105 protein-coding genes and 1 pseudogene (1 of these 106 running past the window's edge) are annotated in these 113,183 nt (G+C 62.9%); 56 read left to right on the forward strand and 50 right to left on the reverse strand.

All coding sequences use genetic code 11. From position 1 onward, the window contains the following. On the forward strand, positions 1–204 hold a 204-nt coding region (locus tag PQQ51_RS01730), incomplete at its 5' end, for a hypothetical protein (RefSeq protein ID WP_408494297.1). 39 nt (positions 205–243) lie between these two features. Here PQQ51_RS01730 and PQQ51_RS01735 read toward each other — a convergent pair. Next, positions 244–1,281, reverse strand: a complete 1,038-nt coding sequence (locus PQQ51_RS01735; RefSeq protein ID WP_408494299.1) for a glycoside hydrolase family protein — start codon at positions 1,279–1,281, stop codon at positions 244–246. A 153-nt stretch (positions 1,282–1,434) separates the two neighbouring features. Continuing rightward, entirely contained in the window at positions 1,435–5,502 is a 4,068-nt protein-coding gene (locus PQQ51_RS01740) for a hypothetical protein (RefSeq protein WP_408494301.1), read from the reverse strand. 629 nt (positions 5,503–6,131) lie between these two features. Here PQQ51_RS01740 and PQQ51_RS01745 point away from each other — a divergent pair. Both PQQ51_RS01745 and PQQ51_RS01750 read left to right on the forward strand, forming a co-directional pair. Then, positions 6,132–6,875: a spermidine synthase gene (locus PQQ51_RS01745; protein ID WP_408494303.1), complete on the forward strand. Its 744-nt coding sequence runs from the start codon at positions 6,132–6,134 to the stop codon at positions 6,873–6,875. 283 nt (positions 6,876–7,158) lie between these two features. Continuing rightward, the gene (locus PQQ51_RS01750; protein WP_408494304.1) at positions 7,159–7,926 is read left to right on the forward strand and encodes a phage tail tip lysozyme; all 768 of its coding nucleotides are present in this window, start codon (positions 7,159–7,161) and stop codon (positions 7,924–7,926) included. A gap of 274 nt (positions 7,927–8,200) precedes the next feature. Here PQQ51_RS01750 and PQQ51_RS01755 read toward each other — a convergent pair whose 3' ends face one another. Together PQQ51_RS01755 and PQQ51_RS01760 are read right to left on the reverse strand one after the other, a co-directional pair. Next, the gene (locus PQQ51_RS01755) at positions 8,201–8,857 is read right to left on the reverse strand and encodes a hypothetical protein (RefSeq protein ID WP_408494306.1); all 657 of its coding nucleotides are present in this window, start codon (positions 8,855–8,857) and stop codon (positions 8,201–8,203) included. Between the two features lie 130 nt (positions 8,858–8,987). Then, entirely contained in the window at positions 8,988–9,629 is a 642-nt protein-coding gene (locus PQQ51_RS01760; protein WP_408494307.1) for a hypothetical protein, read from the reverse strand. 572 nt (positions 9,630–10,201) lie between these two features. Here PQQ51_RS01760 and PQQ51_RS01765 point away from each other — a divergent pair. Then, positions 10,202–13,519: an autotransporter gene (locus PQQ51_RS01765; RefSeq protein WP_408494308.1), complete on the forward strand. Its 3,318-nt coding sequence runs from the start codon at positions 10,202–10,204 to the stop codon at positions 13,517–13,519. Between the two features lie 93 nt (positions 13,520–13,612). Here the strand turns inward: PQQ51_RS01765 and PQQ51_RS01770 are convergent, their stop codons facing one another. Beyond that, the gene (locus tag PQQ51_RS01770) at positions 13,613–15,634 is read right to left on the reverse strand and encodes an HrpF/NolX family T3SS translocon protein (RefSeq protein ID WP_408494309.1); all 2,022 of its coding nucleotides are present in this window, start codon (positions 15,632–15,634) and stop codon (positions 13,613–13,615) included. 279 nt (positions 15,635–15,913) lie between these two features. On the opposite strand from PQQ51_RS01770, the gene PQQ51_RS01775 reads away from it, so the two are divergent. After that, complete coding sequence (locus PQQ51_RS01775; RefSeq protein WP_408494310.1) at positions 15,914–16,222, forward strand: hypothetical protein; 309 nt, start codon at positions 15,914–15,916, stop codon at positions 16,220–16,222. 110 nt (positions 16,223–16,332) lie between these two features. Here the strand turns inward: PQQ51_RS01775 and sctC are convergent, their stop codons facing one another. The 10 genes from sctC to PQQ51_RS01825 all read right to left on the reverse strand — a co-directional run bounded on the left by sctC (position 16,333) and on the right by PQQ51_RS01825 (position 25,772). Continuing rightward, complete coding sequence (gene sctC / locus PQQ51_RS01780; protein WP_408494311.1) at positions 16,333–18,249, reverse strand: type III secretion system outer membrane ring subunit SctC; 1,917 nt, start codon at positions 18,247–18,249, stop codon at positions 16,333–16,335. Further along, the gene (locus PQQ51_RS01785) at positions 18,242–19,690 is read right to left on the reverse strand and encodes a helix-turn-helix domain-containing protein (protein ID WP_408494312.1); all 1,449 of its coding nucleotides are present in this window, start codon (positions 19,688–19,690) and stop codon (positions 18,242–18,244) included. The genes sctC and PQQ51_RS01785 overlap by 8 nt, the downstream gene beginning before the upstream one ends. Before the next feature lie 290 nt (positions 19,691–19,980). After that, positions 19,981–20,832 carry a type III secretion system export apparatus subunit SctT gene (gene sctT, locus PQQ51_RS01790; protein ID WP_408494313.1) on the reverse strand — a complete coding sequence of 284 codons (852 nt, stop codon included), beginning with the start codon at positions 20,830–20,832 and terminating at the stop codon, positions 19,981–19,983. Next, positions 20,829–21,359 carry a hypothetical protein gene (locus tag PQQ51_RS01795; RefSeq protein ID WP_408494314.1) on the reverse strand — a complete coding sequence of 177 codons (531 nt, stop codon included), beginning with the start codon at positions 21,357–21,359 and terminating at the stop codon, positions 20,829–20,831. Before PQQ51_RS01795 ends, sctT begins: the two co-directional genes overlap by 4 nt. A gap of 8 nt (positions 21,360–21,367) precedes the next feature. Continuing rightward, entirely contained in the window at positions 21,368–22,690 is a 1,323-nt protein-coding gene (locus PQQ51_RS01800; protein WP_408494315.1) for a FliI/YscN family ATPase, read from the reverse strand. Then, positions 22,687–23,463 carry a type III secretion system stator protein SctL gene (gene sctL, locus PQQ51_RS01805; RefSeq protein WP_408494316.1) on the reverse strand — a complete coding sequence of 259 codons (777 nt, stop codon included), beginning with the start codon at positions 23,461–23,463 and terminating at the stop codon, positions 22,687–22,689. The genes PQQ51_RS01800 and sctL overlap by 4 nt, the downstream gene beginning before the upstream one ends. Then, the gene (locus PQQ51_RS01810) at positions 23,457–24,074 is read right to left on the reverse strand and encodes a type III secretion protein HrpB4 (RefSeq protein ID WP_408494318.1); all 618 of its coding nucleotides are present in this window, start codon (positions 24,072–24,074) and stop codon (positions 23,457–23,459) included. The genes sctL and PQQ51_RS01810 overlap by 7 nt, the downstream gene beginning before the upstream one ends. After that, positions 24,071–24,868 (reverse strand): type III secretion system inner membrane ring lipoprotein SctJ, encoded by a 798-nt coding sequence (sctJ, locus tag PQQ51_RS01815; protein WP_408494319.1) that lies wholly within the window; start codon positions 24,866–24,868, stop codon positions 24,071–24,073. Before sctJ ends, PQQ51_RS01810 begins: the two co-directional genes overlap by 4 nt. Positions 24,869–24,877: 9 nt before the next feature. Continuing rightward, positions 24,878–25,306, reverse strand: a complete 429-nt coding sequence (locus PQQ51_RS01820; protein ID WP_408494320.1) for a hypothetical protein — start codon at positions 25,304–25,306, stop codon at positions 24,878–24,880. Positions 25,307–25,310: 4 nt separating this feature from the next. Then, the gene (locus tag PQQ51_RS01825) at positions 25,311–25,772 is read right to left on the reverse strand and encodes an HrpB1 family type III secretion system apparatus protein (protein WP_408494321.1); all 462 of its coding nucleotides are present in this window, start codon (positions 25,770–25,772) and stop codon (positions 25,311–25,313) included. A gap of 67 nt (positions 25,773–25,839) precedes the next feature. Here PQQ51_RS01825 and PQQ51_RS01830 point away from each other — a divergent pair, with 67 nt between their 5' ends. The 14 genes from PQQ51_RS01830 (at position 25,840) to PQQ51_RS01895 (ending at position 36,284) form a co-directional block, all read left to right on the forward strand. Further along, positions 25,840–25,968 carry a hypothetical protein gene (locus tag PQQ51_RS01830; protein WP_408494322.1) on the forward strand — a complete coding sequence of 43 codons (129 nt, stop codon included), beginning with the start codon at positions 25,840–25,842 and terminating at the stop codon, positions 25,966–25,968. A gap of 244 nt (positions 25,969–26,212) precedes the next feature. Beyond that, the gene (gene sctU / locus PQQ51_RS01835) at positions 26,213–27,265 is read left to right on the forward strand and encodes a type III secretion system export apparatus subunit SctU (protein WP_408494324.1); all 1,053 of its coding nucleotides are present in this window, start codon (positions 26,213–26,215) and stop codon (positions 27,263–27,265) included. Positions 27,266–27,323: 58 nt separating this feature from the next. Then, entirely contained in the window at positions 27,324–29,291 is a 1,968-nt protein-coding gene (locus PQQ51_RS01840; RefSeq protein ID WP_408494325.1) for an FHIPEP family type III secretion protein, read from the forward strand. Between the two features lie 58 nt (positions 29,292–29,349). Then, a complete protein-coding gene (locus PQQ51_RS01845; protein WP_408494326.1) occupies positions 29,350–30,090 on the forward strand; it encodes a type III secretion HpaP family protein in 741 nt (246 codons plus the stop codon). Positions 30,091–30,237: 147 nt separating this feature from the next. After that, positions 30,238–31,236, forward strand: a complete 999-nt coding sequence (gene sctQ / locus PQQ51_RS01850) for a type III secretion system cytoplasmic ring protein SctQ (protein ID WP_408494327.1) — start codon at positions 30,238–30,240, stop codon at positions 31,234–31,236. A 22-nt stretch (positions 31,237–31,258) separates the two neighbouring features. Further along, on the forward strand, positions 31,259–31,903 hold the full coding sequence (gene sctR, locus PQQ51_RS01855) for a type III secretion system export apparatus subunit SctR (protein ID WP_408494329.1): 645 nt from the start codon (positions 31,259–31,261) through the stop codon (positions 31,901–31,903). 4 nt (positions 31,904–31,907) lie between these two features. Beyond that, positions 31,908–32,168, forward strand: a complete 261-nt coding sequence (gene sctS, locus PQQ51_RS01860) for a type III secretion system export apparatus subunit SctS (RefSeq protein WP_408494330.1) — start codon at positions 31,908–31,910, stop codon at positions 32,166–32,168. After that, positions 32,165–33,046 carry a hypothetical protein gene (locus tag PQQ51_RS01865; protein WP_408494331.1) on the forward strand — a complete coding sequence of 294 codons (882 nt, stop codon included), beginning with the start codon at positions 32,165–32,167 and terminating at the stop codon, positions 33,044–33,046. The genes sctS and PQQ51_RS01865 overlap by 4 nt, the downstream gene beginning before the upstream one ends. Positions 33,047–33,175: 129 nt before the next feature. Continuing rightward, complete coding sequence (locus PQQ51_RS01870; protein WP_408494332.1) at positions 33,176–34,066, forward strand: hypothetical protein; 891 nt, start codon at positions 33,176–33,178, stop codon at positions 34,064–34,066. Between the two features lie 2 nt (positions 34,067–34,068). Continuing rightward, positions 34,069–34,314, forward strand: coding sequence for a hypothetical protein (locus PQQ51_RS01875; protein WP_408494334.1), 246 nt, complete (start codon positions 34,069–34,071; stop codon positions 34,312–34,314). A gap of 146 nt (positions 34,315–34,460) precedes the next feature. Then, positions 34,461–34,676: a hypothetical protein gene (locus tag PQQ51_RS01880; protein ID WP_408494336.1), complete on the forward strand. Its 216-nt coding sequence runs from the start codon at positions 34,461–34,463 to the stop codon at positions 34,674–34,676. Positions 34,677–34,817: 141 nt separating this feature from the next. After that, positions 34,818–35,273, forward strand: coding sequence for a CesT family type III secretion system chaperone (locus PQQ51_RS01885; RefSeq protein WP_408494337.1), 456 nt, complete (start codon positions 34,818–34,820; stop codon positions 35,271–35,273). 70 nt (positions 35,274–35,343) lie between these two features. Then, complete coding sequence (locus PQQ51_RS01890) at positions 35,344–35,817, forward strand: hypothetical protein (protein WP_408494338.1); 474 nt, start codon at positions 35,344–35,346, stop codon at positions 35,815–35,817. After that, entirely contained in the window at positions 35,814–36,284 is a 471-nt protein-coding gene (locus PQQ51_RS01895) for a lytic transglycosylase domain-containing protein (RefSeq protein WP_408494339.1), read from the forward strand. Before PQQ51_RS01890 ends, PQQ51_RS01895 begins: the two co-directional genes overlap by 4 nt. Positions 36,285–36,421: 137 nt before the next feature. Here the strand turns inward: PQQ51_RS01895 and PQQ51_RS01900 are convergent, their stop codons facing one another. The 3 genes from PQQ51_RS01900 to PQQ51_RS01910 form a co-directional block, all read right to left on the reverse strand. After that, complete coding sequence (locus PQQ51_RS01900; protein ID WP_408494341.1) at positions 36,422–37,138, reverse strand: winged helix-turn-helix domain-containing protein; 717 nt, start codon at positions 37,136–37,138, stop codon at positions 36,422–36,424. Positions 37,139–37,549: 411 nt separating this feature from the next. Then, positions 37,550–38,275, reverse strand: coding sequence for a winged helix-turn-helix domain-containing protein (locus PQQ51_RS01905; RefSeq protein ID WP_408494342.1), 726 nt, complete (start codon positions 38,273–38,275; stop codon positions 37,550–37,552). 162 nt (positions 38,276–38,437) lie between these two features. After that, positions 38,438–38,866: an L-asparaginase family protein gene (locus tag PQQ51_RS01910; protein WP_408494343.1), complete on the reverse strand. Its 429-nt coding sequence runs from the start codon at positions 38,864–38,866 to the stop codon at positions 38,438–38,440. Between the two features lie 81 nt (positions 38,867–38,947). Between PQQ51_RS01910 and PQQ51_RS01915 the strand changes: the two are divergent. Then, positions 38,948–39,145, forward strand: a pseudogene (locus PQQ51_RS01915) (transposase); the annotation flags it as partial. A gap of 748 nt (positions 39,146–39,893) precedes the next feature. On the opposite strand, the gene PQQ51_RS01920 reads toward PQQ51_RS01915, so the two are convergent. Both PQQ51_RS01920 and PQQ51_RS01925 read right to left on the reverse strand, forming a co-directional pair. Continuing rightward, the gene (locus PQQ51_RS01920; protein ID WP_408494344.1) at positions 39,894–41,510 is read right to left on the reverse strand and encodes a hypothetical protein; all 1,617 of its coding nucleotides are present in this window, start codon (positions 41,508–41,510) and stop codon (positions 39,894–39,896) included. A gap of 201 nt (positions 41,511–41,711) precedes the next feature. Then, positions 41,712–45,152 carry a hypothetical protein gene (locus PQQ51_RS01925; protein WP_408494345.1) on the reverse strand — a complete coding sequence of 1,147 codons (3,441 nt, stop codon included), beginning with the start codon at positions 45,150–45,152 and terminating at the stop codon, positions 41,712–41,714. An 83-nt stretch (positions 45,153–45,235) separates the two neighbouring features. On the opposite strand from PQQ51_RS01925, the gene PQQ51_RS01930 reads away from it, so the two are divergent. Then, on the forward strand, positions 45,236–45,430 hold the full coding sequence (locus PQQ51_RS01930) for a helix-turn-helix transcriptional regulator (protein WP_408494346.1): 195 nt from the start codon (positions 45,236–45,238) through the stop codon (positions 45,428–45,430). Positions 45,431–45,455: 25 nt separating this feature from the next. Here the strand turns inward: PQQ51_RS01930 and PQQ51_RS01935 are convergent, their stop codons facing one another. From PQQ51_RS01935 to PQQ51_RS01960, 6 genes are all read right to left on the reverse strand, one after another. After that, positions 45,456–46,835, reverse strand: coding sequence for a sensor histidine kinase N-terminal domain-containing protein (locus PQQ51_RS01935; protein ID WP_408494347.1), 1,380 nt, complete (start codon positions 46,833–46,835; stop codon positions 45,456–45,458). Then, positions 46,816–47,493: a response regulator transcription factor gene (locus PQQ51_RS01940; RefSeq protein ID WP_408494348.1), complete on the reverse strand. Its 678-nt coding sequence runs from the start codon at positions 47,491–47,493 to the stop codon at positions 46,816–46,818. Before PQQ51_RS01940 ends, PQQ51_RS01935 begins: the two co-directional genes overlap by 20 nt. 14 nt (positions 47,494–47,507) lie before the next feature. Next, positions 47,508–48,800 (reverse strand): MFS transporter, encoded by a 1,293-nt coding sequence (tcuC, locus tag PQQ51_RS01945; RefSeq protein ID WP_408494350.1) that lies wholly within the window; start codon positions 48,798–48,800, stop codon positions 47,508–47,510. Between the two features lie 169 nt (positions 48,801–48,969). Continuing rightward, complete coding sequence (locus tag PQQ51_RS01950; RefSeq protein ID WP_408494352.1) at positions 48,970–49,959, reverse strand: quinone oxidoreductase family protein; 990 nt, start codon at positions 49,957–49,959, stop codon at positions 48,970–48,972. 52 nt (positions 49,960–50,011) lie between these two features. Then, positions 50,012–51,058, reverse strand: a complete 1,047-nt coding sequence (locus tag PQQ51_RS01955; protein WP_408494353.1) for an ABC transporter substrate-binding protein — start codon at positions 51,056–51,058, stop codon at positions 50,012–50,014. Between the two features lie 280 nt (positions 51,059–51,338). Further along, the gene (locus PQQ51_RS01960; RefSeq protein WP_408494354.1) at positions 51,339–51,527 is read right to left on the reverse strand and encodes a hypothetical protein; all 189 of its coding nucleotides are present in this window, start codon (positions 51,525–51,527) and stop codon (positions 51,339–51,341) included. 587 nt (positions 51,528–52,114) lie between these two features. Between PQQ51_RS01960 and PQQ51_RS01965 the strand changes: the two genes are divergently transcribed. The 11 genes from PQQ51_RS01965 to PQQ51_RS02015 all read left to right on the forward strand — a co-directional run bounded on the left by PQQ51_RS01965 (position 52,115) and on the right by PQQ51_RS02015 (position 67,368). Further along, positions 52,115–53,101, forward strand: coding sequence for a GlxA family transcriptional regulator (locus tag PQQ51_RS01965; RefSeq protein WP_408494355.1), 987 nt, complete (start codon positions 52,115–52,117; stop codon positions 53,099–53,101). A 463-nt stretch (positions 53,102–53,564) separates the two neighbouring features. Next, positions 53,565–54,581: a GlxA family transcriptional regulator gene (locus tag PQQ51_RS01970; RefSeq protein WP_408494356.1), complete on the forward strand. Its 1,017-nt coding sequence runs from the start codon at positions 53,565–53,567 to the stop codon at positions 54,579–54,581. A gap of 55 nt (positions 54,582–54,636) precedes the next feature. Further along, positions 54,637–56,019, forward strand: a complete 1,383-nt coding sequence (locus tag PQQ51_RS01975) for an undecaprenyl-phosphate glucose phosphotransferase (RefSeq protein ID WP_408494357.1) — start codon at positions 54,637–54,639, stop codon at positions 56,017–56,019. 110 nt (positions 56,020–56,129) lie between these two features. Beyond that, a complete protein-coding gene (locus PQQ51_RS01980; RefSeq protein ID WP_408494784.1) occupies positions 56,130–57,254 on the forward strand; it encodes a polysaccharide biosynthesis/export family protein in 1,125 nt (374 codons plus the stop codon). Between the two features lie 46 nt (positions 57,255–57,300). Then, entirely contained in the window at positions 57,301–58,968 is a 1,668-nt protein-coding gene (locus tag PQQ51_RS01985) for a glycoside hydrolase family protein (RefSeq protein WP_408494358.1), read from the forward strand. Then, positions 58,953–59,525, forward strand: coding sequence for an arsenate reductase/protein-tyrosine-phosphatase family protein (locus tag PQQ51_RS01990; protein ID WP_408494359.1), 573 nt, complete (start codon positions 58,953–58,955; stop codon positions 59,523–59,525). Before PQQ51_RS01985 ends, PQQ51_RS01990 begins: the two co-directional genes overlap by 16 nt. Next, positions 59,522–61,783: a polysaccharide biosynthesis tyrosine autokinase gene (locus PQQ51_RS01995; RefSeq protein WP_408494360.1), complete on the forward strand. Its 2,262-nt coding sequence runs from the start codon at positions 59,522–59,524 to the stop codon at positions 61,781–61,783. The genes PQQ51_RS01990 and PQQ51_RS01995 overlap by 4 nt, the downstream gene beginning before the upstream one ends. Beyond that, positions 61,780–63,930, forward strand: coding sequence for a glycosyltransferase (locus PQQ51_RS02000; protein WP_408494361.1), 2,151 nt, complete (start codon positions 61,780–61,782; stop codon positions 63,928–63,930). The genes PQQ51_RS01995 and PQQ51_RS02000 overlap by 4 nt, the downstream gene beginning before the upstream one ends. A gap of 49 nt (positions 63,931–63,979) precedes the next feature. After that, a complete protein-coding gene (locus PQQ51_RS02005; protein ID WP_408494362.1) occupies positions 63,980–65,020 on the forward strand; it encodes an EpsG family protein in 1,041 nt (346 codons plus the stop codon). Positions 65,021–65,026: 6 nt separating this feature from the next. Beyond that, positions 65,027–66,187: a glycosyltransferase gene (locus tag PQQ51_RS02010; RefSeq protein WP_408494363.1), complete on the forward strand. Its 1,161-nt coding sequence runs from the start codon at positions 65,027–65,029 to the stop codon at positions 66,185–66,187. Beyond that, positions 66,184–67,368, forward strand: coding sequence for a polysaccharide pyruvyl transferase family protein (locus PQQ51_RS02015; RefSeq protein ID WP_408494364.1), 1,185 nt, complete (start codon positions 66,184–66,186; stop codon positions 67,366–67,368). The genes PQQ51_RS02010 and PQQ51_RS02015 overlap by 4 nt, the downstream gene beginning before the upstream one ends. On the opposite strand, the gene galU is transcribed toward PQQ51_RS02015, so the two are convergent. Then, positions 67,365–68,246 carry a UTP--glucose-1-phosphate uridylyltransferase GalU gene (galU, locus tag PQQ51_RS02020; RefSeq protein ID WP_408494786.1) on the reverse strand — a complete coding sequence of 294 codons (882 nt, stop codon included), beginning with the start codon at positions 68,244–68,246 and terminating at the stop codon, positions 67,365–67,367. The genes PQQ51_RS02015 and galU overlap by 4 nt on opposite strands. Positions 68,247–68,599: 353 nt before the next feature. Between galU and PQQ51_RS02025 the strand changes: the two genes are divergently transcribed. Further along, positions 68,600–68,911, forward strand: coding sequence for a flagellar transcriptional regulator FlhD (locus PQQ51_RS02025; RefSeq protein ID WP_408494365.1), 312 nt, complete (start codon positions 68,600–68,602; stop codon positions 68,909–68,911). Here the strand turns inward: PQQ51_RS02025 and PQQ51_RS02030 are convergent. Then, positions 68,885–69,841, reverse strand: a complete 957-nt coding sequence (locus tag PQQ51_RS02030) for a LysR substrate-binding domain-containing protein (protein ID WP_408494366.1) — start codon at positions 69,839–69,841, stop codon at positions 68,885–68,887. The two genes, PQQ51_RS02025 and PQQ51_RS02030, sit on opposite strands and share 27 nt — an antisense overlap. A gap of 159 nt (positions 69,842–70,000) precedes the next feature. On the opposite strand from PQQ51_RS02030, the gene PQQ51_RS02035 reads away from it, so the two are divergent. From PQQ51_RS02035 to PQQ51_RS02075, 9 genes are all read left to right on the forward strand, one after another. After that, positions 70,001–71,074: an ABC transporter substrate-binding protein gene (locus tag PQQ51_RS02035; RefSeq protein WP_408494367.1), complete on the forward strand. Its 1,074-nt coding sequence runs from the start codon at positions 70,001–70,003 to the stop codon at positions 71,072–71,074. A 115-nt stretch (positions 71,075–71,189) separates the two neighbouring features. After that, entirely contained in the window at positions 71,190–72,269 is a 1,080-nt protein-coding gene (locus PQQ51_RS02040; protein WP_408494368.1) for an ABC transporter ATP-binding protein, read from the forward strand. Continuing rightward, positions 72,256–73,128, forward strand: a complete 873-nt coding sequence (locus tag PQQ51_RS02045; protein ID WP_408494370.1) for an ABC transporter permease — start codon at positions 72,256–72,258, stop codon at positions 73,126–73,128. Before PQQ51_RS02040 ends, PQQ51_RS02045 begins: the two co-directional genes overlap by 14 nt. 16 nt (positions 73,129–73,144) lie before the next feature. Continuing rightward, a complete protein-coding gene (locus tag PQQ51_RS02050; protein ID WP_408494371.1) occupies positions 73,145–73,942 on the forward strand; it encodes an ABC transporter permease in 798 nt (265 codons plus the stop codon). Beyond that, positions 73,939–75,087 (forward strand): NAD(P)/FAD-dependent oxidoreductase, encoded by a 1,149-nt coding sequence (locus tag PQQ51_RS02055; RefSeq protein ID WP_408494372.1) that lies wholly within the window; start codon positions 73,939–73,941, stop codon positions 75,085–75,087. Before PQQ51_RS02050 ends, PQQ51_RS02055 begins: the two co-directional genes overlap by 4 nt. A gap of 8 nt (positions 75,088–75,095) precedes the next feature. Then, the gene (locus tag PQQ51_RS02060) at positions 75,096–75,467 is read left to right on the forward strand and encodes a (2Fe-2S)-binding protein (RefSeq protein WP_408494373.1); all 372 of its coding nucleotides are present in this window, start codon (positions 75,096–75,098) and stop codon (positions 75,465–75,467) included. After that, positions 75,457–76,863, forward strand: a complete 1,407-nt coding sequence (locus tag PQQ51_RS02065; protein ID WP_408494374.1) for an FAD-dependent oxidoreductase — start codon at positions 75,457–75,459, stop codon at positions 76,861–76,863. The genes PQQ51_RS02060 and PQQ51_RS02065 overlap by 11 nt, the downstream gene beginning before the upstream one ends. Beyond that, entirely contained in the window at positions 76,856–78,028 is a 1,173-nt protein-coding gene (locus PQQ51_RS02070; RefSeq protein WP_408494375.1) for an NAD(P)/FAD-dependent oxidoreductase, read from the forward strand. Before PQQ51_RS02065 ends, PQQ51_RS02070 begins: the two co-directional genes overlap by 8 nt. A gap of 83 nt (positions 78,029–78,111) precedes the next feature. After that, on the forward strand, positions 78,112–78,465 hold the full coding sequence (locus tag PQQ51_RS02075; RefSeq protein WP_408494376.1) for a RidA family protein: 354 nt from the start codon (positions 78,112–78,114) through the stop codon (positions 78,463–78,465). A 322-nt stretch (positions 78,466–78,787) separates the two neighbouring features. Here the strand turns inward: PQQ51_RS02075 and PQQ51_RS02080 are convergent, their stop codons facing one another. Beyond that, entirely contained in the window at positions 78,788–79,018 is a 231-nt protein-coding gene (locus tag PQQ51_RS02080; protein ID WP_408494377.1) for a hypothetical protein, read from the reverse strand. 160 nt (positions 79,019–79,178) lie between these two features. Further along, positions 79,179–80,054: a LysR family transcriptional regulator gene (locus PQQ51_RS02085; RefSeq protein ID WP_408494378.1), complete on the reverse strand. Its 876-nt coding sequence runs from the start codon at positions 80,052–80,054 to the stop codon at positions 79,179–79,181. A 155-nt stretch (positions 80,055–80,209) separates the two neighbouring features. Between PQQ51_RS02085 and PQQ51_RS02090 the strand changes: the two genes are divergently transcribed. Then, entirely contained in the window at positions 80,210–81,100 is an 891-nt protein-coding gene (locus PQQ51_RS02090) for an NAD(P)-dependent oxidoreductase (protein ID WP_408494379.1), read from the forward strand. A gap of 239 nt (positions 81,101–81,339) precedes the next feature. Next, positions 81,340–82,359: a DMT family transporter gene (locus tag PQQ51_RS02095; RefSeq protein WP_408494380.1), complete on the forward strand. Its 1,020-nt coding sequence runs from the start codon at positions 81,340–81,342 to the stop codon at positions 82,357–82,359. Here PQQ51_RS02095 and PQQ51_RS02100 read toward each other — a convergent pair. Together PQQ51_RS02100 and PQQ51_RS02105 are read right to left on the reverse strand one after the other, a co-directional pair. After that, complete coding sequence (locus PQQ51_RS02100; RefSeq protein ID WP_408494381.1) at positions 82,340–82,612, reverse strand: hypothetical protein; 273 nt, start codon at positions 82,610–82,612, stop codon at positions 82,340–82,342. The two genes, PQQ51_RS02095 and PQQ51_RS02100, sit on opposite strands and share 20 nt — an antisense overlap. A gap of 51 nt (positions 82,613–82,663) precedes the next feature. Continuing rightward, the gene (locus PQQ51_RS02105) at positions 82,664–83,080 is read right to left on the reverse strand and encodes a MarR family winged helix-turn-helix transcriptional regulator (RefSeq protein WP_408494788.1); all 417 of its coding nucleotides are present in this window, start codon (positions 83,078–83,080) and stop codon (positions 82,664–82,666) included. Between the two features lie 271 nt (positions 83,081–83,351). Between PQQ51_RS02105 and PQQ51_RS02110 the strand changes: the two genes are divergently transcribed. Further along, on the forward strand, positions 83,352–83,753 hold the full coding sequence (locus PQQ51_RS02110; protein WP_408494382.1) for a hypothetical protein: 402 nt from the start codon (positions 83,352–83,354) through the stop codon (positions 83,751–83,753). An 18-nt stretch (positions 83,754–83,771) separates the two neighbouring features. Here PQQ51_RS02110 and PQQ51_RS02115 read toward each other — a convergent pair whose 3' ends face one another. After that, positions 83,772–85,883, reverse strand: coding sequence for a phosphocholine-specific phospholipase C (locus tag PQQ51_RS02115; RefSeq protein WP_408494383.1), 2,112 nt, complete (start codon positions 85,881–85,883; stop codon positions 83,772–83,774). Between the two features lie 26 nt (positions 85,884–85,909). Continuing rightward, positions 85,910–86,095, reverse strand: coding sequence for a hypothetical protein (locus tag PQQ51_RS02120; RefSeq protein WP_408494385.1), 186 nt, complete (start codon positions 86,093–86,095; stop codon positions 85,910–85,912). Between PQQ51_RS02120 and PQQ51_RS02125 the strand changes: the two genes are divergently transcribed. Next, positions 86,094–86,303 (forward strand): hypothetical protein, encoded by a 210-nt coding sequence (locus PQQ51_RS02125; RefSeq protein ID WP_408494386.1) that lies wholly within the window; start codon positions 86,094–86,096, stop codon positions 86,301–86,303. The genes PQQ51_RS02120 and PQQ51_RS02125 overlap by 2 nt on opposite strands. Before the next feature lie 147 nt (positions 86,304–86,450). Further along, positions 86,451–87,494, forward strand: coding sequence for a rod shape-determining protein (locus PQQ51_RS02130; RefSeq protein ID WP_408494388.1), 1,044 nt, complete (start codon positions 86,451–86,453; stop codon positions 87,492–87,494). A gap of 13 nt (positions 87,495–87,507) precedes the next feature. On the opposite strand, the gene PQQ51_RS02135 is transcribed toward PQQ51_RS02130, so the two are convergent. The 13 genes from PQQ51_RS02135 to PQQ51_RS02195 all read right to left on the reverse strand — a co-directional run bounded on the left by PQQ51_RS02135 (position 87,508) and on the right by PQQ51_RS02195 (position 100,767). Then, complete coding sequence (locus PQQ51_RS02135; RefSeq protein WP_408494389.1) at positions 87,508–88,266, reverse strand: GntR family transcriptional regulator; 759 nt, start codon at positions 88,264–88,266, stop codon at positions 87,508–87,510. A 35-nt stretch (positions 88,267–88,301) separates the two neighbouring features. Continuing rightward, positions 88,302–88,697 (reverse strand): oxalurate catabolism protein HpxZ, encoded by a 396-nt coding sequence (gene hpxZ, locus PQQ51_RS02140; RefSeq protein WP_408494390.1) that lies wholly within the window; start codon positions 88,695–88,697, stop codon positions 88,302–88,304. A 3-nt stretch (positions 88,698–88,700) separates the two neighbouring features. Then, positions 88,701–89,393, reverse strand: a complete 693-nt coding sequence (locus tag PQQ51_RS02145) for a cysteine hydrolase family protein (RefSeq protein ID WP_408494391.1) — start codon at positions 89,391–89,393, stop codon at positions 88,701–88,703. Next, positions 89,390–91,030, reverse strand: a complete 1,641-nt coding sequence (locus PQQ51_RS02150; protein ID WP_408494393.1) for an ABC transporter ATP-binding protein — start codon at positions 91,028–91,030, stop codon at positions 89,390–89,392. Before PQQ51_RS02150 ends, PQQ51_RS02145 begins: the two co-directional genes overlap by 4 nt. Before the next feature lie 2 nt (positions 91,031–91,032). Continuing rightward, positions 91,033–91,725: a biuret amidohydrolase gene (biuH, locus tag PQQ51_RS02155; RefSeq protein ID WP_408494394.1), complete on the reverse strand. Its 693-nt coding sequence runs from the start codon at positions 91,723–91,725 to the stop codon at positions 91,033–91,035. A gap of 61 nt (positions 91,726–91,786) precedes the next feature. Further along, positions 91,787–92,713, reverse strand: coding sequence for an ABC transporter permease (locus PQQ51_RS02160; RefSeq protein ID WP_408494395.1), 927 nt, complete (start codon positions 92,711–92,713; stop codon positions 91,787–91,789). Next, the gene (locus PQQ51_RS02165; RefSeq protein WP_408494396.1) at positions 92,706–93,821 is read right to left on the reverse strand and encodes an ABC transporter permease; all 1,116 of its coding nucleotides are present in this window, start codon (positions 93,819–93,821) and stop codon (positions 92,706–92,708) included. Before PQQ51_RS02165 ends, PQQ51_RS02160 begins: the two co-directional genes overlap by 8 nt. Before the next feature lie 53 nt (positions 93,822–93,874). Next, positions 93,875–94,972: a BMP family ABC transporter substrate-binding protein gene (locus PQQ51_RS02170; protein ID WP_408494397.1), complete on the reverse strand. Its 1,098-nt coding sequence runs from the start codon at positions 94,970–94,972 to the stop codon at positions 93,875–93,877. Between the two features lie 318 nt (positions 94,973–95,290). Continuing rightward, a complete protein-coding gene (locus PQQ51_RS02175) occupies positions 95,291–95,977 on the reverse strand; it encodes a TetR/AcrR family transcriptional regulator (RefSeq protein ID WP_408494399.1) in 687 nt (228 codons plus the stop codon). A gap of 159 nt (positions 95,978–96,136) precedes the next feature. Continuing rightward, positions 96,137–97,054, reverse strand: coding sequence for an ABC transporter permease (locus PQQ51_RS02180; RefSeq protein ID WP_408494401.1), 918 nt, complete (start codon positions 97,052–97,054; stop codon positions 96,137–96,139). Continuing rightward, positions 97,051–98,151 (reverse strand): ABC transporter permease, encoded by a 1,101-nt coding sequence (locus PQQ51_RS02185; protein WP_408494402.1) that lies wholly within the window; start codon positions 98,149–98,151, stop codon positions 97,051–97,053. Before PQQ51_RS02185 ends, PQQ51_RS02180 begins: the two co-directional genes overlap by 4 nt. Next, complete coding sequence (locus PQQ51_RS02190; RefSeq protein ID WP_408494403.1) at positions 98,148–99,788, reverse strand: ABC transporter ATP-binding protein; 1,641 nt, start codon at positions 99,786–99,788, stop codon at positions 98,148–98,150. The genes PQQ51_RS02185 and PQQ51_RS02190 overlap by 4 nt, the downstream gene beginning before the upstream one ends. Before the next feature lies 1 nt (position 99,789). Beyond that, a complete protein-coding gene (locus tag PQQ51_RS02195; protein WP_408494404.1) occupies positions 99,790–100,767 on the reverse strand; it encodes a BMP family protein in 978 nt (325 codons plus the stop codon). A 206-nt stretch (positions 100,768–100,973) separates the two neighbouring features. On the opposite strand from PQQ51_RS02195, the gene PQQ51_RS02200 reads away from it, so the two are divergent. The 3 genes from PQQ51_RS02200 to ggt are packed head-to-tail and all read left to right on the forward strand — an operon-like array spanning position 100,974 to position 104,567. Beyond that, a complete protein-coding gene (locus PQQ51_RS02200; protein WP_408494405.1) occupies positions 100,974–101,774 on the forward strand; it encodes a cysteine hydrolase family protein in 801 nt (266 codons plus the stop codon). Beyond that, on the forward strand, positions 101,771–102,955 hold the full coding sequence (locus PQQ51_RS02205) for an amidase (RefSeq protein ID WP_408494406.1): 1,185 nt from the start codon (positions 101,771–101,773) through the stop codon (positions 102,953–102,955). The genes PQQ51_RS02200 and PQQ51_RS02205 overlap by 4 nt, the downstream gene beginning before the upstream one ends. A 10-nt stretch (positions 102,956–102,965) precedes the next feature. Further along, complete coding sequence (ggt, locus tag PQQ51_RS02210; protein ID WP_408494407.1) at positions 102,966–104,567, forward strand: gamma-glutamyltransferase; 1,602 nt, start codon at positions 102,966–102,968, stop codon at positions 104,565–104,567. A gap of 27 nt (positions 104,568–104,594) precedes the next feature. On the opposite strand, the gene PQQ51_RS02215 is transcribed toward ggt, so the two are convergent. The 3 genes from PQQ51_RS02215 to PQQ51_RS02225 are packed head-to-tail and all read right to left on the reverse strand — an operon-like array spanning position 104,595 to position 106,903. Next, positions 104,595–105,185, reverse strand: coding sequence for a flavin reductase family protein (locus PQQ51_RS02215; RefSeq protein ID WP_408494409.1), 591 nt, complete (start codon positions 105,183–105,185; stop codon positions 104,595–104,597). Between the two features lie 27 nt (positions 105,186–105,212). Beyond that, positions 105,213–105,941: a GntR family transcriptional regulator gene (locus tag PQQ51_RS02220; RefSeq protein WP_408494411.1), complete on the reverse strand. Its 729-nt coding sequence runs from the start codon at positions 105,939–105,941 to the stop codon at positions 105,213–105,215. Next, positions 105,938–106,903: a polysaccharide deacetylase family protein gene (locus PQQ51_RS02225; RefSeq protein ID WP_408494412.1), complete on the reverse strand. Its 966-nt coding sequence runs from the start codon at positions 106,901–106,903 to the stop codon at positions 105,938–105,940. The genes PQQ51_RS02220 and PQQ51_RS02225 overlap by 4 nt, the downstream gene beginning before the upstream one ends. A gap of 352 nt (positions 106,904–107,255) precedes the next feature. Between PQQ51_RS02225 and PQQ51_RS02230 the strand changes: the two genes are divergently transcribed. The 6 genes from PQQ51_RS02230 to PQQ51_RS02255 all read left to right on the forward strand — a co-directional run. Then, a complete protein-coding gene (locus PQQ51_RS02230) occupies positions 107,256–108,314 on the forward strand; it encodes an ABC transporter ATP-binding protein (protein ID WP_408494413.1) in 1,059 nt (352 codons plus the stop codon). A gap of 111 nt (positions 108,315–108,425) precedes the next feature. Further along, complete coding sequence (locus tag PQQ51_RS02235; RefSeq protein WP_408494414.1) at positions 108,426–109,721, forward strand: ABC transporter substrate-binding protein; 1,296 nt, start codon at positions 108,426–108,428, stop codon at positions 109,719–109,721. Positions 109,722–109,729: 8 nt separating this feature from the next. Continuing rightward, a complete protein-coding gene (locus tag PQQ51_RS02240) occupies positions 109,730–110,644 on the forward strand; it encodes an ABC transporter permease (protein ID WP_408494415.1) in 915 nt (304 codons plus the stop codon). 2 nt (positions 110,645–110,646) lie between these two features. Beyond that, complete coding sequence (locus PQQ51_RS02245; RefSeq protein WP_408494416.1) at positions 110,647–111,555, forward strand: ABC transporter permease; 909 nt, start codon at positions 110,647–110,649, stop codon at positions 111,553–111,555. Between the two features lie 201 nt (positions 111,556–111,756). After that, positions 111,757–112,815 carry an LLM class flavin-dependent oxidoreductase gene (locus PQQ51_RS02250; RefSeq protein ID WP_408494417.1) on the forward strand — a complete coding sequence of 353 codons (1,059 nt, stop codon included), beginning with the start codon at positions 111,757–111,759 and terminating at the stop codon, positions 112,813–112,815. Between the two features lie 113 nt (positions 112,816–112,928). Further along, positions 112,929–113,183, forward strand: the 5' portion of a protein-coding gene (locus PQQ51_RS02255; protein WP_408494418.1) for an SLATT domain-containing protein. 264 nt of this gene lie beyond the right edge of the window; the window shows 255 of its 519 coding nt (coding positions 1–255); it begins with the start codon at positions 112,929–112,931; the stop codon falls past the right edge of the window.

Below are 113,183 nucleotides of genomic sequence, written 5' to 3' on the forward strand. Positions count from 1 at the left end.
ATCCATGTCGCCGACAGGCGCAATACACCTGCGGGAAAGCTAATCGCAAGAGTTATGCCATTAGTTTCGAAACGCTCGAAGCCTGCGCGGCAGGGCTTTCTGCTAAGTCCGCGCTTAAGGTTTTTCCGGTTATCCGTAAAAACCGGCGCGAAGCTTCTGAAAATCCAGACATCGCATTTCGAAGGGCAACCCATCGCGCATTAGTCGATGGACTGCCCCTCCCCGCTATCGCGGTTCATCCAATCACTGACCACCCGGCAGCGAAAGATACTCCGCACCCAATGCGGTCAATTGACCGTCTGCCGCCAGCAAACTCGTGTAATGAGGATCGGGGCTCAGGCGCCCGGTGAACCATGCGTAGCGGAAAACATCGGATCGCGATTCGCAAGTGGCAACCATGTCCTGCATTTGTGCCTCTTGCGCCGCAAGCGTGTCGACCTGCGCACCGTCTAACTGACTGTGCCAGTTCGCGAATTCCGTCACCCAGATCTGCTTGCCGTATTTGTCGAGGCGATCGAGTTGGGACGCAAGGCCGTAGTCGTACCAGTGAAATGCAAGGTAGTCGATCTGGGGATCACGGTTGCCGTTCGCGGCGCGGTAATCCGCATAAAACTCGTCAAGCCATACGACGGGGTCCTCATAACCCGGCAGCGTGCCCCAATTCATCGCGGGGCCGACGATCTTTACGCCGGTCTGCGCCGCAATGTACTCGTACTGCGGCCAGAGTGCCGCAGCCTGTGACGGCGTCATATCCGACTGATCGGTGAGATTCGGCTCATTGAGCACCAGCATGTACTTGATGGACGGATTCGCCGTGAGGTAGGCGATGATGTCGTTTGTATTGAACGAGCCGTTCCACAGCATGGGGAGAAAGTCCATGCCGTAACGGGTTCGATAGTCCGCCGGCACAGCGGCGTTGGGAGCCGAGCCCCAGTTGTACCACCAGCTGACACCGGACGCGACCGCGGCAAAATCCGCGGGAGAGGCCAGATCGAACGCGATGCCCCGTTTCGAATTTTTCGCGAGGATCGGGTTCGGCGCAGAGCTTGCCGCGGGCGCCGCAGCCGGCAGGTTCGAAACGTTGGCGCCCTTTGCGTTCGCAGATGATGGCGTGGTATCCGAACTGTTTCCGCCGGAGCCGCCACAACTCGCGATGCCCAACGAGGCAGAGAAGGTCAACAGTAAGGACAGGCAACGAGTTTTTGCCTTAAAGGCAGTTAGCGTCATGTTGGGTTGCCGTAATGAAAGTATCGATTCAATGTAATGGGACGGGTCAATCACGTTAAGCACAGTTAACGTTTCGGCGGATAGTTTCTTATTTTCCGTCTCTTATTGGAAGAGACTTCATTAAAAGAATTGCATCCGCTTTACATGAAACGTGATGCGCTATCGTGCTTTGATGTCGAATTCAAGTACACAGTCAATTGCGGCGTGTTATGGAGGCGGAAATTGCGCGGCGGTGCGCTGCCCGTCGACATTGGCATTTTTCTGCCATCGAATCAGACTCCGCCAGCCGAGCGTGGTCGAATCGCGTGCCCTTTCGCGCACGATCAGCATCAACGGTCGCCATGTAGCACGCATCAGCAGAACTTCGTCGATCGATTGCTGCGCTTTGCGTGCTCCTTCATGATCGCCGCGCTGTAGCGCCAACTCGGCCAATGCGCGATAACCGTCGATCCACGCACCGGCTTCGCCGCGCATCGAGTAGTTGACGTTGTAGTGACAGTAGTTGGTCGTCTTGCCGAGCTTCATGATGTCCTGTTCGAATGTATCGAGCAGCACTGCCGCGCGCTGACGATTGCGCGGATTGTCCTTCTCGCCGTTTTCATCGGGATCAAGTGTTTCGATGCAACGCATCAACCAGTTCTCACGATTGCCGGCAATTTCGGCGAGCATGTCTTTCGGCGTCGAATAATGTCGGTCGAGGTCGCCGTCCTGTTTATCGCCGATCAGGAACGGCGAGATTTCGTGTTGCTCCTTGACCCATGCGAAATCGCGTGAAACGCCGAGTTGCATTGGCACCGATTCGCGCTGCACCACGCCGTCGCGGCCCGCGGGACCGATCGGTATGCTCTGGTTGGTCAGCGGCGCAAAGTTCAGGTTGACGGTGGCGCCCGCCCGCTGTTGCGCGGTGTCGCTCTTCGCATTGACCACGCGGATCTGGCCGCCGGTTTCCGAACGCTTGTCGCGCGTGCGTTCGGCTTCGACGAACGCAGCCACTTCGGCACCGAGCGTTTGCGCTACGCCATGCGCATCGTTGAAGCGCGCCGAAGGCAGTCTTGCGGAGACCCGGGCCGTGAGCGTTTTGGTGTCGGTGAAACTTTCAACCTGAGTCACGACGACGGCCGGATTGCGCGCGAAAATGGCTTCGAGCGGATCCTTGAATGCGCGGCCGCGATCCGGCGCGATCATATCCCAGCGCACCATACTGTCCAGCGCATTCAGCATGTTGGCGCGCATTTCCTCGTCCTTGTGACGGCTTCTGAAGAAACGCATCAGCGTCGAATCCGTGCGCGTTTGCTGGCTCGCCGCGCGTGCCGTAAAGGTGGCCTGCAACGACACGCCGGGAGCGACCTGCGGACCCACCGCAACGCCGACAGTAGCTTCCTTGGCCTGCGTGTGCGCCGAGCCGAACGACATCTCCATGCCGAGAATCGGCATGAAAAGCTGCACGAAGGCTTCGTCGGTCATGGATTTCTCGGCCGTGACAATCGGCGATGCAATCGGCGACACCGCCCCATACGGCAGGGTCGGCAGATTCACGCCGAGTGTCCCGCCTGCGCCGATCCGCAAGCGATCGCGCAGCCGGCTGTTCAGCACGAACGATCTGAAGAAGGTCACGATATCGGTCTTGCTGCTGAAATGTTCGGCTTTCAGCAACTGCGCCGCGGCGGCGAGATCGGTGTCGTCCGCAGCACTACTGCCGGTGTCGGCACGATGTAATCGCTCGGGAAGGAGCGTGTTCAAATGTTCTTCGATCCGGTTCACCGCCTCATAAGCGGTCAGACCGCTGCTGCACACCTGCTCGAAAAATTCCGGGAGAACCACCGGTGCTGCTTTGCGCAGCACATTGCGCTGACGGTTGGCGCCGGCCGGTTCGGCAGCCTCGTTCGACGCGCGGGTGCGACGCGCGTTCAGCCCATCCGCGCCGATCCGCCGGCTCACGTTCTTCGCGTCTTTCGCCTGCAGTTTGATCTGCGATAGATGCTCGCCGCGGTTCTGCCGCAACTTCAAATGGTCCACCGTGGCTTGAGCCGCCAGCATCGCTTTCCGGAGTTGCGGCGAGTCATTCAAGTCGCGGCACGTCGCAATGGTGCGTTCGAGTTCTGCGATGCGTCGTTTCACATGGGCGTCCACCTTGATCCGCGGTGACTGCATACCCATGCTCTCCGCTACGGCGTAAGCCCGGTTGAGTACACGCTTTCGATAAGGTGTCTTGTTCAGGGTCGGCATCTTGCGGCGCCAGAGTGCGCCGCCGCCGCTGGCCTTGTCGTCCGGTTTCACCGCGCGGCTCCGTTCTGTGCCGCTGTCCGACGCCGCAGCCCGAATCACCCATTCGGTAATCGCCTTCCTGAGTCGCAAGTTGTGCCTGTCATACGCCGAGCCCGGCGCATTGCTGAAATAGCCGTTGCGAACGGCGTTGTAAGCCGCGTGGTCGACGTCGTCGAACGTCGTTTCGCTCGCCGACGTGAGGCCCGCATGCGCGACGCGCTTGGCCTGCTGCAACCAGTCCGCCACGCCGTTGTCGCTGGACCGTTCGGCTTGCTGCGCATCGTGTGCGTTCCAGAATACGCGCAGCATTTGCGAACGCGCCGAATCCGGCGCCTGCGCGCCGTCGCTCGACAGTACATGCAGCATGTCGGTGCCGCGCGGCAGCGTCGCCATCTTGCGGCACAGCGCAACGATGCGCGTGGAGTCGTCGACGGCAACCGGCGTGCTTCCTTCACCTTCGTGCAGCGGCTCCGATTGCTCGGCCGCTACTTCGACCCAGTGAGTGACCGGGTGTTGCGCCAGCAGGTCGAGTACGCGCGCGGCGTCCTCACCCACATCGACGCCGACATCGGCGATAGCACGCGTCACGATTTCCAGCACGGCCTGCGGCAGCATCGGAATCGGCGGTTGCGGCGCGGTCAGCTTCAACGCGAGCCGCTCGAGCGACGTCGCTAATCCGGGCGGCGTTTGCGGGCCGAAACCATGCGCCGCCTGAATCGACTGTTCGACAATGTATTGACGCGCAGCGTTGATCGCATCCTTCTCGCGATTCTTGTCACCGCTTGTATTGCCGGTAGCCTCGTTCGCCGCGCCCTGTCGTTCCTCCAAAGCAGCCGAAGCGTTCCGCAGCGACGGCATCGTGCGGTCCGCCACATGCCAGTGACGATCCACTTGCGCGCGTTTTTTCATCAGATCGCCGAGGTTATCGTTCAACTCGGCGAAGCGATACAGGCGTTGCTGACAAAGCTCCATTTTTTCGAGTGCGAGATTGAGCACGCCGCGCGTTTCCTCGATCTTCTCCCTGAGTCCGGCAGCCTCGGCCTCCGTCGAATAGGTATCCGTGCCGGAATCGGTCAGATTTCCGAGCCTCGCGCTCAGGCGGTTCAGACGGGCGGCTGTTTGAGCGACGATTTCCTCGGTTGCCGACATGTCATAGTCGAACGACCTCAATAGCGACGCTTCTTCTGCATGCGCCTTGATCTCGAGTTCGATTTCGTCGCGACGGCTACCGGAATTCGCATGCAGTGTCTCGACATCCTTCCTGATGTCATTGAGCCGTTGAAGCGAGAACGCCAGCTTTTTATCGGCCTGATCGGACAGATGGCTCAGGCTGATCACCTCCAGTAGATCCGTACTGTGAATAGCTTCATGCAGCGAGCCGCTCGCCGCACGCACGGACGCTTCTTCGATGCGGATTTGACTTGCTGCCTGATCGATATCCTCACCGGTTGCCCCGGCGTCGCAAGCCGCTTCATGTTGCGAGCGGGCCGCAACGAGTTTGTCGACGGCGCTATCCAGCGTTTGCCGGCGCCGCTCGACTTCCGCGAGCAGTTCGCGCGCCTGTTGCCCGTTTTCGATGCGGTTACGCGAAATCATCGGATCGCGGCGCGGCGCTGGCGCAGTAAGCGCGTTGCCCGCGCCGTCGGTGAAGCTGGCTAGATCTTGCAACGACGCGGGCTTTAACCAGGGTGCGACCGTGGTGACGAACCGGCGTGTCTTCGACGGCGCCGGACGCTCGTACACCGCTATCTCCGACTTGCGCAGACTCGCGGCCATTGCGCTCGCGATATTGAGCAGATTGCGTGCATCTTCCAGAGCCGGATCGTCATGCGTACTTTCTTGCGTCTTGATTGCCTCGCCTAACGGGCCAGGCGGTCCTGCAACGCCGGCGTGAGATTGACCTGGTACACCTGCACGCAAGGGTCCATTGATCGTGCGGCCGGTGCCGGGAACCCCTGCGGTCACGTTTAACTGGCGGCCGCTAATCGTGCTCAACAATTGCTGTTTCACCGAGGGCTTGTCAGTCGCCGCAGCCGCCGCTCGCCGGGTCTGGGCGCGCTGTAACGCAGCGGTTGCCGCAGGGCCGAGACGCTTGGGCGGCACACCGGCATTCGTCGATGACGACGAGCGCACAGGCAAGCCCTCAAGGTGGCTTGCTGTCGATCGGGTAGAAGATGAGCTTTGGCGTTCCTGATTCTGCTCAGGAACTGTCGCGTCATGATCGAGCGTAGTGGATAGCTGAGACCGTGAGCGGTTGATCGAATTCGAATTCATTGCAGCTTCTCCCGGCTTAACCCGACAAGGCTCCTGGCTATCCTTATTTTTTCTATTTTCCGGCGACGCAGAATCATCTTTTTATATCCCCCGCAGGTTGAAGATGTACCGAACGTTAGCCGCTTTCAGCGTGCACGGTTATAACGAATACTCCTTTTGAAATGACAGATTGCCCTGTCAAATAGTGAGCTGTATTTTTCCTGTCTACGTGGCGCTCACCATTCGTTTCTTGACCATTTTTTTCGTACTTCGACAGGCAAAAAAAGTTGTATGTGCGAACACTTCCCGATTGCTGTGCCGCCGGGTAGGCATTCATGAACGCGCTACCCTCAAATCTTTTTTCCAATACCACGAGGGGCAACACAATGAGCGCTACAGAGATCGGCAAATTCCGGATCGCAGACATAAGTGGCCGCACAGTTCTCAGGTATGCCGATGATGAAAGCAGCGATCTCAGCACCATGGATCCATCAAATCCCGATGCACTCGACGACGACTACACGCGGGTGATGTTGCATCCGCTCGTGTTTTTCGAGGCGCCGAAGGATATCGTCATCATCGGACTTGGCGGAGGCCAGCAGGCCAAGTTCCTGCGCCGCTATTTCCCTGCGTTGAACGTTACCGCTGTAGAAATAGATTCGACCGTCGTTGAAGTCGCCCGGACACATTTCGGCTTGCCCGACAACGACGAACGACTGCATGTGATCGTGCGCGATGCCGCGGAGTATGTCCGCGACGATGACAAACATTGCGATTTCATCGTATCCGACGCGTTCGGCGACGGTAACCAGATGGTCGATGCTCTTCACACTGCGAGCTTTTACAAAGACTGCCATCGTAAATTGCGCGCCGGCGGCGTAATGACCGTCAATATTTTGCGTCCACGCGCCGATTGGGTCAGCACGTTTGTGTCGACGTTATCCGAGATCTTCATCTACTGGCAATTTCACGTCGTTTCTCCGGAGCAAGGCGTGATCGTTCTCTGGAAAGATCTGCCGGAATTCCCGCTCGAATCGACCTATGCAAGGGCCGCGGATCTCGACGCGATAACGAACCTGAATTTCACCGGTTTCGTGGACTCTTTCCGGCAGAAACGAGACGGTGCATGAGCCGTTCGTAACGGCAGACTCGCACGCGGCGCGCTCGCGCCGCCATGTTCGTATTTGGCTCGCCCGTTTCGCGCGCGCGAATGCAGCGTCTCCTGGCCTCGTTGATCCTTTGAAGTAGACACGTGCGGCCCCTCGGCCGAGCGGCACATTCTGGCCCGTCTAGCCTAATTCACGGAGAAAACACATGATTGCAGCCGTACGCGGTTCGTCTGGTGCATCGTCATCTGGAATCAACGATTTATCGGCGTCGGATGCCTCCGAACTCGCCGGTCTGGATCAGCAAATGAAGGAACTGATGAATCGGATCACCCAGATGATTAGCCTGCTGCAGCAGCAGAACAAGGCTCAAAATCCCGGCGATGGCGGACCGTCGGGTATCGGGGCACCCAGTGGCCACTCGCATCATCGGAACATGCAGGCTTACGTGGCGCCCGAAAGCAGCCCTGCGCCGGCCACCCCGGCCGCCGCTCCTGCTGCGTCCCCTGCCGCTTCTCCTGCGTCCAGCGACGCACCCGTCAATGCCACGAGAGGCGCCGATAATTCCGATGACGACGCCCCATGGGGCGGCCTGAGCACTGACCCGCAAACCACGGCGCTCACCGAATCGCAAGGCCACGCTGTCGCGGAACAATACATCACCAACTTGCAGAAAGACTTCGGCCTGACGCGCGAGCAGGCGGAGGGTATCGTCGCCAATCTGTGGCACGAAAGCGGCGGGATGAATTCGGGTATCAACCAGGGCGGCGAAATCGGCCCGCCGAGCGGCAACATGGCCGACGACAACAACAACGGCTACGGGATCGCACAGTGGGGTGGCGCGCGCAAACAGGCGCTGATCGACTATGCGCACGAGCATGGCATCGATCCGTCGAGTCAGGCAGCCAACTACGGCTACCTGAAGCAGGAGCTGCAGACGAGCTACTCCGGCGCGATCGACGCGGTCAAGGCCACCAGTACCGCCGCAGCCGCCACCGAGGCATTCTCCGCCGCTTTCGAGCAGCCGAGCGATCCCGAGATGGCTTCGCGCCTGGCGGACCTTCAGGACGTGTGAGAAGGCCGGCGCCGCCATGGCGCCGGCGTATCGACCAGCAGCGATCGCTTAGCCGAGGCCGCGATCTTCTGCTGGCCTCGGCGCTTGCTACAACGTTGCGCTCGAACTGGCTTCACCGGATGCGTCCATCGGCCGGATCGCCCAGGCGTTGGCGGAAGGCGGATCGTTCTCCGGCGCGCGACATGCGCCGAATCGAACTGGAGGATCGCCGGCAGCTTCATATTAAGTGCGCGCCCTGCTTCGTTCCATGCCGCCGCCGGGGGAAGGCCACGCGTCAAACCTGCACGTCACCTGACAACAGCGAATCGCGAGACGGGCGGTGGCGTGGGTCCGGATCCGCCACGCCGCTCGTGACTTCGTGCAGCGAACGAGTTTCTGCCTCCAGCAAGCTTTCCTCATTCGTCATGTCCACGTTCTGCGATACGTAAACATCGGCCTGTGCTGTCTGCACGCTGCCGTGTGCGCGCGTGGATTCCACACTGGCGGCCGGACCCGACGGCGACGCACCGACTGCCGTGTCAGCCGGATGAGAAGCCGCAGTCAACGCACCGATGACATCATGCGCGCTCGTGCCGGGCCGTGGAGGCGTGCCGGCACGCAGAAACTCGAATTCGGCCGGATGCGTGGCAACGAGACGGTTGAACTCCTGATGAAACTGCGGCGCAATCCGCTTCATTTCCGCCGGGCCCGGCACGGCTGCGGATCCGGTAGGCACCCGGCGCGGGCGGCTCCCCGAACCCGCGCTCGCGGTGATGTTCGGGCGCGCGCCGCCGGCCGATACGCTGCGTTTGAGGCCCGCCAGTTTCTCGGGACTCGCCAGGCTTTTGCTGCGGCCTCGTGTAACTTTGGTGTCGGGGGTCTTCGGTGTCTGGTCTGAGGCAAAAGAAACGGGTGTCGCGTTCGTGGGTGCTCGGGTTGTTATGGTTGTCATAGACAGCTCTCGTGTCAGGAAAAAAGTGGACGCACGCGATACACCCGCGGCGCGGACGTTTTGGGCATTCACGTCATTGTTTTATCGGCAAATCTGATGTGGAGGGCGACGCTTCCGGCAAAGGTGTGCTTCAGCTACGCGTCATATCCTTGGTTGCTTCGCTGCCCTTGTACTTCAGTTGCGAGCTGCTCTGCGCCATCGCGATCCGGCTTTGGTGGACCTGTAGTTCCTGCATCGCCAGCACGTGCGCCGCGGGGTCGTGTGCGTTGGGCGTCGGCGTAGCCGGTCGGGACGGTTGCGCTGGCGGCGTGGACGGCGTTGACGGCGACGCGTGAAGCTGCGGCTTCCCGGCATCGGGCGACTCCGCGAGACTCTGCTCGATCGCCATGGCGAGTGCCTCGTCGTCCGCGATCTGGAGAGCGTCCGGCTTCACGTTGAATTGCGTCTGCGCGGCGCTGAGCGCGTGGGCTTGATGTGACGTCATTGCCGGCGGGTTCGGCTGCGACTCCTGGAGGCTCTGCTCGATCGCCATGGCGAGCGCTTCGTCGTCCGCGATCTGGAGCGCGTCCGGCTTCACGTTAAGTTGCGTCTGCGCGGCGCTGAGCGCGTGGGCCTGATGTGACGTCATTGCCGGCGGGTTCGGCTGCGACTCCTGGAGACTCTGCTCGATCGCCATGGCAAGCGCTTCGTCATCCGCGATCTGGAGAGCGTCCGGCTTCACGTTGAATTGCGTCTGCGTGGCGCCGAGCGCGCGGGCCTGATGTGAAGTCATCGCCGGCGGGTTCGGCAACGCCTTGTGCAAGCTGGCCCGCAACTGCGGCCGGCTGTTCGTGGGCGCGTTCGTCGGCGCGTTCGGGCGCGGCGACGATGTCGGCGGACGAGGCCCTTTAACCTTCGGCGCCAATCCGCTAAACGCCGCGTCAGGCCGTGTTTTGGCACTGGATGAACGAGGCGAAGGCTGACGGCTGGGTGCGGGTGTCTCGGCGGGGCTCACGCGCGACAGCGCTTGAGTAAACAAACGGGAAATTGCGGAATTCTTCATGGTTTTGCTCGGTGAGAGAGTTGAAGGTGAGCCATCAACCGGCGATGTCCTTTACTGTAAAAAATGATCACGCTGATGAACACCCAAGCTATTCGAGTGGAGGGCAATGGACGCGATTCATCGCGAGCCGATGGAGCGATTAGCGAAGCCATCGACGCGTAATGCATCGCGAAGCCCGTCGATATGCACCTTGGAGAGGCACAACCGCTTCGCATGGAGCGACATGGCTTCGCAGACCTCTTCTGCACGTCATATGCGGCTCATACCGTGGGACATCCTGCTCAATAGTGGATATCCCCTCAATGGCCGGCTTTTCGATCCGCGATCTCTTGCATCACGCGCCTCAACCTGTCAACGCGCCTGCTGCGCCGACTGCCGCAACGGCGCCCACGCCACAGCAAGCGCCTCGCCAGGCGCAACTGCCCGCCCCGCTCGCTGCGGCGCCTCGCAAGGCGAATGCCGCAGCACCGCTGGTCCCCGATACCCGCGCTTCACGCATCCGCACTGCGGCGGCGCGAGCGGGAGCGCGGCTGCGCACCAGCAAACTCGATGTCAGCACCGCCGTTTATCAGTCCAGTCAACAGGGCAAACCGTTCGCGCCCGGCAGCTTCAAGGCGGATGGAGAGCGCTACGCGCCAAAGCACGTCGTGCCTTCGACGACAGCAGGCACGCCGCTGCGCAAGAGCGCCGCCCAGGCGCACGAAGCACTCGGCAAGTTCAATGGCCACGCAACGTTGCACGTCGCCGCCGATAGTCAGGCTCACGCCGTGCATCTGAACGCGGCGATGGACAGCGCGTCTGGATTGACCGCCTACGTGGATCGCGAGTTTGCACCCGGCCCACGCGACCAGCCCGGTCTCGACCAGCTATCGGCGCGGCTTGCCGCATTGGGAACCGCGAGTCATTCCCCGGCCACGATGCGCGGCGCGCTCTTCGCGCACGCGCTCAGGCAGGCCGATGTGAGCGATGCCGCAAGCGCGCACGCGGTACTCGACGCACTGTGCGGACTCGACTTCGCGCACATGGAAACGGCAAGCGCCCGCACGCCGGCCGAAGCGCGTGCGTGGCTCACGGCACGCATTCTGTCGCGCACGAATGAAGGTTTCGATGCGCTCGAACAACTGCGGCACGTCGGCGCGGGCGCCGACGTGAACCTCTCGCCGACGCAGCGCCAGGTCAACCGCGTGATGCTGCAAGCCGCCGATACACTCGACCCCCACCCCGGCGCCGATCCCGCGCCCGCCACCGTTGCCGCGCGCTTCGCGCCGGCGCCCGGCGCGCCGCTGCTCGACACGCCGCTCGCGTGGCAGGCGTACCACGCGGCGCTGACGCTGCGCAACTATGGCCGCCAGGCGCTGACGCCCGATCAGAAAGGCGCGTTTTTCGCGTGGCAGCAAAATTTCCGCGAGGATGGTCCCGGCACCGATCTCTCGCGCGCCCGCCAACGGTTGCAGAAATTCTCGGGCGAGACGATCGACCGTACTGCGAAGAACCGCTGGAAGACCCTGCCGTCGAGACTCGTCGGTCATCAGAAATCGCCGTTGTCCGCGCTGGCCATGGGCACGCAAGGCGTGCCTCGCAAGGCGGTGACGGCCGAACGCGCCGCGCACGCGCAAGCGATGCGGGCCGCGTTGCAGGCCACCGCGCCGGAACTCGTGACTCGCCCCGCGCTCTCGGCGGCGAGCGCGATCCGGCATGCGCGCGCGGAGCAATCCATCGCGGAGCTTGCGACGCTGCACGCATGGGTCCAAAGCGGCGGCTTCCCCGAAGGCCGGCTCGACGCTACGCATCTCAGAGAGGCGGCCCGCCATGCGGAGCGCCTGTGCGCGACGCTGCAACCGGAAGACGCCGGCTCTGCCGCGGCCCTCGACCACATGAAGACGCTGACTGCGCGCTGGGCGGCAACCGATCCGCACGAGCTCGCCCGGACGAAGCCGTTCAAGTCGATCGTCAAACAGCACTTCGACAGCAATCGGCTCGCGGCATGGGGCAAGGTCGCGGGGGTTCCCGCAGAAGCCGAGTTCTGGACCCGCATCGAGACGCTCGCCAACGCCGCCGACCCGCATACCGACAGCATCGATTCACGCGACCGCGAGTCCGTCCGCGACGGTCTCAAAGCGGTGGCGACCCAGTTGCAGTCGAGCGCGCGCTTGCGGCTCACCGACGGTGGCCGCATCGGCGTCAGCACTCGTGGCCTGTCAGCCAATCTCGGCAAGCTGTTGCATCTGGCCGGCATTCCGATCGCGCCGCGCGTCGATCTGCGCGCGTCGCGCACCCGTGAGGCCGTGGTCGAAATCAGCCGTGCTACGCAGGGCGTGGAGATGTTCATCGGCACCGCGAAAACGCACGCGACGCATGCCGGCGCTGGCGTGCTGGTCGGCTATGACGTCGACGTCGGCCTGACCGAGTTGCGCGCCGGCGTCGTGTTGCAAGGGGTGCTTCATTCGGAAGAACTCGTGGAGCCGAGCGGCGTGTCGTTGCGTATCGCGCGGCGCGTGAACCCGCGCGCCACCGGTTACGACGACAACGCGATGCGCACCAAACTGGAAGGCCTGATCGACCATGTCTTCGACGAAACCACGCGCACGCGCGAAGGCGGTGCCAGCGGTGCCAGCGGTGCGCGGGCCACGTGGAACCGCCTCGCCGAGCGCTGCTTCGACGATCCCGATGTCTCCGTGAGCTGGACCGATACGGTCGCGCGTACGGTGAAGCAAGGCGGCTCGGTCGATGCGACGCTGTCCGCGAAACTGGTCGGGCCGTTCAAGGCGTGGCGGGCCGGCGCGAATATCGGCGTGGGTTATGAAAGGACCGGCAAGCAGACCGTCGACTCGAATGAGAAAAGCGGTCGCCTGCAGGTCGAACAGCATCGCAGCGGCTCAGGGTGGCGCCTGCTTGGCCGGCTGAGCGGTACGCTTGGCGCGAGTGCCACCGCGGGCGCGCCGGATACGTCGGTGGCGATCGGCGCCATGTCGCTCGACGCGCCGTCTGCGACGTTGACGTTCAAGGATGACAGCCACCTGTCCAAAGTGCAGCTGGTTCGCGAAAACGGCTCGCTGGTGCATCGGGCCTGTCTGCTCGACACCGAATATTCCAGCGCGGCGACCTACACCGAAGCACTCGATGCGTCGCGGCCGCAATGGGTCGCATTGTTCGCCGCGGAGATCGCCGAAACCCAGCGGACAGCGCACGCGCAGGCAATGCGCGCGGGCCGCCCAGCGCCGGTGTTCGAAGCACCGGAGAAGCTCGCGGCAGAGCGGCTCGACCGCCATCTCGGCGATGTCAAGGCGAACCGGCGGCCGAACCAGACCTGGTTTCACCGTTACCGGTTAAGCCGCAACGCCGCGCTGAAAATCGATGCGCTGAACGCCTGCGCGAGACAAAAACCGGCCGGCCGCGCAGCGCTCGACGCGGAAATCACGCGCATTCTCGACAATGCCAGTTCGTGGCTGCCCGCCGAACTGAAGGTCAAGGAACGCACGACCAGCGCACGCAATCCCGGACTGAATGCCGGCGTGCAATTGAACACGAAAACCACGGCGACCGGCGACCGGGAGTTGTTTGCGCAAAGCATTCCGTTCGCGCTGGCCGATCGCCTCGATGACGATGCGCCGCGACGCTGAGCACTCGCGTCGCCGGATCCCGGCGTAAAAAAAGCATTGCCGCCAGACCGGCGGCAATGCTCTTTCAAACGGCTAGACCCGCACCGCCTCCAATCAGGCAGGCACCGGCTGATTCTGTTGCTGCTGCGGCAAGACCGCTTGCTGGACTTGCGACGACACCGTGTCCTTCACGTTGTCCTTCGCTGCATCCTTCACACCGTCCTTGACACCGTCACGGATAGCGGACGTACCCGACTTCGCCGCGACATCCACGCCTTCCTCGATCCCCTTCTCCGCGCCCTTGACGATCGCGCCGCCCATGCCCGGCACCGTCACCGTGCCGATAGCCGCGCCCGCGAGACCGAGCGCTGCATCCTTCTCGGCATTTTCGATGTCGGCCTTGCTGCCGCCGCCCACCGCGACCGCGCCGACCTCCAGTTGCCCGGACACTGCCTCGGCCGCAATCGACGCCCCTGCGAAGATTTCGCCGATACCCGGAATCTTCGACAAGGCGCTCAACACCGTGGAGAACACATCGGCGATCTTCGACAGCACGTGCAGCAGCCCCTGCAAGAACTTCTGCAAGCCGCCGCCCTTCTCCTTCTTCTGGTCGGGCTGATCGGCTTCGCCTGCCTCCATCGCCTGCATGGCCGCGACGTCGACGGGTGCAGTCGGCGTATGCGTGGGCGGCGTGGGCGGCGCGGGTTTGCCGAGCGTCTTCGAATTCTTGACCCACGCATCCAGATCGCCCTTGCCGATCTGGCCGTCGTCCGCGGCGTGCAGGAAGCTGCCGCTATTGCCGTGCTTGCCGTTGTCGAGCATGCCGAACAGCATCGGGTCGTTCAACAATTGCTTCGCGGCCTGCTGCACGTCCGGGCTGCTCTTCGGGTCGTTGGCAATCTGCTGCAGCTTGTTGCGTGTGAGATTGCCGCCGCCGAAGAACGTGCCTTCGTTGGCCTGCAGCGTGGCGATGGTCTTGTTCTCGTCGTCGTTCAGGCTGACGTTGCTCGAAATCGCATCTTCCATATGACCGCGCGATATCTTGCCCGACGGGCCCGCAATGGTCTGCCACGCGGACGGATTGTCGAGGAAGTACTTCGCGGCCGCGACCACCTGCGGCGGCATCTTGCCCTCGCCGCCGGTTCCGTCGACGATGTTCTGAAGGTCCTGTTTGGACAGATTTTTCGGCAGGTTGTCCGAGTAGCGGTAAAACTCGCGCATCGCGTCGTTCGCATCGATCTCGCGCGGTTGCGCATTGGGATCGGTGTTGTCCGACGGAATGTAGTTCTGCTCGAACGCGTCGGCCTGCTGTTCGTTGTACGCCTGCACTTCCGGATGCTTCTTGACAAGGTTCGTCACGTCCTGCGGCGCGAATTTGCCGTCGTGTTTGCCGTTGGACGCCGAATCGAGCATCGACTGCAAGTCGGGATCGTTCTTCAGGCTTTGCAGCGCCTGTTTGAGATCGGGCGGCGTGTTCGGATCGTCGATCTGCTTTTGCAGATCCGTCATGGAACCCTTGATCACACCCTGGTGGCGGTCGAGCACGGAGAGCGTCGCGATCTGGTCGTCGGTCAATTCATTCGGATTGCTTGCCGATGCCGCCGCCGAAGCGGCCGCGGCGGTGGTCGCCGCCGATTGCGCTTCCGTGAATCTCACATAGTCGGGATTGACGAGGCCGTTGGCGAACTCGCTCGGCGGAGTCGAGTTGTCCGTGCTGCCCGACGCGGGGTTCGGGTCGGTAGGCGTTGCCGTGGAAGAGGTGGAAGACGTGGAAGCCGGCGGCGTGCTGGCATCCGACGCGGGAGCGGTGGCGGCCGGGTCCGGCGCCGCGGGTGTGCCGGCCGCGTCGATCGCGCGCTCGGCTGCCGCCGGATCGATATAGCCGTTGTTGCCGGGCAGTTCGGTCGGCGCGCCGTTCGCAGGTTGCCGGGGGACGAGTACTTCACCCTCGTGCAACGGCAGATGCGGCTGCGCGCCGCTCCCGTTCAGCGTTTGAGCATGCGCGCCATCGAAAATATTGGCCAGCATGCTGCTGATTTTTTCGTGATCCTGCTGCAACTCAGCACCGATGTCGTGCAGGGACTCTTTCAAGCTCGCAACACCGCTTTGCAGCGGCGAGGTTATCCGGGTATCCATTGAGTTTCCTCGATCAGATGGCGTTAAATGGCGATCGACGACGCAAGCTGAGCGAGAGTCGGTCCGGCAGATTCTAGGGACGTGTGCATGCCGGCCACGCGCACGAAGCCGAAAGCGCCGACCGCGTTGCGAAACCATCGGCGCAATTAAAGCGTGCGGACGAACCGATTGATTTGCACGCCATTTCGCGTGCGGCGCATGAGTTTCGCTAACAGCGCATGCGGGCGAGGACGACAGCGCTATGTTGAGCACTCACGTCAACTGCCTGGAAAAAACACTATGAGCATGCACGTCACCAGCCACCCGTCATCGGGTAGCTCGCATACTTCGTCACATGGTTCTGAAGAACCCGGTTCGCCGTCGTCGCCTCACAAGCCTTCGAGCTCGCATGGCTCCAGCGGCGCGGACGACGCCGGCGATGTCAGCGGTCTCGCCGGCGACGCCGCGGGCGCCGCGGCAGGTGCGGGCGCAAGCAGCAGCGATCTCAACACCCAGTTGCAGAACTTCATCGTTCAGGTCGGACAGGAAATCCTCAAGAGCGGCCAGGACGCGTGGGCCAACGCAAAAGACGACGATGACGACAGTTAAGCTGTTCCCGGCGCTGTCGTAGTCGAAGTCATAGTCGCGAAACTGTCGATGCACCGCCTGACCATTCCATCGGTCAGACCGTGCATCGCTTCGGCGTGGGTGCTACGCGTTCATCCGGGCTGCTCGTCGGAGGGCGCATTGATCACACGCGGCGTAACCAGAAAGAGCCGCTGAAACTTTTGCCCCTGATTGCTTTTGTAGCGGAACAGGCCGCCGATCCATGGAATCTTCGAGAGCCCCGGCACGCCGGTCGTCCCGTTGGTCTGCTGATCCACCACATAGCCTGCTATCAGCAGGCTCTCGCCTTCGTTGATCAACGCCTGCGTATCGATGGTGCTGTTCGATACGACCGGCAGGTTGCTCACTACGTCCGACGTCAGTTGCCCGTCCTCGATATGCACGTTCAAACGGATGCGCGTCGAGTCGGTGCCGCGCACGATCATCGGCAGCACGCGCAGCGACACGCCCGCCGAGATGCTGTAAAGATCCGCCGACTGATAGCCCGACACCGGCACGTAGAACGTCTTCTTGTTGTCCATCACCGCTTCGACGTTGTCGAGCGTCGCCACTTTCGGGCTCGCGTTGATGGTCGCCTGATTGGTCTGCTCGAGCGCGGTTACGCGTGACAGCAGATACTTCCCCGCCCCGCCGATCACCGCGGTAAACACGCCGCCTGCCGGCGTACCGAGTACCCCGGCCGTGCTCGCATCGTTCGGATTGTTGAAACCCTGCGGATTCAGCGAGCCGGGATTGCCTGCCTGCGCATTGAGCCCGTTGCCCAACTCGAAATCGACGTGACTGTTGTGCACGCGCCAGTCGACGCCAAGCTGCTTTAACGCATCGTCGGTGATTTCGATGATGCTCGCGTCGATCTCTAGCACCGCCGGCCGCGTGTCGAGCGACGCGATCAGCGACGCGAACGCCGCCATGCGCCGCGGCTGCGCGCGCACCAGGATCGAATTCGTGCGCGGGTCGGGCTGGATGATCGGCTGTTCGGTCAGTTGCTCGCTCAGTTGTCCGCGTGTCTGCATCTGGCGCGCGGGGTTGCCCGCGGCTGCGTCGTCCGAGGCGTCGCCGACACTGCGCGCGCCGCGCGGCAAAGGCGGACTGAGGCCGCCCGGCGTCGCCCCTGCCGGGGTGCCGCCGACGAGTCCCTGCAAGCCCGTCGTCCAGTTGCCGTCGCTCGCGGGCGGCGCCGGGCGCGGGCGGCTGCCGCCGTCCGGAGAACCGCCGTCGGCATCGCCCACCGAGCGCAGCCGGTGCGCATTCGATTGCGGCGCTGTCTGCGAATCCGACTGGTTGCGTCCGTCGGGATCGTAGAGACTGCGCAGGATCGTCGAGACGCCGCGAATCGTAATCGACTGTCCGTCGATCGACACCTGGTGATCGCTCGCCCATGCGTAGCGCAGCGGGAAGATCCGCACGACCTGATCGGCCTGCTGGGTCGTATGGCCCGCATCGACGAGGCGCGCGACATCGGTCACGAGTTCCACGTATCGCGGCGGACCGGAAACGATGGTAGTGCGCGCGCTGTCGTCGAAGCGCAGCGGAAAGCGCCGGTCGGCGACGCCCAGACGTGTCAGCGATGCGCGCAGTTCCGCATTGCTCGCCTCAGTCAAACCGATCGTCGCACTCGTGATCTCGTTCGCGCCATAAATCCGCAGCACGGCGCCATCGAAGTAATACACGAAGCCGAACGTGCCCGCGAGCCGGTCGAGCAGCGCTTGCGGGCTGGTCTGAAAATGGCCTGACACGTTGCCCTGCACCTGCGGCGATATCCAGGTGGGCAAGCCCGAACTGGCGCTGACGTCGCGCAGCACGTCCTTCAGATCCTTATGGTCCGCGACGTAGTCGAGCTCTGTGGTTTGCCACGGCATCGGCGCGGCGTGAGACGCGGCGCTGAGCGCGCCCAGCGCGAGGACCGCACCGCGCAGCAAGCTCAGCACGAAGCGGCCGCGAGGCGGGCTTGCAGACGCGGTTGCAAGCGCGGTTGCGCGCGTGGGGAGCAAGTGTGGGTGCTTAGCCATTGAGCGTCTCGGACGGCGATTCGTTGAACTGCTTCCGGTAGCTCTTGACCAGCGTCGAGCGGCTGTTCACGCCCCAGCGTCGCGCGGTATCGAGTACGGTCACGCCGCCGCGCGCGTCGGTCCGAAGTTCGTCGCGAATGCCTTCGAGACGCATCTGACGGATCAGCGCACCGGGCGACACGCCGAGCGAATGTTTGAACATCATTTGCAACGCGCGTTCCGTGACCTGGATATGAGCGGCGACTTCACGCGTGGTCAGGCCGTGATCGGCAATGTGTTCGACGATGTAGCGGTAAGCGCGCCGATATTTCGCCGGCAAGCGCATCGCAATATCGTCCGAGCTGGTGGGCGCGCTCGCGCTGCGCCGCGAGCCGGCCACGGGCGCCTGCACGGCTTCCGAGCGCAGGCAATGCAGCGCCTCGCGCGAGTAGCTGGCATACAGCTGCAACGCGCTTTGCATCTGGCCGCGCTGCTGCGCGACTTTCGCTCGTGCATAGAGCAGGTCGAGGTTCCAGCGCGGCGCGACGCCTTCCATCTCGCGCTTCGTCAGCGTATCGAGCAGGCGTTCGGCCATCGCGCCGAAGCCCCCGCCCAGCGCGGCGAGCACGGCTGCGATCTTCGCTTCGGCCGGCACGCTGTGGCCGGGCCAGAATGCGCCGTCCGCGGCAATCGCCGCAAGGCGCAACGACGCGGCCGCGTCGCCGTCGGAAACCGCATGCAACTGACGCAGATAGTCGAGATGATTGTCGATGAGCGGCCGTGGCACACGCGTCGCATGCAACGCTTCCGGCGACAGGCGCTGCGCAGCCGCCCCGGTGATGAATGCGTCGGACTCGCGTCCGGATTGCCAGAAAGCATGGTCGGCGAGGCAAGCCGAGCCGCACACTTCGATGCGGACCGCGCAGTCCAGCGCCAGCAGCGCCACCGTGTCGCGCCACAACGGATCGTCGGCCTCTCTCGCAAGCTGCCCGGCCTGTTCGAGTGCCTCGGCGGCGTGGCGCTGCTGCCCCATCAGGTGATGCACGATACCCATGCCGATCGACGCTTCGATCGCCTGTTCGAGGGTCGCGCCGTCGTCGCTCGCCATCCGCGCAAAGCAGCTATGAGCCGCGAAATAGCGGGCGCGCTTGAGGGCCTGCCAGCCCGCATTGCGGCACGACATTATCCGCAGACGATCGTCGGCGCTGCGGCATGCCTTTTGCGCACGGCGATATTCCTGCTCGGCTTCCTCGTCGCGATCGAGCAGCAGCAGCGCATCGGACACGGCCAGCAGGCGGTCGCCGTCACCTTCGATCAGTTGCCGGTTACCGCGATCCGACACGTCGGCGACGCTGTCGTAAGCGCGTTCGGGGTCGCCGTCGAGCAGCGCAGCTGCATAACGCGGCAAGGTCGCTTTCGCGGCGAGTGCCGCGACCAGCGCAAAATAGATCTTGATCACCATGGGGTAGCCCTTGAAAGAAAGCAGTCGATCCGCCCTTCGCCAGTGCCGGTCTGAAAACTGCACATTCAAGCGAGCGCGTGCCTTCAAGACTACGCAGATGATTCATCCCAATTCTCAACAATACTGCCCTAAATTCTCAACTTTTATTCCACTTCGCTAGCACCTTGAAAACGTCATATCGGCGTGATGCAAACGCCCTGCCCTTTGGAGTAAAAGGTGCATCGCGTGTACTGGAATATGGGCGTTAAAAGTTCTAGACGCGCTTGCTTTCAATTACATTTCTATTTGCGTTATTTGGGCTTTTCGCTGGGTCCGTGATTAGTTAGCAATCCGGATATCTCAGGCGCGAATCCGCGCATGTTCAGCGTCGCGCGAACCTGCGAGGCAATCACGGTGACCAGCACGATCAGCAGCAGCACACCGACGACCCCACGCACCGGCTGGCTCAGCGAAGTGGGTTCGAGCTTGTCGGCCGCGCGTCCGATCACGCCGAGACCGATATCGATCAATACGAGCACGAGGATCACGGGCGCGCATAACTTGATCGCGGTGGACAGCACCGTATTGCCCTGATTGACGAGGAAGTCCATGGCAGCCGTGCTCGCCGTCACCACGCCGGGCGGCAGCGCGTCCGCAAGCGGCCACCATCGGTACGAATCGAATATCGCGCCGAGCAGCATCGTCATCCCGCCGGAGACGTAGAACAACGTGATCGCGAGCTGCATCAGCACGTTCGACACCGGTGTGTTCTGTTCGCCTTGCAACGGATTGGTCATCTGCACGTTGTTGAAGCCCGCCAGATTGTCGATCAACGCGCCTGCGGCCTGAGCGGTCCAGAAAATCGTCGATGCGGCGTAGCCGATCACGAGACCGATGAACGCTTCCTTGCAGGTGAGCATCAGCAATGCGGCGGGACTGAGATGGTCGAATGCGTCTGGAGTCTGCGACGCGGCAATAAAGCCGCTCAACAGATAGGTCACGCCCGCGCGCGCGAGGCCCGGCAACACCTGTGTGCTGGTCGCGGGCAGAATCAGGAACACGACCATCACGCGGATGCTCGACAGCGCGAACATGTAAAGCAGCCCCTGCACGTTCTCGTGAAGGCCGCCCAGCGCATTCAGCAGCGGCGAGAGGTCCATCATGCCGCTGCGCCTCGCGATTTCTCTCTTGCAGCCGCTTCGGCGCGCTTGCGGCGGGCCCGTAGCTGACGCCCTGACGACGCTTCCGCTGCTTCATCGTCGGCCTCGGCTTCGGCGGCCTGCTGCAACGCCTGCTGAAGCTTCGTACGCAATGCGCGGCACGCATCGAGCGAAGTCTGCGCCCGCGTCGTCGCGCGCCGTGCCTCGTCAAGCGCGGCCTGTTGCGTTTGCAGATATTGCGCGGCTGCGGCGCAACCCGCATTGGCGGTGTCGGCGTGCTGAAGCAGCAACGCTCGCGACGCCTCGTGCGAAAGGTAAATCGCCGCCGTGAAGCCGCCGGGTTTGCGCATCGCTTCGGCTAGCTCGGTTGCCGCCTCGGCGACTCTTGCGAACGCCGCGTCCCGCGACGTCTCCGCCTGCGCGATCGCATCCTGCGCAGCGGCGACGTTCGCGGCGCATTGCGCGACCGCTGCCTCGGCCTTTTTGACGGCACGCTCCTTGATGCCGATGATCACATTCCACGACCGCATGCGCTGGTTCATTGGCCGCTGAACTCGCTGACGAGCGCCGAGGTATTGCCGGCATCGGTGGATTCGTGGGTTTTCTGGCTGAGAAACGACTCCAGCCATTCGTGCTGCTCGATTGCCTGGTCGGTCAACGGATCGCTGCCGCTCTGATACTCGCCCACTTGCAGCAGAGTCTCGACTTCGGCATAGCGCGCCATCAACTGCCGCATGCGAGCGGCGCCGTCGCGATGCGCGTCGCTCACGACCAGCGGCATCACGCGGCTCAGACTGTTCAGAATATCGATTGCCGGATAGCGGTTGCGCGCGGCGATCTCGCGCGACAGGATCAGGTGGCCGTCCAGAATCCCGCGCACTTCTTCCGTCACCGGGTCGCTGCCGGATTCGTCTTCGGCGAGCACGGTGTACAGCGCGGTGATGGAACCCGTCGCGCTGGTCCCCGCGCGTTCGAGCAGGCGCGGCAATTCGGCGAAGATGGACGGCGGAAAGCCGCGTCGCGTCGGCGGCTCGCCCGCGGCGAGTCCGATCTCGCGCTGGGCACGTGCAAAGCGCGTGAGCGAATCCATCATCAGCAGCACGCGCAAGCCCTGGTCGCGGAAATACTCCGCGACGGCCGTGCCCACGTAAGCCGCTTTCGCCCGTTCGATCGACGAGCGGTCGGACGTCGCGCATACCACCACGGTGCGCGCCATACCGGCCTCGCCCAGGATCAGCTCGATGAACTCCCGCACTTCGCGGCCCCGTTCGCCGATCAGCACGATCACGTTGACGTCGCAACTCGTGCCGCGCGCGAGCATGCCGAGCAGCGTGCTCTTGCCGACGCCCGCCGGCGCGAAGATGCCGAGGCGCTGACCTTCGCCGAGCGTCATCAGCCCGTCTATCGCCCGAATGCCGGTGACGAACGGTACTTCGATCAGCGCGCGTGTCATCGGGTCGGGGGCGCTGGCGTAAACCGAGGCCTCGGCCAGCGCTTCGATCGGACCGGCGCCGTCGATCGGTTCACCGAGTCCGTCGATCACGCGCCCGAGCAATCCAGGCCCGACGCCGATGGACAGCGGTTTGCCGCTGCCGTGAACGCGCGTGGTGCGCGACAGGCCGACCGTGCTGCCGAACGGCGCGAGCAACGCAAACTGCCGGTCGAAGCCGACCACCTCGGCGAGTTGCAGGCGCTTGCCGGTGCCGTCGCGCAATTCGCAGATCTCTCCCAGCGACGGATCGATTCCGCCCACTTTCAGCAGTGTTCCCGATGCCTCGACGATCTTGCCGATCTGGCGGCTGGCGGGAACGGCGTCCAGCGATGCGTCGAGTTGCGCGAGGAAGTCCATGGCGGTGCTCATGCGCTCGCTCCATTCGAATACAGCGCGGCTTCTTGTGCGTGCGGTTCGATGCGAGGCTGCGGCACGGCCTGCGGAGCGGGCGCGGTCGTGCTACGCGCGTTGTGTTTCAACGCACGGCGCAGCGCCGTAAGCTGTGCGGGCAGACTTGCGTCGAGCACGCCGCAATCCCACTCGCAAATGCATGTGCCGGGCGCGGCGTCCGGGTCGATTCGCACGTCGAAGCCGCCTTTCCATCCGGCCTGTTCGGCGACCTGCTTCAACATCTGGCGGGTCGGCGCATGGTCGAGCGCGCAGACCGTGAGCGTCACATAAGACTCGCTGTCGATCACGCGCGCGAGCGTTGCGCCGACGCGCGCGAACAACGCGTCGCGATCGCTTTCCAGCACCACCTGTTCGACAGCCTTCATGACCAGACCCGCAAGCCGTTCCTGGGCGATGCGGGCGCTCTGCTGCTCGTTTCGAATGCGGCTCTGGATGGTTCGATGAATCTCGTCGATACCGCGCTGCAGCCCCGCCGCATAACCGAGCCGGCCGCTGCTTTCGAATTTCTCGTCGAGTTCGGCAGTGAGCGCGTCGGCCTCCTGCCGCGCGGCCTCGACGATCGCGGACGCTTCCTCGCGCGCCGCCGCGAGCAAAGCGTCGGCGTCCGCTCGCGCCTGGACGAGCGTTGCGTCGAGATCCATCAGCGTGGCAAATTCGTCGCCGCTCAGCACATCCTGATCGATGCCGAGCGACCAGCCCTCGCGGGCCGCGTGGTCGAGCCAGATCACCATGAGAGTTCCGGTACGAGCGCTGTCACGCGCTCGAGAAAAAGCGGGCCGTCGAGACCCGGCGTGAGCAAGGTTCCATCCGTGGGTTGCCGGTCGAGTGGAATGTGCAAGGTCATCAGATGCCATACGCCCGGATCGTCGACGCAACCGTCCGCGCGCAGCAGCAACAGCCCTTCCCGGACCAGCGCCGGCGCATCGAGCGAGGCGGGAAGCGGCAACGCGGTCGCGCCGTCGTGCGTGTCGGCACGTTGCAGCGCCAGCAGCGAAGCAGCACCCACGGCGGCACGCATCGCGGCAAGCGCGTTGCGGTCGATGCAGCGACGCACCGCGGTCCGGCGCGCATATAACGCACGCACGGCGAGGACGCGGCGCAGCAACGCGGGCTCCAGCACGCCCAGCCGGTTGCCGGGGCGCGTGAACGCATCCACCGGAACACGCCTGGGGCACAGAAGCTCACGTAGCCAGACGAAACCCGTGCCTTGCGTCGCCGCCGGCGGCGGCAAGCCCGGCAGCACGCCGCGCAACTCGATATCGAGCCGGCGCAGGCGCGTTTCGTAGGCGCGCAATGCGTTCAGGACCGGCGTCAGCATCGCGTCGTTCGATTCGGCATTCACGTCGGCGTTCCGGGCGATGGCGCCTCAGTCGCGGCAGCCGGTGAAGGACGATTTACGCGGGTACGTTGCAGCACCTGATTCATCGCGGTACCGACGGCGTCGCGGAACCACCATATCAACCCGCCGGCCACGGCGGCGACCAGCAGCGGTATGCCCCACACGATCCACGGCGACGGCGCACGCGAATGCACGCTCGCGTTCGCCGGCGCGGAGCCGGGCACCAGCGTGACGCTGACGTTGTCGTACGTGAGCCCCTCGACGCTATGCACGACGAGGTTCTTGATGCTCGGCGTGAGCGCGCTCACATCGGCATCGGCGGAATACTTGATGAACACCGCCGCCGACGACGGCTTGACCGACGTCGACAGCGGATCGTTATTCGGCAGCACGATCTGCACGTTCGCGAATTCCACACCGTCGATGCGCGTGAGCATCGACGCCAGTTGCTGCGACACGCCGTAAATAAAACGCACGCGCTCTTCGGTCGGCGTGGAGATCAAGCCGTCCTTCTTGAACATTTCGCCCAGGTTCGAGTATTTGTCGCGCGGCAGACCGTGCGCGTGCAGCACCTGGATCGCTTGCGCGAAATCGTCGCCGGGCATGGTGACGGTCCACGTCTTGCCGCCGTCCGGCGAACTCTTGTCCGGACTCAGGCCGGCCTGCATCAGCACCGACAGCATGTCGTCGGCGTCCGCTTCGGATAGCTGCGCGTACAACTGTTTATCGCAGCCGGCCAGCAGCACGGCCGTGACGAGCATCAGCAGCATCGACTTACGTGTCCATAGCGATCGCATCACATCGCCTCACTGATTCTTCATCAAGTTCTGGACCGCGCCCTTGCCGCCCTGCGCGAAGCCCACTCCCATCTCGATGGTCGTCATCATCTCCGCCATCTTGAACTGCAGTTCGACGGAGCGCGCCGCGAATTCGGTCGGGTTCAGCGTCTGCGCATCTTTCTGAAAACGCTCGATATCCTGCGCGATGTCGCCCACCACACCGTCCTGTTGCGCGACGATCTTCGCCAGCGCCGTATCGTGCGGATGCGCATTCGCTCCGGCGCTCGCGCTCAGTTTGGCGGTGTCCATCAACGCCTTGAACTTCGCGGTGGCTTCGTCCGTCGCGGGCGCCACCTGGGGCACCGCGTTCGCTGTAGCCGTACCCGCCTTTGACGCGGCCTGAGTCGCGGTTTCGATCGCGTGAATCGGCGCTATCGCCGAGTGCGGAATCAGCATGGTCTCAGGCTCGCAAAAAATGGGAGTGGGAAAACTGCTGCAGGACCGGGCGTTCGACGACTTCGCTCACACGCGGCTCGGGCTTGTTGCCCATCAGCAGATTGACGAGTGCGATGGACTCGCTGTCTTCGTTTCGCGCCACCACTTCGTTCGCGAAGATGCGCCAGCTCGGATCTTTCATCGAGAACAGGCAGATCGCCATCAATGCGCTGACGTACGCATTAAACGGCTGCTGCAGCGTTTGCCCTTCCAGCGTGCGCAGAATCTGCGCGGCCTGAGGGAACTGCTTGCGGGCGATCAGAAGCCACACATCGTAGACCTGCAATTCGCGAAAGCGCGGCCGCATCAATTGCAGCGCCGAGAGCAGGCGCTCGGATTCATCGAGGTAACCTTTGTTCACGCTGGTCACCAGCAGTTCTATCAGCGCCGAGACAAGCTTGTCAGGACAGGCGGTCAGGTTCAACACGTTTCCCCCAGAGAGCGGCGCCGGACAACGGAGCACGCTCGTTACGAATGCGGCAGAAGCTACGGAAATGAACGAACACAGCGGGACTGGCCGCGTGTACCTCGGCGTGGGACTCTGCGCCTTCGGTGCAAGAGCCGCGCTGTCGGCTTCGTTCAGGCGCTACGTTATCGGCACCGGCGCAGCGCGGTATATCTAGCAAGCGAACCGGGCCGCCACTGAGCGAACCGACGCACGCAGCTCACGCCAGGCTCACACGATGCCCACACCAGGCTCACACCAAGTTCGCATGAAGGAAGCGTGCTTCGCTTGTCGCGGCGCACAGCGCTCATCGCGGGTCGCACAATCACGTGGCCGATCTCCGTGCGACATGTGCAGACCCGGCGCTCTATCGAACACCCCGGCAACGATGCCCGGCCACGCCGCCCAGACGAAGGACGTTCATGTCGGATGAAAAGACCGAAGCCCCAACAGACAAGAAGCTCGAGGACGCACGCCGCGATGGCGAAGTGCCCAAGAGCACGGACCTTGCCGCGGGGGCACTGCTGGTGGCGAGCTCACTCGCGTTCGCGCAAGCCGGCCCCGGCATGGGCGACCATCTGCGTGTGCTGATGCGCATCGGCCTCGACGTGAAGCGCGCGAGCGCGGCGGATTTCGCGCCGTTCGCCGCGATCCTCAGCGTGGCGAAGCAAGCTGCGGAACTGTTGCTGCCGATCCTGGGCGTTGCGTTGCTGACGCCCGCGTGCGCGCTGCTGTTGCAGACCGGCGTGAACATATCGTTCAAGCCGATCGAACTGAAGATGTCCGCCATCAACCCCAGCTCGGGATTGAAGCGCATTTTCTCGGTCAGATCGTTGATCGATCTGATCAAGATGATCATCAAAGCCGTTGTACTGATTGTCGTGCTTTACAAGGCGGTCACGGGTCTGGTGCCGCTGATCTCCGGCGTGGGTTACCAGCCGCTGATGGACGTGGTCCAGGTGTCGTGGACGATGATCTGGCGCTTCCTCGCGATCTCGGGCGCGGCCTATATCGTGCTGGGCGCCGCGGACTACGGTATCCAGCGATGGCTGTTCATACGCGATCACCGGATGAGCAAAGACGAAATCAAGCGCGAAAGCAAGGAGTCGGAAGGCAACCCCGAACTCAAGGGCAAACGCAAGCAGATCGCGCGCGAAGACGCGCAGTCGACGCCGGAAAAACGTATCGACGGCGCGCAGGCCGTCGTCGTCAATCCGACGCACTTCGCCGTCGCGCTGCGCTACGCACCGGAAGAGCATGGCCTGCCGCGCATCATCGCGAAAGGTGTGGACAACGACGCGCTAGCCATTCGCGCGGCTGCGGAGCAGTCAGGGATACCGATTATCGAAAACCCGCCGCTTGCGCGTGCGCTGTACAAGGTGCCGCTGCAGGACGCGGTACCGGATGCGCTGTTTGAAAGCGTCGCCGAAGTGCTGGTATGGGCGAACCAGATCAGTCAGGCAGGCATTGTATGAGCACCTCCGGCGCAGCACCTCACTCCACTCGCCTCTTTCGCGCATTTCAAGGTTAAGCATGAGCACCATGAAGCTTCAGCTCTCAGGCCATTCCGGCGAAATCAGCGTCGCCGCGCTGATCGTGGCGGTCGTCGCGCTGATGATCCTGCCGCTACCGACGTTCCTGATCGACATTCTGCTCGCGATCAACATCATGCTCAGCGTCGTGCTGCTGACCGCTACGATGTACATACCGAACGCGACCACACTGTCGTCGTTTCCGTCGCTGCTGCTTTTTACGACGCTGTTCCGCCTGTCGCTGAACATCGCATCGACGAAATCGATTCTGCTGCATGCCGATGCCGGCCACATCATCGAGAGTTTCGGCCAGCTGGTGGTGGGCGGCAACCTCGTCGTAGGTCTCGTCGTGTTCCTGATCATCACGACGGTTCAGTTCATCGTGATCGCCAAAGGTTCGGAGCGCGTGGCCGAAGTCGGCGCGCGTTTCACACTCGACGCGATGCCCGGCAAGCAGATGGCGATCGACGCCGACGTGCGCGCCGGCACCCTCACCGCCGAGGATGCGCGCGAGCGTCGCGCGATGCTGGCGGTCGAAAGCCAGTTGCACGGCGGCATGGACGGCGCGATGAAGTTCGTCAAAGGCGACGCCATTGCCGGGCTGATCATCACGATGGTCAACATTTTTGCAGGCATCGTGGTGGGCACGTCCTATCACGGGATGACTGCCGGCGAAGCGGCGGCGCGGTTCTCGGTGCTGTCGATCGGCGACGCGATGGTGTCGCAGATCCCGTCGCTGCTGATTTCGGTGGCGGCCGGCGTGATGATCACGCGCGTGGCGAGCGATCACGACAAACCACGCTCGCTCGGCATGGACATCGCCGCGCAGCTGAGCACCAGTTCGCGCGCGCTTTCCACCGCCGCCGTGCTGTTGTGCGGTTTCGCGCTCGTCCCCGGCTTTCCGTCGACGATCTTCGTGCTGCTGGCCGCGCTGATTTTCGGCGGAGGCTACCTCGTGCGGCGCAAGACCGGGGCAGACAGCACAGCCAACCAGGAAGCGCTGCCTTCACTGCAGCGCGAGGGCATCAAGAAAGCCGCCGACAGCATCCTTCGCGTCGCGCCGGCGTTCGCGGCGCCGCTTGCAGTGAAGCTCTCGACCGAGCTCGCCGCGAAACTCAATCCCGAACGGCTGAACGAGGTCTTCGAGAAAGGCCGGCAGCAAGTCGTGGAGGAACTCGGCTTGCCCTTCCCTGGGATCGTGTTCTGGGCCTCCGACGCGCTGCCGGGATTCGCGTACAGCGTGCTGATCCACGACGTGCCTGTCGATACGGCCGATCTGGGCACGCTGGCCGATCCATCGGGAGGCACATCGGGGAGCACACCGGGCGAGGTCGATATCGAAAGCATGATCGGTGCGCACGTGATCCGGCTATTGCGCCACGAGGCACGGCTCTTTGTCGGCGTGCAGGAGACCCAATGGATTCTGGAACGTGTGACGCTCGACTATCCCGGTCTGGTTGCCGAAGTACAAAAGGCACTACCGGTGCAGCGTATCGCGGAGGTGTTGCGACGCCTGCTCGAAGAGCAGATCCCGATCCGCGATATCCGCTCCATTCTCGAAAGCATGGTGGTGTGGGGGCCGAAAGAGAAAGACCTGATCATGTTGACCGAATACGTTCGCGCGGATCTGGGCCGCATGATCGGGCATCGCGCGTCGCAAGGTTTGCGCAAGATGCCGGCCATCGTGCTGGATCAGGAACTGGAGCAGACCATCCGTCAGGCGATCAAGCCGACACCGGCCGGCAATTATCTGACGCTCGAACCGCGTCAGGTCGAGATGATCATTCAAAGTCTCGAACACATGGTGGCGGACAATCCGCCGGAAAATCTCGCGGTCGTAACCGCCGTCGACATCCGCCGCTATTTCCGCCGGATGATCGAGCGAAGGTTGACCTGGCTCGACGTGTACTCGTTTCAGGAACTCAACGGCGAGATCGACCTGCAGTTGTTCGGCAGTCTGACGCTCTGATCCGCGTCGGCCGTTTGTGCGCTTTTCCCCGACCCACCTTTAAGAACGCGGAGCCGCGATGCCGAACGAACCCACCGCTATCCGGCCTCTGCGAATCGTTGCACCTGCAACGGCGCAGGCCGAGCCGCCACCCGCCGACCCGGTGCGCAGTGCGCGTTTCAGAAGTCTTATGACAGCAGCGTCAGAGCCGCGGAGACCGGCAGCAGACGCCGCGGAAGATCAGGCATTCTCGCAAGCGGCTTTTGAGCAAACCGATGAACCCGCCGATGCGACAAAGCCCGAGGCGAACTACACGATCGCGATCGCGCAGGGACCGGCGCTGGGCGCCACCGAACAGAGCGCACAGCGTGACGAGACCTCATCGCTGCCGAAGCCGGATCACACGAACCTGTCGTCCGCGCGCAAACGTATCGCCCCCAAACATGCACAGTCTTTTCCGGCACGAGGTGTCCGCCCGCTAATGCCGCACGCGGCGCTCGCTTCTGAAGTCCGTATGTTGTCGAGCGACACCTTGCATGAGGAAAACAATTCGCGGCTCGAGATCCTCACCGCGCACCTGTCCTCGATGATCAGCTTCGCGAGCGCAGGACGGGAAGAATGCGCGGTGGCGATCAAGCTCGACCCGAAGATCATCGACGAAACCACTGTGCACGTGAGCATTTCGCGGTCGCGCTTGTCGCTTCGCTTCCAGAGTCCCCTGCTCGCTTCACGCACCTTAATCTATACCCATGCCGACGGACTGGCTGCGCGGCTCGAATCGCGCGTAAAACGGCCGACTAGCATTGCGGTCACCGCGTAGCGGCAGCCGCTCTGCACAATGGATCAAATCGCGATGCAGCAATTCGATGAACTGAACAATCGCCTCACCCGATACTCGCCGCCGCTAGCGGCGTTGTCTCGCGTGTTATGCCAGGCGCAGGAGCACGCACTGTTCGGAATATCTGGCGTGAAGCCCGGCACGGCAGGCGCAGGGAAAAAACCTGGCCATGCATTCGTTCGTCCCGCGCGGCTGAGTTTTCTCTGCGACTACGGCACGGTCGAAGTGATCTTCGACACGCAGCGATTCCCCGCATTGGAAAGTATCGCGTCGGATAGCAACACCGCGCGCCGCGTGGCGCTGATCAACCTGTGGCTCAACGCGCAGATGGAACCCGCGCGACGCGACGGTATCGAGTCATTGCGTGTAGCCGATCTCGTTCTCTGCGATGAAAATTCGCAAGCCGATACGCGTGAACTGGAAGCCGGACTGCCGCTGATCTTCGACCGCGCGATCCCACCGCTTCATTGCGTTCTGACCAGCGTGCCCGCCGGATTGGTCGATGAACTGAAAGCTCGCACTGAAGCTGTTACACCAACATCGACAGATTTTCATCCGGCCTTCCTGGATCTGCGCATGTCCGGCCGTTTGCGCTTCGCAGAACGCACCTGCTCGACTGGAACATTGAACGCGTTACGTCCGCGCGATGTTTTGTTGGGCTGGAACACCGCCTACCCGAGCGCCGATGGCGGGCCTATGGCCGCGCTTATGTCGTGGGGCACGCCAGCAGGATCGCGGCTCGCGGCGTCCGTCGAAATTCAAGGCAGCCGTGTCACTCTTGTCACCGAACCGACCATGACCCAACACGCTTTCGACTCCGCAGCCTTCGACTCCGCAGCCTTCGACTCAACCGCGACTCTGCAAGACGAACCGGCCGAGGACGGCGCGCAACCCGATATCGGCTCGCTCGACGAGCTCGACGTCCCCGTCCATCTCGAGATCAGCACCCTCGATCTCCCACTGCGCACGTTGGCGACACTGCAACCGGGTTATCTGCTCGAACTGCCGATCGCGCTGGAAGATGCGCAAGTGCGGCTGGTCGTCCACGGGCGCACGATCGGCACCGGACGGCTCGTCGCGATCGGCGAGCATCTTGGTCTGCAGGTCTCCCGAATCGGCAGCGCGTAACCGCACGGCAAACGTACACGGCATGAATCCCAATCTGAACATCGCATCACTGCTGATCACGCTGCTCGCGCTCGGGCTGTTGCCGTTCGTCGCAATGGTCGTCACGTCGTACACGAAGATCGTGATCGTGCTCGGACTTTTGCGCAATGCGCTCGGCACCCAGCAGGTCCCACCGGCCACGGTCACCAACGGGATTGCGCTGATCATCACGTGCTTCGTGATGGCGCCCGTCGGCATGCAGGCGTATCAGTCCGCGCAGAACGCACAGCAGGACGGCACCGGAGAAGTGATGCAGATGTTCGAATCGGTACGCGAGCCTTTCCGGCAGTTTCTCGTCAAGCACGCGGGTACCCGTGAAAAAGCATTCTTCATGCGTTCGGTCAGGGAGATCTGGCCGCCCAACCTCGCCGACAAGGTGCACGAGGACGATCTGATCGTGCTTGCGCCCGCGTTCACCGTTAGCGAGTTGACCGCCGCGTTCAAGATCGGCTTTCTGTTGTATCTCGTGTTCATCGTGATCGACCTGGTGATCGCCAATATCCTGATGGCGCTCGGCTTGTCGCAGGTTACGCCGACCAACATTGCGATCCCGTTCAAGCTGATGCTGTTCGTCGTGATGGACGGCTGGTCGATGTTGCTGCATGGGCTCGTTTCCACCTACAAGTGATGCCATGGACTACGAAAACATAGTGAGCCTCACCACGAGCGCGCTGACACTCTGCCTGTTGATTTCGTTGCCGGTGGTTGCAACGGCGGCCGTTTCGGGTCTGCTCATCTCGTTCCTGCAAGCCATTACGTCGCTTCAGGACAGCAGCATCTCGCAGGTGGCGAAGCTGATCATCGTGACGGGGGTGATCCTCGCGTTCGCGCCGTGGGGCGCGTCCGCGATCCTCCAGTTCGCGCAATCCGTCACACGGACGATCTTCCAATGAAAGTCCATCACCACCATAGCGGCATCCACGCTCACCCGCCGACGACCAACCCGGCTACGCAAGCCGCCAACGCGCAAGCGAACAAGCGCAGGCGTACAGGTCAGGCAATCGAGCCCGGCGAAGCGCACCACAGCGCCGAGCTCGAAGAGCTGATGGTCATGCATCGCCGGCACCCGACGACCGCGAGGAAGTCGACGTCGCGGCGCAAGGGCGACATCGAAAATCCCGAGGAAAGCCAGAGCGAAGCGGCGCTGGAAACCGAGACGATGGTGCTGCGGGCTTATACGCGCGAAGCGAAGAGCCTGGTGATCAAGGTCGGCTCGCGCGAGCGTGGAAATCAGCAAGGCGGGTCGCAGTCGAATCACGATTCGAATCAGGACAGCAAGGGTATTGGAAAGCACAAGTCGGGTGGTGTGAATGTGCCGCGCAGCGTCGCGATGCAGGAGACCGCACATGCGTTTGCCGAAATGGCGAAGCGCGCCGACCTGCCCTGGACCCAGGCGCGCCTGCTCGATCTTGCACGCGTGACGCGCACCGCCGCAGCCACTGGCAGCAGCGTGCCCGATCCGGTGGAACGGGCAATGACGCTGATGCAGCTCTACCTCGCCCATTGCTCGCAACGAACTCACAAGGTGCCTCGCACGACGCTGGCCGCCGTGCGCGCGCAATTGATCGAAGTGCTTCAGCAGGCGGGTGCGCAAGAGGTTGCGGCGCGCCTGCCGCTCGACCCCCGGCAAGCACGCCAGATCGAGCGCTTTCACCTGTTCTTGCCGCTCTGGTTGCTGCAATTGCATCGTCCGCGTCTCTCCGCTCATATGGGACCGGCTGTCGCCCGTTCGCACGCGATTGCGGGTGTCCCGGATCGCCTTGCGATCTAACCTGAAACATCGGGAACTTCGCTTATGAAAAAGCAAATTCGTGTTTTGACCGGATGCCACGCCGGGGCCCGGTTAAAGTTAGATCCAGGCGCTTATCGGATCGGGCGGGAAGCCGATGCGGACATTCAGGTGAGCGACTGGAGCGGCCACGCGATGGAACTGCACTACCGCGACGACGGCGTCGTGACGCTCGATACGATCGGCCGCGGGCGTACCGCGCGGCGTTTGCAGAACCTGGTGCCGCGACGTATGAACGAGGTCGTGCTGTGCGTCGGTCCGATGGACGATTCGTGGCCGTCGGATATGGACTTGCTGAGCAGCATGCTCGATGCGGAGCGCGCCGCTGCGGAGCGACGCCAGGCACCGCCAGTCAAGCGCTCGTCGTACCGCAGCTGGATGCGCTGGAGCACGGTGGGTCTGGCCGCGGCGTCGCTCGGCGGCGTGGCGATCCTGGTGGCGCCGGGACAGGTATCGAGCGCGGCGGCGATGCGCAGCCCGGAGGCGTTGCAGCGCGCGTCGGAGCAGGCGAATCTGGACAAGGCGCTTGCCGGTCTGAGGATGGCGGATCTGCGAGTGGTGCGCGACAGAGATGCAACGGTTGTGACAGGAATAGTCGGGACACCAGATGATAAAGCTCGCGTGGCGGGCGTGGTGCAGCGCTTCGGCAACCTGGCGGTCGCCACCCGGTTGACGGTAGCGCAAAACATAGCGGATGAATTGCAGTCGTCGTTAGGTGAGCCGGAAGTGAGTGTGAAGTATGCGGGCGACGGCACGTTTCGCGTGTCGGGAATCGCGAGCGATGTGCAGGACGTGCAGCAACGCGTCGATCGTGCACGCGCCGATTTCGGTGGGTCGATCAGGCGTATTGCGTTCGACCTGAAGGAACGCGCGACGCCCGACACGAGCGTCAGCTCCATGCTCGCGACGGAATCGCTCAGGTATGTAGAACTCGCCGATGGAACGAAAAGCTTTGCGGAGCTTCCCGCGACGATTGACCCGAACACTGCAACGGAGAAGTGAACATGTATTCCGCAATGACGGCAGACACTATCGAGACGCTGGAGAGAGTTGGCCGGATCACCGCCGACAACCCGCACGATCCGCGCGTGGCCGCGGTCATGGCGGCCCTGCGGCAAACCGCGGCCAGTGTGATGAGCGCATCTCAAGGCGTCGACGACACCCGCAATCGCTCGTCGGCCCATGCGGTCGCCGACGGCCTCTCGGCGGCGGCTGAAATCTGCGGGCGTTTGCAGGACGGCCGCGGTTAAACGCAGTCACGAAAGTTCAGATGGACAGGATGTGCGGCCGTTTTTACCGCACGTCATGCAGGAATCCGGTGACCGAGTGGTCGGTCACGGAGTGGTTGGCCCAATCTCGGGTTGCTTATTTTTCTTTACTACATCAAGGATCAATCATGTCGAAGACAAGCGCAGCAAATACCGGTGCAAACATCGCTGGCGCAGCGGCTGACGCGGCTGGCGCAGCAGGCAACACGGGTACCGACACGGCTTCGTCGATTGCGCAGATCAACGCCGCAGCAGAAGCGATGAACCAGATCAACCTGGCCACCACGTACGCGCAGTTGAAAGAAGCGGGTCCGAAGAACATGAAGAGCTTGACGCAGGGCTAATCGAAGTCACGGCGCCGGACGGCCAGCCGTACGCGAGTACGCCAGCCATCATCCCGGGCCTTATACCTGCGAAGGGCACCGCGCATCGTGCGCCGGCCCTTCGCCTTTTCATGCCACCCAACAATCTAAAAGCATACGGCCATGAGTCTGGAACAGCGCAATCATCTGATCGTGGATCTGTGCCAGCATCTTGGTGTGCCCAATGCCGACGACATCGTCGAAGCGGGTCAACTCGAGGTTAACGGATTTACCGTATCCATCGATTTTTATGACCAGGATGACGCAGCAATTTATTTGCACATCGAATACGGGATTGTCGCCGCAGGGCGAACCTTGCGCATCTTCAGGCTGCTGCTCGAAGCCAACCTCTGTATCTACGCACAGGATCAGGCTCAACTCGGACTGGACGCCGACACTGGCGGCATCGTGCTGATCGTGCGCGTACCGCTGACCGACGACCTGGACGGCCCCTGGCTCGGCGAGCTGCTCGATCACTACGCCGAGCATGGCCGCTATTGGCAGAACAATATTTTGTCCTCCTCCGACGAAATGTTCGACAACCTCGCAAGCGGTTCTTACGTATGGCTGCGCGCCTGATGGTGAGCGCCACACGTGAGAACGCGCGCCCGGGTACCTGCGCGCACCGCCGGTTTTTCTGGAGCGTCGCATGACCGCCCTTCGTCAATCTCATCGCAGCGCAGCTTGCGTCGAGGCCCGGCGGGCCGACGCGCAGCAGATCATCGAAGCCGCTTTTGATGCGCTGGATCTCCTCGTGATCGACTCCGACCACGCGGGCAACGTGGTCGCGATTTCGCTGAACGGAGTGCTTACCTCGGTGCGGCCTACATGGCTCAACGGCCTGCATGGCGGCGAATGGGGATTGCTGATCAGCGTGGAGACCAGCGTCAAGCTCGATCATCTGCTGAAGGCTGGCGTCGTCACGATGCTGCAATCCGCCGGCACCCTGCTCGCCGACTGTGCGACAGCCATTGGCGGCGACGCACATGGGCGCATTTTGCTACATCGCGTACTGGCGCTGGCGCATCTCACCGTGGACCATCTCGCGGCCGTGATCTCGTCGACGCAGCATCTGCGGCAGCTTCTGGATGCGTCGCCCGAGCGGTCGGCGTTACCGGCATGAAGCGCGCCGTTCTGCCGGCGGTTGCAACGCTGATCGCGTGCGTCGCCCTGCCCGCGCGCGCCGATTGTTTCGACGATGCCGCCACCTACCAGCACGTGAACGCAACGGTGCTGCGCGCGCTCGCCTGGCAGGAATCGCACAATCAGCCCGACTCGCTCCACGTGAACCGGAATGGCTCCGTCGACTATGGCGTGATGCAGATCAACTCCATTCACTTGCCGGAGTTGTCGCGCTACGGCGTCGACAAACATACGTTGCTCGAGCCGTGCAACAACGTCTACATCGCGGCGTGGCAACTCCGCCGGCAAATGCTCAAATATGGCGACACCTGGACAGCGATCGGCGCATACCATTCCGAAACACCCGCGCTACGAGACCAGTATGCCGCGCAAGTCGCCCGCATCTTGCGACAATGGGTTGCAAAAGGATGGGTCGACAGCGGACTGGAATTCCGCGACAAAAAATGATTGCCAGACGTGATGCCGTCATGTAATGCCAATACCCAAGCAATAATTTGAAAGAATTACAGGACCAGGCAGACTAGTCGTATGGGAGTTGATCAATATTGGAATGAGAAATTCCGGTTTGCGTGATACGGGCACCGCTAATCGGCCGCAAAAGAATGGCTAATTTGATCGAGTTGATAGCCGCGGCCGTATATTGCGCGGATTCGCACTCCGGTTTCGCCGGTCATCTTCATTTTTTTGCGTACCTTATAAATGTGCTGCTCGAGCGTTCGCCCAACAATATCTTCGTCGCTCGCCCAGAGATCCGATGCAATCTGTTGACGACTCAGATAGTTTCCAGGAGCAACCGAGAGCGCCCATAGAATCGCGAACTCCCGCGAGGTCAACCGAACGGTTGAATGGGGGGCATCGATCGAGCCGCCGCATATCGTTACTGTCTCTGCGCGTCGGTCGAGGCGGTAGTTGGCAAATGCCACTTCGTGGTCGCGGTGTTCGCAAGCCTCACACTTGAAACGCTTCAGCGCGTGCAACGTGCGCAAATACAGTTCGCTTGCGTCGAGCGGCAACAGCACGATTTCATCGGCGCTCGCCTCCAGCGAGCGGCTCATGAAGTGCGGCTCCCGCGGCGCACGAAACACGATGAGCGGTACTCGGCGACTTGTCAGGTCGGGAAATGCGCTCTGTGCATCCTGGCTGAGATTGGCGTCCAGCAGAAGCCCGCAAAATTCGTTGTTCGAGAGGGCCGGCGCCATGGCGGCGGATTGGTCGATCCGCGCAAATTGGCAATCCTCAGGAAAACAACTCCGTACAAAGCGGAACACACTGATATCGCGGGTAACGACTGCAAGTTTCATGTTGTATGACGGCAATATGAATCCAAGTTGGCCTAGTGAGGCAGACGCTCCCACTGCAAAAGTCAAGTGCGCGACCCTAAATTAATATTACTAAAATTTCCAAAAAATAAACATTTTTTTCCCAAAAAATCTGATTGCGGCTGCAATGCGCCGGGGCAGTAAAATTTATCGGCAATGTTTAATGGAAATTGGACGCAAATTGACCGACGTTGCAGTCGATAAGTCAGTGACCGACAAGCGTCGTATTCGAAAATAGCGCGTGAAATGAATGAAAAAGCCGAACTGCGGGATAAGAATTAATGTAAGAATTTTGAATAGCTTTCAATTGAAAGCTTAATGACGCGGATTCAACGGTGTCTTTTGAGCGCATAGCCGGACGGGCCGACAGCGTCGGCCCGCGACTATGAGCTACTACCGATAGGTGCCGGTCGGAAGGAAAGAGGTGAAGGTCAGCTCTGCGGACGGCCGATCGCTTCGATCGTCGCCCGATACTTCGAGCCGGTAGCCGGACGAGTACACGGCGCGAAGCGCAACCGCACCGCCCTTCTCCAACCTCAGCTTGCCGCGCAGCTTATGGATCTGCTTGCCTAGCGCGTAGCCGATATCCGCTGCGCTCGCCTGCCAGATCTCAGCGGCTAGCCGGGGGCGGCTGATCAGAACGCCGGGGCTGGAGAAGAATAGCCACGCGAGTTCGAACTCCTGCGCGGTCAGCAGCAAAGTCAAGCCGTCGAGCGTTACGCGCTGTGTGCGCCTGTCGAGGGCATAGCCGGCTAGTTCGATACGAAACGTCTGCGTTGCTGTGGCATTCAGACGGGCAAGGCAGCGCGCAGCACGCGCAACGAATTCATCGATGTCGAACGCGCCCGCAACGATATCGTCGCCGCCGAGTTCCAGTGCGCGAGCCATGAACTCCGGGCGTAGCAACTGTGCCACCACGAGAATCGCGAAGTCCTTGCGCCCCTGGCTTGTTTTCCATGCGGAAAGACGCGCGATCGCGTCGAGATGCGTATCGGCGTCGACCACGACGAGGTCGATGGCTTCGCGATGCAGCATGTGCCGGGTCAGATCGACGGTGGTTTCGAAGTGGCGCGCAGCGGGTTCGCCGGATTGCACCAACCGGGCGGCAATGGCCTTCATCAACACGCTATTTTTTGTTAAGACAGCCGCAAGCACAACGCTACCTCCAGTTCGATGACTGCTGGTCAACTCATGCATAGCCCCGTTGATGAAACCAGTCGTTCACCGACTGGGGCTTGTCATTAAAAGTGCTCTGTGTATCCCCTTTATGACGTCCGGCCTTTACGGGCCATCGGGTTGAGCGGCATTGCGGATCACAATGCCGCTACCCGTGCGCGACGCCCGCACGACGTGAATGTCGCGAGCCCGCGCGGCCACCGGAGACTCGGTCACCGAATGGGCCATGTTGCCGTGCCCCGTCGCCGCATAGACGATCGATCGTACGCCGCTGTCGAGCATGCAGTCGACCGTCTTGCTGTCAGTGCCTCCGTGAGAGTAGATGATCCCAACTTCGGATAACACGTCAATGTCGTCAATATTCCATTGACTCGACACAGTGTGGCTTCTCGCGACCGACCGATAAAAACGCGCGCTGCCCTCGAGCACATAATCCAACTGTCCGAACGGCGACCTGAACGCCTCCTGCCCGAAGGTGCTGGTCTTCGCCACATCGCGGACCGGATGGATTTTCTCGTTGACGACCGCCAGCACGCTCGAGTGCCAAAGGCGGGACGCATCGCGCCGACCACGACAACCGGCTGTGCACGACGACCTTACCAATCGCTTACGTTCAAATGGAAGCAAGGTAGCAAGGTGTTCATAGGGCGGTTGATACGCTCGGGCTGTTTCTGGCGGTGCACATCACACCGGCCAATGAGCGGGAGTGCGCAGGTAGCCGAGCTCGCACGTCAGGTCCAGCAGGCAACCGGCCAGAGGGTGAAGCTGGCCTTCGCAGATCAGGGCTACACCGGAGAACGAGAATCGCGAAGTCCTTGCGCCCCTGGCTCGCTTTCCACGCGGAAAGACGCGCGATCGCGTCGAGATGCGTATCGGCGTCGACCACGACGAGGTCGATGGCTTCGCGATGCAGCATGTGCCGGATCAGATCGACGATGGTTTCGAAGTGGCGTGCAGCGGGTTCGCCGGATTGCACCAACCGGGCGGCAATGGCCTTCATCAACACGCTATTTTTCGTTAAGACGGCCGCAAGCACAGCACCACCTCCAATTCGATGATTGGGTACTGTCACGTTGTTGCAGTCGCTCAAACGAAGTCATAGAACATGAGGAATCCTGTCTTACGTAGAAAGGAGAACCGGCATCGAATGCCCAGTCACGCTCTTCCACACCTCGAAGGCCTGCGTGCGTACCGAGAGCTTATCTTGTGCGGTGGTGTTATACCACAACAATGCATGAACAGGTTTTCTACCCATTCGTAGAGAGATGTAAATCGCTGCAGATGACGTGCTGAATGGAAACGGCGTATCAAATGCCCTTGCTATAGCGGTCGTCCCGCGACTGCATGCGAAAAATTCCGAGAGCTTTTTTCGACGTCAATATAAAAAATGTCTCAATTTGATAACCACAGACTGTTCGTAGTGTTGACCTATGTCGACCGGGAACCGTGGCACGGCCTTAGCAGCAAACTTGCCCCCAATCAACCGGTCGAAGTGCGCCGGCATGAGCGGGGGATTTGCGGGGCGGCGCGCGAAAAATTCGCGCGCCGCGATATGTCCTACTCAATCCTGCAGTGGAGGCCAATTGTTAGGAGTACGTCCACCGATAATGGCCTGCGTCTGCAAATAGTCCAGGTCTTTTTGCAACTGACCGCTTTCATAGGCTTTTCCCTTTTTAAGCGCTTTTTCCACCATAGCTTCAAAGTTCCCCGATTTCACCTTGACCAGTGTATCGGGATGAATCCTGTCGAAGAGCGCGGTGCGTCCTAGCGTTCCCGCACCTTGGCCGAAATTGGAGTAAAGCCCGTAGGCACGGGTAAGCGATTCGGGTTTGCGCGATACTAATGCGTCGCTGCCCATAATGAACTGATCGGGATGCCGGTTGATGACATCGGCCAGCCTCGCAATGCGGCTCTGGCGTTTCTCAAGATCAACCGCCAAATCGTAATTCGCTCCGTTGCTGGGGTCGTGAATGGTCGGCTTTTGCGGGTTTGGTGAATAGTACTCCGCTACCACATCCCACGACATGTCGATCTTGACGTGCGGATTACTCTTCAACAAACTATCCATCCACTGCTCATGATCCTCCGGCGGTTCGCCATATTTTCCGCATCCGGCAAGGTGCGCAAAAGTAATGTCTGTGTTCTTGTGGCGCCCGAGGAAATCCTCAATTTCTTTTCGATATTCACCCTTACCCGGTGCATTATTTTCGATGCAATTGCGAGCATTGCTGGAGTCGCAATGGAGCAATTTGGGCATGCCTGCTCTAGCCGCCAACACGTAGTGATCGTTAATGGCGGCGGTTGGGCCGAGGTCTGGCTTGTAGTCCAGGTTCTGGTCGCTTACGAATTCCTTGTAGACCGTTTCTTCACCAAAGAAATAGAACGTATCCGGAAACTCTTTTTTCAGACGTAACGTCTGAATCACCGCGTTGGCATCACCCTGATTATTCCCTGTAACAGCAGGATAACAGCGGCTCTTTAACGAGGCCGGTAACTCGTTATAAGCCTTGCCGACCTGCCAGTCGACGCTGGTGTTGTAGTACTGTTCGGCCTTTGCTGTCTGGTCGTAAATCGCAACCGTCATCGGTGTTCCGTCGCGATAGTCGTTGTGCATGTAATACGATTTACCTGTACTGAGAGGCGTCGGCTGATGATTATGGCTGTCTTCGCCGTCAATGCTGTGGTCATGACCGTGGTCTGCACCACAACTATCGGACAACACCGCACGCCCATCTTTAATGATGGTGGGAATTGGCGACCATAAGAACTGGTCGACGCCGGCATCATCGAAAATCTTGATTTGTGCTGCGAGATTCTCAGACAGTTTCTTTGAGATATCGAAAATCTGGTTCGGCGCATAACCGGGCCCAATCGAGTGATTGTGGATATCATGAACTTTCGTCATGACGCCCTGGTCCCTGGTTGGAGCCAATCTCATCGCCTGAAATACTACTGGCGAGCCAAAATGTTTTGGCATCACAACCTTCGGCTCCCGAAGGGAATTACTTTCTGGCAGCGAACCAGACCGCTTCTTTTTGCTGCTCAGCCCAGCCAGACTCGGCGATGCAGACTCAACAGAATGTTGGCTCGCTGACGTCGTACGCACACCAGTCTGTTTCGGCTGCGTCGTTATCGGTTCTTCTGTTGTGGGTGTCTGGGTTGACGCATTGACTTTCATAACCACTCTCCTGGTTGGTGTTTGGACGATAAATTCAGCCACCGCTCCAGCCCTCTCAACCCTTGCAAGGTATTAGAGAAATGCAAAAGCGTGATCTATTTGTCGATCTTATGTAGCGTCATCTACGTTGTATCGCCAAATACCCATACGCCATTCAAAATGCGCACACGCCACTCAAAATGCGAACACGCATACCCGCGTTTACCGGGGATTATCGAATTCCGCCGGTAATGCGTGCAATTGATGCGGCGTCAGCACTTCGTTGATCGTTTGTGCAGTCAGGTAGATATCGGGGCCCACGGTTTCCCGATCGACCGTGTTTTCGAGCAGGTAAAGGAAACGGTTCTTCCAACTGTCGTCGCTCTGCAGGATCCCGCTGATCGCCTTGCTACACTCGTCGTATTGGGCTTGATCCACCGGTGTCGTCGTCGCGCCCGAGATGTGGATCTCCCTTAAAGCCAGCAAGGTATTGATCTTCGCCACCGCTTCCGGCCGGATGATCTGGCGATCCGCAATCAACAGGTTGCCCTTGTCGGTCTCGCCCTCACAATGATTCAGGAATTCATTGAGCTTTTTCTCGCCGACCGCGCCGCCGCCCAGCGAAGTAATCCACGCCCGCCGACGCTCGGGCCTCTCAGTCCTGGTGGTCAAGTCCTTGACGCGCACGCTTTCGTCATCCCACACCGTCGTAGGAGCGAGTTTCCCGTCTTCAATCGATATGCGTGCCGTACCGCCGCGCGCCACCGGCACGGTGACTACACTGATACCTACCACGGGTATCGATGGAAATGCGATCACCGATACCGGGCCTTTGTCCAGCTTGGCCGTGGGTACGCCAACCGCGGTCGATGCGCTCAAGGTGCCGGAAGCGCCGAACGTTCGGTTGGTTATGCTGGCCTTGATGGTGCCCGTGCCCTCCGTGTCGCCGCGACTTGTGGCCGTATAGGAAGCCTGCGCTCCCATACCCATCGATACGCCCGGCTTCCAGTTATTAATGTCCGCGCGTGCGCCCACAGTCACGTTAAAACTCGGGCCGCCGCTGTAACGCGCCACCTCGAGCGGACTGATCGAGACATCCGGATTGGCGGCATGTTGATCGCACAGCCGGTCGAACAAATCGTCGGGAGTGGCCGGCCGATCGCCACGTTTGCCTAGCATCGCGTCGTAGCTGGCCAGCAGTTCCGTACGCCATGCATCGGGCTGTCCCGGTACCATGCGGGAACGCAATGTCCACCCCTTCGATACAGTTGCGTCGGCATTCATCCACAACTGCCCCGTGGCGATCCCCTGCCCCTTGATTTCCTTCGTGCCGATATTGGCGGTGGCAATGGTCGCCCACCCTGCGTGCCCCCCGAAACCGTAGCCTTGCGTCACGTCAAGTGTGCCGGAAATCGCAGTGGAACCCGCCACCACCATCTTCACGCGGCTTCCGGCCATCGCCACGTCAGGTCCCATCAACAAGGACATCGGGGCGATTTCACCCACGGCTTTAGGCAAAGTCAGCTTGATATGTTCAATCGCGTCGCGGATCGAAAGCGGGACATTCATGTTGAAGCCCAGGCGTTCGGTGCGCTGCATGATCACCGGATACGTGGTGCGAGACCCTTCGATCGCGGCACGCACACCGTCGACAAAATCGTCGGCGTCCGGCTTGATATGCGAGGTCAACTGCGTCAGTTGTGTGTGTAGCTCACCATCTTTGATCCCGCCATGCTGCGCCCAGGCGCGCAGGGTATCCACACCCATCGGGCCGATTTGCGCAAATTCAGGGGAACGCTTCACATCAGCGACGGTGCGGCCTAGCTTGGTCGCCACCGCCTGCGCGAGTGCATCGCGCGCGCTTTCCGGCAGCGGCATACCTTTGGTCCAGCCCGGCGCGGTGCCTGTGGAATTTACCCCGCGGGTCAAGGCGGACCAGTGCTCCAACGCGCCCGCGCGCAGTTCGTTCTTCAAAGTAGGCGTTTCGCGCAGGCGCATAGCCACCCCCGTGACAGCCGCATCGAGTTTCGCGTGGTCCAACTGCCCGCCGGCAAAGGTATTGCCGTGCTGCTCGTAGCGGTTCAGTGCGCTCAACTGGTTACCATGCTCTGTGCCCGGGGATACATCGGCGCCGGCATCGTTGAGCCAGCCACGCAGCGTCTTGAGGTCCACCGATTTCAGCGTGCCGATTTGCACCTTGAGCGCAGTGAGTTCGTCCGAACCGTCGGCGATGCCCAGCCCGCGCTGAGCATCTCTTGTTATCTCAATCAAATCGCCCTTACTGAATGTGTGCTTGTCCGACCACCCCTTGGAGCCCACCTGCTTGCACCAGTTGGCGACGGCAAAAGCACGCACCATGTTGAGATTCGTCTCGGGTGCGCGATTTGCCGCAGGGGTATCTGGATTGAAATCTCCGACCAGGGCCGTGATCGAGCGCACGGCCGCTTGCTGGAACTCCGCGAAGTCCGCTTTGGGCTCACGCATCATCTGTCCGCCCGTGCCCTTCTTCAGCGAAGTAAGCGGCGTGCTGTTGACTATGGTGCCCAGGCCCAGTGCGTTACCCGCAGAGGTGGCGTCCATGCCGTGACTTAGCATGCCGAACATCTCGGCACTGAAGTCTCGCACCTGCGCCTCGGTGTAGATATTATTGCGAGCCGGCAAATAGGCCTTGCCCAGGTCTTTCTGCAGCTTGGCGTCCGGGGTTTTCAACATCACCGCAGCCGCAACCAGCGCACGTCCCTCGATCGAATTAGCCAGTTCACGTAGCGATGGTTTGGCAGTCGAATCCGTAGGCAAATCCGCCTGGCGTTGCGCACGCGGCAGCGCCGTGTTGATCAGGCGGGTCAGTTCTTCGATTGACTCAGGAGCCGCTCCTGCGCCCGCCGGCCAGCCCTGCAACAGCCTCTCGGCGCACGTCATCTGGGTATTCAGAGCCTGGGATTGGACTGCGTGTCCGACCCGGTCAGCGATATGCGGCAAACCACGCATGCTGCGCACCGCATCGAGGCCATTGCCGCCCTTCACCATTGCACGCTGTACCGCGAATGCATCTCGTCTTGCCGCAGGGCTCGCCGCAGCCGGGTTGTCCAGCGCTTTGCATGCTGCGTTGGCTCGCGCCGCGTCGCTGTCGCACACGCGTGCAAGCGCAACGCCGGTCAAGGCTGCATGCTCGTGATTGGTGGGATGCAGCGCGACCAGATTGTCCAGCATTGGGTGATGGGGGGCATCCGCGGCAAGCGTTGCGATGTCGACGCCAAAATGGGCCGCGACTAAGCCTTTGGTCCCTTCCAGGGTCTGCACCTGTTCGTGCGGGTTGTAATCCGAACCGTTGCCGCTGACGCCGCCGAAATTGTTGAGCACGTGTTTTGACACACTCAATAATCCGTAGCTGTGCGTGCCGGCTCCCTCGGTGCGGGGCCTGCTCACATCCACTGGCGCTCTCGGACCGCTGGGTCGCGCAGTGGTTTTCAAACCCAATACGGTGCTGACCGTGGTCGATGCTGGCCGCGTAAGTTTGCTCAGTGCACCCAATACACCGTCGGAACTACGTTGGATAGTTTTCCCAGCACGATTTTGCGGCAACGCATCGACCGTGTCCTCCCGACCGACTTCGTCAGTGCGCATCGGCCGCAGCGGGATGTTGTTGTGCACGCCTGACGTCATGTCGTTCCTTTTATACGCGAGAAAAACTGCAAGGTCTCATATCCACAACGTGCGCAAACGGCGCTTTGCGAAGTCCCGACGCGATGCGCGAAATCTACCGGACCATGCGGCTGCGCTACGCGCGCTGGTTGCTGCTCAATTCGGAGAAGCGGATTACGGTCATCGCGTATGAATGCGGCTTTGCCGATTCCGCGCACTTCATTCGCGGGTTCAAGGAGACCTATGGAGTGACGCCCGGGAAGCTCCGGTCTTCGCTCAGCGCGCCGCTGGACGCATGATGATCTGAACGCGCCCGGCGAATCTCTACGCCTGCAACTCGTGCGCCGGAAAGATCAGTTTGACGAGCAATCCGCGGCCGTCGGGCGCATCCTGAAGCGAAATCGTGCCTCGGTGCGCCCGCACGATCTCTCTCGCGATCGCCAGTCCGAGGCCGCTGCCCTCCTCGTCCGACGCGCGAAAGAACGGCTCGAACACGCGCTCACGGAGTGAGGCTGGAATGCCGGGCCCCTGATCGAGTACGGAGATGCTGACCGAGCCGTCCGTCTGCCTAGCGTCGATCGCGACTTGCGTGCTTTTCGGCGCATAGCGGATCGCGTTATCCAGGATGTTCGACAGTACTTCGGAGAGCAGCGTCTCGCTTCCGATCACGGCAAGCGGCGCTTCGATAGACACGACCAGTTCGATATCGCGACGCCGTGCAGCCAGCGCGAGTTTTTCGATCGCTCGCGCGGTGACTTCGCGAATGTCCACGATCTCGCCTTCGAACGCGGTGTAGTCCGCCGCTTCGGCCTGCGCGAGCATCAGTAGCTGGTTGATCAACACGACCATCGCCCGGTTGCTGTGATGCATCGCGAGCAGCGTTTCCCTCACGTCTTCGAGATTGCCCTGACGCCGCGCGTATTGCAGTTGCGTGCCGAGCAAAGTGAGCGGCGTGCGGATCTGATGCGCGGCGTCGGCGATGAACCGTCGCGTGGTCAAGGCCTGGCGCTCGATGATGTCGAGACACGCGTTGAACGCGGCAATCAACGGTTGCAGTTCGGCATGGACGCCGGTCGCATTGATGCGGGCCCGGCTTTGCTCCGGATGCGCGGCGAGCCCCTTTGCCAGTCTTTCGAGCGGCCGCAGTTCCAGCGACAACCCCGCGCAGACCAGCACCATCGCCGCCGCAATGCTGCCGAGAATATAGGCGAGCTGCGGTTTCCACAGCGAAGCGACCAGCGCATCCCGCGCGATTTGCGTGCGTCCGACCGACACCACGACATCGACATTTTTGCCTGTGTCGTACATCGGCCGTTTCAACGTGACCGCGCGGATCGGCATGCGCGAGACCTCGGCGTCGTACCAATGGGGCGAATCCGTGACGCGCGTCTGCGGGAAATCGGAAGTTCCGCCTATCACGGGTCCGCCCGCGATCTCGACGCGATAAAAAACCTGGTCGCCCTCCGGCGTGCCGACGATCTGGATCGTGCTGGGCGACACGGCGGCCACCAGATTGTCGCCGTTCCAGTGCACGTCGGCCGCCATCACGCGTGCCGCGGCGAGCAGTGCCGCGTCCTGCAGCAGATCGGCGGTGCGCCGGGCATTCGCATGCGTGAGCCAGCCCGCGACGAGGCTGAAGGCCGTCATCGGCACGATGAGCCAGAGCAGAAGCCGCGCGCGCAGGCTACGCTTGCGGTTCTTCATGTTCCAGCAGATAGCCGAGCCCGCGCAACGTGATGATCGCCGCCGTGCTTTTCTCGATCTTTTTTCTCAGACGCGACACGTAGATTTCGATTGCGTCGCCGCTCGGCGGCGCGTCCCCATCGTTCACCGCCTCGGCGAGCACCGCCTTCGACACCGTGCGTCCCGCTTGCAGGATCAGTGCTTCGAGCACCGCATGCTCGCGTGGCGTTAGCGAAAGCGCGTCGTCGCCGACAAAAAACTGGCGGCGGTCCATGTCGTAGAGCAGCGTTCCGCAGCGGATCCGGTTCGACCGGGCGGGCGCATGACGGCGCGCCAGCACCTTGATGCGCGCCACCAGTTCGCGGTCGTCGAATGGCTTGACGACATAGTCGTCCGCCCCTGCGCTCAGACAGATCACCTTTTCGCCGACGTCGCCCGTTGCGGTCAACACCAGCACGGGCGTGTCGTTGGCGCTCTCGCGCATGCGGCGCAGCAGCGCCTTGCCCGACATGCCCGGCAGGTTCAGGTCGAGCAGCACGACGTCGTAGCGCATGTCGCGCATCGATGCCTCCGCGGTTTCGGCGTCGAGCGCGTGCTCGACGAGAAAGCCTTCGTCGGCCAACGTTTTCGACACCCAATGCGCGAGTTGCCGGTTGTCTTCGATCAGCAGAAGTCTCATTGCGAGGAAAAAAGCTAAGCCACCTTGTATCCGTTACGGGCCTGTTGCGAACGGTAGAGTAACAGCGTCGCCACGGCGCCGCACAGGCCGGCCACGCCCATCCACGCACCGGGCGCAGCCTTGTCGCCGGTGAAATGGATCAGCGACGTCGACACAGCCGGCGTGAAGCCGCCGACCAGCGTCGCGAGGCTGTAAGCCATCGAGAAGCCCGTGGTCCGCACATGGGCCGGCATCAGTTCGGTGAGCGCGGCCACCATCGCGCCGTTGTACCACGCATAGAGCAGCGAAAGCCAGAGCTCCACTGCCAGCAGCCGTTCGAACGACGGTGCGCCAACCAGCCACTGCATCGCCGGATACGACGTCAGTATCGTGAGCACGGTGAACACAAGCAACACAGGCCGGCGTCCGACACGATCGGAAACCGAGCCGGAAACCGGCAGCCAGATCAGGTTCGATATCCCCACGCAGACGGTGACGATCAGCGCATCGATCGTCGACAGATGCAGCACGGACTTGCCGAACGTCGGCGTATACGTGGTGATCAGATAGAACGACACCGTGGTCATCACGACGAGACCCATGCCCGCCACGATCAGCCCCGCGTTGTCGATCATCGAGCGCATGATTTCGCCCATCGACGGATGGTGTTTGCGCGCCGCGAACTCTTCGGTCTCGCGCAGCGTGCGGCGAATCAGGAACAGAAACGGCACGATCAGGCAACCGATCAGGAAAGGCACGCGCCAGCCCCAGGCGCTGACTTCGCTCGCGGGCAGCAGTTGATTGAGCAGCACCCCGAGCGAGGCCGCGAAGATCACCGCAACTTGCTGGCTGCCCGATTGCCACGAGCAGAAGAAGCCGCGTTTGCCCGGCGTCGCGATTTCCGCCAGATAGACGGACACGCCGCCGAGTTCGACGCCGGCCGAGAAGCCTTGCAGCAGGCGTCCGATCAGCACGATAACGGGCGCCGCGAGGCCGATCGTCGAATAGCCGGGCACAAACGCGACGCACGCGGTGCCGACCGCCATCAGCGATAACGACAGAATCAGACCTTTGCGACGCCCGTGGCGGTCGATATATGCGCCGAGCACCAGCGCGCCGATCGGCCGCATGAAGAAGCCCGCGCCGAACACGGAGAGCGCGAGCAGCAGCGACACGAATTCGTTGTCTGAGGGAAAGAACGTGTGGGCGATCGCACTGGCGTAATAGGCGTAGACGGTGAAGTCGTACATCTCGAGAAAGTTGCCGCTGACCACGCGGAAAACCGCTCGAAAGCGTGACTCCGGACGAGTGTGAATGGCTGATTCCATCATGCTTCCTTCTGGCGTAAGGACGAGTTTTGCCGTCCGGCGCACGTGTGGCGCGCGCCGGATCGGGCTTGTTCTGGGCGTAAATTCCAGGCGTAAATTCCAGGCGTAAATTCCGGACGTAAATTCCTGACGTAAATTCCTGACGTAACGTCCGGGTAACTTAAGGCGGCTAGCCGATATCCATCACGGCTTTACCCGACTGGCGACGCTCTTCGAGCGCCGCATGCGCGGCTTCGACGGTATCGAGCGTATAGCGGCCGTTGATCTCCACGCGCAGCGCGCCCTCGCCGATCGCGGCAAAGATATCGTCGGCGCGGCGCTGCACTGTTTCGGCATCGGCGAGATGGTCGGCAAGGCGCGGCCGTGTGAGGAACAGCGAGCCCGCCTCGCCCAGTTCATAGGGATCGAGATCGTGCATCGGGCCGGTGACAGAACCGTAATTGACGACGAGACCGCGCGTTCGCGTCGCGCGGAAGCTGTCGCGCAGCGTCGTGCGGCCCACTGCGTCGAACACGACGTCGACGCCTTTACCCTGCGTCAGTTCGCGGACCCGGTCGGCGAACGCGCCGTCTTCGTACATCAGCACGTGGTCGGCGCCGCGCGACTTCGCGATTGCCGCTTTGTCGGCGGAACTGGTCGTCGCGAACACTTGCGCGCCACGCCGCTTCGCCAGTTGTACGAGCAACTGTCCGATCCCGCCGGATGCCGCATGCACGAGACAGGTGCTACCAGGGCCGATGTGTGCAACGTCTTCCAGCAAATAGTGCGCGGTCGAGCCCTGGAAGATCGCGGCGGCGGCGATGTCGTAGCCGATCCCATCCGGCAGCCGCGCGAGACGCGCAGCGGGCACGACCGCATAGTCGGCGTACGCGCCCCACGAAATGCACCATGCGACCCGGTCGCCCTTGCGGCACGACGTGACGCCCGTGCCAGTTTCGACGACTTCACCCGCGCCTTCCATCCCGAGCGTGCACGGAATCCGCACCGGGTACGTGCGCGAATCGCGGTACTTGCCCTGGCGCGTATGAACGTCCATGAAGTTGATGCCTGCCGTTACGACTCGCACGAGCACTTCGCCGGCACCCGGTTTCGGCACGTCGATTTCGACGCGGCGAAGCACTTCGGGGCCGCCGTATTCGTGGATCTGGATGGCTCGCATGAGAAAAGTCTCCGGTAGGAATTGAGGAATCGGGGAATCGGGGCGGCGGGATTCAGCGCGAATCCGCGGCTGAACCGTTCGACGCAGGCTCGACGAAGCGGTTGGTATAGGTGCGCGCGAGGTCGACGTGCCGCGCGGATATGTCGGGATCGACGCGATTCAGCACGGCCAGCACGGTCGACGGCGCGTCTGCCGGCATCGCGCCGGCCGGCGAATACGCGGGCTTCGCGATCGTCAGCGCGTCGCGGTACAGCGCTGGATCGTCGCCACGGATGGCCGCGGGCACGACGGCCGCGATCCCGGCGACATCGTGCGAATGGATGAAAAGCAGCGCATCGCGTATCGCATGCGCGAGCCGCGCCGTCTCGTTCCGATGTGCGTCGATCCAGTCGCGTCGCAGGTACAGGCAGGCACCCACATAGGTGCCGCCCAGTTGCGCGTGCGTGTCCGCGACGCTGCGCATGTCGACGAGCGGCCTGGCTTCGACGCGCGTCAGCATCCGCGTCGCGGTCGGCTCTTCGATCATGCCGGCGTCCACTTTGCCGTCGACTATGGCTTTCTCGAACGCGGATTCGTTGGCGAGCGGCACGATCGTGTACTGGTCGGACGGCACGCCCGCGCGTTCGACAAGGTAGCGCGTCAGGAAGTAAGTGGACGAGCCGAAGCCGGTCACGCCAAGGCGCCGCCCTTTGGCGTCGGCCATCGTTTTCATTTTTCCATCGCGCGGCGCAAGTTCGACGAGCCCCGCGGACTGCCCCAGCACGACGACCGACTGCACATCCAGTCCGCGGCTTTGCAGTTCGATTGTGTGATCGTAGAAACCGACCGCACCCTGTATCGCACCCGCGACGAGTTCGGTCGACGTGTCGATGCCCGCGGGTGCGGAGACCACGCGCACGTCGAGTCCTTCGCGGCGGAAATAGCCGAGTTGATCCGCGAGAATCACCGGCAGATAGATCAGCTTCGCCGCGCCGCCGGTCATCAGCACGATCGGCTGCGCATTCGCGACGCGTGCCGCGCTCAACGCCACGACACAAAGCAGCGCACAGAACGGCGCGCGAATCAGCGCGCGGATCGAGGCTCGTGTGTGGCGTGGCATGGCGGTCTCCTTCGTGTCGACGGAGTTGAAACATTGCCTGTCAAATGCAGGCGTCGACTTGCGAGACAGTATAAGTAGGGCTGCCCTTCTGATTGCTTTCCGCGGGCCGACTGGTTTCTCGGTAGTTTCCCGACCCATTGGCCGCCGCGTGAATGTCAAGCGTGGGGTTCAGACAAACCCCATCCGTCGATTTTTTGGTCTGCCGCTCCCTCGGACGGCGGGTATTTTTATATGCATTCCTGCTCAGCGAGATTCTATCGACGGGAACTCGCGATCCCCACTAGCCATTCAGAATCGAAAGCAGATCGACGACGGTGACGTTGGGTAACTGCTTGGCGATCATGTCCCAGAAGATCACATCGTGCATGGCACGTGCATCTTCAGCCGTCCTCCATTGCCGCGCGCCGACAATGGTGTCGGCTGTTTCGCTCGCGGCATCAACGATTGTCTTAATGTCATTTTTTTGCATGAACAGGTTATCGGCTCGGCGGCCGGCTTATTTAGGTTTTCGCGCAATCGTTTGCCTTCCGGCGTGACCGACCTCGCCTCAACACATTGCGCAAAGCCCTACACGGAAATCTGGATCGGGGGAATGGGCACTCGCTGCGGTGGCCGCGGATCGAAATGCGAACGCAACCTGCACGTTGACGACCGATACGATTCTATCAATTTCGGTTTGGTGTTTCTTTTTCCGGCGGTTGCCGGCAATAGTCTGTCCGACCTTTCCCCACCTTACATTCGAGCACCGTACGGCGACGACGACTCCAATATGAATTCCATTCGTTTTCTATAGACGGATTTTGATAAAGACTCGATTCGCCCGTCCAGATTTCTTCTGAATTTCGCAGCGGGACATTCGAATTCCGGCTTATGCGTGCACCACTATGGCGTATGTGCGGTTCATTCAATGGCCGCAACTGCCAACCTCCTGGTTGATTCGGCCATACAATCATGAGGTCAGTGTCATTTGTATAAATTTGTATAACATAAGCCAACAAAAAAAGACAAGGTCTCGAAAGAGGGACTTTGCAGGCCACAACAATTCGGGGAAAACCAATGGATCTGGTAGATAGCGTGCCGCGCAGCTCGCGGCAGAGTGCCGCGCAGACGCAAAAAAACACTATATCTCGCGTCGACATCGTACTGTTCAACGGCTTTGCATTGCCGAACGTCGCCGCACTCATCGAAATTTTCCATAAGGCGAATGCGCTTGCCGCGTCGCAACGCTCGGGCCGCGCTCGCTATGACGTCTCGCTGCTCTCTACTACGGGTGGCCGAATCGCGAGTTCTTCATCGGTGTTCGTCTGGAGCGAAAGCGTCGATTCATACAGAGGTACGAACGATGCGCACCTGATGTTCATTGCCGGAGGCGCGGGCGCGCAACACGCAAGTCACGATGAGCGTTTGCGCAACTGGCTGCGCCACCGTCATCCGCTCAGCGAAAAAGTTCATCCGATTGCCGAAGGCAGACTGCTTCTGGAAGCCGCAGGACTTGCCAGCCGCTACGGTTCGCCACTGCGCAGCGATACCGAAGCGTCCGATCGTTTTCCGATGTTATGGCGAAGCGAAATGCCGACAACCGTGGGTATCGCCTTACGGATCGTCGAAAAAGATCTCGGGCCGGAACTCGCGCGCCAGGTTGCCGAATCCGTCGCGCCACAGCATGAGACGCCCTTCAGCGCTTCCATCGCCCGCAGCACCGCGCCGCAGGTGAGCGAGAAGATCATGGCGTCGGCCCGTTGGCTGGAAGCGAACGTCGACCGCCCTATCTCGATCGACGACGCGGCGCGTCTCGCGGCCATGAGCGAGCGCAATTTCTTGCGACGCTTCAAGAACGAGATCGGCATGACTCCGTCTGACTATCTGCTTCGCGCACGGCTGAACCTCAGTTGTCAGATGCTCGTCGAGTCGCGTTTGCCCATCGACAAGATCGCGCGGCGCTGCGGTATCGGCGGCGGCGGTCAATTGTCGAAGCTATTCAGAAAGTATCTGGCGACCACGCCGACCGACTACCGGCTGGGCAAGGAAGCCTACTCCGAGTAAGCGCACGAAAAGCGCAGTTCGGTTCGACCTGCAATGTACTGCGCCTGAGCCAATCCGGCAGATAACTTATTGATGAAAGAATCGGTAAGTTAAGCCAATGTTTCCGGCTATCTATTCTTAATTGATTTTGCAAGCGTATCTAATTAAATAAGCAACCTATTTCCAATTGCACACTCCTCGTCAAAACGCCGTTTTTTGGCCCGCATTCGCTCGCGGGAAGCGGCGGCATTCGTGAATGTTCTTGCCTTGCCGATCGGAATGCACCGTATTTTTGAGCACTAAAACTGCTGTTGCGGCCACTCTTGATCGATTCCGCCAAGAACATGGTTGAATCGGACGCCGTGGTCTGATCAAAGCCCTCTCGCGAATATGATGCGCTGCAGAAAACTCAATTTCGCTAACAGCGCCGGGGGCCAGTGGTATGGAATGTGCGGCTGATATAACGAGGAAATCAATTCATCTCATGATGGGCGGCAGCATTGGTTTGGCACGCCGCCGCAGGCAAGTGGTAATTCTGCTGTTCGAGGGCTTTTCGCTGATTCATATGGGGCGTCTGGCGGAGACATTCAGTCTGGCAAACCGTCTGCGTCATCCTGAGAATGCACTGCACAATTACTACGACCTCCGGCTGGTGTCCGCCAGCGGTGGCGCAATCCGCTCGTCCTCGGGCGTGTTGATCTGGACCGACGCGGTCGATGCCCACTATGCACGAGACGTCCATGCACTGTTCGCGCTCGGCTCCGCCGGCTTGCCCGCCGAAAGCGACCAGCGGCTGCTTTCATGGCTGCGCCACACTTATCCGCATGCGCAGGTCGTACAGGGAATCGGCGGCGGTCACCGCGTTCTCGAAATCGCGGGACTCGAACCGAAGGACGTGGCGCTCACGGAAATCCCCGGCGTCTTGCTGCCGCCGGGCGCGTTGTCCTCAACCAGGGCGGCCGGCATCGATGCCGACGCGCAAGTCGCACTCACCACCGCACTGTCCGTGGTCAAGCGAGATTGCGGCTACGAGACGGCGAGCCAGGTGGCGCACGACCTGCTGCCCGTCACGCCCAAACAGTTCACCCAGTCGATCTTCGATTCCCGCGAAGCGCGCGCCAGCGACCTCATTCGTTCGTCCGCCCATCGCTTGCGCGTCAATAGCGAGAACCGCGTATCGATTGCTGAAGCCGCTCAGGCCGTGGCAATGAGCGAACGCAACTTCCTGCGCCGCTTCAAGCAGGAGATTGGCGTGACGCCGACAGAGTTCGTTCTGCGAGTCCGCCTCGAGAAAGCCTGCCACATGCTGGTGGACACCGACCTCCCGGCCGACAAGATCGCGCGCCGTACCGGTCTGGGCAGCGGCGACCGGCTGGCGAAGCTGTTCCGTCAGCATCTGTCGATTTCACCGACCGAGTACCGGACGATCGAGCGCAACCGGCTGGCCGACAACGGTTCATCCGAACCGGACGTCGTGCGGCGAGTACGCCGCCCCGTTTAGCAACAAGCGCGAGATACCGGGATTGTTCAACACCCCGGCTCCACGGAGATTTCCTATGAAACAAGCTGTCGCACGTCTCGTCGATAGCGGGTGTATTGCGCTCGCGGCCGCGGTGTCGGCTCATGTCGCTCATGGACAAGGCCCGGAAAACAGCCCGCTGCAATTGCTGTTCGCGATCGTCATCGTGCTGTCGTCGACCGTCCTGTTGCCGGCCGTCGGCATTTACGCGCTATCGCCAATGCGCTCGATCCTGCGTCTGTGCACGCGGCTGCTGCCGGCATGGCTGGCGTTGCAGTTCGCAGGCTGGCTGCTTCTGTCGTCGATTCACCGGCAGGATGCGGCGCTCGTGGCCTGGATCGCGTGGTGGACCGGTATCGGCGCCGTCCTGCTCGCGTCGTGGCGGTTAGCCGCTTCTGCATTGCACGCCTCTTTACGGCGTGTCGGGCGGCAGGTGCGCAATGTCGTCGTCGTCGGAAACGGCGAATACCTGAAGCAGATCGTGGCGAAGGTCGACTCCAGCAATCATCAGAATTTCCGGGTCGCGGATGTGGTCGAGTTGCATGGCGCCGGCGGGCGCATCAGTGCGGATGGAATCAACCGCCGCGAGACGGAACTCGCCCGGCTCGCGACGCTGGCGGAGTCCGGCGGCATTCACGAAGTGTGGCTCGCGTTACCTTTGTCCGCCCATGCAGTGGCGGCCCATTGCGTCGACGCGCTCAGGAGCACGCTGGTGGAAATACGGCTGATGCCGGACTTCATGCCGCTCGGACTGTATGCCGGCGTCGCGTCGCTCGACGCACTCGATATTCCGTCGCTCAGTTTGTCGCCGTCTGCTATTTCCGGCGAAGCCATGACCGGCAAAGAGATCTTCGACAGGGCCTTCGCGCTTGCCGCGCTCATCGGACTTTTGCCGCTCTTCATCCTGATTGCCGTTGCGATCAAGCTCTCGTCGCCCGGCCCGGTTTTCTTCCGGCAGCGCAGGAAGGGACTGAAGGGGCGCCCGTTTTCGATCTACAAGTTTCGCTCGATGCGGATTCATCCGGAAGAGCATGGCGTCGTGCGTCAGGCAACCCGCAACGACAGCCGCATCACACAGGTCGGTCGCTTCCTGCGCCGCACGAGTCTCGACGAACTGCCGCAATTCATCAACGTGCTGCGCGGCGACATGTCGATCGTCGGTCCCCGTCCGCACGCGCTCGAACACGACGATCTGTATGAACCGTTGATTTCCGGCTACCTCGAGCGCTACCGCATCAAGCCGGGCATCACGGGCTGGGCGCAGATCAACGGCTACCGGGGGGAGACGGATGCGCTGGAGAAGATGGCAGGCCGCGTCGAGTACGACCTGTACTACCTGCGTCATCGATCGTTCCGGATGGATATCAAGATCGTGCTGCGTACCGTCGTCCGTGGATTCTTCAGCAAGCAGGCGTACTAGTCATGACCGGGAACCGCGGACCGCGAAGGAGGTCGGCGCGCCCAATCAAAGGAATCGGAGTGAAGCAATTGAAAGTCAGGTCTAACGCGCTGCGTGGCGGCGGCGGCAATATGTTTTTCGTGCGGCGGGTCGTATGGATTGCGGCGCTCCAACTCGCGCTGTCCGCCTGTACGGTAGCACCCGGCATGAAGATGCAAAAGGCGTCGAGCTTGCCGCTTGCGAGTGCGACCGGCGACGCGCCGGCAGAGCAGTTGCCCGTGCCGTTGACCGAGGTGACGTTGTCCTCGATCGACGAGATACGAAGCGAAGCCGAACGCCGTAGCGATGCCAGCGCCAGCGCCCTGCTCGGCAGCAGCCAGCCCTACACGATCGGCGCTGGCGATGTGCTGCAGATCACGGTCTGGGACCATCCTGAACTGGCCGCGGCATTGGGTTCGCAGCCGCCCGCGAATGCCCGGACCTACGACCCGCCGCCGGGATTCATCGTCGATGACGGGGGTTATCTGCGCTTTCCGTTTGTCGGCAACATTCACGTCGAGGGCATGAAGGTCGACGATATTCAACGCAAACTTGCGGCGGAACTGGGCAAGTCGTTCCACGATCCTCAGGTGACCGTGCGCATTGCGTCGTTTCGCGCGAAACAGGTCTATGTCGACGGCGAGGTACGCACACCGGGTGCGCAATCGGTCAACGATATCCCGACGACGCTGTACGACGCGATCAGCCACGCAGGCGGTTTCAGTCCGGCGGCGGACCAGAGCCGCATTACGCTGACTCGCAACGGGCAGTCGTACGACATCAATTTCACGGGGATGCTGCAACGCGGCTTGAATCCGTCGAACATCATGCTGCGTCCCGGCGATCTGATACGGGTGTCCGCGCGGGAAGAAAACGGCGTGTTCGTGCTGGGCGAAGTGAGCCGCCCTGTCACCGCATTGCCGTTGCGCAGCGGTCAGTTGACGTTGAGCGACGCACTTTCGCAGGCGGGCAGCATCAATTCGTCGACCGCGGACGCCGCGCAACTGTATGTGATTCGCGGACTCGGCAAAGACGCGCGCGTCTTTCACCTCGACGCGGCGTCGCCGGTCTCGATGATTCTCGCCAACCGGTTCGAACTGCTGCCTAAAGACATTGTTTACGTGGACGGCAACGGCCTGGTTCGCTTCAGCCGTGTGCTGAGTCTTCTGCTGCCCGGTATCAACGCAGGCTTGACCGCGGGATTGGTGACCAAATGATCCCGATCCCGCGATTTCTCAGCCAACCGCACACGACGGTGAGCTCATGGTGAATCGTCGTTCCGCAATAGGCCTGTCAGCCGGCGTCGCGATCCTGGGCGCCGCTTCCGTTTCGCGCGGCTGGGGCGAATCCGTCGACACCCGAGCGCCGAATGGATTTCTCTGGCTCAGCGACTTCGCCGCCAAAGGCAAAGGTGCGAGCGACGACACCGGCACGTTCCAGCGCGCGATCGACTACGTGCGCACTCTCGCGCTGCGCACGCGCGACACGTCCTGTCTGCCTTCATTGCTGATTCCCGCCGGCCGGTACGTGCTCACGGAGACGATCGACACCGCGCCCTGGATCAAGTTGTGCTCGGTGGGCGGTGTGTTGCTCGACTTCTCGCAATTGCCGGTAGGCTGGGACGGCCTGACCTGCCGGAACGAGACCACGCTTCCCGCCACGGATCTGCGTTTTCCCGGCGACCGTTCGCCGTTTCTCGACGGCACAGGCGGCACGATCTCGGTACTCGGACCCGGCAAAGCGCGAGCCGAAGGATGGGGCATCGTGATGGGCAATCGCCAGGCGGGCTTTTCTGGCGCCGTGCGGGACGCGGGTGGACGCAACGTCGTGGTCACCGGCTGGCGCGGGGCGCTGCGGATCGATCCCATCAACGCGTACCTTGCCGCGTGGTTCTCGTCGCGCTTCGAACAGAACCGCGAAGCCGGCATTCACGTGGCGCCGGGCGTCGGCAGAAGCGTGAACAGCGGCGAACGGATGACCTTTATCGATTGCACGTTTGCGGGGTCCGCACGCGCGCTCGACATCGACTCGGACAGCATGGATTTCGTTTTCGACGCCTGCTCGTTCGATTTCAATGGCGACGTGGCGTATTTCGGCAGTCACGCCCGCTTCGGCACGGTGGCGTTCAATCACTGCCACTTCGAGGGTATCGACGGACTGCTGGTCAACGCGACAGCCTCCGGGAAACATCTTCGCACCGTGTTCCGCGACTCGATCGTGTTGCCGAGGCGCTGGAAGCGCAAGGATCTCGACAATGCCCCTCGTCAACTGGTTGCGGGTACGGCGAAGTTCGCCGCTGCCGGGCTCGAATGGCGGTTCGAGTCTCCGGAGCAGAGCACGTTGACGGCCCTGATCGGCGACGAGGTGCCGGTCGAGTCGATCAGCGCGATGAGTTTCCAGAAGATTCAGGCGCTGCCGTGGCGGCCACGCGTGATCAATGCCGACAGTCTCTTCACGCTGGACAGCCCCGGCACGCCGGTGAGTTCGCTGACGCACTGGAGCGTGCCCTCTGCCGCGTCCGGCCGAAGCGCAGGTGAAATCTTCGTTGCGCCGGGAGTACCGGGTGTGCAGGCAAACGGCGCACTCACCGGATCGGCGCAGGCATTGCGGCTGGCGTCGCCGGATCACGACGGCGCGCCGTTGTCGATCATCACGAAAACTCCCTTCCCCGTCAGCCCCGGCGAAACGGTGCTGGCTGCCTGCACGGCCAGAACCGCGGACACCCGAGGCCCCACCGCATTCCAGTTCCAGTTCTACGCAGCGGGAGGCGTTCCGCTTGGCGCGAGCGAAGCCCAAAGCCCGGCGAACGCCCTGCCGTCCGCACAAGCCGTCGTTCCAGCCGGTGCCGTTCAGGCCACGCTCAAGACGAGCTTCATCGGCTGGCGCGGGAAGCTCGAGATCAGCGAACTGGCCGTATGGCGTTCGTCATGACGCCAGGTGCGCTGCGCCGGATTCGAGTCAGCCACGTCTCAACACACAGAAATAAAGACCCGATGATTTCCAACGTTCTTATGGTTTGCCACGGAAACCTTTGCCGCAGCCCGATGGCGGCGGCCCTTCTGCAGCGACGTATCGAAGGTGTGCAGGTGCGTTCGGCCGGTCTTGCCGCCGAGGTGGGACAGCCCGCCGCGACAGAAGCCGTCGCCGCGCTTGCCGAGGTGCGCATCGACATTCGCGCGCATCGCGCCACGCAACTCACCCGACAACTCGCGGACGACGCGGAACTGATACTGACCATGACCGCCGCGCAGACCCGCAGCCTGCAATCGCTCTATCCGCTGATGCGCGGCCGTATCTTCTCGCTGCGCGGCTTCGACGACCTGGATATCGACGACCCGATGGGTGCGCCGCTGTCCGCCTTCCGCACGTGTCGCGAAGCGTTGACTGCCGGTATCGACCACTGGGTCGGCCGGCTCAAGGACCTGAACGCGCCAGCGCGCGAGCGCGCGCATTGCCGGCCGCTGCACGTGGGCGGAGGTGCACAGTGAACCCGCGCCATGCGTCGCCCGAACCCGTCGCCGAGAAAGAGTTCAATCTCGCGGCGATGCTCGATGTCTTCATGCTTTACCGGCACATGATGCTGTGGATCTTCGGCCTCGTGTCGGTGCTCGGCATCGCGGCGGTATTGCTGTCGGACCCGCAGTATCAGGTCAACATCATCACGCAGGTGGACGAAGGCTCGGCCGCGACCACCGCGTCGTCGCTGCTGGGCCAGGATCTCTCGTCGATGCTCGACGTCAAGTCGTCGGCGGATACGGAAATGCAGGTGCTTCAGTCGCGGCTTGTCGTGGCTTCCGCGGTCGACAACCTGCGCCTCGACATCGAAGCCGAGCCGGCTCGCTTTCCGCTCATCGGCCGGGCGATCGCGCGCGCCAGCAAGGGGCTGTCGCGCCCCGGCTTTTTCGGCATGGGCGGCTACACGTGGGGTGACGAGCGTGCTCGCGTCGAGCGCTTCGACGTGCCCGCCGGTTTCGAGGGCGAGCACTACCGCCTGACCGTTCTGGATGCCGGCACTTACCGGCTTTCCGGAACCGGGCTCGATCAGGATGTCGTCGGCCGGGTCGGCAAGACCGAGACCTTTGTCAGCGACGACGGCCCCATCACGTTGCAGGTCGACTCGATCCATGCGGCGGCCGGTGCCCGTTTCAAGCTCACGCGGCAATCGCGTCTGGAAACAATCGACAAGCTTCAACGCAGCCTGTCGATCAGCGAGCTCGGCAAAGACTCCAACGTGCTTCAGGTCAAGCTGCGTGGCAGCGATCCCGCGCTGATTACCGCGATTCTCAACGACATCGCGCATCACTACGTCGGCCAGAACGAGGACCGGAAGGCGGAACAGGCGTCGCGCTCGCTGACCTTTCTGCGCAGCCAGGTCCCCGACTTGCGCCAGAAGCTCGACACAGCCGAAGCAGCGTATGCCGTGGTGCGCAGCAAGCTCGGATCGGTGGATCTCGACGGCGAGGCGCGCGCGGTCCTGCAGCAATCGGCCGACAACGAAACCCTCATCGGCGCGCTGCTGCAAAAGCGCGCGGACGCGCTGACCCGTTTCGAACCCGCGAATCCGACGGTGCTCGCGCTCGATCAACAGATCAAGGTGCTGGAGGCGCAATCGACCGGTTTCAACCAGCGTATCGATCGCCTGCCGGAAATCCAGCGTCAGGTCGTGACGGCGCAACGCGACGTGAAGATCAGCAACGACCTGTATGTCGGCTTGCTGAACAATATCGAGCAGTTGCAGATTCTCGAAGTGGGACGGATCGGCAACGTGCGCGTACTCGACAACGCGTTGTTGCCCGATCAGCCGATCCGCTTCTGGCGCCCGGTGTTGTGCGTCGTCGTGATCGTGCTCGCGCTGTTCGCGGCGGCCGCCACCGCGTTCATTCGCGACCTGTTGTTCCGCGGAATCTCGGATTCGCACGAGATCGAAGAACAGACCGATCTCAGCGTGTTCTCGGTGGTGCCGATGGCGAACCGCCGCGGCTTCCGCTGGAGCGGGTATTGGCGACGCAAGCCGGCGCCGCGCCGCCCGCTCGCGTTCGTCGATCCCGCGGACCCGGCGATCGAAAGTCTGCGAAGCCTGCGCACCGCGTTGCAGTTTTCATTAGCGGACTCCGCCAACAACGTCGTGATGTTTACCGGTCCGTCGCCGAACATCGGCAAATCGTTTATTGCGTCGAACGTGGCCGCGGTGCTCGCGCGAACCGGCAAGCGGGTCCTGCTGATCGACGGCGACCTCAGACGTAGCGGATTGAGCCGCGCGTATGGCTGCCATTCGGCTGTCGGGCTGGCCGACGTGATCGCGGGTGCCAGCGAACTCGACGCATCGATCCGCAAAGTCGAGCGCTCGACGCTCGACTTTCTGCCGAGCGGTTCGATGCCGTCCAATGCCGCGGACCATCTCAGCAGTCCGGGCGTACCCAACCTCTTCAAGAAGCTTGCGGCGAGCTACGACGTGGTGATCGTCGATACCGCACCGCTTCTTCCGGTACCGGACGCGGCGATTCTCGCCCCCTATGCCCAAGGCAATGTGTTCCTGGTAGCGCGCGCGTCCATCACGAAGCCGGCGGAACTCGAGGAATGCGCGCGCCGCCTGCGGCAAGTCGCGGTCGACGTGAAAGGCGTCGTGCTCAACGGGATCGACCGGCACGCCGGCCGTTTCCGCTACGGCACGACCTACGGCAGCTATCGCTACGCACGCTCGCGCAGTGAGGAGATGCGCCCCTTGATCGACGAGGTGGCGCCATGATGCAACGCGGCCGCGACGCCTGGGCCGCGTCCTTGCTGTCCGTCAGCGCGCTGGGGTCAGCCGGGCTGGCGTTCGCCGTCCAGGCGACGCTGGCGCGCTGCCTCGCGCCGACGGACTACGGCCGGTTTGCCGCGGCACTTGCCGTTGTGACGATCGTCGCACCGGCAGTCGGCTTCGGCGTGCCGTCTTTCTGGCTGAAGGCCTACGGCACCGAAGGCTGGGCAGCGCGGCGCTGGATGGACGCGTCGGTGCGTCTCATCGGCCGCAGCGCCGTGTTGTGCATTGTCGCCGTAGCGCTATGGGCATGCTTCGGCGCCGCCGACACGCACATCGGCCATTTGCTGCTCTCGATGCTGCCGGTAGTCCTCACGCAAGGCGCAATCGAAATGGCTTCGGCGAAACTGCAACTCGAAGAGAGATTCGGGCGGGTGGCGCTATGGCAGGCCCTGCAACATGCCGGACGTCTCGTGCTGGTGCTGGCATGCTGGAAGCTCGCGGCAGACAGCGAAGCGATTGCACTCGGCTTCGGCTGCATCGGCGCTGTCGTGACGCTCGGCTCCTGGCGCTCCGTCAGCGCGCTGCGGCGCGGCGCAGTCGAACTGGTCGGTCATGGCACCAAACCAGTGGGCCAAATCGCTCATGCAAGTCTGCCTACGCCGTCGACACATGAACTCTGGCGCAACGCCGCGCCATTCGGCGTGGCGAGCCTGCTCTTCTTTGCGTACGGGCAAAGCGGGCTGCTGATCGTCTCGCACCTCGGCACGCCGCACGACGTCGGCGTTTATAGCGTTGCCGTGACGATGCTGAGCGCGCTTTATCTCCTGCCGTCCGTGCTGTTCCAGAAGCTGCTCATGCCGCGCCTTCATCGTTGGGCTGCGACGGGCGACGAACGTCTCGAACGCATGTACCGGGACGGCAATAAATGGATGTTCGCGTCGGGCGTCGCGTTGGCCGCCATCGCGGCGCTCCTCGCGCCGTTCGTGATCCCACTCGTGTTCGGCAGGCAATACGAGCCGTCGATCGACGTGGTGATCCTGATGACAGCGAGCACGCCGTTCAGGTTTCTGTCGGTCAGCGCTTCTTCCGTGATGACGACTCGTAATCTGATTCGCGTGCGTAATCGCTGTGCGTTCGCCGCGCTGTTGTTTAGCGTGATTGCAGGCGTGATCGGCGTGAGTGTCGCGGGCATCGTCGGCGCGGCGCTTGCTTCGATTGCAGGAGAAGTTGTCTGGGCCGCGCTTTCCGTCGTGTGCGCGAATCACTTTCTCGCACAGGCACGGCGCAAGCCGGTGACCATCGTCGGCGGCCTGCCGGACGTCGACGCCGCGCCCCACGTAGCCGAACTGATTCCGGTCAGCGCGATCATTCCGTGTTTCAACTGTCGCGCGACGATCGGGCGCGCCGTCCATTCTGTATTCCTGCAGACGTGGCGCCCGAATGAGCTGATTCTCGTCGACGATTGCAGCACGGACGGCACGCGCGAGCTGCTCCGCGAACTCGCGAAAAACTATCCGGCCGGCTGGATTCGCGTGCTGCTACAGCCTCGCAACGCGGGTCCCGGCGCTGCGCGTAATGCCGCATGGGCAGCGGCGAAACAGCCCTATATTGCATTTCTCGACTCGGACGACAGTTGGCATCCCGCGAAGATGGAACGCCAGTATGGATGGATGAGTGCTCATCGCGAGGCGGCGATCACCGGCCACCCGGTCGCGCAACTCGACGCCGGCGAGCAACCCGGATCGCAAGCGCTGCCGGCCGTCGCCGCGCCGCGCCGGATGTCGCGCCGGCGCATCCTGTTCTCGAACCGCTTCACCCCTTCCAGCATTCTGATGCGCGCGGATGTCGGCGCGCGTTTCGATGAGACGAAGCGCCATGCCGAGGACTACTTCATGCTGCTGGAAGTCGTTCTGGTGGATCGAGGCGACGCCTACCTGTTTCCGGCGCCGCTGTCGTATATCTACAAAGCGCAGTTCGGCGCGCGAACCGGTCTTAGCGCTCAACTCTGGAAAATCCAGAAAGGCGAGCAGGACAACTATCTGCAATTCCGCCGCCGCAAAGCGATCAGCGTTCTCGAATGGCTGTGTTTCTCGCTGCTGAGCGCAGCCAAATATTTTCGACGCTGCGTGGTGTCGCGGAGATTCACGTGAGCCGCACGCGAGCCATCACAGCAACACTGCAACCGGCGAGGCGTGCGATATGACGTACTACCTCGTTCCTCTGCTGATCTTTTACTTCGGCGTCGCGCTATGCATCGCCTATGGCGGGACCAATCCCGCCGTGGTGCTGACGTGCGCGTTGCCGATGGTCGCACTGGCCGTCTTGCGTGGCCATAGCGGGACCGACACGGCCGCGTATTACCAGGCGTTCACCGACCTCGGCCAGGGCAACGGCTACGGCGCCGAACCGTTGTTCAATGCGTATGCGCAACTCCTCTGGTCGATCGACCCCGACCCGCGATTCGTCGTCAACAGCATTTCGATGACGACCGCGCTGCTGTTGCTGTGGTCCATTTCCCGCAGCCGCTTCGGCATCTGGTTCGGTGGCCTGATCCTCGTGCCCGGCATGTTTTACGAACTGACGATGAACGTGATGCGCTTCGGTCTTGCGTCGGCGATCTTCCTGGTCGCGACTCGCATTGCGCCGCATCAGAAGCCGCTTCGATATTTCATCTATGCGTTGATCGGCACCTGTGTGCATTTTTCTTCGGCGCTGCTGTTCCTGCTCTTCATCGCGACGACCCGGCGCGGACACACGCTGATGTTCGTCGGCGTCGCGGTGGCGGTCATCGGCGGTTCGCTGCTGATGCCGGACTACTTCGCCGACAAGACCAGTCTCTATACCGGCATCGCGGCGCCGAATGCGTCGTCCGGATTGCTGTTCCTGCTGATTCAGATGCTGATGCTCGGCCTGATGATCGTGTTCCGACGGCAATTCGCGATCCCCCCGATCGGCTGGCTGATTTGCGCCGTGCTGGCGGCCGCGCTGTACGGGATGACCCAGGTGACTTACGCGGGCATCCGGTTTCAGCTGATCCTCGTGAACCTGATGCTGGTGGTTCTCTGGCGTCAGTTCGCTCCGCCCTCCGGGCGCATGCGCACCGACCTGGCGACGTGGCTGTTCGTCATTGGACTGATCGCGTTGGCGGGACGCGTGCACAACATGACCGACGAAGAAGGACACGGCGAGTCGCCGTTTCTGCCGTACCAGGCAGCTCCATCAATCCAGCAACTAGGGTGAGCGATCATGCGACAAAAAATCGTACACGTAACGGAAGCGCTCGGCGGCGGCGTACTGCACTGTGTCGTGCTGCTGGCCAATCGCCAGGCGGCCGCGGGCGACGATGTCGTCGTGCTGCATTCGGTGCGCGACGACACGCCGCCCGCCGCAAAGCTCGACGAACTATTCGATCCGAGGGTGCGGCGGCAGGTCGTCGACATGCGCACCCGCATCGGCGTGCACGACGTCGTGAGCGTGTTCCGCCTTCTCATTGCGCTGTTTCGGGAGCGCCCGGACATCGTTCACCTTCATTCGTCGAAGGCCGCCGCGGTCGGACGGATCGCCGCTCGTCTGCTTGGGATCGCCGCGCGCACGATTTATTCGCCGCACGGATTCGCCTTTCTGAAGGAGGACATCTCGCCGCTCAAGATCAGACTGTTCCTGCTGATCGAGCGGATGCTGCACGCAACGGGCGGACATATCGTCGCCTGTTCGAAGAGCGAGTTGCGCTATGCGCGCATGCTGCTTCTACGCGCTGACCGCACGAGCCTTGTCGAAAACGCGGTGAAACTCGATGAATTCCATCATGGCGGACGCAGAGCGGCAAGCGAACAGATCGTCGTCTGCACGTCGGCGCGGGTCACTTATCAGAAAGCGCCATGGCGCTTTACGCGTCTTGCGCAACGTTTTCCAGCCGGCTCGGACACCCGCTTCGTGTGGTTCGGCGACGGCGAGCCTGACGCGATCGAGCGCTGGATCGATCGCGACACGGTCGAGTTGAGCGGCTGGATACCCGCCGCGGAGCTTCGGCGGCGACTGTCGCAGTGCGATATTTTCGTTTTGCCTTCGCTATGGGAAGGCATGCCGATCGCGCTGATCGAAGCGCAGGCGGCGGGACTGCCCGCGGTGGCGAGCCGCATCGTCGGCAACCGAGATGTGATCGTCCACGGCGTAACGGGCTTTCTTGCAAACGACGATGAAGAACTCGAACGCTACACCCGCCGGTTGATCGACGACGCGCAACTGCGCGAGCGGATGGGTGCCGCGGCGCGCGCACACGCCCGCGCCCGCTTCGGCGACACACAGCTATTCCGCTCTTATGTCGGGGTCTACCGGCGCTTGCTGACGCCGCTGCAAGGTCGCCTGCCGGCCGTCGCACACGCACTTTCCCATGAGGTTCTGAAATGAATACACCTGCTGAAACCGACTCTCCGGCGCAAGTCGTATCCGGCGCCGCGTCACCCGAATTGTCCCCCTCGTCCGTAAGCAGCCGTGCGCGAACCGCGACCACCCGCCGCAAAACGCGCATTGCATTCTTCGGCTTCTACGGGCGGCACAATTTCGGCGACGATCTGTTCGGCTACCTGCTGCAAACAATCTCGATCAGAACGCCTGGGATTCTTCCGCTGATAGTGGGCGCGTCGCCCGCGCAGGAATTGACGCATCCGTTCCATTTGCCGGTTGCGAGGGCGCTGTGGGCGCGTCCCGGCGCAATCGGCGCGGCGGCACGCTCGGTGACTTATGTGGCCGCCTTGTTGCGTGCCCGGGCGGCAGTCTTCGGCGGCGGATCGCTATTCGGCGCGAACGCCGCGCTGCCTTTCGCAAAGCTGATCGTCAATGTGGGGCGGCACTTCAACCGGCCTGTCTCAGCGCTCGGCGTGTCGGTCGGACCATTTGCGACGGCGGAACGGCGTCATGCATTTGCCGGCGTGCTGAAAGCGATGCCTCGCATCGCAGTTCGAGACGAAGCGTCGGTCCGCGCGGTCGCCGACGCAACCGGCTCGACGCCGGCCAACCTCAAGGACCTCGCTTTCGCGTTGCCGGCGCTCTATAAGCCGAAGCGCCGGCCGCCCGATCGACGCACGCTGGTCGTGTCCATTCATCTGCGCCAGTACATGGATGCGGTATTGGCGGTGCTGGCCGAGGTGGATAGCCGGCGCCTCGTCGATGAAGTGCTGTTCGTGTCGCTCGACGACGAGAGCGTTGCAGTGACCGGGGACATTGCCCGCCTGTTCTCGCCGTTGAACGTCGCCGTGAACCGCTTTCAATACGGCGATTCGATTACCGAAGTCGTCGATCTGCTGGCGGCCGCGGCGTGCGTGGTGACCTCGAAGCTGCATGGCGCAATCGTCAGCTACGTATACGACGTCCCGGTCATGCTGTTCTGCTATCAGCGCAAATGCGCGGAATTCCTGCTGGACAACGCATTGCCGGGCCCCCAGGAACAGCAGCCGCCTGACGACGTTTGTGTCGGACACGTCCTCGCGCTTCTTTCACGCAACCGTCGCGCGCAAAAATACTCGAGCGCCGAATGGCATCTCGACCAGTTCACAGCGTTCATCGGCGACATCGGAAACCATTACGTTTAAATCTCCAACTCCGTCATACGGCTCGCGAGATAGTCGCTGAAATCCGCCGCTACTTCGGGGTGGCGCAGCGCGAATTCCACGGTCGCTTTCAGATACCCAAGCTTGCTGCCGCAATCGAAACGCGTGCCGTTATATCGATAGGCCAAAACCTGTTCGTCGTTCAGTAGCGACTGGATTGCGTCCGTCAGTTGCAACTCGCCGCCGCTGCCCGGCCGCAACGCACGCAGATGTTCGAAGATCCTCGGCTTGAGCACATAGCGGCCGACCACGCCGAAACGGGACGGTGCATCGGCGGGCACCGGCTTCTCGACGATGCCCGACAACTTGAAGATATTTTCTTCCCATTGTTTGCCGTCGATGACCCCATAAGACTTCGACTCATCCGGCGCAATTTCTTCAACCCCCAGCACGGACGTGTGGTAATGGTCGAATACGTCGATCATCTGCCGCAACACGGGCGGCCTGCCGTCCAGCAGATCGTCGGCCAGCACGACGGCAAACGGGCTGTCGCCGACGAGCTTTTCCGCGCACAACACCGCATGCCCCAATCCCAGCGCTTCGGCCTGGCGAACATAAAAGCAGTCCACATGACTCGGCTTGATATTGCGTACGAGAGAGAGCAGCTTTTCTTTTCCACGTGCTTCGAGTTCCGCCTCGATCTCGTACGACTTGTCGAAATGGTCCTCGATGGCCCGCTTGCTGCGTCCGGTGACAAAGATCATTTCGGTTATTCCTGCCGCAATGGCCTCTTCAACCGCGTATTGAATGAGCGGCTTATCGACAATCGGCAGCATTTCCTTCGGGCTTGCCTTGGTTGCCGGAAGAAAGCGGGTACCGAGCCCCGCAACCGGGAAAACGGCTTTCGTTACTTTAAGCATGGGAATTGAATCTCGCGCGTGGAATGAACAGGTATTTATAGGGAAATGCCGGTGCCTGCCCCGCAAAAAAGAACCTGCCCGCAAGAAACGAATAGCGAGCAGGTTTAACCGAGGCTTTAAGGGTCCTCTGAGAGGAGAGAACCCCGCAGCAAGTATCGTCCTTCCATCGCCGATGCCGGTAGGCAGTTGTCGGATCACGCTGATCAAATGACGGAACGCTACAGCAATGTAGTCGACCCACCCATGCTCACCACGCTCGAGACGTTTACCCGAATAGTGGCGACAGAATAATTCCAGCGAATTTCACATATTGGCGGATTGAATCAAGGTTTTGTCAAACCTGAAAGATCTCGATGCGTAAACTGACAAAGGAGCTATCGCCAGCATATTGGCGACGACAACTCTTCAACCCTCGCGCACCACCCACACAATTGACCAAGAAATCAGACAGCTTGCAGGCAATTGCCGCATTCAATCAATCGTATCTGCTGCTCGCGCAGCGGATGCTAAGGGAAGATCGAGAGCACGCGAAGCGCGCGCTCGGCGTATCCGATTCGATGGCAACACGGATCTGTTCGTTGACGCTGGCCGAGATCGAACTGCTCGCCGATAGCTCGGACCTGGTCTGTCAATTCAGATCAGACGCGGCGCCGGGGCGCGCCTGATACTCGAGACCGCGTTTGTCGACGAACCGGAGCCACCACCTCCGCAAGCAACTCCTCATGCAAGCCCCGCAACACATCGACGAACGCCGACGCAAGCCGCTCTCTCGGCCTGTGCGGAGGAAACAGCAGATAGGTCGGAAACAGCGTGGCCGGCAGGAATGGCCGGATCGCGATCTCCGGCCCCGCAAAATCGCGCGCGACGATCGGATGAGCCAGCGTCACGCCCATTCCGTGACGAACCATCTCGCAGCACATCGCGGTGTATTGCGCCTCGATCGCCAGCACCCGCTGCACGCCGGCGCGCAGGAACACTTCGTCCATCATTGCGCGTGTGCCGTCGCCGTGACACAGCGAGATGAACGACTCGCCTTCGAGATCCTCCGGTCTGATGCTTCGCTTTGCCGCCAGCCGATGAGTGGCCGGCATCACGCACACCGCCGCCACGTTCGATAACTGCTCGACCTCGCAATCGGACGCCTCGCTGACATACACCGCCACGCCGAGATCGCAGAACTGCGACGCGGTCCAGTGATTGACGGTGCCCGACGTATTCACATGCAGCGATACGGTGACATCCGGGAATAGTTGGACAAAACGCTTGATCGCATGCGGCACCAGCGTCATGCCGGCCGACGGCATGGCGGCGATCCGCAGACGGCCGCTGCCGAGATTGCGAATCTGCGCAGCGGCGTTCGCGAGCCCCTGCAAGCCGACGAACGCCCGTTCGACTTCGCGGAAAAACGCCTCGCCTTCGCTCGTCGGAATCAGCCGCACCCCGCTGCGCTGAAACAGTTGCAAGCCGGTATCGCGCTCAAGTTGCGCGATCAGACGGCTCACGTTCGGCTGCGACGTGAACAGCGCCTTGGCCGCGGCGGTCATCGATCCTGACACCATCACCGCGCGAAATGCCTCTATGTGCTTGAGGTTCATACGAGTTCTCCGTTAGAGCACGAGCGTTCAATCCATATCATCCATGCATAGATAGGTATTTTATTCGTATTGGACGACATGACCAGCCGGCGTGACACTGGATTCTATAGACGGGCAGCGAAGCCCGCCTTCCCCACACCGGAACTGGAGATCGTCGTCATGAAAAGCGCGTTGCATCGCCGTCTGTCCGTCCCTTCCCGCCGTGCTGTCGCGGCCCTTTCATGCGCGCTCGGTTCTGTGCTGGCTGCCCCGCTTCTCGCGCAGGCCGAGCCCACGCTGTATGTCGCCAACGTCGGCGGTTCGAACGAGCAGCTCTACCGGCAGAAAATCATTCCGCCGTTCGAAAAGGCGCATAACGTAAAAATCGTCTACGTCGCGGGCAATTCGAGCGACACGCTCGCGAAACTCCAGGCGCAGAAAGGCCATCAGCAGATCAATGTCGCGGTGATGGACGACGGTCCCATGTATCAGGCAATGCAATTGAACCTGTGCGCGAAGCTCGACGACGCCCCCGTGATGAAAGACCTCTACCCGCTCGCGAAGCTCGGGCCGAGCGCGATCGGCGTCGGCATGGTGGCGACGGGGATCGGCTACAACGAGGAAGCGTTCAAGAAGGCCGGCTTGCCGCCGCCGGATTCGTGGAAAGCCCTCACCGACAGCCGCATCAAGGGCAAGCTCGGCGTGCCGCCGATCACCAACACCTACGGCCTGCATACGCTCGTGATGCTCGCGCGGCTGTCGGGCGGCGGCGAGAAGAACATCGATCCGGGTTTTGCGGCGATGAAGAAGGACGTCGCGCCTAACGTGCTGTCGTGGGCGCCGACGCCCGGCGAGATGGACGGCCAGATGCAGGCCGGCGACGTGATCCTGGCGCCGTATGGCAGCGGCCGCGCGGTCGCGTTGCAGAACACCGGCTTCCCGCTCAAGTTCGTCTACCCGAAGGAAGGTGCGGTGGCATTGCAGGTGGCGGCGTGCGCGATCGCCGAGAACGAGCAGCCGCAGTTGTCGCAGCAGTTCGTGCAGTACCTGCTGAGCCCTGAGGTGCAGGCGTTGCAGGCACAAGGCATCGGCCTGGGCCCGGTCAACCGGACGGTCAAGCTCACGCCCGAGATCGCCGCTCGTGTGCCCTATGGCCCGGAACAGATCTCGAAGCTCACCGCGATGGACTGGGCGACGATCAATCAGCATCGCACCGAGTGGACCGAGCGCTGGAACCGGACGGTCGAGCGTTGAAGCGCGTTAATACGCATTAATGCGCGCTTCGCCACCGACGCAACCGCTACCGCAGCCGCAACCGCCCCCCCCTCCGCGCAGCGCGCGATCCGATTCTGACGAAGGAGCAACGCGTATGGCCTTCCTGACTTTGCAGGGCATTTCGAAACGCTACGGCGATTTCACCGCCATCGAGCAACTGGATCTTTCGGTCGAACGCGGCGAACTGCTCTCGCTGCTCGGCCCCTCCGGCTGCGGCAAGACGACCACGCTGCAGATGGTGGCCGGCTTCATCACGCCGACGACCGGCCGCATTCTGCTCGACGGCCGCGACATCACCCACGAGCGTCCCGAGAAGCGCGGCATCGGCGTGGTGTTCCAGAGCTACGCGCTGTTTCCTCACATGACGGTGGCGGGCAACGTGGGTTTCGGCCTGGAGATGCGCAAGGTGCGCCGCAAGGAGCGCGACGAGCGTGTCGCCGAGGCGCTGTCGCTCGTGCGCCTTCAGGGCCTCGGTCATCGCTACCCGAAGGAGTTGTCGGGCGGCCAGCGGCAGCGCGTGGCGATTGCACGCGCGATCGCGATGCAACCCGAACTGCTGCTGCTCGACGAGCCGATGTCGAACCTCGACGCCAAGCTGCGCGAAGAGATGCACATCGAGTTGCGCGCGATCCAGAAGCGCCTCGGCATCACGACGATTCTGGTCACGCACGATCAGGTCGAGGCGATGACCATGAGCGACCGCATCGCGGTGATGCATCGCGGCGCGATCGCGCAACTGAGTACGCCGTACGACGCGTACGAGCGCCCCGCCACGCCGTTCGCGTCGACGTTTCTCGGGCGCACCAACGCGTTTGCCGGTGAGGTATTGCGGCGCAATCCGCGCTGTGCGGAAGTCTCGGTCGCGGGCACCACACTGCATGTGCCGCATGAAGGCCGTCATGTCGAAGGCACGGTGAACGTCTATATCCGGCCGGAGAAGGTTCATCTGGCCAATGGCGACGCGCGGTTGCGCGGGCGGATCGCGACGCGCGTGTTCGTCGGCAATCAGTGGCTGCTCGAAGTGGATACCGAACTCGGCAAGCTGCGCGTCACGCGGCCGAATCACGGCGCGCCGCCGCCCGCGGAGGGCGACGAGGTCGGCCTCGAATGGACCGACGACGACCTGCGCGTGCTCACGCAAGACAATCAGGAGAGCGCTCATGGCCACGCTTGACGACGGCCGCCCCGGCGCCGCGCCCTGGCTGTTGTCCGGGCCCGCGCTGCTGCTTTTTGTCGGCCTGTTGCTGGTGCCGCTGCTGCTCACGCTGATGCTGTCGTTTCGCGTGTTCAGCGACGTAGCCGGCGTCACGTCCGCCTATACGCTGTCGAACTACTGGGAAGTGGTCAGCGACCCGTACTACGGCACGATCTTCCTGCGCACCGCCGGTCTCGCATTCGCCGTCACGCTGCTGTCCATCGTGCTCGGCGTCCCGGAGACCATCGTGCTCGCGCGGATGAAGCGTCCGTGGCAGTCGCTCTGCCTGCTGGTCGTGCTCGGCCCGTTGCTGATCTCCGTGGTGGTGCGCACGCTCGGCTGGCAGATTCTGCTCGGCAACAACGGCGTGCTGAATAGCGTGCTCCAGGCGCTGCATATCACCGACGAACCGATCCGCCTCGTATTCACGATGACCGGCATGATCATCGCGCTCACGCACGTGCTGGTGCCGTTCATGGTGATGTCGGTCTGGGCGACCATGCAAAAGCTCGATCCGCAGGTGGAATGGGCCGGCCGTTCGCTCGGCGGCTCGCCGTTCGCGGTGTTCCGCCGCGTGGTGCTGCCGCAAATCCTGCCGGGCGTGCTGTCGGGCTCGATCATCGTGTTCGCGCTGTCGGCCTCGGCGTTCGCCACGCCCGCGCTGATCGGCGGGCGCCGCCTCAAGGTGGTGGCCACCGCCGCCTACGACGAATTCCTCGGCACGCTCAACTGGCCGCTCGGCGCGAGCATCGCCGTGTTGCTGCTGATCGCCAACGTGGCGATCGTGATGGGCTGCAGCCGTCTCGCCGAACGCCGCTTCCGGCACATCTTCGACTGAGCGCAGGAGAGCGATCATGAAACAGAACGGCATTCTCGGGCTCGTCTATAACGCGTTCTTCCTGACCTTCATCATCGCGCCGCTCGCGGTGGTGATGCTGGTGGCCTTCACCGACAAAGGCTTCATCTCGATGCCTTTCGACGGCGCGTCGCTGCGCTGGTTTCGCGCGATTCTCGACAATGGCGACATCGTCGCGGCCTTCTGGCTGTCGGTGCGGCTCGCGTTCGCGGCGGCCACCATCGGCGTGCTGCTCGCGGTGCCCGCCGCGCTCGCGATCGCGCGCTATCGCTTTCCGGGGCGCGCCGCGCTCACCAGCTTTTTCCTGTCGCCGATGATGATCCCCGCAGTCGTGCTCGGCATCGCGTTCCTGCGCTTTCTGTCGATGCTGCATCTGTCCGGCTCGTTCTGGTCGCTGGTGTGCGCGCACGTGATCATCGTGCTGCCGTACGCGTTGCGGCTCGCGCTGTCGTCGGCGGTCGGTCTCGATCGCGATGCCGAACGCGCCGCGCTGTCATGTGGCGCAAGCCGCTTCACCGCGTTCCGCCGCGTGGTGCTGCCGATGATCCGCACCGGCGTGGCGGGCGGCTGGGTGCTGTCGTTCATCCAGAGCTTCGACGAACTCACGATGACCATCTTCGTCGCGACGCCGGGCACCACCACGCTGCCCGTCGCGATGTACAACCAGATCGCGCAGACGATCGATCCGCTGGTCGCTTCGGTGTCGGCGGTGCTGATCGTCGGCACGGTCCTTCTGATGATCCTGCTCGACCGCATGGTCGGACTGGACCGCATTCTGATTGGAGAAGCCCGATGACATTGACAAGCACCGCCAGTGCCCACGGGCCGGCGGACGTGATCGTGGTGGGCGGTGGCCTCGTCGGTTCCGCCGTGGCCTACGGGCTCGCCCGCGAAGGCGCGCGGGTGACCGTGCTCGACGAAGACGACGGCGGTTTTCGCGCGTCCCGCGGCAATTTCGGCCTCGTCTGGATTCAGGGCAAGGGCTACGGCATGTCGCCTTATGCCCGCTGGTCGCGCAGTTCCGCCACGCGCTGGCCAGGCCTCGCGGCGGCGCTGCTGGAGGACAGCGGCGTCGACGTCGCGTTGCGTCAGCCCGGCGGCTTCCACTTCTGCTTCGACGACGACGAACTCATCGAACGCAAAACCCGTCTCGCGACGCTGCAAGCCGAACTCGGCGATTACCCGTATCAGATGCTCGATGCCGCCGACGTCCGCGCGCGCATCCCGCACATCGGCCCCGCGGTGATCGGCGCGAGTTATTCGCCGATGGACGGTCACGTGAATCCGCTCAAGCTGCTGCGCGCGCTGCACACCGCGATGCAGGCGCGCGGCGTGCGGCTCGTATCCGCCGAACGCGCGGAGCGCATCGAGCCGCAGACACAGGGTTTCGTCGTGCACGGCCGGCACGGCACGTATCGCGCGGCGCGGGTCGTGCTCGCGGCGGGACTGGGCAATCGCGCGCTCGCGCCGTTCGTCGGGCTGCACGCGCCGGTCGCGCCGAATCGCGGGCAAGTGCTGGTCAGCGAGCGCGTTGCGCCGTTTCTCGACTATCCGACGCTCAACGTGCGCCAGACCGACGAAGGCAGCGTGCAGTTCGGCGATTCGATGGAGGAAGTCGGCTTCGACGATTTCACGACCACACATGTGCTGGCCGACATCGCCCGGCGCGGTGTACGCGCGTTTCCGCTGCTGCAGCACGTGCGGCTCGTGCGGATGTGGGCCGCGTTGCGCGTCTACAGCCCCGACGGCTTTCCGATCTACGAGCAGTCCGACGCGCATCCGGGCGCGTTCGTCGTCACCTGTCATAGCGGCGTGACGCTGGCGGCCGCGCATGCGCTGCGCGTCGCGCCGTGGATTCTGAACGCGCCGCTGCCCGACGAGTTGCCCCACTTCTCTGCTCGCCGCTTCGAGCAAGCCCGCTCATTGACACCGGCTCACTGACCACCGACATGACTTCCCAATCGACCCACACCCTGTTCAAGCCGCTGGCGAGTGCGCAAGACGCAGCCGCCGCGAACCTCGACATCTGGTTCAACGATCAGCCGTTGTCCGTGCCCGGCGGCCGCTCCGTCGCCGCGGCGCTGCTCGCGTCGGGCGTCTCGCGCTTTCGGGCGACGCCCGTGTCCGGCGCGCCGCGCGGGCCCTTCTGCATGATGGGCGCGTGCTTCGACTGCCTCGTCGAGATCGACGGCGTGCCGAGCCGCCAGAGTTGCATGGTCGAAGTGAAGGCCGGGATGCGGATCCGCTCGCAGGAAGGGGCGCGCGATCTGCCGCCGGCGTCCATGACCGACGCACCGCTGGAGAACGCACATGGCTGCTGATTTCGCTTCCGAAGCCGTCGACCTCGTCGTGGTCGGCGCCGGTCCCGCCGGCATGAGCGCGGCCACGCGTGCGGCGCGCGCGGGTCTCAAGACCGTCCTGATCGACGAGCAGGACGCAGTCGGCGGACAGATCTATCGCGCGATCGGCCGCGCCGATGCGCGCCGCAAGGAGATTCTCGGACCTGACTATGCCGCAGGCGCCGCCATTGCCGACGCATTCGCCGCGTCGGGCGCGCGGCACCTGACCCACGCGACCGTGTGGCAGGTCACGCGCGAGCGCAGCGTCAACTATCTGAAGGACGGCAAGATCGGCAGCTTCGACGCACAGCGCGTGATTCTCGCGAGCGGCGCATTGGAGCGTCCTTTCCCGATTCCCGGCTGGACGCTGCCCGGCGTGCTGACCGCGGGCGCCGCGCAGATCCTGCTGAAGAGCGCGGGCGAAGTGCCCGCCGCGCCGCCGGTGCTGGCGGGCTGCGGCCCCTTGCTTTATTTGCTCGGCTGGCAATACGTGCGCGCCGGCGTGCCGATCCGCGCACTGGTCGACACGACCCGTCACGAAGACCGCTGGCGCGCGAAGCGCCACCTGTTGTCGGCGTTGCGCGCGTGGCCGTTCCTGAGCAAAGGTCTGCAACTGATCCGCACGCTGCGGGCCGCGGGTGTGCCGATCTACGAGGCCGCCGACGATCTGCGCGTGGAAGCGCGCATCGGCACGGACAACGTCGAGCGCGCCGCCGCCCTTCACTTCACGACCCAAGGCACCGCGCATCGCGTCGAAGCCGAGGTGATCCTGCTGCATCAGGGCGTGGTGCCGAATACCCAGTTCACGCAAGCGCTGCGCGCCGCGCATCGCTGGGACAGCGCACAACTCTGCTTCACGCCGACCGTCGACGCATGGGGCGAACTGGACGTGCCCGGCATCTTCATCGCCGGCGACGGCGCGGGCATCGGCGGCGCGCAAGCTGCGGCGTTGCAGGGCACGCTCGCGGGTCTCGCCGCGGCCGCGCAACTCGGCGCGATCCCTGCCGCGCTGCGCGACGCCGAGGCCGTCACGCAGCGCCGCGCGCTCGCGGACGTGATGCGCATCCGGCCTTTTCTCGACAGCCTGTACCGTCCACGCGACGTCAACCGCATTCCGCGCGACGAAACCATTGTGTGCCGTTGCGAGGAAGTCACTGCCGGCGAGTTGCGCAAGTTCGTCGAACTGGGCTGTGTCGGGCCGAATCAGGCGAAGTCGTTCGGACGCTGCGGGATGGGTCCGTGTCAGGGGCGCATGTGCGGTCTCACGGTGACCGAGGTGATCGCCGATGCGCGCCGCGTGTCGCCCGCCGAAGTCGGCTATTACCGGATCCGGCCGCCGATCAAACCGCTGACGCTGGGAGAGCTCGCCGGTGACTGACACGACCGACGTCCAGCAAGCCGATGTCCTCGTGATCGGCGGCGGGCTGCACGGCACGAGCAGCGCGTTTCACCTCGCGCGGCGCGGCGCGAAGGTGATCGTGCTGGAAGCCGATTACGTCGCGCGTCATTCGTCGGGCGTGAATGCCGGCGGCGTGCGCACGCTCGGCCGTCCGTTGCCGGAAATTCCGCTTGCGCTGATGTCGCGGGAAATGTGGCACGGGATGACCGATCTGCTCGGCGACGATGGCGGCTTCGTACCCTCCGGGCAGTTGAAGATCGCCGAAACCGACGACGAACTCGCGGCCTGCCGCGAGCGTGTCGCGTTGCTCGAGTCGCACGGATTCACACATGAGAAAGTCGTGGACCGTGAAACCGTGCGCGAACTCGAACCCGCGCTGGCCCGGCATGTGACCGGCGGCATCTGGGTCGAGCGGGACGGCTTCGCGCTGCCTTACCGCACGACCACCGCGTTCCGGCTCGCCGCGCAGAGGCTAGGCGCGACCTTTCTCGAAGGCATGCCCGTGCGCCGCATCGAACAGCGCGGCACGCGATGGTTCGCCGTCACGTCGCGTGGCACGTTCAGCGCGGAAAAGCTGCTGGTCACCGCGGGCGCCTGGTCCGGCGAACTGGCGCAACAGGTCGACGAGCCGGTGCCCGTGCATCCCGAAGGTTTGATGCTGATGGTCACGCATCGGGTCGCGCCGTTCTGTCGCGCGACGCTCGGCGCAACCGGCAGGCCGCTGTCGTTCAAGCAGTTCGACAACGGCACCGTGGTGATCGGCGGCAAGCTGATCGGCATCGCGGATCTCGCGAATCGTCACGGAGAAGTCGATTTCGTCCGGCTCGTGCGCAGCGCGCGGACCGTGACCGATCTGTTTCCTCACCTGCGCGATCTCGGCGTGAACCGCGCGTGGGCCGGCGTCGAAGCCTTTACCGAAGATGAACTGCCGGTGATTTCGGCGAGCCGCCGCGCGTCAAATCTGTATTACTCGTTCGGCTACTGCGGCAGCGGGTTTCAACTCGGGCCGGGTTGCGGCAAGCTGGTGTCCGAGCTGATGCTCGACGGCGCGCCGTCGCTATCGCTGGACGCGTTTGCGATCGATCGATTCAACCGTGCGCCGGATGCGTCCCACGCAGACGCTTCGCACGCCGTGGCGCAATAAGCGCCTTCATTTTTGCGCCTTCCTCGCGTGTTCAATTGATGCGCGCGGGGCGCTTCTTTCGACTTTAACTGGAGAGTTTTTTCATGACCGACATTGTTCGCATCGACACCAATCAACGGATGAGCCGCGTCGTCAAGGCAGCCGGACTCGTGTTCGTCGGCGGCCAGACTTCGGGCGATCCTGCTCCCGATGTGAAAGTCCAGACCGCGAAAGTGCTGGAGAAAATCGACGGCTTCCTTGAAAAGGCCGGCATAGACAAGACGCGCCTCGTTTCCGCACAAGTGTGGCTCGCGGATATCGGCCGCGATTTTGCGGGTATGAACGAAATCTGGGACGCGTGGGTGCCGCAGGGCTGCGCGCCCGCGCGGGCGACGGTGCAAGCAAAACTTGCCGCGCCCGAGTTGCTCGTCGAGATTGCCGTGGTGGCGCTGGCCTGAGATGCGCGATGCGCGTGCCGGGGCACGGCGCCGATCGCGCTACCTGCCGACGCTATAGAGCGTGCCGGTGACTGCAAGCACGCTTGCAGTCACCGCTGCCAACCATCGCGAAGTCAAAGCCTACAGCGAGTGCTGAACGGCACGGGCCGAACCCGAAACATCCTGACCGAAACCAGCGACCGTGTTGCAGCCTGTCACCGAGATCGCTGCACCAATTAGCGATAGGATCGCCACACAACGTCGAAACATACTCATTCTCACTATTCAATGTTTTGCGGCTACCGGCCGCCGTGCGGGGCGCATTGCGCGCCGTGATTCTAGTTCAACGTCCTTTCGAAACCTTTCCAAGGGTCTTGCGCGCATGCGCCAGCACGTTATCGGGACATACCCGACGCCGCACGCTTTCTGGCGCGGCGAGATAGGCCTTCCATGTGGATAACGCAATCGGGAATGCCTGGCCCCGGTTCAAGGCGGCCAGCGCATCGGCTTGCGTGAGTCCCGCCTGTTCGATGAGCGAGCGCAGCGCGATGCCGTTATCCGTAACCTCGGTCATAGGCTTTGAAACCTGGGTGTACAAGTGCACCGAGAATAGCATGCGGGACACACGCCCCAAAAAAACTGCGTACGGTGCGCGCGCTTTCCTTGTCTTACTCGTAGCGGGAGATCCGTCTAATCAAATGCGCATCTGCGCCGGTGAATTGACTGCGCCGCTGTCATGAACCCGTGACACGATCCCGCGCAACCGAAGCGAGCACATTGCGAAACTCGCCGGCCGCGCCCGTCAGATTGCTGCGCTCGAACAGACGCAACTCGAGCGCAGGCAATGGCGGCAAGCCGGAGTCGTCGACCTGCTGGATGCCACGCGGCACGCTGTGGCCGGTGCGAACCGTGACGCCATGCCCGTATCGCAATGCCGCCCAGACGCCCGCGAGGCTCGGCGTCGTCAGCGCGAGGCGCCATGGGCGGTTGCGCCGGTCCAGCGCCTGCAACGCGGTCTGCCGGAACAGACACGGGTGGTCGAACAGCACCAGCGGAACCGGCGCGCGCCGCGCCGACAGATCGTCGGGCAGACGCTTGCCCGCGAACCAGAACAGCGGCATCGAAGCGAGCAAAGTGCCTGACTTGCTCTGACCCGGCAGCGAAAACGCAATCGCCATATCCAGCTTGCCCGCGTGCACTTCCTCTTCAAGTGCATAGTTGCGCCCTGCCCGGATCTCCACGTGCGCATCCGGTCTGATCCGGGCGAAGCGCGACATCGCCTCGGGCATGATGTCTTCGAAGAAATCCTGCGGCAGGCCCATTCTGATCGACACGGTTGCCGCGTTGGCGCCCAACGCGGCGGCAGCTTCGTCGTGTAGTTCGACGATTCGGCGCGCGTACGCCAGCAACGCGTCGCCCGCTTCCGTCAACGCGAGGCCGCGCCCTTTGCGCTCGAACAGCGTGTGACCCGCCTGCTCTTCGAGCCGCTTCAGATGCATGCTGACCGCCGATTGCGAACGGCCCAACTGCACTGCCGCGCGTGCAAAACTGCCCGCGTCGACGCCGACCACCATCGTGCGAAGCGCATCGATATCGAACCGGGTGCTCATCGAATCATCCGATCTGCTGAAGTGAGACTTCAATATTATTCGATATACGAAAGTCACGCAGGTCAATATAGTTCGACAAAAAGGACGCCTGCCACCGCGGGCATCACCTCGTCCGCCGGACACGATCTGGCGGCTCATCCAGTGGACATCCCCTTATGACTGGCACAACCCCAACTGGCTTTATCGGCCTCGGCACGATGGGCGAACCGATGGCTTTGAATCTTCGCAAGGCCGGCGTCGATCTGGTCGTCTGGAATCGATCGCCGGACAAATGCGCGAGCCTTGCCGCAGCCGGTGCGAGCGTCGCGACGGAAGTGCGCGAAGTATTCGAGCGCTGCGCTACCGTGATCCTGATGATGGCCGACGGCAACGCGATGGACGCGGTGCTGGCCCGCGGACTGCCGGCGTTCGCCGAGCGCGTCGCCGGCCATACGCTGGTCAGCATGGCCACGGTGCCACCCGGCTATTCGTCAGGGCTCGCCGAGGACGTGCGGGCCGCCGGCGGACGCTATGTCGAAGCGCCGGTGTCCGGTTCACGCAAACCGGCCGAAGCCGGCGAACTCGTCGCGATGGTGTCCGGCGCAGCGGACAACGACCCGTGGATTCGCGCGCTGCTCGCGCCGATGTGTCGCGAGTGCTTCGACTGCGGCCCGGTGCCGGGCGCGTTGCAGATGAAGCTCGCCGTCAACGTGTTTCTGATCACGATGGTCACCGGGCTCGCGGAATCCGCGCATTTCGCGGCGCGTCATGGGCTCGACATGGAGCGCTTCGTCGCGATTCTCGATGCCGGTCCGATGGCGAGCGCGGTATCGCGAATCAAGGCGACCAAACTCGGGCGCAACGATTTCACGAGGCAAGCGGGCATTTCGGACGTGCTGAAGAACAGCCGCCTGGTGGTGGATGCGGCCCATGCGGCGGGCGTGGCGTCGCCGCTGATGGATATTTGCCTCGCGCTCTATGCGGAGACCGAATCGCTCGGGCTCGGCGAGCAGGATATGGCCGCGGTTGTCAAAGCCATCGCGAGGCGCGACCCTGACGCTGCGTAAAAACGGGAGCGAGCGCTTGAATTAAAGAATGATTGGTCTTACTGCGCGGCGCGCTGCTCCAATACATGAAGGTCGCGGCCAGCCTGTCCGGACGGCATGGCTGCCTGATCACCCATACCGCCATCGAAATGTTGCCGACAGACGAGGCTTTGCGCCCTCACATCGAAGCAACACTGCGGCGCATATCTTCTCACCTGGTTGACCTGAAGTTTTTTTGCCTAATTCTGGAATGATCGTTCATGAATAAATCGATGGAGATGGCAAGCGCTTCAGGACCTCGCGGCACGAGGCCGGTTCCCGATCCTGCTGCTGGATCGTCGACTTCGGTCTACTGGAAAGGCGTCGCGTTTTGCGTGGCGGCAACGATTTTGATGGGCATCATGTTCCCGGTGATGACCGACGCCCTCGTGCATATCGATCCGTTCACCTTCACGTCGCTCCGGTATCTGATCGCCGGTGCCGCGTTTCTCGCGCTGTTGATCGTGAAAGAAGGAAAGAACGCGTTGAAGGCAAATGGTGAATCGCTGGCACTGGCCTGGTTGCTGGGGTCGATCGGTTTCTGTGGTTTCGGATCGTTCGTATTTCTCGGGCAGCAGTTGGCAGGACGCGAAGGCGCGCTGACCGCGTCGATCATGATGGCCACTCAACCGATGATGGGCTTGTTGCTGAACTCGATCGTGCGCAGGAGCGCACCACCGTTCTGGTCGTTCGTGTTCATCCTGATGTCGTTCGCGGGCGTCTCGCTGGTGGTTACCAAAGGCGATATTGTCGCCGCTCTCCACGAACCGCAGCATTATTCGGCTAACGCGCTGATCGTGCTGGGCGCATTGTGCTGGGTGATTTACACGTTCAGCGCATCACGCTTCAAGAACTGGTCCGCGCTCAAATACACGACGATGACGACATGGCTCGGCTTGACCACGATCGTCGGCGTGAACGTTCTGCTGATCGCACTTCATGTCGTGGCGATGCCGTCTTCAGCCGCGTTGCGCGCGATCGTACCGCATCTGCTGTACATGGGGCCGGTTGCCGGCTTCATCGCGATTCTGTTCTGGAACATGGGCAACCGGATTCTCACGCCGCTCAACGGCGTGCTGTTCATGGACGTGCTGCCCGTCACCACGTTCGTCGTGTCTTCGTTGACCGGCGTGATCCCGGGGCACTGGCAGATCGTGGGTGCATGCATGACCGGCGCAGCGCTGATTTTCAACAACCTCTACTTGCGGCGCCGCGCTGCGGTCAACGCGAACAAAGCGTAATGGCTTGCACCAGCGCATCCTGATTCGCGGGATTCTGGAAGAAAGCGTCGAGACTCACGTGCGCATCGTTCGCGGCCTGTTCAAGGCAGAGACGGTTGTTCGCGCGAGTACTCGCCGGAGCAACAATAACGGCCGTGACGAACAGCGCGATCGCCGCACATGTCATTGCGAGGCCGGCCACCCAGCGCAACCTCTCCTCCTGTATCCACGGCCGAGGCCGAAGCGCCGCGTCGCAGGTTCTTGCATTTCTCATCCGGCCTCCAATTGATTAGCAAGACAACTATCTGAAATAAAAAAAGCACCTTCAGGACAGCGCTTTTCTGACGCCATGCATGCTGTAAACGGCGGATTCGAATAATTCCGCTCCAAGCTTTGCCTTCAATGACCGTGCAATCTCGGCACTGGCGTTATTGATAGGTCGATCGAGCGCCTTACCCGCCTTGGTGGGATAGATGTACCACTCTCTGCCGTCTGCTTCGCCTTGCCGCCGCTCGACCAATTGCTTTTCGCAAAGGTTGTCGATAAGCCGGGTTGCGGTGGGACGAGCAATGCCTAACAGGTCGGCAACCTGACTGCTCAGACTTCCGGGCGACGCAAGCACGACGCGCAGCACGAAGCCCTGTGCCGGCGTCAAGCCGAACGGCGCATAGACGGCGCCCCACTCGCGCTCGACAAGACGCGCCAATGCGGAGGAATTGAAGTAAAGGCAATGATCGAACATGCGGCCATTAGAACGGAATATGATTAGCAAGGCAACTATTATCCGAGGCGATTCGAGCAATCACGGCGAGCTGCGGACATAATAGGCACCAGGCGTCCGACGCATGCATGCATATTGGCTGAAGCTTCAACGACACCATGCCGTAGACGCCCTCCTTCCCGCAGGCAGCGTTCATGCCACCTGGGTCGCGACTTGGATCGGGACATCGAGCGCTGCCGCCACCGGCACATGATGTGCCGCACTGCGGGAGGACCGCCCGAAGGAGGCAACCGTGTCCGGGAAACCTTATTCCTTGCAAGCGCTGCGCACCGCGGCGTCTTTCGCCGCACTGATCCTCACGCTGGCCGTCGCCTGTCCTGCACTCGGCGACGAAGACAGCGACAACGCCAACGCGGAAGCGGCCGGCCAGCGCGCGCATTTCGTCCGCGAGTTTTGCGGGCAAACCGCCGATGACGTCGCGCAGTACAAGGAACAACTGCGGGGCGTGCTCACTCAGGCAAGCCAATTCGATCTGCGCTGGCAGGCCGGCTGGCGTCGCGGCGACAACGACGCGATCCAGATGCGCTCGCTGCGCCTGAGTTCTCCCGAAGACTTCAAGGTACGTGTCAAGAACAATTGCAGCCGCATCAAGTGGCAAGCCGCCAACTCGCTGCGACCTCGGCCGGACAAGTAGCCGGAGGTCGCCGCGCGCCTAGATTGCCTTCGTCACAGGCGCCGTGGCCGCCGGGTCCGTTATGCCGGCCTTGCCTGTTTCGACGTGCCCTGCAATGCGCCGCAGCCACGCCGGATTGCCGGCTACCGTCAATTGCAGGTCGTACCATTGGCTGCTGCACGACAGATCCCAGTGGGACTCCACGCTCTTGCCCGCAGGCACGGTCACGACGACCGGCGGCTGGCCGTACGCGACGTCGGCGGCGGTGACGGTCAGCGGCGCGGTCCCCGCGTTCGACAACGTGAGGTACAGGTTGCCGTTCTGCACGTCGTAGCAGGTCACGACATCCGGCTTCGCGCCCGTGTCCGCGGACGCCCCCGAGAAACGCCGGAAATAGCCGTTCGGACCGTAGACATTCACCATGTACTGGCCGTTCGCGTCGAGCGTCCACGTATCGGTCAGTTGCTTGCCGGCTTCGACCGTATAACGGCGCGGCATCGCCGTCGGGTCGCCCGTGTAGACCCAGAAATGCGCCCCTTGCTTGCCGGTGTTCGCGAAGGTCACCACATAGCCGCCGGACTGCAGTTGCCCGTTCACATGCAATTCATACGGCAACGCGCGCGCCGGCCGCGTGCCGGGTTCCTGCGCCGCGACCAGTTGCTGCGCCGTGCTGGCCGGCGCGGCCTGCGAAGTCGGTCGCGCGCACTGCTGATCGGCCTGAGTGACGTACGTCTGCGTGCTCGGCAACGACGGCACACTCGCATCGGACCGGGAGAAATCCAGCGCGGTGGTCAGGTCGCCGCAAATCGCGCGGCGCCACGGCGAGATATTCGTTTCCGTCACCCCGAAGCGCTTCTCGATGAATTGCAGCACCGACGTGTGATCGAACACCTGCGAGCAGACAAAGCCGCCCTTCGACCACGGCGACACCACGGTCATCGGCACGCGTGGCCCGAGGCCGTACGGCAGATTGTCGGCCGTATAGGTGTTGGCTTGCGACGCCGTCACCACGTTATGCCGCTCCAGCGAAATGTCGACCGTGCTCATGCCCGATCCGGGCAGCGTCGGCGCTTGCGGCGGCACGACGTGATCGAACAGGCCGTCGTTCTCGTCGTACATGATGAACAGGACGGTCTTGCTCCAGACGTCGGGATTGGACGTCAGCGCATCGAGAATCGTCGAGATGTAATTTGCGCCGTAGAGCGGCGTGAATTTCGGGTGTTCCGAATATGCGGCGGGAGGCAGCAGCCACGACACTTGCGGCAACGCGTTGGCCTGCACATCGGCCTTCAACTGCGTCAGCGTGCGCGTGCTCATGCCGCGAGTCTGCAACGACGATCCGGCCGGCGCGTTCACGAAGTTCTGGAACGAGGCCAGCATGTTCGTGCCGTAGTTGCCGGTGAAGTTATCGAAATCGGTGCCCTGCTGATAGATCTGCCACGAGATCCCGGCCGTTTCCAGCCGTTCGGGATACGTGGTCCAGTTGAAGGGTTGCAGCTTGATCGCGTCGAACTGGTTGTCGATGAAATCGGTGTTGTCCAGCAACGGCCCGCCACCCGTGGCGAGCGGATCGACCATCCCCGTCATCAGATACATCCGGTTCGGGTGCGTATTGCCGGGGATCGAACAGAAATAGTTGTCGCATACCGTGAAGGCATCGGCGAGCGCGTAGTGAAACGGAATGTCCTCGCGCACGTGGTAACCCATCGTCAGGTTGGTCTTCTGCACGGCCCACTTGTCGGCGCGGCCGTTGTCGATCGCTCCGTGCGTGGTCGCCCAGGTATGCGGCAGACCGCCGATACATTGCGCGTTGACGTTCGGATTGGTCGTGTCGTAGCGAAACGGCGCGATCACTTTCGTCGGGTCTTCCTGACGGGGCTGGAACCACACGGGCTGGCCGTTCGGCAAGGTGACCGGAAAGCGGTCGTTGTAGCCGCGTACGCCGCTCAGGTGTCCCAGGTAATGATCGAACGAACGGTTCTCCTGCATGAACACGACAATATGCTGCACGTCCTGGATCGTGCCGCTGACCGACGCGGGTTCGATCGCGAGCGCCCGGCGAATCGACTCGGGCAACAGCGTAGTGGCGGCTGCGGCGCCGGTCAGTCCAGCGGAAAATTTCAGGAAGTCACGACGAGTTTTGGCGACCATGCGATGGACCCGATTGATTGACGGTGTCAGGAAGCCGGCGGGACGAAGCCCGGCGGACAACTTTTAGTAGCGTTGGCAACGGTGGTATTGCCGCAAGCGGACTTCGCCGTGGCGGCAGCCGGCGCGACGGCGTTGTCGCCACAGGCGGTGAGCAACGCTGCGGCGGCGAGCATGCCGACGAGCGCAAAAAACCGGAATGCCGGAGTCGGCATGAATGTCTCCGTGGAAGTGTCTGGTGAACGGACGCGAGCGGACCGCAAGCGGGAACGCAAGCGCGCGTCGGCCACTGCCGCGCTCATGCGCCAGCAGTGCCGAGACGATAGTTACCGTTTATTACATGCGAGTGTCGGGATGAAATCCGGTGAACCAGGTTCCGAGCTAGCCGGCATCAGCATCGCCCGCGCAAAGCAATCTTCGTGACACTCGGTTACCAAGCCGGGCAAGCCGGACAGGCCGAAGCTGTTATTCTTCCCTCTCTCCGACCTCGACCTGGTCACCTGCCGCCTTTGCGCGGCGTTCCCGAGCGGCGTCTTCGAGCGCCCGGCATCAAGCGAAACAGGAATTGGCATGTTCGGTTTTCTGCGCGGTTATTTCTCCAACGACCTGGCCATCGACCTCGGCACGTCCAACACGCTCATCTACATGCGTGGCAAGGGCATCGTGCTGGACGAGCCCTCGGTGGTGTCGATCCGTCAGGAAGGCGGTCCGAACGGCAAGAAGATCATTCTGGCCGTCGGCAAGGAAGCGAAACAGATGCTCGGCAAAGTGCCGGGCAATATCGAGGCGATCCGCCCGATGAAAGACGGCGTGATCGCCGACTTCAACATCACGCAGCAGATGATCAAGCGCTTCATCCAGATGGCGCACGAGTCGCGCATGTTCGCGCCGTCGCCGCGCATCATCATCTGCGTGCCGTGCGGGTCCACTCAGGTGGAGCGCCGCGCGATCAAGGAAGCCGCGCACAGCGCGGGCGCATCGCAGGTGTATCTGATCGAAGAGCCGATGGCGGCCGCCACCGGTTCGGGCCTGCCGGTGTCGGAGGCGACCGGTTCGATGGTCGTCGATATCGGCGGCGGCACAACCGAGGTGGGCGTGATCTCGCTCGGCGGCGTCGTCTATAAAGGCTCGGTGCGCGTAGGCGGCGACAAGTTCGACGATGCGATCGTCAACTACATCCGCCGCAATTACGGCATGCTGATCGGCGAACAGACCGCCGAGGCGATCAAGAAGGAAATCGGCTCCGCGTTTCCGGGCTCCGAAGTCAAGGAGATGGAAGTCAAAGGACGCAACATGTCGGAAGGCATTCCGCGCAGCTTCACGGTGTCGAGCAACGAGATCCTCGAAGCGCTCACCGATCCGCTGAACCAGATCGTGTCGGCAGTGAAGATCGCGCTCGAACAAACGCCGCCGGAACTCGGCGCCGATATCGCCGAGCGCGGCATCATGCTGGCCGGCGGCGGCGCATTGCTGCGCGACCTCGATCGTTTGCTCGCCGAAGAAACCGGTCTGCCGGTGTTCGTCGCCGAAGCGCCGCTGACCTGTGTAGTGCGCGGTTCAGGCATGGCGCTGGAGCGGATGGATAAATTCGGCGGTGCGTTCTCTTACGAGTGATGCGCGGCGCGCTTCATGAAACAAACGGCAGCTTGCTATCACGCGCAGCAGCAAGCATCGACAACGTGATCTTGCGCACCTCCAGCTTGCTCTGCGTGATATGCGCACGCAACAGGATGATCGCTTCGGTCGCCCGGTTGCGTTCGATCAGGTTGAGCATCGTCGAATGTTCGTCGTAGGTGGCGCTCGTGCGGTGCGGCTTCAGGAAATCGAGCCGACGTACGATGCGAATCCGCTCGGTCACTTCGTTATGCACGCGCAGCATTTCGGCGTTGCCGGTTGCCGCAACCAGTTGCCGGTGAAAATTTTCGTCCATGCCGAACATCTTCACCGGATCGCTCTCGCGTAGCGCCGGCTCGACACACCAGATCGCCTTGAGCGCATCGACAGCCGCATGCGCGACCTCGCCACCCGCCCCCAGCCGTTCGACCGCAGCCACTTCGAGCACGATGCGCAAATCGTAGAGCTGGTCGAGTTGATCGAAGTTGATCGGCGCGACTTTCCAACCGCGCCGGAAACCCACTTCCAGATAGCCCTCGCGTTGCAGCCGGAACAGCCCGTCGCGCATCGGCGTGCGCGACACGCCGTAGTGCTGTGCAATGCCGTTCTCGGAGAAACGGTCGCCGGGAAACAGCCGGAAGCTGAAGATGTCGCTCTTCAATTGCTGATAGACCTGTTCGGCGAGCGGATTGGCCACGGCCGGCCCCGCGGCGGCGGGCTGCGCTGCCGGCTCGTCAGATGTCTCCAGCAGATTCGTCGGGTCGTCGTTCATGGTTGCCAGATTCCCTTTTTATTCTTATCCGTGTTTCACGTCGCGGCGCGAACGTCGATCAGGCTCACGTGCGCGGCGACGATCTTCCAGCCGTGGGCGGCGCTCAGTCTCGCCCATGTCTGCATCTGACGGCCGAGCAGCGGCGTTGCGTCGCTGGTGAATTCGGTGCTGACGGTCGCGAAGTCCGTGCCGAATGTCGTCACCACGGTTCGGTGCAGCTTGCGCGACGTCGGCACCGGCGCGCAGCGCTCGCGCCATTCACGGATCGCGTCGCCGCCATGCTGGATTTCGGCGATGCCGTAGCGCACGGTTTCCGGCGTGTGCCAGAACAGCGCATTCATCGCGGCGATGTCGTGGTCGACCAGCGCGCGTTCGTATTCGACAAATGCCGCGTGCACTTGCGCTACCACTTCGGGTCGATTGACTTGCATGCTTCAGGCTGTTCCGTCGAGTTGCATCAGTGAGGAAAACGGCGCCGTCCAGCCGACGATGCCGCCTTGCGAGCGTACCATCTCGAGCGTCGCCTGTTTGAAGGCCGGAAAATAGCTCGCGGTGGCGTCTTCGATCAACAGGCTGTCGTAGCCGCGATCGTTGGCTTCGCGCATCGACGTCTGCACGCACACTTCGGTGGTGACGCCGGCGAACACCAGATGCGTGATCCCGCGCACCGCCAGTTCTTCGCCGAGACGCGTCGCATGGAACGCGCCCTTGCCGGGTTTGTCGATCACGAGTTCGCCGGCTGCCGGCATGAGCGGTTCGATGATCGCGTTACCGGGTTCGCCGCGAATCAGGATGCGGCCCATCGGACCGGTATCGCCGATGCGCGCGTTGGGCATGCCGCGCGCGCGTTTGGCGGGTGGGCAATCGGACAGATCCGGTGCATGCGATTCGCGCGTGTGGACGACGAGCCATCCGTGACGCCGCGCGAAGTCGAGCAACGCCGCCACGGTCGGCACGATTTCCGCGAGCAGCGAAACATCGTTGCCGAGCGATTCGCCGAAGCCGCCGGGCTCGATGAAATCGCGCTGCATGTCGATGATGATCAGCGCGGTTTTGGCGGGTTCGAAACTGAACGGGCCGGGTTGGGCTTCCATGCTGAACCTGTTTGCCGAAGAGGTGTCTGTCATCCGATCGTTTCCTTGATGGCTTCGGCGTGGGCCGCATCGTGCGCGGGCGCGTTGGCTACATGCCCCGCCATATGCTGCCCCAGCGCGGTTCGCTCCGCGCTCGCCGCCGGGGTTTCGTACACGAATTCGCCATCGGCGATCACGACGATACGGTCCGCGAGTTCCAGCAGTTCGTCGAGGTCTTCGCTGACCAGCAACACCGCCGCGCCGCCGTCGCGCGCGGCCATCAGACGCGCATGAATGTCGGCCACCGACGCGAAGTCGAGCCCGAACACCGGATTCGCGACGATCAGCACGTCGACCGGCTGGCCGAGTTCGCGGGCCAACACGGCGCGCTGCACGTTGCCGCCCGACAGCGTGCCGATCGCCCGTTCCGGCACCGGCGGGCGCACGTTGAATTCGTCGATCCGTTGCGCGGCACGCTCGCGCATTGCGCGCCGGTCGAGCCACCAGCCGCCGCGTCGCAACGGTTCGCGGTCGAAGTCGCGCAACGCGAGATTCTGCGCGACGCTCATGCCGGCAACACACGCGTTCTTCAGCGGCTCTTCGGGAATCGCGAACACACGCCGCTCGGTCATCTCGGCACGCGTCGCGTGATATGCGGCGCCGGCCACCCGCATCTCCCCTGCTTTCACGCGACGCTGACCGACCAGCGCTTCCACCAGTTCCTTTTGCCCATTGCCGGACACGCCGGCCAAACCGAGGATTTCGCCCGCGCGCACCGAGAGCGTCGCGTTTTTCACCGCCAGGTGACCGCGATCGTCTTCGACAGACAGGCCGCTCAATGCAACACGCACCTGAGCCGTTTCGTCGACTGGCTTGCGCGCGACGCGCTCCACTGTCGCCGCGGCCATCACGGGCGCGTCGCTCGCCGCGACTGTGCCCATCATCCACGCAGCGAGTTCGTCGCGACTCGTGTTGGCGACCGCGCTCGTGCCGACCTGTGTGCCCTTGCGCAACACGGTGACGTCGTCGGCATAGGCCATCACTTCGCGGAACTTGTGCGTGATCATCAACACCGTCAACTCGCCGCGCGAGGTCAACGCTCGCATCAAGCCGAGCACTTCGCCCGCTTCCTGCGGCGTGAGCACCGAAGTCGGTTCGTCCAGAATCAGAAAGCGTTGCTGCAAATACAACTGCTTGAGGATTTCGAGCTTCTGCTTCTCGCCGGCCGCGAGTGACGCGGCCGGTGCGTCGAGCGGCAAGCGAAACGGCATGCGCTGCATGAACGCGGTGAGCGCGGCGCGCTCAGCGGCCCAATCGATTTTCCACGGCAAACGCCCGCGCGCGAGCAGCAGGTTTTCTTCGACGGACAAACCCGCGGCGAGCGTGAAATGCTGATACACCATGCCGATGCCGAGCGCCTGCGCATCGCGCGGCGAAGCAATGTGGACTTCGCGGTTGTCCGCGGCGATCTGCCCTTCGTCGAGCACGCCATAGCCGACGAGGCCTTTGACGAGCGTGCTCTTGCCCGCGCCGTTCTCGCCGAGCAATGCGTGGATGGTGCCGGGCGCCACCTTGATCGACACGCCGTCCAACGCGCGGAACGCACCGAACGATTTGCTCGCGTTCAGCACTTCCACGCCGAGCGCTTTGGGTGGTGTCGCGAGTGTCGCGGGCGCCGCTGCGTTCGCCATGATCAGCCGCCCAGCGTTTGCAGCAGCGCGCCGGAGTCCGACACCGCGCCGAACACGCCGCCTTGCATCGTGATCATATGCAGCGCGGCGTCGTGGTTGCTTTTGTCGGTCGCGCCGCAGCAGTCGGCGAGCACCGTGCATTCGAAGCCGCGGTCGTTCGCTTCGCGCATTGTCGTGTGCACGCAGACGTCGGTCGTGATGCCGGTCAGGATCAGATTGACGATGCCGCGCGTGCGCAGAATCAGTTCGAGATCGGTCGCACAGAACGAGCCTTTGCCCGGTTTGTCGAGCACGATTTCGCCGGCGAGCGGCTTCAGCTCGTCGATGATTTCCCAGCCCGGTTCGCCGCGCACGAGGATCCTGCCGCACGGTCCGTCGTCGCCGATGCCCACGCCGTTCGTGCCCGCGCGGCGGCTGCGCCAGCGCTTGTTCGCGGGCAGATCGGACAGGTCCGGGCGATGCCCTTCGCGCGTGTGAATGATCGTGAAGCCCTGCTCGCGCATCGTCTTCAGCACACTTTGGATCGGCTCGATCGGCGCGCGCGTGAGCGACAGGTCGTAGCCCATCTTGTCGACATAGCCGCCGTGGCCGCAGAAATCCGTCTGCATGTCGATGATCACGAGCGCGGTATTGTCCGGCCGCAGATTGCCGTCATAAGGCCACGGATAGGGTTGTGCTTCGACGAATCGGGTCATGGTGATGAGATCCTCAAAGGGTCTTTGCAATGCTTCGGGTTCAAGTGCGTCAGCGCGACGCTCAGCGCGTCAGGCTCAGTTCGCCGGGCGCGCCTGCGAGCGTGCGATCCGGCCGGCAATTGACGATCATGATCAGCAGCGTCAGCACGTACGGCGCGGCGTTGTACAGGTAGTAGCCGCTCGTCACGCCGATTGCCTGCAACGCGGGGCCGAGCGCGCCCGCCGCGCCGAACAGCAACGCGGCCCACAGGCAGCGCAACGGCTGCCAGCGCGCGAAGATCACCAGCGCGACCGCCATCAGCCCCTGGCCGCTCGACAACCCTTCGTTCCAGCTGCCCGGATAAACGAGCGACAGATACGCACCGCCGACGCCCGCGAACACGCCGCCGACAGCCGTCGCCGCGATCCGCACTCGCGTGAGCGGATAACCCATCGCCCGCGCGGTTTCCGCGTGATCGCCGACGAGCCGCAGCACCATCCCCCAGCGCGTATTGCGCAAACCCCATTGCAGAACGAACGCGAGCACCACGCCGATCACGAACAGCAGATTGATATGCAACGCGTTGTGCAATTGCGGCGACGCGCTCCACGCACCGAGATCGATGAACGGCAACATCGGCGCTTGCGGTTCGATGAAGGGCTTGCCGAGATAGAACGCGAGCCCGGTGCCGAGCAGCATCAGCGCGATGCCGAACGCGATATCCGACACGCGCGGCAACGAACATACGAGGCCGTGCAGGCAGCCGAGCAGCAGACCGACGCCACCCGCTGCGAGCACGCCCACCCACGGCGAGCCGCTGAGAAATGCGCCGGCATAGCCGCTCATCGCGCCCGACACCAGAATGCCTTCGAGACCGAGATTCACACGGCCGCCTTTCTCGGTCAGACATTCACCGAGACTGACGAACAGATACGGTGTGCTGACGCGAATCGCGCCGGCAAACAGCGACAACAGCAGGATCACGATGGGCGAATGCATATCAGGCATGGGTCTGCTCCAGTTGCACAGGACGGTCGTCACGCGCCGCGGCCTGCAATGCCACGCGCCACGCGGCGATACGGCCGCCGAGCGCTTCCCACGCGAGCAGGTTCACGAACAGCAGACCTTGCAGCACCAGCGTGGTGGCATCGGGCAGATCGAGCCGGCGTTGCAGCAGACTGCCGCTCGCCTCGATGCCGCCGATCATCACCGCGCAGGCGACGATCGCGAGCGGATTCTGACGCGCGGCGAACGCCACCAGAATCCCCGCATAGCCATATCCCGCGAGCAACGAAGCGTTCGCGCTGCCCTGCACGGCGGCCACTTCGAACATTCCGCCGAGCCCGGCCGCCGCGCCGCCGAGCACGCAGGCGGCGAGCGCAAGGCGGTTCACCGGCAGCCCGACGAGTCGCGCCGCGCGATTGCTGCCGCCCACCACGCGCATCGCGAAACCTTTCGTGCTGAACTTGACGAACACCCACGCGGCGATACACGCGGCAACGCCCCAGAACAGCCCCCAATGCGTATCGAGACCGGGGATCGAGCCGATCATCAGCGCGTCGGGCACGGGTAGCGTCGACGGTTTGTTGAGACTCGCGGGATCGCGCAACGGCCCTTCCACCAGATGCTTGAAGAGCGCGATCGCGATATACGACATCAACAGGCTGCTGATCGTCTCGTTGACGCCGCGCCATTGCCGCAACGCGCCCACCGCGCCGATCCACACGCCGCCCGCGAGCATGCCGGCGACCGCCATCAGCGGCGTCGCGATCAGCCAGGGCATCCCATGCGGCAGCATCTGCGGGACGAGCGCCGCGCACATGCCGCCCAGCGCGAGCGCGCCCTCGCCGCCGATCACGATCAGCCCGACCTGCGCCGGCAACGCGACGCACAGCGCGGTCAACATCAGCGGCGACGCGCGCAGCAACGTGCTCTGCCATGCGAACGACGAGCCGAACGCGCCTTCGAAGATCAGACCGATCGCGTCGGGTGCGGGCTGCCCCTGCACGAGCAGGAACAGTGAAAACAGCAAGAGCGTGCCGAGCACCGCCAATGCGGTCGGCAACGCGGGCAGGAGCGACAGCATCGCTCTCGCGGTGGGGGCATTGGGACGCATCGCGGCTCCTTCGCTCGGACAGGTTTATGCAAACACGAATGTCAGGGCCGCGATCAGATCTGGCCGACCACACCGGCCACCAGGTAGTTCATGCTTTCGAGCGTGTAGTCCGTCTGCACGTGGCTCGCGCCGGACGCGATCGCCGTGCCGCCCTTGTTGTCCTTCATGGGTCCTTTGAAGATCACGAAATTGCCGGCCACCATGCTCGATTTGATCGAGTCGGCGTTCTGTCTGGCCGCCGCGGTAACCTTCGCGCCATACGGCGACATCTTCACGAAGCCTTCTTTCAGGCCGCCGCGCAACACGTTCGGTTGCGGCGCACCGGCTTGCGCGCCCGCCACCAGTTGCCTGTACGGCGTCGCCCAATCCCATTCCGCGCCGGTCAGATAGCCCTTCGGCGCGAGCGCCGCCTGGCTCGCGTGATAACCGCAGCTCATCGCACCGCGCTTCTCCGCGGTCTCGACGACCACCTTCGGGCCGTCCACGTGACAGGTCACGACATCGCAGCCCTGATCGATCAGGCTATTGGTGGCTTCCGCTTCCTTGACGGGCATCGACCAGTCGCCGGTGAAAATCACCTGCGTGGTGATCGACGGATCGACCGACTGCGCACCGAGCGTGAACGAATTGATATTGCGCAGCACTTGCGGAATCGGCTTCGCGGCGACAAAGCCCAGTTTTTTGCTCTTCGTCATATGGCCCGCGACCACGCCGTTCAGGTACTGGCATTCGTCGATATAGCCGAAGTAGCTGGTGATGTTCGGCGGGTTGCCCTGCTTCCACAAACCGCCGCAATGCGCGAAACGCACCTTCGGATATTTGGCGGCGATCTTCAGCACATGCGGATCGAAGTAACCGAACGACGTCGCGAAGATCAGCGTCGCGCCATCCTGTTCGATCATCGCTTCCATCGTTTTTTGCACGGCGATGGTTTCGGGCACGTTCTCCTCTTCCACCACTTTCACGTTCGGCATCTTTCTGATGACGGCGGCCGCCTGCGCTTGTGCCTGGTTGTAGCCGTAGTCGCCGCGCGCGCCGACATAGATCACGCCGACGGTCGTCTTCGGCGCGGCGAACACGGATTGAATCGGCACGATGTTGCCGAGCGTCAACAGGCTGGCGCTCTTGATGAAGGTGCGGCGGCTGGTCATGTTGTCGGTTCCTGATAGAGGGTTGAAGAGCGCGTGGATGTGCGAGACGGGCAAGGACTGTCCTTGCGTCCAATCTTGAATACAAGTTGGAACACCATTTAGCAGGAGGTATGCCAATTGCGCTGCGACGCGGATTGAATGACGCGTAAGCCTTACCCCGCAAGGCTTGGCACGATGGCGTCGAGCGCTATGCGAGCTCGCGTGTTTGCGCGTCGGGCCGAGTGCGTTGGTGCAGCGCTCCCCAATTCAGGGCTTGTGCGCCCCGCGTTTGCGCGCGGCCGCGCGCTATTGTCCGGACGCGCGGTTCGGCGCCGCCGCTTACGCGCCGGCCGTCACGAACGCGCGCACCATGTCATGCGCCTGGGCCTTATGGTCTTTCTGCCACTGCGCGGCGAGCAGGTCGGCGTTGAAGATTCGCGACAACGTATAAGCGTTCGATTTGTGAAACGAGCACAGACTCACGAGCGCGACGTACAGATGCAGCGGGTCCATGCCCTTGCGCAGCGAACCGTCCTCTTCCCCTCGCGCGATCACCGTGCTCAACAGACTCAACACCGGCGACGACATTTCCGGAATCGCGCTCGAACGCTTCATCACGCGGGCACGGTTCAGATTTTCGAACGACAGCAACTTCGACAGTTCGGGATGCGCGGCGAAATGCCCTTCGATGAAATCGTAAAGCTGCACGATGGCCGTGACCGGATCGATCTGGTCGACGTCGAGCTCGAGTTTCAACTCGGCCTCGCGCAGCCGCGCCAGCACGAATTCCAGCACTTCCAGATAGAGCGCTTCCTTGCCGCCGAAGTAGTGATAGATCATCCGGATGTTGACCTTCGAGCGGCTCGCGATCGTCTCCACTCGCGCGCCGCTGAGACCTTTGTCGGAAAACTCGGCAATCGCGATCTTGAAGATTCGCGCGCGCGTGGCGGCCGCGAGCTTCTGCCGCTGGGTCGTGGGCGCGGCGGCGGGAGCGGCGGGAGTCGAACGGGCGGAAGCGCGTGTCATATAGGCAAAGGTTTGAGAGTCGGCGTGTCTGCAGTGAGCCGCATGGGTCGCGCAATTCGGCGCAAACGCATGCGCTCGCCATTGTAAGCGCGCCTTTCGCGTATGAACGGTTGCGCAAGCACGCCTCTACGCGCTGTCAGCGGTCGTTCAGGTGCGCCGTCAGCGTCTGAACGGTTGCGTCAGCGCGAGCGGTGCGGTTTGCCGGCCGATCAGCCCCGCCACCGCGATCAGCGCGAGCAGATAAGGCAGCATCGCCAGCAGCGCGGTCGGCACGTGCACGCCGATCAGCGGCAACTGGAATTGCAGCGCGCTCGCCGCGCCGAACAGCAGGCATGCGCCTGCCGTGCGGCCGATCTTCCAGTTGCCGAAGATGATCGCCGCAATCGCCAGATAACCGGCGCCGCTCGTCATCCCTTCCGTGAAGGTGTGAATGTCGCCGATCGAAATGAAGCAGCCCGCCGCGCCCGACATCACACCGGAAAACAGCACCGCGCCGTAGCGCAGCCGCGCGACCGAAAGGCCGGACTGGTCGACCGAGCGAGGCGCCGCGCCGACCGCATGCAGCGCGACGCCGAGCGCGGTACGGCGCATGACGAGCGACGTTGCGAGCAGAATCGCCAGCCCGAGATAGACGAGCCACACCTGATGAAACACCGGCTCGCCGATCACCGGAATCGCGCCGAGCCCAGGCGGCGACCAGCGCGCGAGACCGGGTATCGTCGCGCTCGAACGTTCGCCGAACAGCTCGCGATACGCGAGCGTCGTCGCGCCGAGCGCGAGAATATTGATGCCGATACCCGTGACAATCTGATTGGCGCGCAACGTCACGCTGAGAAACGCTTGCAGCAACGCGATCGGCAATACGCCGAGCATGCCGATCGCGAGACCGAGCGCCGCGTTGCCGGTTGCCCATGCGCCCGCCGCGCCGAGAAACGCGCCGGACAGCATCATCCCTTCCACGCTCATGTTGAGCACGCCGGCCCGTTCGCTGACCAGTTCGCCGGTCGACGCCAGCATCAACGGTGCAGCGAAACGGATCGACGAGCCGACGAAAACCGCGACGAATTCCGCGTTCATGCGCGTGCTCCTTTCGGTTCGAGCCACAACGAGCCGCCGGCCAGCGCGACGATCACGATGCCCTGCACCACCAGCACCAGCGCCGACGGCACCGCGGCCACCATTTCCATATTGATGCCGCCCGAACGCATGAAGCCGAACAGCAGCGCGGCCGCACACACACCGGTGATCGAACCGCGCGCAAGCAGACCGACCACGAGTCCATCGAAACCGTAGCCCGACGAGAACCCGGCCTTCAACGAGTATTGATCGCCTTGCAGCATCAGCGCGCCGGCGAGACCGCCGAGCGCGCCCGCCAAGGCGAGCGCGCCGACGATCGTCGACGTGATCGGCATGCCGGCGCGGCGTGCGGCGAGTGCGTTGAGGCCGACCGCTCGCAGATGCATCCCGAAGCGGCTATACGCGAGCACGAGCGCCACCACGATGCACAGCACGACGGTAAGCGGCAAGCCGATATGCAAGCCTGTCGAACTCGCGCCGAACAGCAGCGGCAGTTTGGTCGAATCGGGAATCTCGAGCGATTCGGGCAAGGTCGCCGCGTTGCTCATCGGCTGACGTAGCAGGGCTTCCGATTGCACGCACCAGTAGAGCAGCCAGACGGCGATGAATGTCAGCAGCAACGTGCTGATCACTTCGTTGGTGCCGGCGCGTGCTTTGAGCCAGCCGGGAAGCGCGCCCCATGCGGCACCCGCGAGCGCCGCCGCCAGCATCGGCACGATGAACGACAAACCGAGCGGCAGATGCGCGACATGGCCGTACAGACCGACCGCGGTAGCGGCGATGCCGCCCATCGCGATCTGCCCTTCTCCGCCGACGTTGGTCAAGCGCGCGCGGTTGGCCAGCACGAAGCCGCTGCCGACCAGCGCGAACACGAGGCTGCGATTGAGCGACGCGCCGATCGCGTAAGGCGAGCCCCATGCGCCGTCGGCGAACGCGGCAAGCGCATCGCCGATCGGCACGTGAACGATCGCGATCAGCGCCAGCGCCGCAGCCAGCGCGACGAGCGCGGCGCCCGTCAGCACGACGGCGCTGCGCACACGCGGCGAAGCCCGCCACGATGCGCGCGGAATCGAAGTGAGTGAGGTGGTCGGAGTCATGCTGTGTGCCCTGCCATCCATGCGCCAATGCGCTCGCGTTGAAGATTGAGTTGCGTGGGTTGTGCGCGCTCGGGCACGCAGGTGCCCATGATGCGGCCGCGATACATCACGAGCACGCGGTCGGCGACGGCCAGCAGTTCGTCGAGCTCCGACGAGATCAGCAACACGCCGACCCCTGCGTCGCGCGCGGCGCGAATGTGGTCGTAGACTGCCGCGACCGCACCGATATCGAGCCCGCGTGTGGGCTGCGCGGCCACCAGTACCGCGAGGCCGTCGAGCGTCAGTTCGCGCGCCAGCACCGCCTTCTGCTGATTGCCGCCCGAGAGGCCGCGAAACGCGACGTCGGGACTCGCCGCGCGCACGTCGAAACGCTGCATCAGCGCGCGGGCATCGCGCCGCATCGCACGGCGGCGCATGAAGCCGCGTCGAGCGTAGTGGTCGAGACGATTCAGGAAGAGGTTTTCGGTCACGCTCATGTCCGGCACGCAGCCGACCGCGTGTCGATCCTCCGGCACCACGCCGACTCCCGCCTTCGTCAGCACTTGCGGCGCGGCGTGCGTGCACTCTTCGCCCTGCACGAAGAAACGCCCCGCACTCGCCTTCTGCAGCCCGGCCAGCACCGCGCCGAGTTCGCTCTGGCCGTTGCCTTCCACGCCGGCAATGCCGACGATCTCGCCGCGGTTCACGACCAGTGTGCAGTCCGCGAGACGCGTGACGCCGTCGGCGTCGCGCACGGTGAGGCCGTCGACTTGCAGCGCTTCGTCGGCGAGCGGCCGGCCGTACGGCGACGCGCTGACGGGTTTCGCCTGCGCCGCGACGGCGAGCGTTGCGGCCGGCCGTGCGTGGAGGGTGACGTCATTCGCGTCGCCCGGCCGCCGGATCATCGCGCGCACCAGTTCGTCGACATCGGCGGACGGCGTGCCCGAACGCGCGACCACGCGACCGCTTTGCAGCACGGTGGCGCGCGCCGCGATACGGCGAATTTCCGCGAGTTTGTGCGTGACCAGCACGACCGCGCAGCCGCGTGCGACGACTCGCGCGCAGGTGTCGAGCAACGCGTCGATCTCGGCCGGCAACAGCACCGCCGTCGGTTCGTCCAGCACTAGCAGACGCGGCTCGCGAATCAGACATTTGACGATCTCGACACGCTGCTTTTCGCCGACGGACAATTCCGCCACCCGCGCATCCGGATCGAGCGCGAGACCGAGCTCGGCGACCAGCGCGCGCACGCTAGCCGCCTCGCGCTTGCGATTCAACCAGCCATGCGAACGACCGAGCAGCAGATTGTCGAGCACGCTCACGTCTTCGACGAGGCTGAAATGCTGATGCACCATCGCGATCCCATGCGCGAGCGCATCGCGTGGACTGTGCGGCCGATACGGCGCGCCGTCGAGCCACATCGTGCCCGCGTCGGGCTGATGCACGCCGAACATCACGTTGCACAGCGTGGACTTGCCCGCGCCGTTTTCGCCGAGCAGGCAATGCACTTCGCCGGCAAACAGGTCGAGCGACACGTCGTGCAACGCCTGAAACGCGCCGAAGCGCTTGCCGATGCCTTCCATCCGCAGCACGGCGGTTGCGTTGCCGGCAGCGTTCGAGCGTGCGCCTGCGCTGAAGGTAGCGGAAGTCGCGTCCATATCAGCCTTCGGAAACCTTGATCTTGCCGCTCTCGATGTCCTGCTCGATCTGCTTGAGCTTCGTCGACATGTCCGGCGTCGGTTTGCACACCACCATGTCCGACGCCTTACGGCCCATCGCGAGACCGAACGCCTTGTAACCCGGTTGCCAGGTGCCGGCCGCCATCTGGTCGATCGCGTATTGCACCTGATAGCCGACGCCGGTGATCGAATAGGCGATATAGAGCGGGTCCGTGCCGCAGCGATCCGTATAGCTGCCGATCACGTGCGTGTGTTTTTCGTTGGCCGCCTGTTCGATTCCGCGCAAGCCGAGATTGAGAATGTGATAGTGAACGTCCGCGCCTTGCGAGATCGCGGCGAGCGTCGCTTCCTTCGCCTTCGACACGTTGTCGAAATCGCCGGTGTAGCTCTCGAAGTACTTGATCTTCGGATTGATCGAGCGCGCGCCGTTGCCGAATTCCTTGCCCGCGTTGACGATCGACGGAATCTCCATCCCGCCGACGTAACTGACCGCACCGTTCTTCGACAGCATCGCCGCAGCCGCGCCGGCCACGTAAGCGATCTCCGCCTGTTTCACGTCGTAGCCCGCGACGTTCGGCGGCATGTCCTGCCCCTTGTTGCCGCCGACGATCGCGAACTTCACATTCGGAAAACGCTTCGCGATCTTCAGCACGGACGCCTGGGTCTGGCCGCCCACGCCGATCACCAACTGGTTCTTCGACGCGAGGTTGGTCAGCGCCTGTTCCATGTCGGCGTAATTGATGTTCTCGATCATCTGCGTTTTCAGTTTCGGGCCGAGTTCTTTCTGCGCGGCTTCGAGTCCGTCGTAGCCGGATTCCATCCAGCCCTTGTCCGACTTCGAGCCCGGAATCAGCACGCCGACGCGCAACGGATCGACCGCGAATGCGTGGATCGCGCTAGTGGAAGCAGCCAGTGCGACGACACAGGTGGCGAGGGTTTTGAGCTTGGCGATCGGCATTCTGGCATTCCTCTTGCGTTTGGTTTGGGTAAGTAGGTTATTCATGAACGAAACAGATGCAACTTCGATGCCATGCCGCGTGATCCAGAAGCGGCGGCCCGCGTTCAAACCTTCCCGAAACAGCCGCGCGCTGACCGCGAAACCTCACGCGGCCGCCCGCATGCAATGCCTTTTTTTAGCGACCAGAACACGACGGAGAATCTCGGATGAAACAGCACGACGCATATGGAACAAGCGTTTCCGGCCAGTTGGGCCGCGATGGACGGCCGCACTGGAGCGCGAGCGCGACGCTGGTCGACATGTCGTTGCCGGCGCCCGCGCCGGTCGTCGCGACGCTGCCGTGCGAGCCGCAAAACGTGCGGATCGATCTGCGCAGCACCGCGATCGTGGTGATCGACATGCAGAACGATTTCTGCACCAACGGAGGTTGGGTTGCCCAGATTGGGGGCGATTTCGAGGTCGATCGCAAGCCGATTGCACCATTGCAGCGCCTGCTGCCCGTCTTGCGCGAAAACGGCGTGCCGGTCGTCTGGGTGAATTGGGGCAACCGGCCGGACCTCGCCAACATGCCGCCGAATCAATTGCATCTATATAAGCCGACGGGGGTCGGCACCGGCCTCGGCGAACCGCTCGAAAGCAACGGCTCGCATGTGCTCGAAAAGGATTCATGGGCTGCGGCGGTGGTCGACGAACTCACGCCGTCGCCCGAGGACATCTGCGTGGACAAATATCGGATCAGCGGCTTCTGGGACACGCCGCTCGACAGCATCCTGCGCAATCTCGGCATTCGCACCGTGCTGTTCGCGGGCGTGAATACCGACCAGTGCGTGCTGCATTCGCTGACCGACGCCAATTTTCTCGGCTACGGTTGCGTGCTGGTGGAAGACTGCTGCGCGACGTCGTCGCCGGACTTCTGCAGCGACGCGGCTGTGTGGAACGTGAAGAAGTGCTTCGGCTTCGTCACCGATTCGGCGCGGATCGTCGCCGCGCTGGCGGACGTCGCATGAGCGCGTTCGTGCCCGGCGCGCGCGTGCAGATTGCGCCGAACGCGAGCGGACCGCTCGACGGCCTGCGCTTTGCGGTGAAGGATCTGATCGACGTTGCCGGCGTGACGACAGGCGGCGGCAATCCCGACTGGCTGGCGAGTCACGTAAAGGCGCCGCGCCATGCGCGTTGTGTCGACGCGCTGCTGGCCGCAGGCGCAACGCTCGACGGCAAGACGATCACCGACGAACTCGCGTACAGCCTCGAAGGCGCGAACCATCACTACGGCACGCCGCTCAATCCGCGCTGGCCGCATGCGTTGCCGGGCGGGTCGTCGAGTGGATCGGCGTCGGCGGTGGCGAGCGGCGCGGTGGATTTTGCGCTGGGCACCGATACCGGTGGATCCGTGCGCGTGCCCGCCGCGTTTTGCGGTTTGTGGGGCATGCGGCCGAGTCACGGCGCGATCTCGCTCGACGGTGTGTTGCCGTTCGCGCCGTGCTTCGATACGGTGGGCTGGTTTGCACGGTCCGTCGACGTGCTCGCCGCAGTGGGGGACGTGTTGTTGCCGAAGGCTTCTGCGCACGCACGGCGGCCGTTTACGCGGTTGTTTAGCGTGAGCGACGCGTTTGCGGCCCGCGCGCGCAATGAACCCGACGACGCGTTGCGTCTTGCCGCGCTGGCCGAAACGCTCGGCGCACGGACATCGCTCGATGTATTCGCGGGTGATGACGCGCGCTGGCTCGCGTGCTATCAACAGGTGCAGGACCTCGAAATCGATGCGACGCTCGGCGACTGGATTCGCTCGGCGAAGCCGCATTTCGGGCCGTCTATCGCGAGCCGCTTTGCGCGCCTCGATACATTCGAGCGACAGCCAGCCGAAAAATGGCGTGACGTGCAGCACGAATTGCGTGCCGCGCTCGACACGCTGCTTCGGGAAACAGACGTGCTGGTCATGCCCACCACACCGGTTGCGCTGTTGCGCAAAGACGCATCGGACGACACGATCGGCCGCTTCTACCAGCACGCGCTGACGATGAACGCAATCGCCACCATCGGCGGTCTGCCGCAAATCACGCTGCCTTTCGGCGACGACATCGACCGGCCGCTCGCGCTGTCGATCGTCGGCGCGCGCGGCAGCGATCGCGCGTTGCTCGAACTTGCGCGCGATCTCCATGCCCAGCACACTTCGGCGAACCTTCAGTAACGGAGCATCGATGCAGAATCTGAAACTCGCCAGCAGCACAGGCGGCATGGTCACCAGTCCGCATGCGCTCGCGAGCGCGGCGGGGCTGGATGTGCTGCGCGCGGGCGGCAACGCGATCGAGGCGGCGATTGCTATCGGCGCGGCGCTGTGCGTGACCTATCCGCATTTCACCGGGCTGGGCGGCGACGCGTTCTGGGTGATCGGCGATCGCAACGGGATGCTGCGCAGCCTGTCGGGCGTCGGCCAGGCAGCGGCGCAACTGCCCGCGTTCAGCGGCCCGATTCCGTTACGCGGCGCGCCGGCGGCACTGACCACGGCGGCGACTGTCGATACGTGGGATCAGGCTTACCGTATCAGCCAGACTTCGTGGAGCGGCCGGCAGTCGTGGTCGTCGTTATTCGAGCGTGCAATCTCTTATGCTGAGGAAGGTTTTCCAGTCACACCGTCACAGCATTTCTGGCAAAGCTTGCGCGCGGACGAACTGCGAACCTTGCCGGGTTTTAATGCGACCTTCGCGCCGGACGGCCGGATTCCAGCGATTGGCGAACGCTTCATGCAACCGGCACTCGCGCATAGTCTCGAGCGGATTGCGCGCTTCGGTGCCCGCGAGTTTTACGAGGGCGAGCTTGCGGAGCGCATTGCGAGAGGCTTACGCGAAGCCGGCTCGCCGCTGACTTCGAAAGACCTGGCCAGCACGCGGGCTCGTGACGAAGCGCCTCTACGCGTCGCGTATCGCGGCGGCGAACTGATCAGCCTGCGCCCGCCCACGCAGGGTGTGACGACGTTGCAGATCATGGGCACGCTCGATCGCTTCGACCTGACGTCGATCACCGAAGGCAGCGCCGATTACTATCACCTGCTGGTCGAAGCGGTGAAATGCGCGTTCGTGGACCGCGATCGTTTCGTGTCCGATCCGGAGTTCAATCACGTGCCGGTGGACGACATGCTGTCGGCCGCCACGCTCGACGCTCATGCGCGTTCGATCGACATGCGCACGGCGCGCGCGTGGCCGCATGTATTTCGCCCCGGCGACACGGTGTTCATCGGCGTGACGGATAGCGAGGGGCGCAGTGCGAGTGTGCTGCAAACGGTGTATTTCGATTGGGGCAGCGGCGTGGTGGCGGGCGACACGGGGATTTTGTGGCATAACCGCGGCGCGTCGTTCAGCACGAACCCCGCGCATCACAATGCGGTGCAACCGGGCAAGCGGCCGTTCCATACGCTCAATCCGGGCATGTATCTGCACGACGGGCGTCCGCGCTTGCTGTTCGGCACGCAAGGCGCCGACGGTCAGCCGCAAACGCTCGCTGCGATTCTCACGCGCCTGATCGACTACGGAATGGACCCGTTGACCGCCCTCGCCCGTCCGCGCTTTCTGCTCGGCAAAACGTTCTCCGATACGCGCGACGCGTTGAAGCTCGAAGAAGACGCGGGCGCGGCCGTGTTTGCCGAACTCGCCGCGCGCGGTCATGAGGTGAGCGCGATTGCCGCGCAGAGTCCGCTGGCGGGACACCCCGGCGTGATTCGCATCGACGCGGACGGTACCGCGAGCGGCGCGCACGATCCGCGCAGCGATGGCCGGGCGTTCGGCGTCGACGAACCCCCGGCTTAGCGCCCGACCGGCGATGTAACCCGCGCTTCAGCCGAGCGTAAACCGGTCGCGCGTCGTCACGTAATCGCTCGCGCCGAAGCGGCCCACCGGAAAGTAGTGCTGCAAGCGCACGCGCCACGTCGCGGTGTCGATCAACTCGTCGCGTGCATGCAACCGATGCACCCGGCCGATGAAAATCTGCCGGCTCGCAGTCTCCAGCGTTTCCCAGATCGTGCATTCGAACGCGACCGGCGCCTCGGCGATACGCGGCGGCGCGACCTGCGAACTCGGCACCGGCGTCAGGCCCACTGCTTCGAGTTCGCTCACATTCGGCGGCAGCCGCTCGCCGCAGCGATGCATTTTCCCGGCGATGGCTTCGTCTGCGAGATGCACGACGAACTCGCCGGTGCGCACGATGTTTACGGCCGTGTCCTTCAGCGTGCCGTCCGCGACACGGTTCACGCTGATCATCACGATCGGCGGTTCTTCGCCGAGCATGTTGAACATCGAGAACGGCGCGGCATTGATCGTGCCGTCCGCGCCCAGCGTCGTGACCAATGCGATCGGACGCGGCACGATCAGGCTCGCCATCAGCTTGTAGCGCTGGTATTCGGTGATCGCGGCGAAGTCGATTTCCATGCAGATAGGCTCAGGTCAGGTGAAAAATCAGGCGGCCGGTTCGGTGATGCCGAGCAACTGGCCGAGGCTCTTCTCGCCGCGCATCCGCGAGGTTTCGATGCGTTCTTCGAGGTGCCGCAGATGCGCTTCCATCTGCGCGATCGCGCCTGCCGCATCGCGCGCCTCCAGGCAATCGACGATCGCCGCATGCTCTGCGTGTTCGCACGGCGCATTGCCCGGCGCTTCATACACGCCGACGATCAGCGAGCAGCGCGACACCAGTTCCTTCAGATAATTTTGCAGGATGGAATTGCCTGCCAACGCGGCGATGCGCATATGAAAGCCGCTGGCGAGCGTTGCCCACGAAGGCTGATCGAAACGATGCATCGCTTCGTGTTCGCTCGCGAGCTGCTGGCGCAGCGCCTTGAAGTCTTTCGCGCTCGCGCGCTGCACGGCCAGTTCGACCAGCATCCGCTCCACCGAGCGACGTGCTTCGAAAATCTCGCGCGTTTCTTCCGGTGTCGGCTGCGCGATCACTGCGCCTTTGTTCGGCCGCAGCACGACGATGCCGTCGTACGCGAGCTTTTCGAGCACCCGTCGCACGACCGCGCGGCCCACGCCGAACAGTTGGCATAACTCCGGCTCCGGCAGCTTGGTGCCGGGCGTCAGCCGATGATTCAGCACGCCGTCGAAGATCGACTGATAGATGCGTGCGTCTCCGTCTGCTTCATCTTTGGCGGTTTTTCTTGCGATCGCCGCGCCGGCTTTCCCGTTCATGCGATTGCCTCGCGCAGCGCGCCGTCGCGCTCCAGAAAGTCCATATGAGCGGCGATCGCGCCCGGCGTGGTAACCCACACGTCGCCATTCGCGCGGGCCGCCGCGATGTGCTGGAGCGCGCGGCGAAGATGCCGCAGCCGGTAAGGCTGACCGACCAGATAAGGATGCAGCGCGATACCCATCACCAGCGCCTGTGGATGCGTGCCGCGATTGGCCTGCTCGAGCATTTCGTCGAACTGGTCGACGATCATGTCGGCGAACGCGCGTCCGTCCATGTGACGCCCCACCATCATCGGCAAATCGTTGAGTTCCTGCGGATAGGGAATCGACCACAGCGGACCGCTGCGTGTGGCCATCCGCACCGGGCGGTCATCGTGACACCAGTTCAGCGTATAGCGATAACCGGTCTCGGCCAGCAGATCGGGCGTCAGATGCGATTCGGAAATCCACGGCGACAACCAGCCGAGCGGCGGCTTGCCTGACTCTTCCGCGATGCGTTCGCGGCAATGCAATAGCAGCTCGCGCTCGCCCTCTTCATCCAGATCGCTTTGCCGATGCGCGTTCGTATGACCGTGGCCGATCAGCTCGTCGCCGCGCGCGACGCAGGCCGCGATCAACTCCGGGCAGTGATCGTAGAGCGCGGTGTTGATGAGCGTGCCCGCCGGCATCTCCAGTTGATCGAAGAGTTCGATGCAACGCCATGCGCCGACGCGATTGCCGTACTCGCGCCAACTGTGGTTCAGCACGTCGGGCTGCGGCGAGATCGGGCCAAGCGCCGCGCCGAGTCCTTCGCCGAACGCAAAGTGTTCGATGTTGAAGCCGAGATAGACCGCGAGACCCGTATCGCCGGGCCAGCGGAACGCATCGCCGTGCGTGATCGGGCGATAGTCGAAACGCCCATGCGTGGCGAGCCGTTGACGTGCGCGATAGGCTGCGGCATCCGTGTTTGCTGTGTCGTTCATTGAGTTGAGCCGTGGATAACGAAAGCGACCAGTAGCGGCATGGGACCGTGCTGCGTGAACCGAGTTGGCCGGTTCATGCCCCGAGACGGACCGAAGACGCACCGCGATCGCGCAAAAGAAAGTCTTTAATCGCCGACGATCGATGTCGCAGATCGTTTGCAATTTGTGAGCCAACTTGTCGACGTTAAGCACAACGGCGCGTTTGCAATCGGTGCGCATGTCGATGCAGACGGTGGCACATGTCTTGCATTTGCTTCGCGCTTATCGCCGCAGTGATCGCCACAACGATCACCGCAACGATCGCCGCCGTTATCGAATCCCGCACTTCGCCGCCTACGAGGACAACGCCTTCATGATTCAGCCTGCTTCAACGGTGCTCGAAACCAAAGCCGCCGATATCGAACTGGTGCACGTGTCGAAGCAATACGGCGATTCGCTCGCCGTCGACGCGATCGATCTGCGCATTGCCGGCGGCCAGTACTGCTGCCTGCTCGGTCCGTCGGGATGCGGGAAGACCTCGACATTGCGGATGATCGCCGGTCATGAATCGGTCAGCGAAGGCGACATTCTGATCGCGGGCCGTAACGTCACGCGAGCGGAGCCGGCCGCGCGCGGCACCGCGATGGTGTTCCAGAACTACGCGCTGTTTCCGCATCTGAGCGCGCTCGACAACGTCGCGTTCAGTCTGAAAATGCGCGGCGTCGCGAAAGACGTGCGCCGAAAGCGCGCCGCAGAATTGCTCGAACTGGTGGCGATGTCCGCGTATGCGGAGCGCAAACCGGCGCAGCTCTCCGGCGGCCAGCAGCAACGCGTGGCGCTGGCTCGCGCACTGCTGAATCAACCAGGCTGCCTGTTGCTCGACGAACCGCTCTCCGCGCTCGATCCTTTCCTGCGGGTGCAGATGCGTGCCGAACTCAAGCGCTGGCAGAAAGAACTCGGCATTACTTTCGTGCACGTCACGCACTCACAGGAAGAAGCGATGGCGCTCGCGGATCTCGTCGTGGTGATGAGCCACGGCCGTATCGAACAGAGCGGCACGCCGTACGAAGTCTTCAACCGTCCGCGCACCGAGTTCGTCGCGCGTTTTCTCGGCGGTCATAACGTGTTCAACACCAACGGACGGCTCTTCACCGTGCGCGCCGATCATCTGCGCGTCGTGCCGCATGGCGTGACGCCGGTGCAGAACGCGGGCGGCGAACGCAGTGTCGCGCGAATCGGCGGCGTGCCCTGCAAAGTGCGCGAAGCCGAATACCAGGGCACCCATTTGCGCATGACACTCGATCCGCTCGACGGCTCGCCCGAACTGATCTCCCTCGTGAGCGACGGCGACTACGACCCGGCGAAGCTCGGCCCCGACGCGCGCGTGGTGGCCTGGTGGAACGAGCAGGATGCGCATCCGCTCGCCGCATGAGCCATGCATTCAAGCGTGCGATCACGATGACCACGCGGTTTCGCTTTGCAGCACGAAGTCCAATCAGGAACACCAACGAACGCCAACCGGGCGTCAACTGAGGAGAAGGCAATGAGTGAAGCGAACGAGAGCCCGGCAGTGGCCGAATCCGAACCGAAGGAAAAAGGCCTGTCGCGCCGCACGTTCATCAAGGGCGCGGTGGCCGCGGCCGGTATCGCCGGTTTTCCGTACGTCCACGCGCAGGAGAAAATCACGCTGCGCTATCTCGGCACGGCAGTGAATCAGAGCGCGGACATCGCGAAGAAATTCAAGGAAGACACCGGCATCGAGATTCAATACGTGCCGGTCACCACCGACGACGTCGCCAAGCGCATCATCACGCAGCCCAACTCGTTCGACATCGTCGACACCGAATACTTCGCGCTGAAGAAGCTGATTCCGGCCGGCACGCTCGCGGGCATGGACGCGAAGCGCATCAAACTCGCCGACAAGATCACGCCGGTGCTCACGCGCGGCGAAGTGAACGGCAAGAAGATCGGCGACCAGGGCACCGCGCCGAAAAAAGTGATGTTCCTGACCGGCCCGCGCTCCACTGAATTCTCCGCGACGCCGACCGAGTGGATGACGCTGATCCCCACCACGTACAACGCCGATACGCTCGGCATTCGTCCCGACCTGATCAAGCGTCCGATCGACAGTTGGGCCGAACTGCTCAATCCGCAGTTCAAGGGCAAAGCGGCGCTGCTGAACATTCCCGCGATCGGCATCATGGATTCGGCGATGGCGATCGAGGCAATGGGCCATGTGAAATACGGCGACAAAGGCAACATGACCAGGGCCGAGATCGACCAGACCATCAAGATCCTGATCGAGGCCAAACGCGCGGGACAGTTCCGCGCGTTCTGGAAGGACTTCAACGAAAGCGTGAACCTGATGGCGTCCGGCGAAGTGGTGATCCAGTCGATGTGGTCGCCGGCCGTGACGAAGGTCCGCACGATGGGCGTGGCCTGCAAATTCCAGCCGCTGAAGGAAGGCTATCGCTCGTGGGCGTCGGGTTTCGGCTTTCCGCGCTCGTTGCAGGGCAAGAAACTGGATGCCGCGTATGAGTTCGTCAACTGGTTTCAGGACGGCTGGGCCGGCGCGTATCTGATGCGTCAGGGCTATTACCCGGGCGTACTCGACACCGCGAAAGCCCATATGCAACCGTACGAGTGGGACTACTGGATCGAAGGCAAGGCCGCCGCGCAGGACATCAAGGCGCCGGACGGCCAGCTTCTGGAGAAGGCCGGCACCGTGCGCGACGGCGGCTCGTACACCCAGCGGATGGGCGCGATTGCCTGCTGGAACGCGGTGATGGACGAGAACATCTACATGGTGCAGAAGTGGAACGAGTTCATCGCGGCTTGAGCGCACCTATGGCCACGATCGACCTTCCCTCTTCCGTCGAGGACGCGCCCGTCAAACACCGGCGGGCGCCGGCGTGGTTGCAGGCCACGCCGCTGACGCTCACGTTCCTGCTGTTTTTCATCGTGCCGCTCGTGATCACGCTGATCGTCAGCTTCTGGGATTTCAACGAATACCAGATCATCCCCGCGTTCACGCTGAAGAACTACGCGGCGATTTTCAACGGCTGTTCGTCGCTGACCGATGTGTGCGTCACGTTCAAGACGTACTGGTCGACGCTCAAGTTCTGCGCGATCGTGTGGGCCGTGACCTTGCTGCTCGGTTTCTCGATCGCGTATTTCCTCGCGTTCCATGTGCGCACCACCAGCATGCAGACGGTGCTGTTCCTCGTCTGCACGATTCCGTTCTGGACCTCGAACGTGATCCGGATGATTTCGTGGATGCCGCTGCTCGGCCGCAACGGCCTCGTCAATCAGGCGCTGCTGGGCACGCATCTGATCGATCAGCCGCTCGAATGGCTGTTGTATTCGAACTTCTCAGTGGTGCTCGCGTTCGTGCACCTGTACACGTTTTTCATGATCGTGCCGATCTTCAACGCGATGATGCGCATCGATCGCTCGCTCCTCGAAGCCGCGCGCGATGCCGGTGCGAGCGGCTGGCAGGTGGTGCGCGACGTCGTGCTGCCGCTGTCGAAAACCGGCATCGTGATCGGCTCGATCTTCGTGATCACGATCGTGATGGGCGATTTTCTGACGGTCGGCGTGATGGGCGGACAGCAGATCGCGTCGGTCGGCAAGATCATTCAGGTGCAGACCGGCTATCTGCAATTCCCCGCCGCGGCCGCGAACGCGATCATTCTGCTCGCCGTGGTGCTGATGATCGTGTGGGGTTTGACGCGCGTGGTCGATATTCGCAAGGAGCTGTGAGCATGCAGGCAAGTCGCGTCAAACATCGGGAGCACCGGCCGGCGAGTTTCTACTGGCTCGCACTGCTGTTCGGCCTGTTCGTGCTGTTTCTGTATGGACCGGTGATCACGATTTTCATTCTGTCGTTTCAGGGTCCCGAAGGCGGCCTCACGTTTCCGATGCGCGGCGTGTCGCTGCACTGGTTCGCGGCGTTGCGCGACGGCGTCGGCGATGTCGATATCTGGGGGGCGTTCGGTCGTTCCGTGAAGCTCGCGCTGGCGGTCACCGGGTTGACGGTGGTGTTCTCGGTGGCGGCCGGCCTCGCGTTTCGCCGGCGGTTTCGTGGCGACACCGCGGTGTTCTATGTGTCGGTCGCGAGTCTGATCATGCCGTCGATCATCGTGTCGCTCGGAATCGGCCTCACGTTCCGGCTGCTGGACAACGGCGTCAAGTATCTGGCTGCGGCGTTCGGCAATCAGTCGTTCGCCGATACGTACACCACCTCGATGGGGTTGTTCACGTCGGCGCTCGGCGCGCATCTGACCTGGACCTTGCCGTTCGGCCTGCTCGTGATGTTCGCGGTGTTCAACCGCTTCAATCCCGCTTATGAAGAAGCGTCGCGCGATCTCGGCGCAACGCCGTGGCAAAGTTTCCGGCATGTGGTGCTGCCGATCATCGGGCCGTCGGTGGTGGGCGTCGCGATGTTCGGCTTCACGCTGTCGTGGGACGAAATCGCACGCACTTCGCAGGCGATCGGCGAACAGAATACGCTGCCGCTCGAGTTGCAAGGGCTCACCACGTCGGTCACGACACCGGTGATCTACGCGCTCGGCACGATGACGACGCTACTGTCGCTCGCGGTGATGGGCGGCTGCCTCGCGCTGGTTAGCGTGCTGCGGCGCAGGCGCGCGGCGGCAGGGCTTGCTGCGTAGCGTGGGTTGGCGCGGCTTGGCCTGGATTGACGTGGCTTTGCGTCTCCAGCAACGCATGCCTTGGAGGACGCGCACCGCCGCTAAAGCGCAATTTCATCGATCGATATCGGCAGAAATTGGAACGCGAGAAAAGCGCATCGCGCATCATTCAAGGTTTGATGCGCGTTGCAACAACGCTTTCCCCGTGGAGATTTTCGCTATATGTCGACACTGCCACCCCGCTTCGGCGTCTGGGCGCTGGTTCACGGCAGCCGCGCCGCGTTGCAGGATCCGGACGAGCCTTTCGACGCGTCGTGGACCCGCAACAAGGCGCTCGTGCTCGAAGCTGAACGGCTCGGTTACGACTCGGTGCTGGTCGCGCAGCACACGATCAATCCGCACAATCCCGAACTCGATCAGCTCGAAGCGTGGACCGCGTCGGCCGCGCTCGCGGCGCTGACCGAGCGCATCGAGATCATCGCGGCGATCAAGCCGTATCTGTTTCACCCGGTCGTGCTCGCCAAAATGGCGCAGCAGATCGAGCACATCAGCGGCGGGCGTTTCGCGATCAATCTGGTCAACGCGTGGAATCGCCCCGAACTGGAGCGCGCCGGCATCGGCTTCGCGGAACACGACGCGCGCTACGCATATGGACGCGAGTGGATCACCGTGGTCGACTCGTTACTGCGCGGCGAGCGCACGCGTTTCAACGGCGAGCATTTCAATGTCGACGACTACTTGCTGCGCCCCGCCGATCCGTATCGCAACCGGCCGCGCATCTATGTCGGCGGCGAGTCGGAGCCCGCGCGTGCGCTGGTCGCCGACAAGGGCGACGTGTGGTTCATCAACGGCCAGCCGCTCGCCGATGTCGAAGCGTTGATCGCCGACGTGTCGGCGCGGGCGCGGCCCGCGCCGCACGAACCGTTGCGCTTCGGGCTGTCGGCCTTCGTGATCGCGCGCGAATCCGATGAAGCCGCGAACCGTCATCTCGACCATCTGTTCGCGCTGGCCGCGAAAGACGCGCCGTTGCGCGCGCAGCAGAAAGCCAACATCGATCCGAAGGCCGTGATGTTCCAGACCTTCGCGCAAACGCCGCGTGTGGGATCGAACGGCGGCACGGCGGCCGGGCTGGTCGGCAGCTACGACACTGTCGCGCAGCGGATCGCGGCCTTCCATCGGGCAGGCATCGAATTGTTCATGCTGCAATACCAGCCCTTCGAGGCCGATATGCGCCGTTTCGCGGAAGAAGTGATCCCGCGTGTGCGCCGGCTGCTCGGGTAACGCGGCTTTGCTTGCGGTCTCCAGGCCGCAAACTTCGCGGCGGCGTGCCTGTGGCACAGTAGCGTGGAGTGCGGGCGCAACGCCCGCGCACCTTGACGGCCACGACCCGCGACATGACGAACCCGACTGCCTACGAGCCACCCGTCGACGAAGACCAGCTTCTGCTGAAATGGATCCGCCGCGCACGTGAATCCCAGATGAGCCATTACGACATGGCCGATCTGCTGTCGTCGCGCGAGCGCCGCGTCGGCTGGCTGGTCACCGCGCTTACGGCGTTTGTCGGCACGGCGGTGTTTGCTTCGTTGAACGCGAACGCCGTATCGCCCGCACTACGGATTGTTGTAGGACTGGTGAGCGTGACGGCCGCG

Source organism: Paraburkholderia xenovorans (assembly GCF_046030735.1).
GTDB lineage: Bacteria > Pseudomonadota > Gammaproteobacteria > Burkholderiales > Burkholderiaceae > Paraburkholderia > Paraburkholderia xenovorans_A.

Excerpts from the sequence above, each read along its gene's own strand:
- PQQ51_RS01745 (WP_408494303.1), top strand. The coding sequence starts at position 6,132 with ATGAGCGCTACAGAGATCGGCAAATTCCGGATCGCAGACATAAGTGGC.
- PQQ51_RS01750 (WP_408494304.1), top strand. The coding sequence starts at position 7,159 with ATGAAGGAACTGATGAATCGGATCACCCAGATGATTAGCCTGCTGCAG.
- PQQ51_RS01755 (WP_408494306.1), bottom strand. The coding sequence starts at position 8,857 with ATGACAACCATAACAACCCGAGCACCCACGAACGCGACACCCGTTTCT.
- PQQ51_RS01760 (WP_408494307.1), bottom strand. The coding sequence starts at position 9,629 with ATGACTTCACATCAGGCCCGCGCGCTCGGCGCCACGCAGACGCAATTC.
- PQQ51_RS01765 (WP_408494308.1), top strand. The coding sequence starts at position 10,202 with ATGGCCGGCTTTTCGATCCGCGATCTCTTGCATCACGCGCCTCAACCT.
- PQQ51_RS01770 (WP_408494309.1), bottom strand. The coding sequence starts at position 15,634 with ATGGATACCCGGATAACCTCGCCGCTGCAAAGCGGTGTTGCGAGCTTG.
- PQQ51_RS01775 (WP_408494310.1), top strand. The coding sequence starts at position 15,914 with ATGAGCATGCACGTCACCAGCCACCCGTCATCGGGTAGCTCGCATACT.
- sctC (WP_408494311.1), bottom strand. The coding sequence starts at position 18,249 with ATGGCTAAGCACCCACACTTGCTCCCCACGCGCGCAACCGCGCTTGCA.
- PQQ51_RS01785 (WP_408494312.1), bottom strand. The coding sequence starts at position 19,690 with ATGGTGATCAAGATCTATTTTGCGCTGGTCGCGGCACTCGCCGCGAAA.
- sctT (WP_408494313.1), bottom strand. The coding sequence starts at position 20,832 with ATGATGGACCTCTCGCCGCTGCTGAATGCGCTGGGCGGCCTTCACGAG.
- PQQ51_RS01795 (WP_408494314.1), bottom strand. The coding sequence starts at position 21,359 with ATGCGGTCGTGGAATGTGATCATCGGCATCAAGGAGCGTGCCGTCAAA.
- PQQ51_RS01800 (WP_408494315.1), bottom strand. The coding sequence starts at position 22,690 with ATGAGCACCGCCATGGACTTCCTCGCGCAACTCGACGCATCGCTGGAC.
- sctL (WP_408494316.1), bottom strand. The coding sequence starts at position 23,463 with ATGGTGATCTGGCTCGACCACGCGGCCCGCGAGGGCTGGTCGCTCGGC.
- sctJ (WP_408494319.1), bottom strand. The coding sequence starts at position 24,868 with ATGCGATCGCTATGGACACGTAAGTCGATGCTGCTGATGCTCGTCACG.
- PQQ51_RS01820 (WP_408494320.1), bottom strand. The coding sequence starts at position 25,306 with ATGCTGATTCCGCACTCGGCGATAGCGCCGATTCACGCGATCGAAACC.
- PQQ51_RS01830 (WP_408494322.1), top strand. The coding sequence starts at position 25,840 with ATGAACGAACACAGCGGGACTGGCCGCGTGTACCTCGGCGTGGGACTC.
- sctU (WP_408494324.1), top strand. The coding sequence starts at position 26,213 with ATGTCGGATGAAAAGACCGAAGCCCCAACAGACAAGAAGCTCGAGGAC.
- PQQ51_RS01840 (WP_408494325.1), top strand. The coding sequence starts at position 27,324 with ATGAGCACCATGAAGCTTCAGCTCTCAGGCCATTCCGGCGAAATCAGC.
- PQQ51_RS01845 (WP_408494326.1), top strand. The coding sequence starts at position 29,350 with ATGCCGAACGAACCCACCGCTATCCGGCCTCTGCGAATCGTTGCACCT.
- sctR (WP_408494329.1), top strand. The coding sequence starts at position 31,259 with ATGAATCCCAATCTGAACATCGCATCACTGCTGATCACGCTGCTCGCG.
- sctS (WP_408494330.1), top strand. The coding sequence starts at position 31,908 with ATGGACTACGAAAACATAGTGAGCCTCACCACGAGCGCGCTGACACTC.
- PQQ51_RS01865 (WP_408494331.1), top strand. The coding sequence starts at position 32,165 with ATGAAAGTCCATCACCACCATAGCGGCATCCACGCTCACCCGCCGACG.
- PQQ51_RS01875 (WP_408494334.1), top strand. The coding sequence starts at position 34,069 with ATGTATTCCGCAATGACGGCAGACACTATCGAGACGCTGGAGAGAGTT.
- PQQ51_RS01880 (WP_408494336.1), top strand. The coding sequence starts at position 34,461 with ATGTCGAAGACAAGCGCAGCAAATACCGGTGCAAACATCGCTGGCGCA.
- PQQ51_RS01885 (WP_408494337.1), top strand. The coding sequence starts at position 34,818 with ATGAGTCTGGAACAGCGCAATCATCTGATCGTGGATCTGTGCCAGCAT.
- PQQ51_RS01890 (WP_408494338.1), top strand. The coding sequence starts at position 35,344 with ATGACCGCCCTTCGTCAATCTCATCGCAGCGCAGCTTGCGTCGAGGCC.
- PQQ51_RS01895 (WP_408494339.1), top strand. The coding sequence starts at position 35,814 with ATGAAGCGCGCCGTTCTGCCGGCGGTTGCAACGCTGATCGCGTGCGTC.
- PQQ51_RS01900 (WP_408494341.1), bottom strand. The coding sequence starts at position 37,138 with ATGAAACTTGCAGTCGTTACCCGCGATATCAGTGTGTTCCGCTTTGTA.
- PQQ51_RS01905 (WP_408494342.1), bottom strand. The coding sequence starts at position 38,275 with ATGAAGGCCATTGCCGCCCGGTTGGTGCAATCCGGCGAACCCGCTGCG.
- PQQ51_RS01920 (WP_408494344.1), bottom strand. The coding sequence starts at position 41,510 with ATGAAAGTCAATGCGTCAACCCAGACACCCACAACAGAAGAACCGATA.
- PQQ51_RS01925 (WP_408494345.1), bottom strand. The coding sequence starts at position 45,152 with ATGACGTCAGGCGTGCACAACAACATCCCGCTGCGGCCGATGCGCACT.
- PQQ51_RS01930 (WP_408494346.1), top strand. The coding sequence starts at position 45,236 with ATGCGCGAAATCTACCGGACCATGCGGCTGCGCTACGCGCGCTGGTTG.
- PQQ51_RS01935 (WP_408494347.1), bottom strand. The coding sequence starts at position 46,835 with ATGAAGAACCGCAAGCGTAGCCTGCGCGCGCGGCTTCTGCTCTGGCTC.
- PQQ51_RS01940 (WP_408494348.1), bottom strand. The coding sequence starts at position 47,493 with ATGAGACTTCTGCTGATCGAAGACAACCGGCAACTCGCGCATTGGGTG.
- tcuC (WP_408494350.1), bottom strand. The coding sequence starts at position 48,800 with ATGGAATCAGCCATTCACACTCGTCCGGAGTCACGCTTTCGAGCGGTT.
- PQQ51_RS01950 (WP_408494352.1), bottom strand. The coding sequence starts at position 49,959 with ATGCGAGCCATCCAGATCCACGAATACGGCGGCCCCGAAGTGCTTCGC.
- PQQ51_RS01955 (WP_408494353.1), bottom strand. The coding sequence starts at position 51,058 with ATGCCACGCCACACACGAGCCTCGATCCGCGCGCTGATTCGCGCGCCG.
- PQQ51_RS01960 (WP_408494354.1), bottom strand. The coding sequence starts at position 51,527 with ATGCAAAAAAATGACATTAAGACAATCGTTGATGCCGCGAGCGAAACA.
- PQQ51_RS01965 (WP_408494355.1), top strand. The coding sequence starts at position 52,115 with ATGGATCTGGTAGATAGCGTGCCGCGCAGCTCGCGGCAGAGTGCCGCG.
- PQQ51_RS01970 (WP_408494356.1), top strand. The coding sequence starts at position 53,565 with ATGATGGGCGGCAGCATTGGTTTGGCACGCCGCCGCAGGCAAGTGGTA.
- PQQ51_RS01975 (WP_408494357.1), top strand. The coding sequence starts at position 54,637 with ATGAAACAAGCTGTCGCACGTCTCGTCGATAGCGGGTGTATTGCGCTC.
- PQQ51_RS01980 (WP_408494784.1), top strand. The coding sequence starts at position 56,130 with ATGTTTTTCGTGCGGCGGGTCGTATGGATTGCGGCGCTCCAACTCGCG.
- PQQ51_RS01985 (WP_408494358.1), top strand. The coding sequence starts at position 57,301 with ATGGTGAATCGTCGTTCCGCAATAGGCCTGTCAGCCGGCGTCGCGATC.
- PQQ51_RS01990 (WP_408494359.1), top strand. The coding sequence starts at position 58,953 with ATGGCGTTCGTCATGACGCCAGGTGCGCTGCGCCGGATTCGAGTCAGC.
- PQQ51_RS02000 (WP_408494361.1), top strand. The coding sequence starts at position 61,780 with ATGATGCAACGCGGCCGCGACGCCTGGGCCGCGTCCTTGCTGTCCGTC.
- PQQ51_RS02005 (WP_408494362.1), top strand. The coding sequence starts at position 63,980 with ATGACGTACTACCTCGTTCCTCTGCTGATCTTTTACTTCGGCGTCGCG.
- PQQ51_RS02010 (WP_408494363.1), top strand. The coding sequence starts at position 65,027 with ATGCGACAAAAAATCGTACACGTAACGGAAGCGCTCGGCGGCGGCGTA.
- PQQ51_RS02015 (WP_408494364.1), top strand. The coding sequence starts at position 66,184 with ATGAATACACCTGCTGAAACCGACTCTCCGGCGCAAGTCGTATCCGGC.
- galU (WP_408494786.1), bottom strand. The coding sequence starts at position 68,246 with ATGCTTAAAGTAACGAAAGCCGTTTTCCCGGTTGCGGGGCTCGGTACC.
- PQQ51_RS02025 (WP_408494365.1), top strand. The coding sequence starts at position 68,600 with ATGCGTAAACTGACAAAGGAGCTATCGCCAGCATATTGGCGACGACAA.
- PQQ51_RS02030 (WP_408494366.1), bottom strand. The coding sequence starts at position 69,841 with ATGAACCTCAAGCACATAGAGGCATTTCGCGCGGTGATGGTGTCAGGA.
- PQQ51_RS02035 (WP_408494367.1), top strand. The coding sequence starts at position 70,001 with ATGAAAAGCGCGTTGCATCGCCGTCTGTCCGTCCCTTCCCGCCGTGCT.
- PQQ51_RS02040 (WP_408494368.1), top strand. The coding sequence starts at position 71,190 with ATGGCCTTCCTGACTTTGCAGGGCATTTCGAAACGCTACGGCGATTTC.
- PQQ51_RS02045 (WP_408494370.1), top strand. The coding sequence starts at position 72,256 with ATGGCCACGCTTGACGACGGCCGCCCCGGCGCCGCGCCCTGGCTGTTG.
- PQQ51_RS02050 (WP_408494371.1), top strand. The coding sequence starts at position 73,145 with ATGAAACAGAACGGCATTCTCGGGCTCGTCTATAACGCGTTCTTCCTG.
- PQQ51_RS02055 (WP_408494372.1), top strand. The coding sequence starts at position 73,939 with ATGACATTGACAAGCACCGCCAGTGCCCACGGGCCGGCGGACGTGATC.
- PQQ51_RS02060 (WP_408494373.1), top strand. The coding sequence starts at position 75,096 with ATGACTTCCCAATCGACCCACACCCTGTTCAAGCCGCTGGCGAGTGCG.
- PQQ51_RS02065 (WP_408494374.1), top strand. The coding sequence starts at position 75,457 with ATGGCTGCTGATTTCGCTTCCGAAGCCGTCGACCTCGTCGTGGTCGGC.
- PQQ51_RS02075 (WP_408494376.1), top strand. The coding sequence starts at position 78,112 with ATGACCGACATTGTTCGCATCGACACCAATCAACGGATGAGCCGCGTC.
- PQQ51_RS02080 (WP_408494377.1), bottom strand. The coding sequence starts at position 79,018 with ATGACCGAGGTTACGGATAACGGCATCGCGCTGCGCTCGCTCATCGAA.
- PQQ51_RS02085 (WP_408494378.1), bottom strand. The coding sequence starts at position 80,054 with ATGAGCACCCGGTTCGATATCGATGCGCTTCGCACGATGGTGGTCGGC.
- PQQ51_RS02090 (WP_408494379.1), top strand. The coding sequence starts at position 80,210 with ATGACTGGCACAACCCCAACTGGCTTTATCGGCCTCGGCACGATGGGC.
- PQQ51_RS02095 (WP_408494380.1), top strand. The coding sequence starts at position 81,340 with ATGAATAAATCGATGGAGATGGCAAGCGCTTCAGGACCTCGCGGCACG.
- PQQ51_RS02100 (WP_408494381.1), bottom strand. The coding sequence starts at position 82,612 with ATGAGAAATGCAAGAACCTGCGACGCGGCGCTTCGGCCTCGGCCGTGG.
- PQQ51_RS02105 (WP_408494788.1), bottom strand. The coding sequence starts at position 83,080 with ATGTTCGATCATTGCCTTTACTTCAATTCCTCCGCATTGGCGCGTCTT.
- PQQ51_RS02115 (WP_408494383.1), bottom strand. The coding sequence starts at position 85,883 with ATGGTCGCCAAAACTCGTCGTGACTTCCTGAAATTTTCCGCTGGACTG.
- PQQ51_RS02125 (WP_408494386.1), top strand. The coding sequence starts at position 86,094 with ATGAATGTCTCCGTGGAAGTGTCTGGTGAACGGACGCGAGCGGACCGC.
- PQQ51_RS02120 (WP_408494385.1), bottom strand. The coding sequence starts at position 86,095 with ATGCCGACTCCGGCATTCCGGTTTTTTGCGCTCGTCGGCATGCTCGCC.
- PQQ51_RS02130 (WP_408494388.1), top strand. The coding sequence starts at position 86,451 with ATGTTCGGTTTTCTGCGCGGTTATTTCTCCAACGACCTGGCCATCGAC.
- PQQ51_RS02135 (WP_408494389.1), bottom strand. The coding sequence starts at position 88,266 with ATGAACGACGACCCGACGAATCTGCTGGAGACATCTGACGAGCCGGCA.
- hpxZ (WP_408494390.1), bottom strand. The coding sequence starts at position 88,697 with ATGCAAGTCAATCGACCCGAAGTGGTAGCGCAAGTGCACGCGGCATTT.
- PQQ51_RS02145 (WP_408494391.1), bottom strand. The coding sequence starts at position 89,393 with ATGACAGACACCTCTTCGGCAAACAGGTTCAGCATGGAAGCCCAACCC.
- PQQ51_RS02150 (WP_408494393.1), bottom strand. The coding sequence starts at position 91,030 with ATGGCGAACGCAGCGGCGCCCGCGACACTCGCGACACCACCCAAAGCG.
- biuH (WP_408494394.1), bottom strand. The coding sequence starts at position 91,725 with ATGACCCGATTCGTCGAAGCACAACCCTATCCGTGGCCTTATGACGGC.
- PQQ51_RS02160 (WP_408494395.1), bottom strand. The coding sequence starts at position 92,713 with ATGCCTGATATGCATTCGCCCATCGTGATCCTGCTGTTGTCGCTGTTT.
- PQQ51_RS02165 (WP_408494396.1), bottom strand. The coding sequence starts at position 93,821 with ATGCGTCCCAATGCCCCCACCGCGAGAGCGATGCTGTCGCTCCTGCCC.
- PQQ51_RS02170 (WP_408494397.1), bottom strand. The coding sequence starts at position 94,972 with ATGACCAGCCGCCGCACCTTCATCAAGAGCGCCAGCCTGTTGACGCTC.
- PQQ51_RS02175 (WP_408494399.1), bottom strand. The coding sequence starts at position 95,977 with ATGACACGCGCTTCCGCCCGTTCGACTCCCGCCGCTCCCGCCGCCGCG.
- PQQ51_RS02180 (WP_408494401.1), bottom strand. The coding sequence starts at position 97,054 with ATGAACGCGGAATTCGTCGCGGTTTTCGTCGGCTCGTCGATCCGTTTC.
- PQQ51_RS02185 (WP_408494402.1), bottom strand. The coding sequence starts at position 98,151 with ATGACTCCGACCACCTCACTCACTTCGATTCCGCGCGCATCGTGGCGG.
- PQQ51_RS02190 (WP_408494403.1), bottom strand. The coding sequence starts at position 99,788 with ATGGACGCGACTTCCGCTACCTTCAGCGCAGGCGCACGCTCGAACGCT.
- PQQ51_RS02195 (WP_408494404.1), bottom strand. The coding sequence starts at position 100,767 with ATGCCGATCGCCAAGCTCAAAACCCTCGCCACCTGTGTCGTCGCACTG.
- PQQ51_RS02200 (WP_408494405.1), top strand. The coding sequence starts at position 100,974 with ATGAAACAGCACGACGCATATGGAACAAGCGTTTCCGGCCAGTTGGGC.
- PQQ51_RS02205 (WP_408494406.1), top strand. The coding sequence starts at position 101,771 with ATGAGCGCGTTCGTGCCCGGCGCGCGCGTGCAGATTGCGCCGAACGCG.
- ggt (WP_408494407.1), top strand. The coding sequence starts at position 102,966 with ATGCAGAATCTGAAACTCGCCAGCAGCACAGGCGGCATGGTCACCAGT.
- PQQ51_RS02215 (WP_408494409.1), bottom strand. The coding sequence starts at position 105,185 with ATGGAAATCGACTTCGCCGCGATCACCGAATACCAGCGCTACAAGCTG.
- PQQ51_RS02220 (WP_408494411.1), bottom strand. The coding sequence starts at position 105,941 with ATGAACGGGAAAGCCGGCGCGGCGATCGCAAGAAAAACCGCCAAAGAT.
- PQQ51_RS02225 (WP_408494412.1), bottom strand. The coding sequence starts at position 106,903 with ATGAACGACACAGCAAACACGGATGCCGCAGCCTATCGCGCACGTCAA.
- PQQ51_RS02230 (WP_408494413.1), top strand. The coding sequence starts at position 107,256 with ATGATTCAGCCTGCTTCAACGGTGCTCGAAACCAAAGCCGCCGATATC.
- PQQ51_RS02235 (WP_408494414.1), top strand. The coding sequence starts at position 108,426 with ATGAGTGAAGCGAACGAGAGCCCGGCAGTGGCCGAATCCGAACCGAAG.
- PQQ51_RS02240 (WP_408494415.1), top strand. The coding sequence starts at position 109,730 with ATGGCCACGATCGACCTTCCCTCTTCCGTCGAGGACGCGCCCGTCAAA.
- PQQ51_RS02245 (WP_408494416.1), top strand. The coding sequence starts at position 110,647 with ATGCAGGCAAGTCGCGTCAAACATCGGGAGCACCGGCCGGCGAGTTTC.
- PQQ51_RS02250 (WP_408494417.1), top strand. The coding sequence starts at position 111,757 with ATGTCGACACTGCCACCCCGCTTCGGCGTCTGGGCGCTGGTTCACGGC.